Here is a 111,454-nt window from a genome sequence, read left to right as displayed (position 1 = left end):
GTGTGCGGCTCCGACCTGCACCTGCTGACCGGGCACATCCCGTTCATGCAGGCCGGTGACGTCATCGGCCACGAGTTCATGGGCGAGGTCGTCGAGGTCGGCTCCGGCGTCACGAAGCACCGGCCCGGCGACCGCGTCGTCGTGTGCTCGTTCATCGCCTGCGGCCGCTGCTGGTACTGCCGCAACGAGCTGTACTCGTTGTGCGACAACACCAACACCAACCCGGCGATCACCCAGGAGCTCTGGGGCGCCAACCCCGGCGGCATCTTCGGCTACTCCCACGCCATGGGCGGCTTCCGCGGCAGCCACGCCGAGTACGTGCGCGTGCCGTTCGCCGACCACACCGCCATCCCGATCCCCGAGGCCGTCGACGACATGAGCGCCCTGTTCACGTCGGACTCGGCGGCGACCGGCTGGATGGGCGCCGACCTCGGCGGCGTGAAACCCGGTGACGTCGTGGCGGTGTGGGGGTGCGGCGCCGTCGGCCAGATGGCGGCCCGCGCGGCACAGCTGCTCGGCGCGGAACGGGTGCTGGTGATCGACCGGTTCGACTACCGGCTGCGCCAGGCGGAACAGACCTTCGGCGTCGAGACGATCAACTACGAGAACACCTCCGTTGGCGACGCTCTCCTCGAAGCCACCGGCGGGCGCGGGCCGGACGTGTGCATCGAGGCCGTCGGCTGCGAGGCGCATTCGCCTGGGCCGCAACACGTCTACGACCAGGTGAAGAGCAAGCTGCGGCTGGAGACCGACCGCCCGATCGCCGTGCGCGAGGCGATCTACCACTGCCGCAAGGGCGGATCGGTGTTCGTGCTGGGCGTGTTCACCGGGTTCGTGGACAAGTTCCCGTTGGGCGCCATGATGAACAAGGGCCTGACCGTGCGCGGCGCACAGCAGCACGGCCAGCGCTACATCCCGGCGCTGCTGGACCGCATCGCCTCCGGTGAGCTCGTCACCGACCACCTCGCGACGCACGTGATGCCGCTCAGCGAGGGCGCACGCGGGTACGACATCTTCAAGAAGAAGGAAGACGGCTGCGTGCGGTCGGTCTTCCAGCCCTAGCCGGCCGGGCGGGTGCGGTGCACGACCACCGCACCCGCGCCGCTCAGCGTCCGCGTCCCGGAGTCTGCTCGTACACGCCGTGCCGCAGCGGGGTGTTGCCGTCCGGCGAGTGCTCCGGGGACACCGCCTGCTCTCCGGGCGAGCTGCTGACCGGGGGAGTGTTGCGCTGGTCGCCGCCGGACGGTTCGGCTCCTTCCGCGAGCTGCCGGAGCCGTTCGTCGATGATCTCCAGCACCGGTGTGCGGTGGCCGTGCGCCTCCTCGTGCTCGCGCACCTGCCGCAGTTCCTGCTCGTCCAGCGACCGGATGCGGTGCAACAGGTCGCCGAGCGTCAGCTGGTCGTAGCCGGGAATCGGGAGTTGTTCGGTCATGTGCGTCGGCTACCCGGCGCAATCCGGTGAAAGCGGCGGTGGTTTGCTCACGATCCCATCGGGAATTCGGCGGTCGACGAAGGTGAGGGTCCATGTACGCCGATGACCTGGTGCGGCCGTGGTGGGAAGCGCTCGGCGTGAAAACCCCGCTGTTCGACGTGCACACGCACGTCGGCACGAACGACCCGAGCGGTTTCTCGGCCACCTTCGACCAGCTCCGCGCCGCGTTGTCCGAGGTGGACGCGTCCGCCGCGGTGTTCCCGCTGACCGAGCCCGAGGGCTACCGGGCCGCCAACGACGCGATGCTCGCCGCCGCGGGCCCGCAGCTGGTCCCGTTCTGCCGGGTGGCGCCCGGCGACGACGCGGCAGGGGAGGCACGCCGCTGCGTCGCCGCCGGTGCGCGGGGGATCAAGCTGCACCCGGCCAGCGACCGGTTCGACCTCGACGACGACCGCCTGCACGACGTGTTCGGGCTGGCCCACGAGCTGCACCTGCCCGTCGTGGTGCACGCCGGTCCGGAGATCGAGCCGTTCGGCGCCACGCTGCTCGCGGTGCTGCGCCGGTTCCCCGGCGCGCGGTTCGTGCTGGCGCACGCCGGGCTCACCGACCTGGCCTGGTTGTCCGGGCACCCGGTGGACAACCTGTACTTCGACACGTCGTGGTGGAGTCCCACCGACCTGGTCATCGCGCTCGCGACGATGCCACCCGGACGGGTGTTGTTCGGCAGCGACGTGCCCTACTCGACGGTGTTGTGGGGCGCGCACGCGGCCGCCCGGTGCGCCCGGTACGTCGGGCTGGACCCGGTGCAGGTCGCGGGCGTGCTGGGCGGCAACGCCCTGCGGCTCGTCGAACGGCTGGAGCCCGCCGACCTCGGCCCCGCGCCCGGTCGCGTGCCGGTGCTGGACCCGCTGCTGGAACGCGCGTACGTCTACCTCGCGGCGGGCGTGGAGGCCACCAAACGGGGTGAGTCGCCCGGTCAGACGCTGGACCTGGCGCGGCACTCCTGCGGTGTCCGGCCGGACCACCCGGACCGCGCGGTCTTCGACTCGGTGCGCGAGCTGCTCGACCGCTACGAGAAGCACGCGCCGCACCTGACGACCGGCAACGAGTACGCGCCCGGCTGGGACCTGATCGCCGCCGCCGCACTGGTCGCCCGCACCCCCGGCACCGCGCTGCCGGGGTGAACCGCCGCAACAACCCTCCGAACGACCCGATGCCGTCCGGCCCCGTCGGAGCTACCTTCGCCTCACCCTGCGATCCACAAGATCCCTGCGAAGGAGCTCCACCGTGCGTAGAAGACCCCTGCTCTCCGCGGCACTGGCAACAGTGGTCACCGCGGCGATGCTCGTCCCCGGTTCCGCCGCCGCCCAGGCGGGCTGCTCCGGCACCAACGACGGTGACGTCGCCATCGGCGACAACACCACCGTCGAGTCGCCCATCACGATCACCGACTGCCCCTCGGCCCCGTCGGCCACCAGCACGGTGCCGGTGAAGATCGTGCACACCTACATCGGTGACCTCGCGGTCACCCTGGTCGCCCCGGACGGCTCCACCTACCCCCTGCACAACCGCACCGGCGGCTCCGCCGACAACATCGACCAGACCTACACCGTCGACCTGTCGGGCGAGACGTCGAACGGCACGTGGAAGCTGCGGGTCAACGACAACGCGGCCAACGACGTGGGCCGGATCGACGCGTGGTCGCTGAACCTCGGCGGCTCCACCCCGGCGAACGACTTCTCCGTCGCCGTGTCACCGGCCTCCGGTTCCGTGGCGGCGGGCTCGTCGGCCACCACGACCGTGCAGACCCAGACCACCGCCGGGCAGGCGCAGACCGTCGCCCTCACCGCGACCGGTCTGCCCGCGGGCGCCACGGCGTCGTTCAGCCCGTCCTCCGTCACCACCGGCACGAACGCCACGCTGACGATCAGCACCACGGCGTCGACCTCGTCGGGCACCTACCCGGTCACCGTCCGGGCCGCGGGCGGCACGACCAAGACGGCCACCTACACGCTGACCGTGACCGGCGGCTCCGGCCCGCAGATCCCCGACATCGACGTCGCGGCGGTCAAGCAGCACCTGACCCAGTTCGCCACCATCGCCTCGCAGAACGGCGGCAACCGGCGGTCCACCACGGCCGGCTACCGCGCGTCGGTGGCGTACGTGAAGGACAAGCTCAGCGCGGCCGGCTTCACCGTGTCGGAGCAGGCCTGCACCTCCGGCTGCGCCACCGGCGCCGGCCCGAACGTGGTCGCCGAGTGGCCGGGCGGCAACGCGAGCAACGTCTACATGTTCGGCGCCCACCTGGACTCCGTGTCCGCGGGCCCCGGCATCAACGACAACGGCTCCGGCTCCGCGTCGTTGCTGGAAACCGCGCTCGTGCTCGCCCGCACCAACCCGACGATGCTGAACAAGGTCCGGTTCGCCTGGTGGACCGACGAGGAGCAGGGCCTCAACGGCTCGCGCTTCTACGTCTCGCAGCTGCCGTCCACCGAGCGATCGAAGATCAAGACCTACCACAACTTCGACATGATCGGCTCGACCAACGGCGGCTACTTCATCAACAACATCACCTCCGCCCAGTCGGTGCACATGAAGGCCTACTGGGACTCGCTGGGCCTGCAGCCGGAGGAGAACACCGAGGGCCGCAACCGGTCCGACGACGCGTCGTTCACCAACGCGGGCATCCCGGCCTCCGGGTACGCGATGGGCGCCAGCGCGACCAAGACGTCGGCCCAGGCGGCGAAGTGGGGCGGCACGGCGGGCCGTGCGTACGACCCGTGCTACCACTCCTCCTGCGACACCACGGCCAACATCAGCGACACGCACCTCAACCGCGCGATCGACGGCATCGCCTACACCCTGTGGAAGTCCGCGGTCGGCAGCAGCACGCCGGGCGCGGACTTCTCCGTGGCCGTGTCACCCACGTCCGGCTCGGTGGCGGCGGGCTCGTCGGTCTCGGCCACCGTCGCGACCCAGACGGTGAGCGGTAACGCGCAGACCGTGCAGCTGTCGGCCTCCGGCCTGCCGTCGGGCGCGACGGCGTCGTTCAGCCCGGCGTCGGTCAGCACCGGCGGCAGCTCGACGTTGACGATCAACACCACGGCGTCGGTCGCGGCCGGCACCTACCCGGTCACGATCACCGCGGCGGGCTCGGTGTCCCGCACCGCCACCTACACCCTGACCGTCACCGGCGGCGGTGGTGGCAGCTGCTCCGGCACCAACACCGGCGACGTCGCCATCCCCGACGCGGGCGCCGCCGTCGACAGCGACGTGGTGATCTCGGGCTGCTCGGCGACGCCGTCCGCGACCGCCGCGGTGGCCGTGCGGATCGTCCACCCGTACATCGGCGACCTGACGGTGTCCCTGATCGCACCGGACGGCACGGCGTACTCGCTGCACAACCGCAGCGGCGGCAGTGCGGACAACATCGACCGCACGTTCACGGTCGACCTGTCCGGTGAGGCGGCGAACGGCACGTGGAAGCTCCGCGTGCAGGACGTGGCATCGTCCGACGTCGGCACGCTCGACACGTGGTCGCTGAACCTGACCCCGTAGCCCGGTGAGTGGCCTCTCAGAACTCAGTTGAACTGGGCCTTCTGAGAGGCCACTTGGGTCAGGAATGATCGTCTTCATGACGACTACGCACACCGTGGCCGAACTGGACGACGAGAACACCGCCCTGGCGTTCGAGGCGATGCGGGAGCTCCGGCCGCACCTCAGCTCGGCGGACGAGTTCGTGGCGGCCATGCGGACCCAGCGCGAGGAGGGCTACCGGCTCGTCGCCTCGTTCGACGCGGACGGGAAGGTCGCCGCGGTGGCCGGGTTCCGGCCCATGACGAACCTCTACGTCGGCTACCACCTCTACATCGACGACCTCAGCACCCTGCCGTCCGCGCGCAGGCAGGGCCACGGGGGAGCGTTGCTGCGCTGGGTCGACGAGGAGGCGCGCCGGCTCGGCTGCGGGCAGGTGCACCTGGACTCGGGCACGCACCGGCACGACGCCCACCGCCGGTACCTGTCGCACGGCTACGTCATCCCGGCGTTCCACTTCAGCAAGCCGGTGTAGCTCGGGCGAACCCACCGCCACAGCTGGATCTGCGCGTCCGGCACGCCGGAAAGGCGGCCAGCTCAAGCCTTTCCCAAATGAGATGCGCGCCACTCGTACGGTCCCTAACCTCGGTACATGAAACTGCTGCTGTGGTTCGCGCTGGCGTGCATCTGCGCGCTCAGCGGTGACCACGCGCTCGCGGCCGTCACCATGATGCTGCTCGTGGCCTGCGCGACCGACCGCGCTCGTCACTGACCCCGGTTCCGCGCTGGCCGGGAAAGCGCCCTGGCGCCCAGGCCGTGGAGCAGGACACTGCCCAGCACGCACACCACCGTGATGACCAGGATCGTGTCGGCGGCGTTGCCCTCGGGCAGCTTGTTGAACGCCAGCAGTCCGAACACGATCGTGGTCGTCCCCCGTGGACCGAGCGCGCCCACGAGCAGGCGTTCACGGCCGGGCAGCCGGGACCCGGCCAGCGACAGCGCCACGGGCACCAACCGCACCACCGTGAGCACCGCGAGGCAGAACAGCAGCACCTGCCACGAGATGCCCAGGTAGAACGTCAGCACGGCGGCGATGCCGACGACGAACCACATCGTCATCGTCAGCAGCCCCGTGACGTCCTCCAGCAGGTGCAGGTCCGCGTCGAGCACGTCGGCGCGGACGTCCGCGCGGTCGGCGACGCCCGCGCGGACCCGCCGCGCCTTGAGCAGCCGGTGCACGTACCGGAAGGCGATGCCGCAGACGAACGACGCGACGAAGCCGTTGCCGTCGATCGCGACGGTCGCGGTGAAGGCGAGCAACGGCGCCAGCAGCACCGCGACCCGCCCGGACTGCGGGGTCACCCACCCCGCCCGATGAGCGCGGTCCATCAGCCACCCGAGCAGCAGGCCGATCACCACGCCCGCCACGACGGCCTTGACCGCGAACGGCAGCACCGTCGCCAGCGCCTGCAGCGGGCTGCGCTCCTGGGAGTGGTCGCCGGCCAGGATCAGCGCGAAGAGGAACAGCGGCGAGACGATGCCGTCGTTGTAGCCGCTCTCGACGTTCAGCGTGCTGCGCACCCGCACCGACAACGCCGGGTCGCGCACGACCCGTTCGGCGGCGGCGAAGTCGGTCGGCACGGTCACGCACGCGATCAGCAGCAGCACCGCCCACGACAGCGTGGGGAACAGCAGCCAGCCCAGCACCGCGGCCAGGCCGAGGCTGACGGGCATCGCCACGAGCAGCACCCGCGCCACGACACCGGGGTAGGCACCCCACAGCCGGCCCGCCCGCACCTCGGTGGCGTCGACGAACAGCAGCACCGCCAGGATGATCTCGGCCGTGTGCTGGACCGCCTCGGTGTTCAGCACGGCGGCGATGGAGTCCTCGTTGGACAACCCGACCGCGACACCGGCCAGCACCATGACGATCGGCGCACCGAGGTTCCAGCGGTCCAGCCGTGACGCCGCCAGCGACCGGACGACCATCGCGAACGCGGCGGCGAGCAACAACGAGTTCATGCCGACATCCTCGCGCAGATGTCCACACAGGACCGAAACGGGCGGGACCGGCGTGGCGGCGATCATGTCGGACCAATTAACCCGATAACTTCAGTGTTGACTGAAATCAAGCTTCTGAACCAGGTGCGACCAATCCGGTCTCGTACGCCAGAACAACGGCCTGGGCGCGGTCGCGCAGCTCCAGCTTCGCGAAGATCCGCGCCACGTGCGTCTTCACCGTCGCCTCGCTGAGGGTGAGGTCGCCGGCGATCTCGGAGTTGGACCGGCCCTGCCTGACGAGCGTCAGCACCTCGCGTTCGCGTGGCGTCAGCGCGGCCAGGTCGCGGTGCACGGCCGGAGCTCCGGCCTGCGCGGTACCGGAGGCGAACCGTTCGACGAGCCTGCGGGTGATCGACGGCGCGAGCAGGGCGTCACCTGTGGTGCGCGGCTGCTGTGGTGTCCGTATCAGCGCCGGAACCGCTCGTCACCGTTTCGGCCGGCCTCCCGCCGCACGACGTCCCACCTCGCGAGCGCGGCTTCCCCGACCTCCGGCGGAAGACCGCGGACCGGCTTTCCCGTTCGTCTGTCTACTCAGGACTCGGGTGATCGGCGTTGGTGTCCACGGGGTGTGCGAGGTGGTCAAACCGGTTCGGATGGGGCTGGGCGGGTTCGGTCATCACCAGGAACAGCCAGAAGCCGCCGATGAGGGGCAGGAACACGATCAACACCCACGCGCCGCTGCGGCCGGTGTCGTGCAGGCGCCGGATCATGGCCGAGAACAGCGAGAACCACACCAGCATGATCGAGACGCCGCCGATGCTCGCGACCACGCCGGATTCGAATGCGTCGAAGGTGAACGCCAGCCCGAGCACCACCGCCCAGCAGAACAGGACGTAGAACCAGTACTCACTGCGGCCAGCGCGGCCGCGCCAGGAGAACGTGCGGGTGATGCCGTTGGTCACTGCGGTGGTAATTCCGGTCATGGTGCTGTCTTACCGAAGTGCCGCGGGACGGATCCTGTGTTGGCATCATCCGGACAAGGCGGTGTTCTCCTGCGCCGGCCGAGTACGGGCGATCCCGAGTGCATCGGACCGGTCCGGGCGAGCAGGGCCTGTTGAAGTCGGCTGCGGTCCAAGCCGGCAAGTTCGGTGTTGAGCGTGCGCCAGTGCTCCGCCTGCTCTGCGCTGGAGGCAAGGCGACGATCGAAGGTCGGCTCGTGGTCCAAGTCGGGCAGTTCGGCGATCGCCAGGGGAGACTCAGTCGTCGAGGCAGCGTCCATTGGGAAGTAGGCCTCCGATGAACCCGCCGCCAGCTCCGCCTGGCAGTTCGATGATGTGACCGACGATGCACGTCTCTGCGCCGGCTTGTGCTGCGTACAGCAGGCTTCCGACGGGCGCTGGGTCGTTGGGGCGCGCGATTCTGACCGCGCTACCTGGAAATCCCTCTTTGCTGAGGCTGTGACGCGCTGACTCCGCGTCGGCGTCGGTAGGGGGACGCTTGGCGGTCGGGCGGGAACACCGCGCGGTCGCTGTCGGCAGGCAGCTGGTACCTCTGGACATCGCACGCCGGACATCATTATGGGCCTGTTCTGCTGCCGCACGTTGCTCGGGAGACGGTGGACGTCGGCGTACCACGTTCTCGGCGACGCGTTCGCAGTAGCCGTCGTCGTGGACAGCCGTCTGCGCGCAGGAGACCGAGGCGCTTCCGTCGTTGCTCGTGGCGTCGGGCCTGCGGTGTGAGTGAATCGACCAGACCAAGCATCCAGCGGCCAGAGCCGCGGCTGTGCAGGCAGCAACGATGATCATCGTACGTCGCTGAGTCGTGCCCGTCGAATTCATGTCAACTCCAGCCTCCATTCGTGAGATTGCCGCATTCCGGCGCGGGACGCCACCAGTCCGTGCACGTGCGTAGTCAATGCGATGAGACGCAAAATCGAACTTTGGTCCTGCGACGTAGCCGATTTCAACGCTCGCGCCGGACACAGGCGGTCAACCGCCGACGTGGCGCTCGATGTGCTCGGTCTGACGATCATCTACTCACAACGCGAAGCGGTGCGGCCGTGCACTAACCGGATTGATGAGTCAGCGCACGGCCGCACCCATTCTCATACCGCATCGCCATTGATCCAGTCAGCTCAGTGCGTACGCTGCGCAAGCTCTTCCATGCCGTATAGATATGGCAACCCTTCACGCTCAGCTCGATAGGAAACGGTTCTGTAGATGTCTGCGGCGGTAGCCGAGTCGACCGAGCGCAGCTCATCGAGGTCACGGACCTGCTGCTGAAATTGGGTTGTCAACCGCTCCCAGGGAACCACCTCGCCTGCCGTTTCCTCGGCCCACAGGGAGTCGACTTCCAAGGCGCTCATCGCAGCCTGGAAGCGTTCGTCGAATGACGAGGTCTTCCATCCGTTCAGGGCGGCCGTCACAGCAGTGATCACCTCCACTGCGACTGCTTCCGGGAGATTGGGTTCCGCTCGCCTGTTGATCTTGGAGAGGTCGGACTCCAAACCCGCCAGAGCAGCGTCGACAACTGGCTTGACCTTCTCGGGAGTCAAGCCTCCTTTTCTCCGGAGCAACCGAGCGATGGCCACGAGCGCGTCGTGCGCCGGACCATGCCCCCGAACAGTCTTGTTCATCTCGGTGTACACCTGGTAGACGGGGAGCACGCGGTGCACTGCGGCCAGCGTGAACGCGGTGAGCCCGCTGTTGTCAAGCTCGCTGCACCCTCTTCTGATCACGTTGATCTCACCGGTCGAAAGCACCGATAATCCTTTCTCATAACTCTGATCGAGTTCACCGATCGGAAGCAACGAACATCCTAGGTGTGGTCACGCTGTGCCAGGCCAACCCGAGCCTGCCCGCGAGCGACGGCCGGGTGGTCGACGTGCGTGCCGCCTGCTCGGTGCTGCAGGCCTGGTCCGGCACCGGTGGCACCGGGGAACGCAGCCGGGGTGCGTTGCTGTGGCGTGCGTTCGTCGAGCGGAGCCGGCGACCGGGCACCGTGCTGTGACGGGTGTCGTTCGACCCGGCCGACCCCGCGCACACGCCCTGCGACCTCAACGCCGACGACCCCGGCGTGCGGCGGGCCTTCGCCGACACCGTCACCGCCTTCGCCGCGGCGGGCCTGCCGGTGGACGTGCCGCTCGACGCCGTCCAGCGCTACGAGGGCATCCCGATCCACGGCTGCCGCGGCCCGGAGGGCCGCTTCAACGTCATGTCGGTGCAGGGCACACCGCGGCCGCTGGAGCAGTTCACCGGCATCCCGCACGGGTCGAGCTTCGTCATGGCGGTCGAGCTCACCGCCAACGGCCCGCGGATGCGGTCGAACCTGGTCTACGGCCAGTCCGCGAACCGGTCCTCGCCGCACCACACCGACCAGGCGCAGCTCTACGCGCAACGAATGGGTCACTGCGGCGTTCATCGAGCGTGAGATCGTCCGCGACCCGGCACTCATCGTCCGGCACCTGCGCTGAGCGGGCCGTGGCCTCGGCGTGCGCGCGCCGAGGCCACGGTCAGACGACCTTCAGCTCCACCCCGTGGTCGGCGCAGATCGCCCGGACGTCGTCGTACACGGCCTCGGTGACCACCACGTCGATCCGGTCGAGCGGGCAGACCGTGACGAAGTCCTGCACCCCGAACTTGCTGCTGTCCAACGCGAGCACGACGCGCCGCGCCCGTTCCACCACCGCCTGCTTCACCTGCGCCTCGGCCACGTCCGCGACCGACACGCCCTCCTCGGTGAAGCCGCTCGCGCTGATGAACGCGGTGTTCACGGTGAAGCGGCTGAGCGTCTCGACCGCCACCGGGCCGACCACCGTGCCGCCCAGGGCCCGCACCGAACCGCCGAGCAGCGTGTGCCGCACCTTCGGCTTGTCCGCCAGCGCCGACGCGACGCCCAGCGCGTTCGTCAGCACGTTCACGTGCACCTGGTCGAGCTGGTCGGCGATGCGCTGCACGGTCGTGCCGCTGTCGAGGAAGATCGAGTCGCCGGGCCCGATCTCCTGCAGGCACGCCTTGGCGATCATGTCCTTCGCCGCGCCGTGCAGGTCGCTGCGCGCGTCGATGGTCCGCTCGACCTGGGAGTGGGTCGCGATCGCGCCGCCGTGGGTGCGCCGCACCAGCCGCTGCTCCTCCAGTGCGCTGAGGTCCTTGCGGATGGTCGGTTCCGACACCTTCAGCAGCGTCACCAGCTCGGCGATCCTGACCCGCCCCTGCGCGTTGACCATCGCGAGGATCTTCTGCTGCCGTTCCTCTGCGAACACGGGTTGCTCGGCGGACATGCCCGCGACGCTAGCAGGTTGTTTCGGCCGCAACGAAGCACTCGCCGCAGGGCGGTGTCACCGCGTGGCGACGAGATGGGCGCGCACCGCGGCGGCGTCGTGCTCGGCGACGTCCTGGACGATCACCGGCACCGCGGGCAGCCGGTCGAGCAGCCGCAGCACGAGGTCGCGGTCGAGCGTCCCGAGATCCTTGACGTGCGTGGACACCACGCGCGGGCCGAGCAGGTCGATGGCCTCGGTGAGCACCTGCCGCTGGTCGGCGCCGGGGTGCAGGAGGTTCGCGGGGTCGAACACGATGCCGGCGGGTGCGTCGTCGCCCAGCTCCGCCAGCAGCCGGGCGGCGGCGGCCGCGTCGCGCACGACGTTGCCCGCCTCCGGTTCGACGCCGAGCACGACCCCGGCCGCGTCCGCCGCGCTCAGCAACGGGTCGAGCGTCGCCCGCAGGTCACGCCACGCCCGTGCGCTGCCGTTGGCGGGGTGGGCGCGCCACATGTTCGTGCGGTCACGGGTGCCGGTGCACAGGGTCACGACATCGGCGCCGAGCAGGGGAGCGAGCCCGATCAGCCGCACCGCCCGGTGCACGTCGTGCGGGCCGGGCTCGATCGCGTTGAACGTCGCCGACACGCTCGGGATCCGCAGCCCCTCGGCGTCGAACGCCGCGCGCACGGCCACGAACACCGCATCGTCCACTCCGGACGCCAGGGTCGGCAGCCCGATCGCCGCGAAGTTCCAGTGGGCGAGCGGGTACCCGGCGGCCTTGACCGCTGCGGCCACCTCCACGGGCCGTTGCCGCACGAAGGTCTTGGCGAAGATGCCCAGGCGCGCGGCGAACCCGCTCACAGCACGACCTCGGCGCCCGTCGCGGCCGACCGCTCCACCGCCGCGATGAGCCGCACGGCCGCGAGCCCGTCGGTCACGTCCGGGGTCACCGGCAGGTCGTGCCGCACCGCGCGTGCGAACGCCTCCAGCTGCCGCTCGTAGGCGTCGGTGTCGGCGAAGACGGGAACCGTGGCCGCGCCGTCGGCCGCGCTGTAGGCCCGCACGTCCGAGGCCCGCCGGAAGAACGGGAAGTGCGTGCGCACCGCCACCTGCCCGCCCGCGCCGAACACCTCGATCCCCTCGGCACCGTCACCGGCGACGTCGACGGCGATCGTGGCGGTGCCGACCGCACCGGACGCGAGCGTGAGCAGCGCGCTCCAGGTGTGGTCGCGGCCGAAGCCGCGGTGCGCCGCCGTCACCGCCCGCACGTCACCCAGCAGGTGCCGCACGGTGTCGAACACGTGCGCGCCGTGCGTCGCGAGCAGGTAGCGCTCGCGGTCGGCCTTGACCGCGCTCTCGGCGCGCCGGCGCTCGTCGTCGGCGAAGACCTTCGGGAACAACGTCGCCTCGACGCCGGGCCGGAGGTCGCCGATGCGGTACCAGGCGTGGAACGACCGCACCTCGCCGAGCCGTTCGCCGACGAACCGGCAGGCGTACTCGAGGCCCGGGTCGTGCCGTTTCATGGCGCCGACCTGCAGCTTGAGCCCGGTCTCCCGGACCCGCGCGACCAGCTGCTCGCACTCCTTCACGGTGGTGGCCAGCGGTTTCTCCACGAGCACGTGCTTGCCCGCGGCCAGCGCGGCGCCGGCGAGGTCGAGGTGGAACCGGTCCGGTGCCGCGACCAGCACGGCCTCCACCCGCGGATCGGCGAGCAGGGCGGCCGGGTCGGTGTGGACGGTGCCGACGTCGTGGCGGCGGGCCACCGCGGCGGCCACGGTCGCGTCGGGATCGCACACCGCCACCAGGTCGACGCCCTCCGCCTTCTCCGCCGCGGGCAGGTGCGCGACCTGGGCGATCCGGCCGCAGCCGATCAGCCCCAGCCGTACCGGGCTTGTCACGGTTCTTCTTCCCATCCTTTCGCCTCACCCAGCCGTGATAAAACGAAAGCAAAACAAAGCTATCGAAGGCCTCGATCGGTCGGCAATGGAAGGACGTCGGATGGCCGCGACCCTCGCGCTCGGCATCGACGTCGGCGGCACCCGGATCGCCTTCGGACTGGTCGGCCCGGACGGCTCGACCAGAGCGGTCGAGGTGCACGCCCTGATCGGCCGCGGTGACGCGGTGGTCGACCAGCTCGTCGCCGTCGCACGGACCCGCCTGGCCCTGCACGACGTCACGCACGTCGGCGTCGCGGTCCCCGGACCGGTCGACGCGACAGCGGGCCTGGTGCTGTCCGCGCTCACCCTCGGCTGGCGGGAGCTGCCGCTGGCCGACCGCCTGCGCACCGCACTCGGCCGCGACGTGCTGCTGAGCAACGACGGTCACGCGGCGGCGTGGGCGGAACACCGCTTCGGCGCCGGCCGCGGCCGCGACACCGTCCTGGTGTCCGTCGGCACCGGCATCGGGGGAGGGGCGGTGCTCGCCGGCCGGGTGGTCGAGGGCCACCGCGCACTCGGCGGCGGGTGGGGTCACCTGCCACTGGTCGCCGGCGGCCGTGCCTGCACGTGCGGCGCGGCCGGTTGCTGGGAGCAGTACGCGAGCGGCACCGCCCTGATCACCGAGGCCCGCCGCAGCTGGAACGCCCGCACGACGTGCGGCGAACAGGTGCTCGCCGCGGCGGAGAACGGCGACCGCCGCGCCGCCGAGGTTGTCACGACCGTGAGCGGCCACCTCGCACACGGCCTCACGATCCTGGGCGCGTGCCTCGGCCCGCACGAGATCGTCCTGGGCGGCGAGCTCGGCTGCGACCCCCGCCTCGCCCGGCACGTGCGCCACGCCCTCGCGGACCGCGGCACGCACCCGACCCGCACCGCGGTGACCACCACGCCCGCCGAGCTCGGCACACGGGCCGGCCTCGTCGGCGCCGCGGACCTGGCCCGAGCCTGACCCCTGGATCGCGCCACGCCGCCCCGCGGTCACCGGCGACCGACTCACCCCGTGCCTGACCCAGCTCGCCGAACCCAGCTCGCCGAACCCAGTCGAGGCGGCCGCGGCACGGGGAGTGGGCTGGGCGTGCCGGGTGACCTCGGGTCCCGGCACCATCGCGAACAGGCCGTTGCCCCGGTCACCGCGCACCTGGTGCACGACGACCGGGGCAACGCAGTTGGAGATCCGGGGGTCCCGTCAACGGCGAGCGCACGGGCGGCGCACCCTAGGCGGGCACCGCGTCGCCCGAGGGAACCTCGTCGGTCAGCGCACCCTCGACGAGCTCCGCGGGACCGGCCAAGCCGCCCACCACGTCCGCGGCGGCGCGCAGCAGCACCCGCGCGATCATCGGGTCGATCGCCCCCGCCAGGTGCGGGACGCTGGTGCGGAACGCCACCCGGTGCACGACGCGGCTGCCGTCGCCGTCCTCGACGACCTCCCAGCTGCCGCCGAAGTCCACGAAGTCGCCGCTGAGCTGCTCGAACCGCACCACCCGCGCGGCCGGGTCGGCCTCGGTGCGCTGCGTCCACCGCGCCAGGCCGCCGCGGAACCGCAGCGCGTAGTGGTCACCTTCCGCCGACGGCGTCACCGACTCGATGTCCGGTGCCGCGCCGGCGAACAGGGCGGGTTGCAGCAGCTGGTCGAAGACCTCGTCCGCGGGTCGTGGCGTGCGAAGGACGATGCTGTGCTCCTTGTTCACCGTGCTCCTCCCCGCTTGATGTTCACGCCCTGCAAGTGCGTGGTGCGCAGCATCAGGTAGTTGGCCTCGCCGAACACGCCGCCGGTCAGCCCGGTGCCGCCGTGTGTCGGCAGGAACGGCCGGAACGCCGAGTGCGAGTCGTTGACGTTGACGACACCGCCGTTGGTCACACCGTCGGCGACCGCCGCCACCAGCCGCTCGTCCTCCACCCAGAACGAGTTGCGCAGCCCGTAGCGGTTGGTGTTGACGAACCGCAGCACCTCGTCGAACAGCCCGTCGTGCTCCTCGGGCACCACGACCGGCAGCAGCGGCGAGAACGTCTCCTCGCGCACGGCGGGCATGTCCCGCGCCCGCTCGAACCCGTCGACCCGCAGCACCGCGGGCTCCACGAAGAACCCGGTGTCCGACGGCGATCCGTCCACCTCCAGCCGCCGGCCGCCGTGCAGCAGCCGCGCACCCCGGCGCACCGCGTCCGCGATGTCGGCGAAGTACGCCTGCGCCATCAGCACGGGCGTGAGCACGACCCCCGGCTCGTCCGGGTAGCCGGGCTTCGTCGCGGCGGCCGCGGCCACCAGCCGCTCCAGCAGCGCGTCGGCGATCGCCGGGTGCGCCACGACGTGGTTGGGGATGTTGCAGATCTGGCCGGACTGGCGGAAGTTCTCGGTGATGGCCGCCGCGGCGGCGTCCAGGTCGGCGTCGGCCCACACCACCACGCAGTCGTTGCCGGCGAGCTCCAGCACGGGTTTCTTGCCCGCGACCACGGCGGCGCGCTCGAACTCCAGGCCCTTGGCACTGCCGCCGACGTAGACGATGTCGTTGACGTGCGGGCTGCTGAGCCACAGGTCGGTCATCGGCGGCCCGCACAGGATGTTCAGCACGCCGGTGGGGGCACCGGCCTCCTCCAGCACCGGCACGACGACCTCGCGCAGCGCGTGGGTCGTGGCCAGCGGCACGCCACGGGGAGCGCGGATCACCACGGCGTTGCCCGCGAGCAACGCGGTCGCGCCGAACAGGGCGTTGGGGGTCGAGGCGTTCTGCGGCGGGTTCACGCAGACCACGCCGTCCGGGACCCGCCGCACCACCGCGTGACCACCACAGCCGTGGTGCTTGGTGGTCTGCATCTGGGTCGCGCACCAGTTCAGCGTCTCGGCGCTGAAGTCGGCCCGCCAGTACTCGTCCAGCGTCGGCCCGGCCAGGTCACGCGGCTGGCCCTCGGCCACCAGCAGCTCCACGATGTCGTCGCGCTTCTCGCGCAGCCGCTCGCCGATGCGCACCCCGATCTCCAGCCGGTCGCGCAACGGCACCCGCGCCCACTCCGGTGCCGCCCGCGCGGCGGCTTCCAGCGCGTCGGCGGCCATCCGGTCGTCGGCCAGCGCGCACCCGCCGACCACGTCGGGACCGGCACCGCGCGCGTCGACCAGACCGGCGTCGAGGTCGCGCTTCAACGCCAGCGCGGGCATCGTGTCCGCCAGCACCGCGCGCGCCGACACGGTGTGGACGTAGCGGCCCTCCGGGTGCTCGACGTCCTTGCCGTCGATGTAGGCCGGGTACATCAGCAGGTCGTTCATGTCATCACCTCTTGTCGGACGTGCGCCGCGATCTCCGCGGCCTGCGTCCTGATCTCGGGGACGGCGGTGCTCTCGAACTCCTCACCGCGCCGCAGCGCGCCGAGCGTGAAGATGCGCCGCGGCGCACCCGACCGGTCCAGCACGCGGCCGTCGGAGCCGGTCCGCACACCGAGCCCGACCGGGTCCGTGGTGGCGGTGCCGTCCTCGACCAGCCCGCGCACCAGCGGGCCACCGCCGCGGCGGAAGCCGGTCGCGTTGACCAGCCACCCCACCCGCAGCGTCCGCCCGCCGGTCAGGTCCACCTCGAAGCCGTCGTCGCGTGAGCGCACGGCCACGACCCGGCCGCGGTGCAGCCGCAACCGCCCCGAGTCGAGCAGGGCGCGCACGCGCCGGTGGGTGTCGGGTGCGGCCCGGTGCCGGTGCACGTTCCAGTAGTGGTGGACGCGGTCGAGGAACCGCCGCTGCTCGTTCTCGCCGAGCTGCCGCCACAGCCGCCGGGTGTGCGGCCGCAGGTGGTCGACGAAGTCACGCCACCGGTCCGGCTCCGCCGACACGCACCGCCGCGCGAACCGCAGCAGCTCACCGAGCGACCCGACCCGCTCCGGCGGGTCCGGGAAGGACGGTGCGCCCGGCGCCCGGCGGTGGGGCTGCGGCAGCAACCCGTGCCGCGACACCGCGTGCACCGGCGAACCCGGCGCCACCGTCAGCGCGATGTCCATCATGGACAGACCGGTCCCGAGCACGAGCACCGGTGCGCCGTCGTCGACCGGCAGCGGACCGGCCCACGGGTCGGCCACGTACCGCGGCGACCCGTCCGGCAGCAGACCGGCCAGCGGGTCGTCGCCGCCCGCGCCCGGTGCCAGCACGGCGAAGTCGGCGTGCACCGGCCCGGTCGCCGCCAGCCGCACGGTCACCCCGTCGGGCCCGGCGGTCAGGCCGGCCGCGGTGTCGGTGACGTGCCGCACGACGGCGGTGGCCCGCTGCTCCTCGGCCGCCAGCGTCTGGGCGAGGTAGCGGCCGTAGTCGCGGCGGGGCAGGAACGCCCCCGGCTCGGCGCCGCTCCACCGCACGAAGTGCTCGGGGTCGTCGTCGACCGCGCTCATCTTCTCCGCGGGGGTGTTCAGCAGGTGCCCGGGGTCACCGGTCCGGTACGCCCTGCCCGGCCCGAACTCGCCGCTGCGGTCGACCAGGACCAGCTCGACCGGCACGCCGGACCGCAGCAGGTGCACCGCGGCCAGCGTCCCGCTCGCGCCGGCGCCGATGACGACGACCCGGACCCGCTCACCCATCGCCGGTCACCGCGGACAACGTGTCGCCCACCTGACCCGCCGCGAGGGTGTTGCCGCCGTTGGGGTCGATCAGCAGGAACGCGCCGGTGGCCACGCAGTCGGTGTAGTCGTCGAACGGCAACGCGTCGGCGACCTCCAGCCGCACCTGCCCGATGTCGTTGAGCTCCAGGCGCTCCGGCTCGCGCTCCAGCACCAGCTCCTGCTCGTCGAACCGCGCGGCGAGACCGGACACCATGCACTTCGTGGTGCGCGTGCCGTGCTTGAGCAGCACCCGCGCGCCGGGCTCCAGCGGCTCCTCGGCGAGCCAGCACACCGTGGCCGTGACCGCGGAGGCCAGCTCCGGCACCCGGTCCGCGGCGGCGATCAGGTCGCCCCGGCTCACCGGCAGGTCGTCGGCCAGCGTCAGCGACACCGGCTGCCCGACACCGGCCTGCTCGACCGGTCCGTCCGGCGTGCCGACCTCGGTCACCGTCGACCGGGTGCCCGCCGGCAGCACGACGACCTCGTCACCCGGCCGCACCTGGCCCGCGGCGACCTGACCGGCGTAGGCGCGGTAGTCGTTGCCGCCGTCGCGCAGCACGTACTGCACCGGCATCCGCAGGCCGACGTCGCAGCCGCGGTCGTCGGGCTGCACGGTCTCCAGGTGCTCCAGCAGCGTCGGCCCGTCGTACCAGGGCGTGTGCTCGGAACGGGTCACCACGTTGTCACCGGCCAGCGCCGACAGCGGCACGGTGGTGATCTGGTCCTCCCGGAAGCCCAGCGACCGCGCGTGGGCGACGAACTCGTCCTTGACCTTCGTGAAGGTGTCCTGGTCGAAGTCCACCAGGTCGAGCTTGTTGACCGCGAGCGTGATGCCGGGAACGCCGAGCATCGCCATCACGGCCAGGTGCCGGCGCGTCTGCGGGAGCACGCCCTTGCGCGCGTCGGTCAGCAGCACGGCGTGGTCGGCGGTGGACGCGCCGGTCACGGTGTTGCGCAGGTAGTGCACGTGGCCCGGCGTGTCGGCGAGGACGAACGTGCGCTTGGCCGTGGCGAAGTAGCGGTAGGCCACGTCGATCGTGATGCCCTGCTCCCGCTCGGCGCGCAGGCCGTCCACCAGCAGCGAGAGGTCCGGGTTGTCGAGCCCGCGTTCCTCGCTGCTGCGCAGCACCGCGTCGATCTGGTCGCTGAGCACGGACTTGGTGTCGTAGAGCAACCGGCCCACGAGGGTGGACTTGCCGTCGTCCACGCTGCCCGCCGTGACCAGTCGCAACAGGTCGGACGTCATCAGAAGTACCCCTCCCGCTTGCGGTCCTCCATGGCGGCCTCCGACATGCGGTCGTCGGCCCTGCTGGCACCGCGCTCGGTGAGCCGGCTGGCCTTGATCTCGTCGATGATGTCGGCGACGGTGGCGGCGTCGGACTCGACCGCGCCGGTGCACGAGCCGTCGCCGACGGTGCGGTAGCGCACGGTCTTCTCGACGGTCTCCTCGTCGTCGGCCGGGCCGCCCCACTGGCCCGCGGTCAGCCACATGCCGTCCCGCAGGTACACCTCGCGCTGGTGGGCGAAGTACAGCGACGGCAGCTCGATCTCGCGCGCCTCCACGTACCGCCACACGTCCAGCTCGGTCCAGTTCGAGATCGGGAACACGCGGACGTGCTCGCCGGGGGAGTGCATGCCGTTGTAGAGGTTCCACAGCTCGACGCGCTGGCGGCGCGGGTCCCAGCGGCCGAAGCTGTCGCGGACGCTGAAGATCCGCTCCTTGGCCCGCGAGCGCTCCTCGTCACGGCGCCCGCCGCCGATCACCGCGTCGAACTTCTCCTCGGTGATGGTGTCGAGCAGCGGCACGGTCTGCAGCGGGTTGCGCATCCCGTCCTGCCGCTCCTGCACGGCGCCGCGGTCGATCCAGTCCTGCACCTGCGCCACGTGCAGCCGCAGCCCGAAGCGGTCCACGATGTCGTCGCGGAACTGCAGCACCTCGGGGAAGTTGTGGCCGGTGTCGACGTGCACGAGCGTGAACGGCGGCGCCACCGGTGCGAACGCGCGCACCGCGAGGTGCACCAGCACGGTGGAGTCCTTGCCACCGGAGAACAACAGCGCCGGCCGGTCGAACTCGCCCGCGACCTCGCGCAGGATGTGGATCGCCTCGGCCTCCAGCGCGTCGATGCCGGTGACCGCTCGGTCCTTGACGGGTGCGCTCATCGCAGCACCACCTCCCGGATGTCCTGTTCCTGGCGTTCGCGCTCGCAGCGCTCCAGCGCCCGTTCGATCATCTGCACGCTCTCCTCGACGCCCAGCGCCGCGGTGTTCACCAGCACCTCGGGGGACACCGGCGCCTCGTAGACGTCGCTGACCCCGGTCATCGCCTCGACCTGACCGCTCTCGGCCTTGGCGTACAGGCCCTTCACGTCCCGCTCGGCGCAGACCTGCACCGGCGCGTCGACGTAGACCTCGACGAACGTGAGGCCGGCCTCCTCGTGCAGGGCGCGGACCTCGTCGCGCACGTCGCGGAACGGCGCGATCACCGAGACGACCGACAGCACGCCGTGCGAGGCGAGCATCGCGGCCAGCTTGCCGATGCGGCGGATGTTCTCGGTGCGGTCGTGCTTGCTGAACCCCAGCTCGGGGAAGAAGTCCTTGCGCACGGCGTCACCGTCGAGGTGCTGCACCGGTCGCCGCTCCCGCAGCCGGTCGACCAGCTCCCGGCCCAGTGTCGACTTGCCCGAGCTGGGCAGCCCGGTCAACCACAGCGTGGTCGTCACGTGGTTCCTCCTTGTCCAGTAGTGGTGTGCGGGGTCACGGCGCGTGCTCGCGGCCGAGCAGCTCCCGTGCCACGACGAGCTTCGTGGCGTTCTCGGTGCCGTCCGCGATCTCCTGCCCGATGGCGTCGCGCACCCGCCGGCTGACCGGGTGGTCGTCGCTCCAGCCCCGGTGCCCGAGCGTCAGCAACGCCTGGTGAGCGGCGTCGACGCCGACCCGAGGCGCCCACCACTTCGCCATGTTCGCCTCGGCGCGGTGGTCGAGCCCGGCATCGGAGCGCCACAACGCCTCGAAGGCGAGCAGCCGGGCGGCGTGCACCCGTGTGGCGTGCTCGACCAACGGGAACGACACGCCCTGGTGCTTGCCGATCGGCTTTCCGAACGACTCGCGCTCACGGGCGTACGCCAGCGCGTCGTCCAACGCGGCCTGGGCGTTCGCCACGGCCAGCACGGCGATCAGCGCGCGTGAGTGGTCGAAGCCGCGCATCACGCCGCTGAAGCCCTCGCCGACGCCGCCGACGATCTCGTCGTCGGACGCGCGCACGTCGGCGAACCGCAGCGTGGCGCGGCCACCGGCGCGCACGCCGAGGTCGTCGAGCCGTTCCCTGGTGATGCCCTCGCGGTTGAGCGGCACGAAGAACGCCGTCACGCCGCGTGCGCCGTCGTCGCCGGTGCGCGCGAACACCAGGCCGTGCGTCGCGTGCATCCCGAGCATGATCGACGTCTTGGTGCCGGTGAGCAGCCAGCCGTCGCCGTCGCGCCGGGCCTGCAGCTCGATCGCGGCGGCGTCCGTGCCGTGCTCCGGCTCGGTCAGCACCAGCGCCACCACCGCGTCGCCCGCCGCGACCGCCGGCAGCCACCTGGCCTGCTGCTCCGGCGTGCCGCTGCGGCCGATGATGCCGCCGATCAGCGCCGCGTTGAGCACCGGGTAGCAGGCGGTCGCCTCGGCCCGTGCCAGCTGCTCCACCGCGATGCCGACCTCGACCGCGCCCAGCCCGCGGCCGCCGTGCTCCTGCGCGATGGCCAGGCCGGTCAGCCCGGCCCGGCCGAGCTCGGCGAAGAAACCCGACCAGAACGTGCGTTCGCGGTCGTCGAGCGCCGCGTGCGGGGCGATCGTCTCGTCGGCGAACGCCTTGACCTTGTCGGCCAGCGCCTGTTGCTCGTCGGTGAACGAGAAGTCCATCTCCTGCCCTCCCTCAGCCGCTGACCAGCTGCTCGCGCAGCTTGAACTTCTGGACCTTGCCGCTGGGCGTCGTCGGCAGCTCGCCCACGTGCTCGACGCGTTCGGGCCAGTACTGCTTGGCCATGCCGAGCCCGTCGAGGTGCTCGCGCAACGCCGGCAGCTCCGGCGGCGTGCCCTGCGGCACGATCACCGCGCACGCCCGCTCACCGAGCCGGTCGTCCGGGTAGGCGACCACGGCGACGTCCTTGATGTCGGGGTGGCGCCGCAACGCCGCCTCCACCTCCACCACGGGCACCTTCTCGCCGCCGCGGGAGATCACGTCCTTCTCCCGCCCGGCGATCCGGATGCCGCCGTGGCCGTCGGAGCGCGCCAGGTCACCGGTGTCGAACCAGCCGTCGGCGGTGACGTTGTCCGCGTACACCTCCGGCCGCCGGTAGTAGCCCAGGCACTGCGTCGCGCCCCTGACCTGCAACCGCCCGGTCGCTCCCGGCTCGACCTCGGCGCCGTCCTCGTCGACGACGCGGACCTCCATGCCGGGCACGGGGGAGCCGTCGCTCTCGGCGGCCCGCATCTCCGGGTCCTCCGGCCGCGTGATGGTCGGCGCGCCGTTCTCGGTCATGCCCCACAGCGCGTACAGCCGGCAGCCCAGCACGTCACGGGCCTGCTCGACCAGCACCGGCGGGATCGGCGCGCTGCCGGTCGCGAACGTCCGCAGGTTCGACAGGTCACGCCGCTGCTCGCGCTGGCGGTCGATCAGGTCCACCAGGAACGGCGGCGCGCCCATGAAGAACGTGACCTGCTCGGTCTCCAGGACCCGCAGCATCAGGTCGGCGTCCCAGTTGTCGATGTGCACGCACGTCGCGCCGAGCAGCAGCGGCATCGTGAAGTTCCACGTCCACCCGGCGTTGTGGGTGGTGGGGGAGCCCATCGCGGTGACCTCGTCGCCGCGCAGGTGCAGCGCGTCGATCTGCATGCGGTTGGTGGCGTGCAACGTGTTGTGGCTGTGCATCACGCCCTTGGGCTCACCGGTGGTGCCCGAGGTGAACATGACGTAGGCCAGGTCGTCCGGCTTCGCCTCGCGGCCCTCGTTGTCGCCGAAGACCGCGCCCTCGGTGCCGGGCTCGCCCAGCAGCGCGGTGTCGAAGTCCCGCGCGTCACCGAGGTCGACGTCCGAGCCGGCGACGCCGACCAGGACACGTTCCCTGATCGACGCCACCTCGCGGGCGACCTCCTCGCTCAGCTGGGCGTGCGAGAAGCCGCGGTGCTCGACCGGCCCGATGTAGACAGGACTCTTCGTCAGGTTCGTCATGAACGTCAGCTCGCGCTTGCGCATGATCGGCAGCACCGGCCCGGCGACCGCGCCGATCCGGGCGCACGCCAGCGTCGTCGCGAGCAGCTGCCACGAGTTCGGCAGCTGCAGCGTCACCACGTCACCGCGCTCGACACCGAGCCCGGCGAGGCCGGCCGCGATCCGTTCGACGCGGCGTTCCAGCTCGGCGTAGGTCAGCGTCTCGGTGTCACGGCCGTCGGTGTGCCACACGACGATCGCGCGCCGATCGGGGTGCTCCCGCGCCGCGCGGCGCAGGTCGTCGACGAGGGTCTCGTCGGTGCGCCACCACCCGTTGGCGCGATAGGTCTCGGCCAGGTCCGTCATCTCAGCTCCTGTAGGTCGTGGTCACACCGGCGCGCGCGTGTTGCCGCCGTCGACCAGCAGCAGCGCCCCCGTCACGAAGGCGGCCTGCCGGGAGGCGAGGAACGCGGCCAATGCGCCGAAGTCGTCCGGGTCGCCGACCCTGCGCAGCGGTACCTCGGCGGCCGCGGCGGAGGGGTCCTCCCCGGACGGGCCGCGCAGGGCGGGGGTGTCGTGGTAGCCGGGCGCGAGGACGTTGACCGTCACACCGCTGTCACCGAAGGCGTGCACGAGGTTCCGCGCGTAGGACAGCAGCCCCTGACGCGCCACTCCGGACAGCACGTTGTGCGGCATCGGCTGGCGCACGGCCTCCGAGGTGATCATCAGCACCCGGCCCCAGCCGCCTTCGCGCAGGTGCGGCGTGGCGGCCTTCACCATCGCCACGTGCGGGATGAGCGCGGTGTCGACGGCGCGGCGGTAGTCGTCGGCGTCGAAGTCGCTCACCGGGCCCTGCACGACCCCGCCGGTGTGCGTGACCAGCACGTCGATCCCGCCGAGCTCCAGCACGGTGTCCTCGACCCACCGCTCGGCCGCGGCGGTGTACTGCACGTCGGCGACCTGGCTGTGCACCCGGCCGCCACCGACGGCGGCCAGCTTGCCGTGCGCCTCGGCGAGCCGCTCGGGGTCACGGCCGCAGATCGACACGTCCGCGCCCTCCGACGCCAGCGCGCGGGCCACGCCGAGGCCGAGACCGCTGCTGGCGCAGGCCACCATCGCGACCTTGCCGTCCAGTCCGAGGTCCATCAGCCCTCCCTCCCCGCGCGGACCGGGTAGCCGTAGCGCACGAGCTGCGGCGCGGCGGCCGCCGTCGTGAACGCCCTGGGCTTCCAGTCCAGCTCGGTGCGCCACCGGCCGTCGGCCCTGATGAGCACCTGGCCGTGGTGGAAGCGGTCCGGGTTGCCGGTCACCGTGTGGTTCACGCCCAGCTCGACCGTGCCGTCCGCGGTCACCGGGGAGCGGCCCTGGATGCCGGCGAACGCCATGACCTGCCCGATCACCTCGTCCGGGCGCGCGGAGAAGTCCTCGTGGCGCACCCGCAGGTAGCGGTCGCGGCCGGCCAGGGCGAGCAGGTCGGAGGCGGCGTTGACCGCGCTCCAGTACCCGGTGCTGCGCGCGGCGCTCATCCGCGTGACGTAGCTCTTGTCCTTGCGGTACGAGTGCGCGGTGGCCCGTGCGTCCCGCACGACGTGCAGCACCCGCACGTCCAGGTCGTCGCGGCCCAGCAGCGCCGCGGCCTCGGCCGGGTACTTCGAGCTGTCGACGATCACCTCGGCTCCCGCGGCGGAGGCGGCGGCGCGGTAGAGCTCGGCCGTCACCCCGGTCACCCACCGCACGTCCGGCGGCGCCTTGCGCACACCGAGCGCCTCGGCGAGCCGCACGGGCGTGTGCCTGGCACGCAACCTGGTGGCCTGCACGGCTTCCACGGCCTCGGCGACGTGCCGGTCGGCCGCCACCTCCGCCGCCAGCACCTCCGACCACAGTGGACAGCCGGTCAGCGGCTCCCCGCAGCCGCAGCTGGAGTTCGTGCCCTCGGTGAGGATCCCGTTGCGCCACAGGTAGTGCAGCTCACCGACGTGCAACGCCTGCGGGGCCTCGTTGAGGACGTTGCCGATCATCGTGCTGCCGCAGCGCATCATGCCGGTGACGTAGAGGACCCGCATCAGCCCGCCCCTTCCTGCTCAAGCAGGACGAAGTGCTGGGGGAGGTGCACGGCCAGGCCCATCCGGCTGCCGGCCTCCAGCAGGTCACCGCCGTCCGGGGCCGCGCCGCGGCGCAGCCTCAGGTGCGAGATGCCGGGGTCGAGGAACGTGGTCGCCGCGCGGAAGTCACCGAGCAGCACCTGGTGCTCCGGGATCATCCTGGTCCGCGCGATCCGCACGCCCGCCTCGGCGAGCCGGCCCAGCAGCCCGGACTCGACGGCCTGCCAGTACACGGCGTTGTGCGCCACGATCCCGTCGCACGACCCGCCGGTCTCCTCGACCAGCGCCGCGGCCCTGGTGAGCAGCTCGACCGGCTTGCAGTCGACCGTCATCCGGCGGGCCTCCGGCAGGTCGAGCAGGCCGGGCACCGCGCCGTCGTCGCTGCCGCGCAGCAGCACCTGGTTCTCGGTGGTGCCGAACCGCACGATCAGCCGGAAGTCGATGAACGCCGCCAGCAGCCGCGGGTGCTCCAGCAGTCCGGGCGGCACCGGCAGCGACACGCCGATGTCGGTGAGCTTCGCCGCGTCGAGCAGCGGCTGGAACCCCGCCTCCGGGGTCGTGTCGAACGTGACGCCCGAGCGCTGACCGCGGTCGCGCTCCGGCTGCGGCTCACGCACGAACGGCGCGTCGCTGTCGCGGACCGTCGCCATCTTCATCAGCTGCCGCACCGTGAACCGCGGGCGTTCGGCGAACAGCGGGAACGCCGTCGGCAGGTACGCGCGGTAGGTGACGGTGACGTCGTCGCCGGGGTTGCCGAGCGTCGCGGCCTGCGCGAACTCCGAACCGGGCGAGCTCTCGGTCAGCGCCGGGTCCGCCAGCAACTGTTGCATCTGCTTGATCTGAGCTGTCATGACTGCCTCCCCGGCTCAGGCCGCGATCGCCATGCGACCGTGCACGACGTCACCGATGTCCCTGGCCAGCCGGCCGGGGGTCGGGTGCTGGAAGATGTTGCGGCCCATGGCGACCCCGGCCGCGCCCGCGCGCACCGTGTCGGCGACCCGCCGCAGCAGCTCGCGCCGGTCGTCCACCGGCGGCCCACCGGCGACCAGCACCGGGATGGGGCAGGCGCGCACGACGTCGGCCATGGCGCTCGCCGAACCGGGGTAGCTGACCTTGACCAGGTCGGCGCCGAGGTCGGCCGCGAGCGTGGCGGAGTGCCGGACCAGCTCGGGGTCGGTGGCGTTGTCGATCTGCGGGCCGCGGGCGTACATCATGGCCAGCAGCGGCATGCCCCAGCGCTCGGTCTCCTCCGCGGTGCGGGCGAGGTCGGCGATCTGCTCGGCTTCCTGCTGCGAGCCCATGTTCACGTGCACGCTCACCGCGTCGGCACCGAGCCGCAACGCCGCCTCGACGCTCGTCACCAGGTACTTGGCGTCCGGGTCGGGTGCGTGCGCCGTGCTGGCGCTCAGGTGCACGATCAGCGAGGTGTCGACGAACAGCTTGGGGTTGAGGTGACGCACGGTGCCCTTGTGCAGCACCACCGCGTCGACCTTGGCCGCGGCGAGCTCGCCGATCAGCTCGTCCAGGGAGTCGTCGGGGGTCACCGGGCCGTCGGCGACCGAGTGGTCGAGCGGGACGATCATCAACCGGCCGTCTCCGTTGCGGTCGATGCGGTCCAGGCGCAGCCTCGCGCCGAACGATTGCGGCTGGTTCACCGGAACGTGCTCCTTTCGGGAGGTCGTTGGTCAGGTTTGCGACGCGGTGTCCGGGTCGTGCAGGCCGAAGCGCTCGTGCAACGTCCGCACGGCGTCGTGCACGCGGTCGCGTGCGACGAGGAACGTCGTGCGTTCCTGGCTGCACGACACGCATTCGGCCGGGATGCCGGCGGTGGACAGGGCGTTGAGACCCAGCGCGGTGAGGCCGGGCCGGCTCAGCAGGCCGGTGCCCACGGCGCACACCCTGCCGACGTCGCGCCGCAGGGTGATCACGCAGTCGTCCTCCGGCAGCTCGCCGCGCACCGCGGTCACCGCCTCGTCCGCGGCGGCGTCGGTGACGCAGAACCGCATCCGCAGCGGCGCGTCGCGGTGCGACAGCCACTGCACCGAGTCGACCGCTATCTCCAGGCGCGCCAACGCTTGCAGCACGCGCGCGCCGCCGTCGGCCAGGTCCCGACCGGCCTCGACCACGACCTGTGTGACTCTCTCGTCATGGGTCACCGCCACCACACCGGCGCGTCCTTCTAGGACGTCCGAGTCGAGCATCTCCGCTCTCCCTCCGAAGATCCTGCTTCCCTCGCCGAGCCCGGACGAGTCGCGCACGACGATGTCGACGCCGTGCGCGGCGGCCAGTTCGACCGACCGCGGGTGCAGCACCCGCGCGCCGGAGAACGCCATCTCGGCCATCACCGCCGCGGGCAGCCGCTGCAGCAGGCCGGCACCGGGCACGACCCTCGGATCGGCGCTGGCGACCCCGCGCACGTCGGTGTAGATCTCGCACACCGGGGCGCCGTGGGCGACGGCCAGCGCGACCGCCGAGGTGTCCGACCCGCCGCGGCCCAGCGTGACCACGGCCCCCTCGTCGTCGAGGGCCTGGAAACCCGCCACGACCACGACGTGACCGCGGTCGAGCCACTGCCGCACGCTGCCGGTGTCGATCGAGGCGATCACCCCGGCGCCGGGCGGGCCCACCGCGCGCAGACCGGCGTCCGGCCCGGACAGCGACACCGCGGGAACGTCGAGCTCTCGCAACGCGATGGCGAGCAACGCGGCCGAGGCCAGCTCACCGGTCGCGAGCAGCTTGTCGGTCTCCCTGGGGTCCGGTGCCGTGCTGACCGCCGTGGCCGAGCGGACCAGCTCGTCGGTCGTGGCACCCCGGGCCGACACCACGACGACCACGGCGGCACCGGACCGGTGGGTCCGCGCCACCCGCTGGGCCACCGCGGCCACCTGGGTGTCGTCGGCCAGCGAGCTGCCGCCGTACTTCTGGATGCTGATCTCCATGCCGCTCCGTCCGGAAAAAGTCCAGAAGGGAAGTCGAACAACCGCGATCCGGTCGCGAGCGTCATCACTCGTGGTGGGCTCGAACTCCGTCGCAATTAGAAGTTGCCCCGTCCCGGTGTTCGCGAAGCTCGCTCAAATCCATGACCTTTGCCGCGCCGCCGGGAAATGCGCGCGGTGCTGCTCACGCGAATGAGTGAGGCCAGATGGCGGTGGGGGAGCAATGAAAAAGCCCGCCGGTCGGACCGGCGGGCTTCGGGGGAGCGCGGCGCTCAGGGAAAGCGCCGGGACGTGGGCTCCCGGTCGTGGGCGATCACCTGCAACGCGAGCTCGACCCGGTTGGTGACCTGCAGCTTCGTGAACGTGTTGCGCACGTGGGTGCCGATGGTGTTGGGGGAGAGGGTGAGGTGGGTGGCGATGGCCTTGTTGGTGAGGCCGCGCGCCACCAGCCGGGCCACCCGCACCTCGGTCTCGGTGAGGCTGGCCCACAGCCCCAGCGCCGGCTCCGGAACCGCGTCGGACGGTTCGGGCACGTCGTCGGGAACGTCGGCCAGGTACGTGCCGGTCCGGTGCGCGGCGAGCTCGGCACCGCAGGCGCTCCACGTCTCGTGCGCCTGTTCGAGCAGGTCACGGGCCCGGCCGCGGTCGTTGCGCGCGCGGGCCAGCCGGGCGGCGTCGGCCAGCGCCTCCGCCGCGGCCACCCGCCGGTCGCTCAACCGGTTCAGCTCGGCGGCACGGACCACGGCGTCGAGGTCGCCGTCGCGCAGCCCCGCGGCGTGCGCGGCGGTGGCCGCCACGCCCAGCACACCGGGGTTGCGCTCGCTCAGCTCCTGGGCGACCCGCACGACCTCGTCGGCCCGCCGTTGGTCGGCCCTGCGCAGGGCCAGCCGCACCAGCACCGGCGCGACCGGCGACGGCGCGGTGGCCGTGATCGCCACCAGGTCGGTGCCGGTCAGCAACCCCTCGGCGACCGCGGCCGCCTCGTCGTGCCGGTCGGCGGCGCACAGCCACAGCACCCGCCGCCACGCCAGCCTGGCCGCTCCCGCGCCGCGGCCGCCGAGGTGCTCGGCCTCGCGCAGGTTCGCCTCGGCCGTACCGAGGTCGCCCAGACCCGTGCGGATCTCCGCGAGCAGCAGCAACGACCGCCCGAGCAACGGCGCGAACGCCCGGTCGCGTGCGGTGCGCACGGCCAGTTCGGCGTCGGCCTCGGCCGCGCGCAGCCGTCCGGTCGCCAGGTGCGTGCGGGCCCGGTGGTACTGCCAGCGCGGCTGCGGCCACGCCGCCCCCACCTGGGCGCTCTCGCTGGCGACCACGCTCAGCGTCGAGTGCACCTCGTCGAACCGGTCCAGCGCCACCAGCGGCGCGCACAGCCACAACCGCGATCCGCGCCTGCGCAGGAACGGTCCCGCGCGATCGGCCTCGCGCACGGCCGTCCTGGCCAGGTCCAGCGCCCGGCCCAGCTCACCGCGGCGCAACGCGATCTGGGCGCGTGCGGCCGCACCGAGCACGACCGCCTCACCACCGGCCGCCCGTGCCCGCGCGGCGGCGTTCTCCGCGGCGTCGGTGTGCCCGGCCGCAGCCAGCCGGTACGCCTGCACCGCCGCGAGATCGGCGCGGTCCTGCTCGTCGAGGTCCGTCCGGGCCAGCGCCCGGCGCGCGTACTCCACCACCACGTGGTCGTGGTCGGGCTCACGGCCGTCGGCCAGCTCGCCGAGCGCGCACACCAGCCGCGTCTCGGTCGAGGCCTCCGGCACCCGGTCCAGCGTGCGCACCGCCAGGTCCCAGGCCTGCGTGGTCCGGCCGGCCAGCGCGAGCAGCCGCACCGCCTCCACCACCAGGCCGTCGGCGCCGGGGTGGTCGTCGCCGACCAGGTCCAGCAGCCGCACCGCCAGGTCGGCCGCTCCCGCGGTGCCACCCTCCCGGTCCCGCACCGCCCTGCGCAGCGCGTCCACGACGGCGGGCGAACCGCGGCGGCCACCGCGTTCCAGGTGGTGCACGACCTCGGCGGCCGGGCGGCCCTCCGCGGCGACGACGTCGGCCGCCTCGCGGTGCAGCGCCACCCGCACGGGCTCGGCCAGCCCCGCGTGGACCACCCGGCGCACCAGCTCGCTGCAGAAGGTCAGGCCTGCGGAGCCGGGCGCAAGCACACCGGCCTCGACCAGCTGCGCCGCGGCCGGCAACAGCTCGGGCACCGGCTTGTGCATCAGCGCGGCCGCCTCGTGCACGGTGAACACCCGGCCCAGCACCGCTCCCGCGTCCAGCACCGCCGCGGCCGTCGCGGAAAGATCGCCGAGTGCCGCGCGGACGTCGGAGACCAGCCAGCCGGGCAACGCGCACCGGTCGGCGTCCGCGACCAGCTCCGCCTTCCCGTCGGCCACCCGGATGTGCCCGGCGTCGTGCAACGCGCGCACGACCCGTTCCGCATCACCGTCGACGTCGGTGGCGATCTCCACGAGGGCCTGGTCGGGTTCGGCGCCGAACAGCCGCGCGCACAGCCGTCGCGCGTCCTCACCGGTCGGCCACCTCGCCGGCAGCCGCCGCGCCCCCGCGTCGAGCAGCACGTCCACCACGCCCCGCACGGCGGCGGAGGCCTGCGCCGGGCGCAGCGAGAGCAGCCACAGCACGGGCGTGGTCCTGAGGCCGGGGATGAGCACCCGCAGCGCCAGCGCCGTGGTGTCGTCGGCGTGGTGGAAGTCGTCCAGGCACACGAGCACGCCCCCACCGGCGGCCAGGCCCACCAGCTGGGCCCTGACCTGCCGCAACGCGGTGAGGTGGTCGACGTCGAAGTCGCGGTGCGGGTCGGGCACACCCGCGCTGAGCGCCGCTCTGAGCGTGGACAACGGCGCGACACGGTCCACGTGGGTCGCACGGCCGTGAACCACCCGTATGCCGGTGCGCGCTGCTGCTGCCCGTACGTGGCTGACGAGCGCTCTGCGGCCGAGGACGCCGTGTTGCTCGGCGATCAGCACGCTGCCCTCACCCCGCGTCAACCCGGCGAGGGCGGCGGAGACGGGCTCGATGGTGTCGTGGACCGGTAATCGCTGTGCGGGTGGGATCGATGTGGCGGGCGGCTCGTCATCGAGCACAGCAGTCCTCCCCCTTGGTACGACGGCGGCGCGTACCCCCTACGCCCCGATATTGCTGCACGTACCCACTTGCTCACCGGCCGGAACCGGCCAAACGGGTGATAATCGGGCAATTCGCCATTAGTCCGATCATGTGAACACCTTCGGCTGCCCTACCGGCGAAAATACGCGCTCCACAAGGACATTCGCCGTCGATTGACTGCGGACTCCCGTAGTCGGGTGCGAAGAATGTGCTTAGCCGCGGAACGAGCCGTCAACCCTCTGGCCAATTGCGTTGTCGACGCGCACGCCTGGAGGGGGCAGTGAAGAGGATTTGGATATGGGCTTTGTTCAGCGGCGCGTTCGCGGTGGCGTGCACCGAATTCGCCGTCGTCGGACTGCTGCCCCAGATCGCGCGTGATCTCGAAGTCTCGGAGGCAGCGGCCGGACAGCTGGTGACGCTGAACGCCGTCGCGTTCGCCATCAGCGCGCCGGTCCTGTCCGCCGTCTGCCACCGGTTGGACCGCCGCAAGGTCCTGTTCGGCTGCCTGGTGGTGTTCTCGCTCGGCCACCTCGCCGCGGGACTCGCGCCGAACTACCCGGTGCTGCTCGGCTCGCGCATCCTGTCCGGCGCCATGATGGGTCTCTACCTCGCGACCGCGATCGGTGCCGCCGCACGCCTGGGCGGTGAGGAGAAGCGCGCGTCGTCGATCGCCACGATCCAGGCGGGCGTCAACACCGCCACCGCGCTCGGCGTGCCGATCAGCACCCTGCTCGGCCACCAGATGGGCTGGCGGATGCCGATGCTCGTGATCGGCGCGATGGCGTTGCTGTCACTGGGTTTCATCGCCGTCGCCCTGCCGCCCACCGGCGCCGACGACGGCCCTCCGCTGGGCGAGCGCCTGCGCGCCATCCGCACCGCACCCGTGCTCATCGGCCTCGCCGCGATCACCCTGTTCTGGGGCGCGTCGTTCACCGTCTACACCTACCTCGTGCCGCTGCTGGAGCAGCGCGCCGGCCTGAGCAGCACCATGGTGATCGTCGTGCTGGTCATCGCGGGCGTGTGCGCCGTGGTCGGCAACGTCATCGGCGGCAGGGGAGCCGACGCCGACTCCCGCAAGACGCTGCTGATCACCTCCGCCATCACCTCGATCGCCCTGCTCGCCGTGCTGCCGATGTCGACGAACGCCGTGCAGACCATCGCGCTGGTGGTCGTGTGGCAGCTGGCCGCCTGGTCGTTCGTCCCCGCCGTGCAGGCCGCGCTGTTCCAGGCGGCGGGCAAGGGCGGTGAGCTGGCCGTGTCGTTCGCCGTCTCGGCGTTCAACATCGGCATCGTCGCGGGCGCCGGTTTCGGCGGCATCGCGCTCGACCAGGCCGGCCTGCCCGGCGTGGCCGTGCTGGGCGCCGTGATGAGCGTCGTCGCCTTCGGCTTCGTCGTGCTGCTGGTCCGCTACGTGAGGCGCCGCGAGACCGCCACCAGCACCGCGCGGTGACGACCGCCTGACCCGTCGGACGCCTGCGAGACCGCCGGTGACTCGTGCCGTGCGGCTCCCAGGCGTTCCGCCCGCCACCACACCCGCAGCTCGGCTGCCCACCACACCGAAGGGATGAACCATGCGACTCGAGTTCGACGCCGTCCTGTTCGACCTGGACGGCACCCTGATCGACTCCACCGCCGCCGTGCGCAGGGCGTGGCACCGCTGGGCCGAGGAGGAGGGCGTCGACCCGGCCCGCCTCGCCGGCACCGAGGGCAAACCCGCCAAAGACATCGTCGCCGCCCTGTTACCGCCCGACCGCCACGAGGCGGGCCTCGCGCACTACTCGCACATCGCGACCCACGACCTCGAAGGCGTCGTCGTGCTTCCCGGCGCCCTGGAGGCGACCACCGCCGTCGGCGACCGCAAGGCCATCGTCACCTCCTGCACCCGTGACGTGACCGCCGCCCGCACGACCGCCGCGGGCCTGCCGGTGACCGAGGTCCTCGTGACCGCGGACGACGTGGACCGCGGCAAACCCGAGCCCGTGCCCTACCTGAAGGCCGCCGAGCAGCTCAAGGTCGACCCGCGACGCTGCCTCGCCGTCGAGGACACCGCGTCCGGCCTGGCCTCCGGACGCGCCGCCGGGTGCACCACGCTCGGCATCGGCACCGACCTGGACGCGGACATCGTCGTGCCCGACCTGTCGCACGTGCGCTTCGAGGTGACCGCGGACCGCGTGACCCTGCACGTCTGAACGGCCGATGGCGGCCGTTTCCGACGGGGAGGCTGAAAGCACCGCGACCACCGGCTGACACAATGGACGGATGGCACTGGGTTACCTCCTCGCCGTGCTGGCGACCCTGGCATCCGGCAGCGGTTCGATCCTGGAGGCCATGGGTGTCCGGCGTGCGGGTGCGTACGGCGGAAGGTCTCTCGATCTGATCGCTCTGCGGCGCCAGTGGCTGTACTTCCTGGGTCTCGGTGTGGATCTGCTGGGGTTCGCCTGCGCGGCGGCCGCGCTGCACCGGCTTCCGCTGTTCCTGGTGCAGTCGATGCTCGCGTTCAGCGTCGGTGTGACGGCCACGATCAGCGCCTTCATGGGCGCTCACCTGCGTGCGCAGGGCTGGGTCGCGCTGGGTGTGGGCGCGATCGGCCTGGTCATGCTGGGCGTGTCCGCCGAGCCGGGCCCGGCGCAGGCCCTGCCGCCGCAGTGGCGCTGGATCCTCGTGGGCATGGCGGTCCCGGTGGCGGCGATCGCCGTCTACGCGCGGCGCCACCACCACGTCTGGGCGACGGTGGCGCTGGCGTTCGGCTCCGGTGTCGCCTACAGCCTCGTCGGCATCGCGGCGCGGACGCTCGACCTGCCGGACGCCGTGTGGCGGCTCGTCCTGGAACCGGCGGCCTGGGCCATCGTCCTCAACGGGCTCACCGCCGCGGTGCTGTTCGCGATGGCGTTGCAGAAGGGCGGCCCGACCGGGGTCACCGCGATCATGTTCACCACCAACACGGCGCTGTCGTCGTTCGTCGGACTGGTCTACCTCGACGACCACGTCCGCGAGGGCTACGTGGTCGCCGCGACCGTCGGGTTCGTCCTGGCGATCGCCGGAGCGATCGCGGTCGCCCACTACGCGGCCGACACCCGGCACACGGAGCACACGCCGGTCGGCACGCGGGCATGAGGAACCGGCCGGTCTAGAGCACGTCCTGCGGATCCTCGCCTGAGGTGGAGGACGATGCAGGCGAGGATGATCTCGGCACGGTGGTAGGCGGCTCGTTTGGCGAACCTGGTTGCCAGGCCGCGGAACTGCTTGAGGCGGTTGAAACAGCGCTCGACCACGTTGCGCATCTTGTAAAGATCGGGGGCGAAGGTCGGTGCCTGCCACCGGCCGAGCCCTTGGCCTTGCGGCGGTCGATCTGGTCGACGCGTTCGGGGATGGTGGCTTTGATTCGCCGCTGTCGTAACGCGGTGCGGGTGCTCGGGTGGGTGTAGGCCTTGTCAGCGATCACCCGCCCCACGCGCACCCGCTGCCCATCCACGTCGATGTCGCGGATGTCGTCGAGCAGCGGCAGCAGCTGCGGGTTGTCACCGGCCTGGCCGGGTGTGAGGATCACCGCGAGCGGCAGGCCGGCGGTGTTGACTGCCAGGTGGAGCTTGTCCGTCAGCTCACCACGTCCGACCACAGACCATCATCTGCACACGATCATGAGAAAGATCCGCAGGACACGCCCTACAGCACGTCCAGCGGCTCCGGGCCGTCCGGCGGCGGGAACGCCGCGTCGAGGTCGGCCAGGTCGGCCTCGGTCAGCCGGAGGTCGCCCGCGGCGGCGTTCTCCCTGACGTGGTCGAGCGAGCTGGACTTCGGGACGGCGTTGACGTTCGGCAGCCGCAGCACCCACGCCAGCGCGATCTGGGCGGGCGTGGCGCCGTGCCGGCGGGCGACCTCGGCGAGGACCGGTGAGCGCAGCAGCCGTCCCTGTTCGACGGGGGAGTACGCCATGACCGGGATGGACCGCTCGGCGAGCCACGGCAGCAGGTCGTGCTCGGGGCCGCGGCGGCTCAGGTTGTAGAGGATCTGGTCGGCCTGGCAGAAGCCGGACAGCTCCGTCAGCTCGGCCATGTCGGCCACGTCGAAGTTGCTGACGCCCCAGTGGCGGATCTTGCCCGATCGGACCAGGGCCGCGAACCCGTCGAGGGTGTGCTCGAACGGCACCCGCCCGCGCCAGTGCAGCAGGTACAGGTCGATGTGGTCGGTGCCGAGCCGGCGCAGGCTCGCCTCGCAGGCCCGCACGGTGCCGGGGGCGCTGGCGTTGCGGGGGAGGACCTTGGAGACGAGGAACACCTCGTCGCGGCGCCCGGCGACGGCCTCGCCGACCACTTCCTCCGCGCGGCCGTCGGCGTACATCTCGGCGGTGTCGACCAGCGTCATGCCCAGGTCCAGCCCCAGGCGCAACGCGGCGACCTCGTCGTCGCGGGCGGCCCTGGACTCGCCCATGTGCCACGTGCCCAGGCCCAGGGCCGGGACGGACTCGCCGGAGGGGAGCTGCACCTGCGCGGTCGTCATGCCGACAGGATGCCCCCGACGTGGTCGTGCCACCTGCAGAACAGCGGGAAACACCCGGACCGGCCGCTTCCGGGCCCTCAGAGGCCCTGGGCACGCAAAAAGCCGCCCCGGTAGGCGACCGGGACGGCTTGAGCGTCTGTGCTCGGATCAGGCCGTGCGGGTGCGGCGTCCACGCAGCTCTTCGAGGCGCTCGTCGAGCAGCTCCTCGAGCTCGGGGATCGACCGGCGCTCCAGGAGCATGTCCCAGTGCGTGCGCGGCGGCTTGACCTTCTTCACCTCCGGCTCGACGCCGTCGATGATCTTCGACTCGGTGCCGTGGAGACGGCACTCCCAGGTCGGAGGCAGTTCGGCGTCGTCGGAGAACGGGACCTCGAAGTCGTGTCCCTTGGGGCAGGCGTACCGCGCTGCCCGGCGCGGAGCGAGATCGTGGTTGCGGTCGGTCTCGTAGCTGACTGCTCCGAGCCGGCTTCCACGCAAAACGCGGTCGGCCATGGCGGTGTCCTTTCGCTCGGCTCAGGGCCGGGGCCCAGGCTTCTTGCTCACCGTGTGCAACGCCCGGATTGCTCCGTTTGTTTCCGGTTCGCTCTCATGGTCGCCCACAGTGACGTCGTTCACTCGTCAACGAAGGCTTCCTACTAATGGATGCGATCGCTCAGGGATCGTGACGCGTTATCAAGCTACTGGGCTCACGCATCACTCTAACGGCCTAGCGAACCCTGTGGGTAGTCGCCTAGGCCAACCGAAGCTGACCACTTTGTGCGACGTCAGGGCCCAGATCGCCCAGCCGGAAGTGACGCCGACAGAGCACTTGGTAGCGCACAGTAGTTTCGGTGGCATCGGTTACACAGTCGCGCTCTGTACCCGATCGGTGCTGTTCCGTATCCGAAACCGTGTCCGCGACCAGTACCGTGTCGCCGGCCCTGATCACCCGTCCGGCCCGCACCCGTGCGTTGAACCGTCCTGGCACGCCGCACCAGCACAGGACCTCGACCTGGATGGCGTTCAGCTCGTCCGCGAGCTCGAACAGCCGCCGCGACCCCGGGAACATCTCCCCGCGGAAGTCGGTGGCGAGCCCGAAGCAGTACACGTCGACCTGGACGTCGTCCGCGAGCTCGGCCAGCTGCTCCACCTGGGCGGGCGTGAGGAACTGGGCCTCGTCGACGATCAGGTAGTCCACCCGCCGGCCCTGCGCCCACTCGGCGCGGACCAACCGGCGGAGATCGTCGTCGCTGATCTCCGCGGCCTCCCTGGTGATGCCGATCCTGCTGGAGATCCGCGGCTGTCCCGACCGGTCGTGCCGCACCAGCAGCAGCCCGCGGCGTCCCTGCCGCGAGTTGTTGTGGTCGATCTGCAGGGCCAGCGTCGACTTGCCGCAGTCCATCGGCCCGAAGAAGAACTTCAGGTGCCCCACGACCGGGGTCGACCGGCGCGAACCCGCTACAGGCACGGCGGACAGGGCGTCTGTCGGATCGGGGAGGGCGTCCACGGCGGGTCACCCTAGTGCCTGGCCGGTGATCAACAGGAATCGGCTGATCAACGCCGACCGGCACCGCGGTGTCCCCGCGCTGTGTCGTTGTCCATCGTGCTCCTCCTGGTGCTCTCGCCTGCCCCCGGTGGGCAGGAGGTAGCCGCTGCGTCGACCGCCGAAACATCACCTTCGTCTGTTCCCCCATGCGTGTCACCTGCCGTCTACCAGGTGGTCGGAACCGGATGCGCGTGCGGTTCGGCGCGGAGACCGTTCCTGTCTACTCGATAACTTCAGTGTTGACTAAACTCAAAACCTCTGCCGTATGCGGCTTCCCGATATAACTCGCGCCACGATATATTTAGCGACATGAGTGGTCGGGTCATGTCCGAGCAGGCGTTCCTGGTGCTCACCGCGCTCGCGGAGGAGCCGTTGCACGGGTACGCGATCGTGCAGGCGGTGGAGCAGTTGTCCGAGGGGCGCACGGTCCTGCGGGTCGGCACGTTGTACGGCGTGCTGGACCGGCTGGTGGCCGACGGCCTGGCCGAACGCGACCGCGAGGAGGTGCACCAGGGCCGGCTGCGCCGCTACTACAAGCTCACCGACTCGGGGGTGCGGGCGTTGCAGGCGGAGGTGGCGAGGCTGAGCGCGAACGTGCGGGCGGCGTCGGCGGTGCTGAGGGGGAGGGGTGTCGAAGCATGAGCAACCTGGAGCGCCGGTACCGGCGGCTGCTGGGGGTGTTGCCGCGGTGGTACCGGCGGGACCGCGAGGAGGAGATGGTCGGCATCTTCCTCGCCGAGCGGACCGACGAGCTGGACTTGGAGCACAGCTGGCCGGGCTGGGCGGAGACCTGGTCGACGCTGGGGCTGGCGGTGCGCACGCACCTGGCGGCGGGTGCCGCGCTGACGCGGGTGCCGGACGGGGCGCGGTGGCGTGGCGAGGTGGTGCGGGCGCTGGGGGTGCTCGGCCTGCTGCTCGGCGTCTTCTACGCCGGGGCGGCGATCACGGGCCTGGTCCTCGGGGAGGTCACGTGGGTGCAGCTGTTCGAGCTGGCGCCGATCGCGGCGTTCGTGCTGCTGCTGGCCGGTGAGCGCACGCCGGCCAAGGTGGCGGCCGGTCTCGTGGTCGTGCCGGTGGCGGTGGCGCTGGTGGACCAGGCGCACGTGCTGGTGTGGGCGGCCTTCCAGGTGCCGTGGCTGGTGACGTTCGCGTGCCTGTGCCTGGGTTTCCACCGGGAGGCGCCGACGCCGCCGGCGCGCAGGCTGGCCTGGTGGGGTGGGGGAGCGGTGGTGCTGGGGCTGGCCGCCGGCCTGGCCACGGGGGCCGGTCTGCTGGCCGTGGTGCTGCTGGCGGTGGTGGTGCGGGTGGTGGCGTTCGTGCGCGGTGACGTGGTGCTGGGCCGGGCGTTGGCGGTGTTCGCGGTGCTGATGCTCGGGCCGGTCGCGGTGCTGGCGCAGGGGGAGGTGGCCGGGTTCGCGGTCGGGGCGGCGGTGGTGCTGGTGCTCAGCGCGGTCGCGCCGATGCGGCGGCGCGCGGTGGGGCTGGGGGTGTCGTGAGGAACCTCGAACGCCGCTACCGCGCCCTGCTGCGGGTGTTGCCGGGCGGACCGCGAGGAGGAGGTGGTCGGGCTGTTCCTGGCGGGGCGGGCCGGCGAGCGGGGCCTGGAGCACGGCCGGCCGGGGTGGGGTGAGACCGCGGCGGTGCTGGGGCTGGCGGTGCGCACGCACCTGCCGGTGGTGGCGTGGTGAGGTGGTGCGAGCCTGGGGCGTCTTCTGCTGAGGGTGTTCCACGCGGGGCGGCGCTCACCGGCGTTGTGGTCGGTCCGGTGCGGTGACGTGGCTGCAGGTGCTGGAACCGGCGCCGGTTGTGGCGTTCGCGGCGCTGTCGGCGGGTTGGCACACGTCGACCAAGATCGCCACGGGGGTGGCCCTGGTGCCCGCGGTGGTGCGGCTGGGACAGGGGAGCACCTGGTGGTGTGTCCAGTTGCCGTTGCTGCTGACGTCTGTGGCGCTGTGCCTGGGCCTCACGCCGTGACGCGCCCACGCCGTAGGTGCGCCGACCTGTGGCGTGGGATGGGCGCTGGTGCTCGGCGGTGCCAGGGGAGTGGCGGCCGGGGCCGCGTTGCTGTCGGTGGTGGTCGTTGTGGCGGCGCTGACGCGATCAGCGCCGCCACAACGGTCAGACGAGGGTCGGTTCGGGGTTGCCGACCGCCTTGATCGCCCGGCGGACCGGGACGAAGATCAGCAGCACGAAGCCGGCGACGAAGAAGATGATCAGGGCGAGGATCGCGGGCCGCAGGCTGCCGGTGGCCTGGCCGACGCCCGCGAACACCAGTGGGCCGAGCCAGCTGGTGGAGCGTTCGCCGACCTCGTAGAGCGAGAAGTACTGCGCTTCGCGTCCGGGTGGGACCATCTGGCTGAACAGGCTGCGGGACAGGGCGTTCGTGCCGCCGAGCACGATGCCGATGCCGGCCGCGACGAGGTAGAACTGCATCTCGTCGCCCGCCTGGACGAAGAACGCCGCGGTGATCACGGCGATCCACACGACGAGCGAGCCGAGGATCGTCTTCTTGGCGCCCACGCGTTTGGCGACGAAACCGTGCAGCACGCCGCCGATGAAGGCGACGAACTGGACGATCAGGATGACGGTGATCAGCGTCTGCTGCTCGAACTTCAGCTCGACGCTGCCGTACTGGGCCGAGACGTTCGCGACGGTGGCGATGCCGTCAGTGTAGATCAGGTAGGTGCCCAGGAAGGCGAGGGTGAGCGGGAACGACTTGGCGTTGCGCAGGGTCGCGCCGAGCTCCTTGAAGCCGGCGGAGATCACCGAGGCGCCGTGTTCGCGGCCGTGCGGTGACCGGTGTTCGGTGAGGCGGGTCAGCGGGATGAACGTGAAGCCCGCCCACCAGATGCCGGAGATGACGAACGCGATGCGTGCGGCGTCTCCGGAGGTGATGCCGAGGGAGTCGGCGGAGAGCGTGATGCCGAGCTGGATGGCGAGTGCGACGCCGCCGCCGAGGTAGCCGAAGGCCCAGCCGCGGCTGGAGACGGCGTCGCGTTCGTCCGGCGTCGCGATCTCGGGCAGGAAGGCGTAGTAGACGACGACGCTGGCGCCGTAGCAGATGTTCGCGATGACGAAGAGGAGGATGCCGAGCTTCCAGTTGGTGCCTTCGACGGCGGCGAGGGCGACGGTGGCGGCCGAGCCGGTGAACGCGAAGGTGCCGAGCATCTTCTTCTTGTTCTGGGTGCGGTCGGCGATGGCGCCCATGATCGGCAGGACGAGCACCTGGATCACGGTCGCGGCCGAGAGCAGGTAGCCCCACAGCGATCCGGCGGGGAACTGCAGGCCCAGGAACGTGACGTCGCAGTGGTCGAACGCGTTGTCGCCGGCGCACGGGTTCGCGCCGTTGAGCGCGCTGTCGGCCTTGGCCGCGTTCTCCGCGATGCTCGTGAGGTAGAGCGAGAGGAAGACGGTGATCACGGACGTGGGGAACACGGAGTTCGCCACGTCGTACCAGACCCAGCCGCGCTGTTCCCTGCGGCGGCCGGCGGTGGTGGTGTCAGTGGGGTCGTCGCCCTTGACCTTCATGTCGGCGGACTGTACTTGTCCGCCGACCCGTGGGATGAGCGACTGTCCAACCTGTTACCAGTCGCCGCGGGAGCGCAGCACGTCGCGCAGGACGTCGGGCCGATCGGTGACCAGGCCGTCGACTCCGAGGTCGAGCAGGGCGCGCATGTCGGCCTCGTCGTTGATCGTCCACACGTGCACCTCGAGCGCCCTTTTGTGGGCTGCCGCGACGAATCGGCGGTCGACGACGGTGAGCTTTCCTTGGCTGCGGGGTACCTGGGCGACCTGGCCCCTGACGGCGAGTCCGGCGAACGGGACGCGACGGGCCGCCCACAGCGCGCCCGCGGAGCGCGGTCCCATGGAGGTCAGCAGGTCCGGTCCGGCGGCGCGCCGCAGCCGCGCGAGGCGGTTGTCCGAGAAGCTGGCCAGGCACACGCGTTGCAGTGCCTTTGCCTTGCGCAGCACGGTGAGGATCGGTTCGACCGCGTTGTCGGCCTTGACGTCGATGTTGAAGAACGTGTCCGGCAGCTCTTCGAGCACGTCCGCCAGCCGTGCGATCGGTTCGCGGCCGCCCACGCGGGCCGTGCGCACCTCGGTCCACGGCAGCTCCGAGACCCGGCCGGCGCCGTCGGTGGTGCGGTCGAGGGTGTCGTCGTGGTGCACGACGACCTCGCCGTCGCTCGTGGCGTGGACGTCGGTCTCGATGTAGCGGTAGCCCTCCTGCACGGCGCGGCGGAACGAGCTCAGCGAGTTCTCCATGCCGGTGAGGTCGTCGACGTGCCAGCCGCGGTGGGCGAAGGCTCGGGGGCGCGGACCTGCGAGGTACGGGTGGGTCACGGTGGGAGTGTGCCTCGTGGACCTGGCTCCGGGGTGGACAGTGGGTGGCGCACCACTTTCTTCTTGTTCTCTATTACTTCAGTGTTGACTAAAAATAACCACGCACGATAATCCAGCACCTGGGAAACAGGAGAACCACACAAACGCCCAGGACAAGGGCACCTCAGGGGCACGTGAGGTGCCCCGACGAAACTCGTGACCCGTTGTCCGGCCCGGACCACCCGCACGACCGGTACTGTCCGGTTACCTACGAACGTCGGGGTTTGTGGCGCGTCGCTTACGTCACGCCCAGCTCACCCGCTACCGTCGCGCGCCATGGAGCGCTCCATGGAGGCGGATGAGCCCAGGCACTGTGCGTGGTGCGGGCGGCGGTTGCCGGGGAGTGGTCGGATCGGCCGGCCGCGCAGGTACTGTGCTCAGCCGTGCCGGCAGCGGGCGTACGAGCGTCGGGCGGCGTTGCAGCGGGGTGGTCTTCCCGAGGACGCCGTGGTGCTCAGCACGGCCGAGCTGGCGGATTTGCAGGACCGCTTGTTCCAGCTGCGGTGTGCCGCGGAGGATGTGGTGACGGCGGCGCAGGACGGTGCTGAGAACGAGGAGCTGCGCAAGTTGGCGGCGGAGTTGGTGGAGTCGGCGAAGGGTTTGGAGCGGCTGCGTTAGCCGTTCGCAAATCAGCGAACCAACCGGCGTAGCGGGTTGCTTACGTCCGGTGATCGGACGATCATGACGCGCGTGACCTCCTATTGCCGCACGGTGCTGGACCGGGCGGATGTCGGCTATGCCGTGACCGATGCGCGCGGGAGCCTGTTGTGGTGCAACCGCGCGTTGGGCGCTGTGCTCGGTGTTCCGGTCGAGCAGGCGTACGGGCGGTCGTTGCCCGCGTTGTTGCCGGGGGTGCCGGAGGTGCCTTCTCCCGCGCGGGAGGTGCTGGCGCCGGGGCCGCGGTGGCTTGAGGTGCGGTGCAGTCGTCTGGGTGATGACCTGATGTACGAGGTCGTGGACGTGTCGACGTGGCGTGACCGGGAGTTGACGGTGACGCAGGAGGCGGACGCGTTGCGGCGGGCGCAGGCGCTCGGGCGGATGGGGACGTGGGAGTGGTCGATCTCGGAGGACCGGGTGACGTGGTCGGACACGTTGCTGGAGATGTTCGGGTTCGCGGCGGGGACGGCGTTCGACTTCGAGATGTACGCGCGGCTGGTGCACCCGGACGATCTGCCGATGATCGAGGAGACGCTGGACGCGGCGTTGAGGTCGGGGTCGGTGTTCTCGTACACGCATCGGATGTTGCGTCCGGATGGTGCGGAGCGGGTGTTCGAGTGTTTCGGTGAGGTCGTGGTGGACGACGCCGGGACGCCGTTGCGTGCGTTGGGGACGGCGCATGACGTGACGCAGTCGTCGCGGGTGCATGACGAGCTGGTGCGGATGGCGGAGCAGGATCCGTTGACGGGGTTGCCGAACCGGCGGGCGTTGACGCGGTCGTTGGAGAAGGAGCTGGCGAACAACGGGTCGGGTGCGTTGCTGGTGCTGGATCTGGACAACTTCAAGGATGTCAACGATCTGCGTGGTCATGCGGTCGGTGACCGGGTGATGCGGATGCTGGCGTCGGCGTTGCAGTCGCGGTTGGGTGAGAAGTTGATCGCGCGGCTGGGTGGTGACGAGTTCGCGGTGGTGTTGCCGGGGGTGTCGGCGCAGGACGCGGGTGCGGTGGCGGATGGTCTGCGGGATGCGGTGGCGGGTTTTCCGCTGGCGGGGATCGGGACGCCGGCGCGGATGACGGTGAGCACGGGTCTGGCGGAGTACGGGCCGGGGGATTCGTGGGAGTTGGTGCTGGCGAACGCGGATTTGGCGTTGTACGCGTCGAAGGCGGCGGGTCGGGACCGGGTGACGGTGTACGAGCCGAACCATTACGCGGACACGGTGAAGCGGGTGTCGGTGCTGGACCGGTTGCGGCAGGCGCTGGTGGGTGGGGGTCTGGCGTTGTACGGGATGCCGATGGTGGAGTTGGCGTCGGGTAAGACGCTGGGGCATGAGTTGTTGTTGCGGTTGGAGGACAACCAGGAGCCGTATCTGGGTCCTGCGGATTTCTTGCCGGTGGCGGAGCGGTCGAACCTGATTTTGGAGGTGGACCGGTGGGTGTTGTCGACGGCGATCGACGCGTTGGTGGCGGAGCCGAGTTCGGCGTTGCGGTTCAACGTGAACGTGTCGGGGCGGACGTTGGAGGATCCGGACTTCGCTGATTTCGTGTTGGACCGGTTGGGGCGTGCGGGGGTGGCGCCGGGCCGGTTGGGGTTGGAGATCACGGAGACGGCGGCGGTGACGAACCTGGATGCGGCGGTGTCGCTGGCGACGCGGTTGCGGCAGTTCGGGTGCCGGATCACGTTGGACGACTTCGGTTCGGGGTTCGGGTCGTTCGTGCACCTGAAGCATCTGCCGATCACGGGGATCAAGATCGATGGTGAGTTCGTGAAGGGGATCGAGACCAACGACGCGGATGCGGTGCTGGTGTCGGGGATCGTGCAGATCGCGAACGGGCTGGGGTTGTCGGCGGTGGCGGAGTGGGTGGAGCGGCCGTCTCAGGTGGAGGCGTTGCGGCGGTTGGGTGTGCGGGTGGGGCAGGGTTTTCACCTGGGGCGTCCGGTGCCGTTGCGTGATGTGGTGAACGCGGAGCGCATGCGGCCGAATGGTGCATTGTCGTCTCGGGTGGTCGGAGCAGAGGATGGTGCGCGCTCCTGATCACTGCCTTGATGGGATGCCCGTGTCGTCTTGTGGTGTGCGTCGTCTTGAGTTGAGTGTTGCCGAGCCTGAGTTGTCGGTGGATTTTTTCGCCGGTGTGCTGGGGTGGACGGTGATCGCGGATGCGGACGGGTCGTTCACGGGCTGGGTGGGTGATCGGCTGGTGGCCCGGGTGGTTGTGGGGGACCGGGGCTGGCACGTGTTCTTCGGTGGTGAGGTGCCGCGTGAGCTGGGTGCGGGGTCCTCTGTGGATTCGGGGCGGGTGTTGCACGGTCCGTGGGCGCCGCCGCCGCGTGCGGGTGAGCTGTGCTGGGTGGAGTTGATGGGGGAGCGGCCGGACGACGGGTTCTGGGTGTCGGCGTTGGGCTGGGGTGTCGAGGTGAAGTCGGCGGAGTTCGCGGTGTTCACGTCGGAGCGGCATGGTGGTCCGCGTGCGGTGGCGGGCCGGTTGGTGACGTCGCGGTCGTCGGGGTGGTCGGTGTATTTCGCTGTGGACAGTGTCGCTGAGGCGTGTGAGCGGGTGTCCGGGTTGGATGGTCGGGTGGTGCTGGGGCCGACGGTGGTGGCGACGGGGTTGATCGCGTCGGTCGTGGGTCCGCGTGGTGGTGAGTGCGTGTTGGTGGAGCGGCCGGCGGGGTGGGGTGGGGCGTGGTCGGCGGGTTAGCGGATCCAGGCGAGGGTGGTGCGGGATTCGCGTAGTCGCCAGCCGTGTGGTGTGCGTACGAGGGTGCAGTTGAGGCGTAGTCCGCTGGTGCGGTGGGGTGGTTCGCCGTCGCGGTAGAAGTGGACGAGTGAGTGTGCGGTGGTGGTGGCCTGGTCGCCGGTGATGTCGACGAGCAGGTCGGTGGTGAGGTGTTGGGTGTGTTCGCCGGGGGTTTCGGCTCGGCGCAGGTGGGCGATGACGTTGTCGAGGCCGTGGAGCTCGCCGTTGCGGGGTGAGTGGAGGGCGACGTCGGTGGTGAAGATGGTGTGTGCGTCGTCCCAGCGTTTGTCGTCGAGCAGGTGGGCGAGGCGGGCGAAGAGGTCGATGATGGCGATGCGGTCGGCGGTGTCGGTGGTCACGGGGGTCCTCGGGGTTGGTTGTGGTCGGGGTGGCCGACTGTACAGATTTTCGTTGGTCGCGCCAACGAGATAGGATCGGGTCATGGCACAGACCCCGGCCCGGCTGAGCGAGAAGCCCAGCTGGCTGCTCACCCAGCTCGCCGTGCACGCCCACCGGCTCTCGGCCGCGGGGTTCGCCGCGGCCGGTGCGCGCGGCTACCACTACCGGGTGCTGGCGGCGCTGGCGGAGTTCGGGCCGGCCAGCCAGGCCGAGCTGGGCCGCCGGTCCACGATGGACCGCAGCGATGTCGTGGCGGCGGTGAGCGAGCTGGCCGGGCGGGGGCTGGTGGACCGCACGCCCGATCCCGTCGACCGCAGGCGCAACGTCGTGAGCCTGACCGAGGCGGGCGCGCGGCAGCTGCGCGTGCTGGACGGGGCCCTGGACCGGGTGCAGGACGAGCTGCTCGCGCCGCTGGGGGCCGGGGAGCGGCAGGCGTTGACCGGCCTGCTCACCCGGCTGCTCGCCCACCACCAGACCGCGGGCTCCTCACCCGGCTAGCGCCGCCGGCGTGCCCGGTGGTCAGGCGTCGAGCTCGGGCGGGAAGCCGCCGGTGGCGATCGGGCCCCACGAGTCGATCGTGACGCGGATCAGCGCCTTGCCCTGGCGCAGCATGGCGGCGCGGTACTCGTCCCAGTCGGGGTGCTCGCCGGCGATGCAGCGGTAGTACTCGACGAAGTCCTCCAGCGCCTCGGGCAGGTCGAGGACCTCGGCGGTGCCGTCGACCTGCACGTAGGGGCCGTCCCAGTCGTCGGAGAGCACGCACAGCGTGACGGCGGGGTCGCGGCGGGCGTTGCGGACCTTGGCGCGCTGCGGGTAGGTCGCCACGACGAGGCGGCCCAGGGTGTCGACGCCGCAGGAGACGGGGGAGACCTGCACTCCGCCGGTGCTGGAGCGGCGGGTGATGAGCACGCCGTGGTGACGCGGGCGGAGGAACTCGAGCAGCTGCGGCCGGTCGACGAGGTCGGTCGTGGCGATCTTCGGCATGATGTGCAGCATGGCACGGTTCACCTCCTTCGACGGCACTCAGCTCGCTTACCGGGAAGTGGGCGCCGGCGCTCCGCTGCTGGTGCTCGCGGGTGGTCCCGGCCGGGCCTCGGAGTACCTGGAGACGCTCGGCGGCCTGGACCGGCACCGGCGTCTGGTGATCCTGGACAACCGCGGCACCGGGGCCTCCGACGAGCCGGCCGACCCGTTCACCTACCGGCGCGACATGCTCGTGCGTGACGTGGAGGTGCTGCGCCGCCACCTGGGCCTGGAGCGAGTGGACGTGCTCGGCCACTCGGCGGGCGCGGGCATCGCCATGGGCTACGCCGCGGACTTCCCCGGCCGGATCGGCAAGCTGGTGCTGCTCACCCCGGCGTTGCGCTCGGTGGGCCTGTCGCCGGAGCAGAGCGACTGGGACGCCTTCCTCGCCGCCCGCGGCGACCGGCCGTGGATCGCGGCCGCCAGAACCGCTCTGGAGCGCAACGCCGCCGGGGACGACTCGGTGGAGAACCGGGTGGCGGCCTCGCCGTTGCTGTACGCGCGGTGGGACGAGCGGGCCCGGGCGCACGCGAACGCGGAGCTGGGGCAGTGGAAGTACCCGGTGGCGCTGGGCTACAACGCCGAGGGCGCGTTCGTGCCGGGTGTGCTGCGGCGGGCGCTGACCGAGTTCAACCACCCGGTCCTGGTCTACGCGTGCGGGGAGGACCCGATCTCGCCGGTGCGGCGCTGCCGGGAGCTCGCGGAGCTGTTCAGCGACGTCACGCTCAGCGTGCACGAGGGCGTCGGGCACTACCCGTGGGTCGAGGAGCCCGACGAGGTGTCCCGGCGCATCGCGGCGTTCCTGGACGCCTGAGCGTTCCCCGCACGCCTGACGGCCGGGCTCTCGCGGGCTCGACGGCGGCCGGGGGAGCGGTGGCTCAGAACGCCGGTGCGGTGGCCACGCGGTCGCGGCCGGTGTTCTTGGCCTGGTAGAGCGCCTCGTCGGCGGCCAGCAGCAGCGGGCTGAGCTCGGTGGCGGTGTCGGGGAACACCGCCGCGCCCACCGACGCGGTCAGGCCGGTGATCACGCGGGGCACGCCACCGCGGTCGATCACGGGCACCTCCAGGCGGGAGATGCCGACCCGGATGCGCTCGGCGGTCGCGCGGACCTCGTCGGTGCCCACACCGGGCAGCAGCACCGCGAACTCCTCGCCGCCGAAACGGCCGACCAGGTCGTAGGAGCGCACGGCGTGCTTGACGGCGTCGGCGATGGCGCGCAGCACGCGGTCGCCGGCGAGGTGGCCGTAGGTGTCGTTGATGACCTTGAAGTGGTCGATGTCCAGGATGAGCACGCCGACGGTGGAGACCAGGCGGCGGGCGCGGGCCAGTTCGCGTTCGGCGACGTCGTGCCAGAACGTCGCGTCGACCAGACCGGTCTTGGAGTCCGTGCGCGCGGCGACGCGGAACTGCGGCAGCAGCAGGCCCATGTGCAGGGCGAGCACGGTCAGCAGCAGCATCGGCGTGAGCCACGGCCGGGCGGTCGCGATGATGGCCACGCCGGAGCCCAGGCCGACCGACGCGGTGACGATGAGGACGTCGGAGGCGTGGCCGAGCGCGGTCTTGAGCGGGTTGGCCGGGTTGGTCATCATGATCGCGCCCACGACCAGCGCGTAGTTGACGAACCAGTACAGGAACCCGGCGACGGTCAGGGCCACGAGCCCGCGTGGACCGTCCAGATCAGACGGATCCGACGCCGAGAACATGTGCAGCACCCATTGCGCTGCGGCACATCCAAGTATGACAGTGGCGGCGGAGAACAGTTTCCGGTAGAGCACCGCCCGGCGTTTGTACACCCGCAGCCACGCGTGCAGGTAGATGGTCACGACCAGCAGGACGACCAGTGGCATCGGGAGCACGAGCACGCCCGCGAACTGCCACACCGACTGCATCTGCGCGTGAGGGGCACCCTCCACGGAGATCTCACGGATGCGCTCGATGCCACGCGCCGCCTCCAGGTGGACCAGAGCGGCTACAGCCAGTGCCGCGAACCACGTCCAGTGGCGCGCCTCGACAGGGGTAAGCCGTGCGGTTGCGAGCGTGACGAGTGCCGCCGTCACGGCAATCGTCACGACGTAGGTCAGCACGACAGGAGGAAGGGACCATAGCTTCCACCGGCGCGGGTCGAGCCAAGGCACGCTGCCACCCCCACCGAACACCATCAGGAACCAACCACTGTAGTCACCGGGTCACGCGAAGTCGTGGCTCCATGTGGGGGACCTCACCCTGAGTAGCCCTCACGGACATTTTTCCCCTCTCATTCACCCCCTCGTACAACCCCGCATTCCCACAAGGAGACGGTCATGATGAACACCGCGCTGTCCACCGACTGGACCTTCGCCGCGTCGACGGACTGGACCTTCCGCCGGTCCACCGACTGGACGTTCACGTCGACGGACTGGACGTTCGCCTCGACCGACTGGACCTTCGCGTCCACCGACTGGACCCGGTAACGACCGGCGGTTCTCCCGCGGTGGAGGGTGCCACCGGCCGACGTGAACGGCCGGCACCCCCGTCCGCGGGGCTAGGGCCTGTGGGCAGGCGCCGCCACCGCCTGCCGCCACAGCCACCACGCCCCGCACGCCGCGACCACCCCCGCGCCCCCGGCGGCGGCGATGACCTGGTGCGACGCCCACCGCTCCGCCAGCAGCCCCGCCAGTCCCACCCCCACGCCCTGCGACACCCGCAGCGCCGTGACGGCCAGCCCGAACGCCTGCCCGCGGGAGGCGTCGGGCACCTCGCGCACGAACGTGGTGTTCGCCGGCAGCTGGTAGGCGCTGGCCACCCCGGACAACGCGATCAGCACCAGCGACCACACCAGGCCCGGCGTGGCCAGCACGGGCAGCAGCACCGCGCACGACGCGACCGCCAGCCACGGCATCACCGCGAGCTGCCGGGCGTGCGGCACCCGCGCCACGAGCGCCATGCCCGCGACCGTGCCCGCGGCGTGCGCGCCGAAGATCCACCCCACCGCCGACACCCCGGCCCCCAGCTCCGCCGCGTAGGGCGCCGCCAGCGCCTCGGCCACGACGTAGAACCCCGACACGCACGCGAGCACCACCAGCGCCCGCAGCCGCCGCTGCCGCCACACCAGCCGCGCCCCGCCCACCAGGTCCGAGGACCACGCCCGCACGTGCGGGCGCGCCGGCACCGGCCGCCGCAGCACGAACGCGCCGACCAGCACCGCGGAGACCACGAACGTCACCGAGTCCGCCACCAGCACCGGACCCGGCCCCCACCACGCCACCAGCGCCCCGCCCGCCACGAACCCCAGCACCTGCGCGGCCTGCGTGACCGTGCTCAACGCCGCCATCCCCAGCGGATACCGCTCGTCGGGCAGCACGTGCGGCAGCAACGCCGCCCGCGCCGCCCCGTGCGGCGCCCCCGCCAGCTGCACCACCACCAGCACCGCCGCCAGCACCCACAGCGACAGCCCCGGCAGCGCCATCACCAGCAGCAACGCCGCCCGCACCACGTCGGCGGCCACCATCACGTCCCGCCGCGCGAACCGGTCGGCCAGCCCCGACAGCAGCGGCCCGCCCACCAGGTCGGGCAGGAACGTCAACGCGTACGTCAGCGCCGTCAGCCCCGCGCTCGCCGTGCGGTCGTAGACGTGCACCGCCAGCGCCACCCGCGCGAACTGGTCACCGGCCACCGACACCACGTGCGCCACGAACAGGGCGCGGAACTCACCGTCACGGGCAAGATCGCCATAGCCGGGCATGCGCTACAGGATGGCCGACCCGGGCCCGCGCCGGGTGATCACCCGCGAAATCCGCGGCCCGGTTGCCCCACCTGGCACCGGCACACCGCCCGAACGCCACCACCTCCACGACAGGCACATGCACATTGCACGCCCGCACCCACCCCCACCTGCCGTCGACGCCGTCGGGCCGGGATGAGTTCCATCCCGGCCCGACGGCTCGTCACTGCCCGGTCGCGCGGGTCAGATCTGCGCCCAGAACCCGCAGTGGTGGTCGCGTTCGAAGTCGGTCGCGCCGATCGCGCCGGGAGCCAGCGACTGCACGCGGGCCCGCCACCCCGGGTCACCGGTGCGGGCGAACCGCCCCCACGCCGCCACCATGTAGTCCGAGACGCGGCGTTGCCCGGGGGTGAGCGTCACGCCGGGGAAGTCGAACAGCATCAGCAGCTCCGAGGCGTGGTAGGCCCGGTAGCCGCCGGGGAACGGCGGCAGGTCCGGGAACAGCACCGGCACCGTGGCGTCGGCGAACTCGTAGCCCGAGACCCGCTGGTGGCGCCCGAGCTGCCGGCGCGTGTCGGCCGTGGTGCACGCCCACGACTGGTCGGTCGTGATCCGCGCGAGCTCGTCGCGCACGTCGCCGTTGCCGTCGGCCGGGTAGCGGGCCAGGATCGGGTCGACGTCGCGCGGCGCGTACAACGCCTGCAGCGTCTGCCGGTAGGCCTGCGTCGGGATGGGCTGCGGGAAGGTCAGCGCGGTGAACAGCGTGGCCTCGTCGTGCGTCGAGCCGACCAGCGTCGGCACGTGGTGCGTCCGCCCGGTCCGCTGCGCCACCACCGGGTCGACCGGCAGCACCGCGGTGCCGTAGGCGGGGGTGGCGAAGGTGTTGTGCGTCGGCAGCAGCGCCGTGACCGGCAACGCCCGCAGGCACGCCACGTCCGCGCACCCGAGGGCCGCCGCGGTCTGCGCGCCGGTCTGCTCCACGGCCGCCCGCTCGCGCCACAGCGTCGCGAACACCCCCGGCTGACCGGCCGGTGTCGTCAGCCCGCACGGACCCGACTGGATGATCGCCTTGTCGAACAGGCCCGCCGCACGCGGTGAGGCCAGCTGCGCGCACACGCTCAGCCCGCCCGCGGACTCGCCGAACACGGTCACGTTGCCCGCGTCGCCGCCGAACGCGGCCGCGTTGCGCCGCACCCAGCCCAGCGCGGCCTGCTGGTCGGCCAGGCCGAACGCACCCGAGCCGGGCAGACCGGGCAGGCCGAAGAACCCGAACACCCCGAGCCGGTAGTTGATCGTCACGACCACGGCGTCATCACGCGTCGCGAGCCGCCGCGCGTCGTAGTCCGCGCCGGCACCGGCCGTGAACCCGCCACCGTGGATCCACACCATCACCGGCCGGGGCTTCGCGCGGCCGGCCGGGGTGGTGACGGTGAGGTACAGGCAGTCCTCGGTCTGCGAGCCCGGCTGGCCCAGCTGCTCCACCTGCGCGCACCGCGGGCTGGGCACCGTCGCGTCACGCACCCCCTGCCACGGCGCCGCCGGCCGCGGGTCACGCCAGCGGTTCGCGCCCACCGGTGCGGCGGCGAACGGGATGTTGCCGAACGTGCGGACGGTATCGGTCACCGTGCCCGCCACCAGGCCCTTGTCGGTGCGCACCACCCGCCCGTCCCCGGCGGCCTGCGCCGAGGCCGGTGCGACCGCCACGACCGCCGCCACCGCCGCGGCGAGCGCCGTGACCGTTCCCCAGATCCGTTTGCGTGCCGAACGTGTCATCGAACCCCCTTGTCCGCCACCGAACGTAGCGAGACCGGCACGCCGGGGGAACCGCTGAAGGCCGCGCGGTCCGCTCACCGAAAACCGGATCGGACGCCGCGGCGGCACACCACCGGTTGCCGACATACCGACCGGTCGGTACCCTCCGGGTCGTGGGTGACACGACACTTCCCGGCGGCCCGGCGGTCGACGCGCTCGTCTTCGACTGGGGCGGCGTCATGACCGTCTCCGTGCCCGAGTTCGTCGGCGGCTGGCTGCACGCCGAAGCCATCGACCGCGACGTCTACGGCCGCATCATGCGCGACTGGATGGGCCGCGAGGCACTGCCGGGCAACCCGGTGTCCCGGCTGGAGACCGGCGAGCTCACCGTCGCCGAGTTCGAACGCCTGCTGGCCGCCGAGCTCATCACCACCAGCGGCGACCCGGTCGTCGAACAGGGGCTGCTGCGCCGCATGTTCGGCGGCGCCACCCCCGACCCGGCGATGGTCGAACTCGTCCGCAAGGCCCGCGCCGCCGGCCTGCACACCGCGCTGCTGTCCAACAGCTGGGGCGAGGGCTACCCCGCCGACCTGCTCGTCGAGCTGTTCGACACCGTCGTCATCAGCGGCCGCGTCGGCCTGCGCAAACCCGACGAGCGCATCTACCGCCACACCCTGGAGCAGATCGGCGTCCCCGCCGGCCGCGCCGTGTTCTTCGACGACGCCCCCGTCAACGTCGAGGCCGCCAAGGCCGTGGGCATGCACGCCTTGCGCCACACCACCGCCGACGCCACCCGCGCCCACCTCGCCACCCTCGGAGTGACCCTGTGACCACCGAGCCCCCGACCAGCCTGCCCGGCCTCGACCTCGACGCACTCGCCCGCCACCTGAGCACCGGCCCGCTGACCGGCGAGCTGTTCCCCGGCGGCCGCTCCAACCTCACCTACCGCGTCACCGACGGCACCACCCGCTGGGTCCTGCGCCGCCCGCCGCTGGGCCACGTCCTGGCCACCGCCCACGACATGAGCCGCGAGTTCCGCGTCATCTCCGCCCTCGCCGACACCGCCGTCCCCGTGCCGCGCGCCTACCGGCTCGTCGACGACACCGCCGTCATCGGCGCGCCGTTCTACCTCATGGAGGAGATGCCCGGCGTGGCCCTGCGGGAACGGTCACAGGCGCCGTGGCTCAACTCCGAGAAGGCCACCGTGCTGTCGCGGAAACTGGTCGACGTGCTCGCCGAGCTGCACTGCGTCGACCCCGAGTCGGTCGGTCTCGGCGACTTCGGCCGCCCGGAGGGGTTCCTCGCCCGGCAGGTGAAGCGCTGGGGCAAGCAGCTCGACGCCTCCCGCAGCCGCGACCTGCCCGGCATCGACGACCTGCGCGACAAGCTCGCCGGCACCGTCCCGGACTCCCCGCGCGTGGCGATCATCCACGGCGACTACCGCCTCGACAACGCCCTGGTCACCGACTCACCGCTGCGGATCAGCGCGGTGCTGGACTGGGAGATGGCCACCCTCGGCGACCCGCTCGCCGACCTCGGCCTGCTCTACGTCTACTGGCAGGGCCTGGGCGTGGACAACGACCCCATCACCGGCAGCGTCCCGTCCATGCCCGGTTTCCTGTCCGCCGACGAGCTCGTCGCCCGCTACACCGCCCGCACCGGGACCGACACCTCCGGACTGGGCTGGTACATCGCCTTCGGCTACTTCAAGCTCGCCGTCATCGTCGAGGGCATCCACTACCGCTTCGCCGGCGGCAACACCGTCGGCGCCGGGTTCGAGAAGCTCGGCGCGTTCACCGTCCCCCTCGTGCGGCAGGGTCTCGCCGCCGCCCACAAGGAGCTCTGACATGGACTTCGCCTACGACGCCAAGACCGAACAACTGCGCACCCGGCTCCTCGCGTTCATGGACTCCCACGTCTACCCCGCCGAAGCCGTCCTCGAACAGCAGCTGCGCGAGGCCGCCGACCCGTGGCAACGCCAGCCGGTCCTCGAAGAGCTCAAGGCCGAGGCCCGCCGCCAGGGCCTGTGGAACCTCTTCCTGCCCGATCCCGAGCACGGCGGCGGCCTGACCAACCTGCAGTACGCGCCACTCGCGGAGATCACCGGCCGCAGCCCCCACCTCGCCCCCGAAGCCCTCAACTGCGCCGCCCCGGACACCGGCAACATGGAGGTGCTGGCGATGTTCGGCACCGACGAGCAGAAGAAGCAGTGGCTGCAGCCACTGCTCGACGGCGAGATCCGCTCCGCGTTCTGCATGACCGAACCCGACGTCGCCTCCTCCGACGCCACCAACATCGCCACCCGCATCGAACGCGACGGCGACGACTACGTCATCAACGGCCGCAAGTGGTGGTCCTCGGGCGCCATGAACCCCAACTGCGCCATCTTCATCGTCATGGGCAAGACCGACCCCGACGCCGAACGCCACCGCCAGCAGGCCATGATCCTCGTCCCGCGCGACACCCCCGGCGTCACCGTCGAACGCGCCATGCACGTCTTCGGCTACGGCGACCACGCCCACGGCGGCCACGCCGAGATCGTCTTCGACAACGTCCGCGTCCCCGCCGCCAACCTCATCGCCGGCGAGGGCGAGGGCTTCGCCATCGCCCAGGCCCGCCTCGGCCCCGGCCGCATCCACCACTGCATGCGCCTGATCGGCATGGCCGAACGCGCCCTCGAACTGCTGTGCCGCCGCGCCTCCAGCCGCATCGCCTTCGGCAAGCCCCTCGCCGCCCAGGGCGTCGTGCACGAGTGGATCGCCGAGTCCCGCGTCCGCATCGAACAGGCCCGCCTGCTCGTGCTCAAGACCGCCTGGCTGATGGACACCGTCGGCAACAAGGGCGCCCACACCGAGATCCAGGCCATCAAGATCGGCGTCCCCTCCATGACCGAATGGGTCATCGACAAGGCCATCCAGGCCCACGGCGGCGCCGGCGTCAGCCAGGACTTCCCGCTCGCCGAGCTGTGGGCCGCCACCCGCACCCTGCGCCTGGCCGACGGCCCCGACGAGGTCCACCGCATGTCGCTGGCCAAGCGGGAGCTCAAGAAGTACCTCTGACGCCCTGTTGTGTCGTGTGGCTCGCGCCTGTGTGGCTCGCCGACCGGCGGCGAGCCACACAGGCGCGCGGTGGTGGCCAGGTGAACAGGCAGAACGGGTGCCCGTCCGGATCGAACAGCACCCGCACGTCCGGCTGCGGCCGCACCCCGGCGAGCACCGCCCCGCACGCCGGCGCGTGCTCGGCCGCGGCCGCCAGGTCGCCCACCTCGATGTCCAGGTGCCGCGTCGCCACCGGCGCGCCGGGCTCACCGGCCGCCGGAACGCCCGTTCCAGCTCGAAGTTCACCGCCAGCCCGCCCGGCACCCGACACCACTCATCCCGGTCAGGCGCGAGCCATGTGCACAGCAGGCGCGAGCCCACGTGTCCGGCAGGGGCAGCCCGTATGGCCAGGCGAGGTCGGTCCGTGTGGGTCCGTCGACGTTGGTCCGCGGCCGGGGCCCGGTCAGTTGTTCATCGCCTCACGGGCCGCGAGAGCCGCGCGGCAGGCGTGCACGAAGTCCCAGAACACCTCGGTCGTCGTGTGCCGGCGGTTGGGCCGCGAGTTCTCGGCGAACATCGCGGTGCGCAGGGGAGTGGTCAGCTCCAGCTGCCCGCCCCGGCGGGTCCTGGTCCGGTTCGCGATGTTGGCCCGGTCGCCGCCACCCAGGACGGGGTGGTCGGCGGCGTCGACGGTGTGGAACCCCGCCCGCCGCAGCCGCGTGAGCAGCTCCCGCCGCAGCACCGCGTCCCGCCCGCCGACCAGCACCGCACGGTCGTGGTCCTCCAGACCCGCCGCCGCGGCCGTGCAGCCGTGCAACCCCAGCGCGTGGGAAGCACCGGAGACGAGCGTGCGGGCCACGCGGTCGTCGCAGTGCGAGGAGGTCACGTGCAGCTCGTCGTTCGCGACTGACCGCAGGCCCTCGAACATCCAGTAGTCGTGCGTCTGCCCGATCGGCACCCGCGTCGACGGGCTGTACCCCGCGATCGCCAGGCACAGCTCCGACGTGCCGGCCTCGATGCCACCGCCGTGCGGGGCGAGCACGACCGACGCCGTGCGCGGCCGGTGACGCTTGAAGCGCCGCCGGTAGTCCACCCGTTCCACCAGTCGGGGATCGGCGTAGAGGTCGGTGTTGGACGCGTAGACGTCTAACACCGTCGACTGGGGCTGGGGTCTCATGGCGGGCGGTAGCCTACCTGGACGCACCCGGTCGGCCGCCGCCCGCCGTGTTGATCATCACGCCCCGGAAGGGCTCACGCGTCGATCTGCTTGGGCGCCTGCTCGGTGGAGTTGATCGCGATCTTGCGGGGCTTCGCGCGCTCCGCGATCGGGATCCGCAGCGTCAGCACACCCGCGTCGAACTGGGCGTCGATGTGGTCGGTGTCCAGGGTGTCGCCGAGGAACAGCTGCCGCGAGAACACCCCCAGCGGCCGCTCCGACACCTGCATCTCGACATCCCCGCCGACCGGCCGGCGCTCGGCCTTGACCGTCAGCACGTTGCGCTCCACGTCCAGCTCGATGGCGTCCGGCGCCACACCCGGCAGGTCGAAGCACACCACGAACTGCTCGCCGTCCCGGTAGGCGTCCATCGGCATCGCCGTCGGCCGCGACCACGTGCCCTGCGCGCCGAACACCTGCTGGGTCAGCCGGTCCAGCTCACGGAACGGGTCAGTGCGCATCAACATCTGACACCTCCTGTACTCCTCGTGGACTGTCAATGCGCTGCACCACCGTTGTAGCATGTCGTCTAAACGATGACAAGTCCCCGGCGTCATCAGGAGGACGACATGACGAGCGACTACGACACCGTGCGCGCCACCGCCGCCCAGCCCGGCACCGCGAACGAGGTCCTGGCGGCACTGATGCTGCTGCGGCAACTGCGCGACGAGCTCTCCGGCTGGGAACCCCAGCTCATCGAAGCCGCCCGCGCACTGGGCACCAGCTGGGCCGACCTCGCCCCCGCACTCGGCGTGGCCAGCCGCCAGGCCGCCGAACGCCGCTACCTGCGCGTGCGCCGCACCGACGACCCCGGCACCGGCGACGAACGCGTCCAAGCCGAACGCGACCGCCGCGCCGGCGACAAAGCCGTCACCGCCTGGGCCCGCGAGAACGCCGCCGTCCTGCGCGTGCTCGCCGCCCAGGTCGGCCCGCACGACCCCGGCGTGCAGGACGCACTCGGCCACACCGACGCCGCCGCACTGCTCGGCCCCCTCGCCGACGCCGCACCGAACCTGCGCGAGGGCCACCCCGGACTCGCCGGGCAGATCAACGCCATCGGCCGGCAGACCGAACAACTGCGCCTGGACGCCCAGCAACGCCGCACGGCGTTGTGACCTGGGCGCCCGGCGCCGCCGGTGCGGTCCGGGGGATCGCCGCCCGCGACGGCGCTCGGTCCGCGCGAACACTCCGCCGCGCAACCACTCCGAGGGGCGATCACTCCGAGGGGCGATCACTCCGAGGGGCGATCACTCCGGCGGGCCGCGACCTGGGGGCGGGCTGCGACCGCCGGAGTGGCCGGTCGCCAGGGGCGGTCGCAAGGGAGCGACCTCGCACGCTGAGCACCTGCGGCTCCCCGGCCGGCGATGCCGCGCGGCGCAGTGAACGACCCGCCCGCGCACATCGGGAGGAACTGGTGCGGAGCCTCGAACCCGCGCGGGCAACCTCCAAGATCCGGCCGGGCAAGGTCCAACCAGGCCGGCGGGGAGACGTGTGAGCAGCGCCCAGTGGTGTGTCCGCTTCGGGCTGACGCGGACCCGACCCCGTGAACGACCCGCCCGTGCGCCTGCAGCGGCTTCAGGGCCTCTGACGTGCGTGAACGTGCTTGTCGGTGGTGCTCGGTACGATAGGACGCAGGGGATCCCAAGGCCAAGGGGACCCCTGCGCGAGCCTGCCCTAGACCAGCGTCAACGTCCCCGCCGACGCGTCGAGCACCGCCTCGACCCCCAGCGGCAGCGTCCACTGCCCAGGGCAGTGCCCGAACCCGAACTCGCCCAGCACCGGCACCCCCAGCGGCCCCAGCCGGTCCGCCAGCACCGCGGAGACGTCACCGCAGCCCGTCCACGACCCGAGCACGATCCCCGACACCGGCGCGAACCAGCCCGCCCGCAGCAGCTGCGTCAGCAGCCGGTCCAGCCGGTAGGCCTCCTCGCCGACGTCCTCCAGCAACGCGATCGCCCCCGCGGCCGGCACCGACCACCGCGGCCCGCCGACCGCCGCCGCCAGCAGCGCCACGTTCCCGCCCACCAGCACCCCGCGCGCGGTACCGGGCACCACCGGCGTCCCGGCCGTCCACGACGACATGCCCTCGAACAGGAACCGCCGCAGCCGCTGCTGCGCCAGCGGGTCGGCCACGAAGTCACGCGTGCCCGGCATCGGCCCGAACACCGTCGGCTGCCCGGCCGCGTTCAGCTCGGCGTGCAGCACCGTCACGTCCGACGAGCCCACGAACACCCGCGGCGGCAGCTCCTCCCACGGCACCAGGTCGGTCATCCGCAGACACCCGTACCCGCCGCGCACGCAGAACACCGCCGCCACGTCCGAACACCACGCGTCCACGAACTCCGCCGCCCGCCCCGCGTCCGACCCCGCCAGGTATGGCAACGACCACGGCTGCACCACAGGTGTGGTGACCGTCAGGCCCCACGACCGCAGCACCGCCACACCCTCGGCGAGCACCGGCGCGAGAGCCGGACCGGCCGGCGACACCAGCGCGACCCGGTCCCCACGCGACAACACACTCACGGCAGCACACTCACAACAACACGCTCACGGCAACACGCTCACGCACAGGACCGGGAGCTCACGACCGCAGCTCCAGCACCGGCACCCCCGGCGGCTCGAACCCGAACACCTGCCCGTAGAACGACAGCTCCGCCTCCAGCGCCGCCTTGATGTTCTCGGCCTTGCGGAACCCGTGCTGCTCGCCCTCGAACGTCAGGTACGCGTGCGGGATGCCCGACCCGGCCAGGTCCGCGGCGAACCGGTCGGCCTGCTCGGGCGGGCAGATCTCGTCCTCCAGGCCCTGCAGCAGCAGCACCGGGCCCGACACCGACCGCGCCTTGTTCGACGGCGACCGGTCGCGATAGCGGTCGGCCGCCTCGGGCAGCGTCCCCACCAGGCCCTCGACGTAGCGCGACTCGAAGTCGTGGGTCTCCCCGCCCTCCGAGGTCCACCCGGCCAGGTCCAGGATCGGGAACGCCACCATCCCGCACCGGTACACCTGCGTCGAGGTCAGCGACGCAGCCGAGGTCCAGCCGCCCGCCGAGCCGCCCCGGATGCCCAGCCGCTGCGGGTCCGCGGTGCCCTCCTTGGCCAGCTGCTGCGCCACGAACGCGCAGTCCTCCACGTCCACCACGCCCCACTGCTCGCGCAGCCGCTCCCGGAACGCCCGGCCGTAGCCGGTCGAGCCGCCGTAGTTGACCGCCACCACACCGATGCCGCGGCTGGTGAAGTACGCGATGTCGGAGTCGAGCTTGGGCAGCGCCCGCCCGGTCGGCCCGCCGTGCACGTGCACCACGTACGGCGGAAGTTCGCCCTCAGGGGCAACGAAGTCCGGGTTCGACGGCGCGTAGACGTAGGCGGGGACCTCGCCGAACACCCGTTCCACCGGCACCGGCAGGTACGCGGCCTCCGCCGGTTCCTCACCGCCGGTCAGGTAGGTCATCTCACCGTTGGACAGGTCCAGCTTCACGACGTTGAACTCCGAGGTCGGCCCCGCCGCGGCGTCGAGGACCACCCCGTCGCGCACCGACAGGTCCGCCGCCCACATCGGCAGGTCGGTCTCCACGTCGGTCACCGTCGCGCTGCGCTCGTCGAGCACCGCGAGGTGACCGGAGCGCACGACCAGGTACCGGCCCGGCGACAGCGTGGCGAACCAGCGGTTGCCCAGCCGCCACATCGGGCCGCCCAGCTCCTCGGCGCACTCCGCCAGGTTCTTGCGCGAGCCGTCGAGCTCGACGCGGAACAGGTTCCACCAGCCGTGCGGGTCGGTCAGCGCCAGCAGCGAGTCGCCCTCCCACTCGAACTGGCACACCGCCTCCGTGGTCGACCCGGTCAGCACCCGGTGGCCCGGCTCGCCGACGTCGGCGACGCACAGCTCGGTGCCGTCCCACGGCATCTGCGGGTGGTCCCAGCCGATCCAGGCGAACTTCGTGCCGTCGGGGCTGATCTTCGGGCCGGTCATGAAGTGGTGCGAGGACCCCAGCACCCGCACCTGGCCGTCCGCGGTGATCGCCACCAGGTCGCGGCGCACGTCGGTGCGCGCGTCACCGGTGATCGTCTCCCGCACGCACCACACCTCGCCGTCCGGGCCCGCGGACAGGTCGGCGTAGCGGATGCCGTGGTGACGCTCGGGTTCGGGCGTCAGCGGCACGGGCTCGGGCGCGTCGGGGTTGAACACGTACACGCGCTGGTCGTCCCAGTGCGTGAACGCCACCCGGTCCGGCGCGAGCACCACGAACGGCCGCCCGCCGTACTCGTGCACCCGGTTGCGGGCGTTCCACGGCGCGGGCAGCACCTCCACCCCGTCGCGCACCAGAGCGACCCGGCCGGCCTGCGCCGGACGGCTCTCGGCCCACCACACCTGCTCACCGTGCAGGTCGGCCCACTGGAACCCACCTCCCGGCTTGGAGGTGTCGCCGGCGCTGATCGGCGAGGTCCACGTCCCGTACGAAGCGATCTTCACCACAGCCCGACCCTATACGCGGAGTGTTTGGTGGGGGAGGACCTGCCGCCGATCTCCGCGTGGCCTAGGGTTCTAGGTGCCATGGCTCGCGTCATTCACGTATTCCGCGCACCCGACCGGTTCATCGCAGGAACCGTCGGGCAGCCCGGTGACCGCATCTTCTACCTGCAGGCCTCCGAGCAGAGCAGGTTGATCAGCGTCGCCCTCGAGAAGCAACAGGTCCAGGTCCTCGCCGAGCGCATCGGCTCGCTGCTGGAGGAGGTGCATCGCCGCTTCGGCACCGACGTGCCGGAGGAAGCACCCCCCGACGACCTCGACACCGAACCGCTCGACGTGCCCGTCGAGGAGGAGTTCCGCGTCGGCACGATGGGCTTGGGCTGGGACGCCGAGTCCAAGGCCGTCGTCATCGAGCTGCTCGCGATCTCCGAGGAGGAGGTCGACGAGGCCGTCGTGCTCGACGACACCGAGGAAGGCCCCGACGCCGTGCGGGTCTTCCTGTCGCCCTCGGCCGCCCGCGCCTTCGCCGAACGCGCCGACCGCGTCGTCAACGCCGGCCGCAAACCCTGCCCCCTGTGCGCCGAACCGCTCGACCCGGACGGCCACATCTGCCCGCGGCAAAACGGCTACCGCCGCACCGAAGAGGACTGACGTGGACGTCGGCGCGGCCATCGAGTTGCTCACTCACGGCCGCATCGAGGTCGAGGGCCGGCTCGTCGACGCCTCCAACGCGACACTGTTCTGCAAGATCTCCCTCGACGGCGTCGACGCGCAGTGCGTCTACAAACCCGTGCGCGGCGAACGGCCGCTGTGGGACTTCCCCGACGGCACCCTGGCCGGCCGTGAGGTCGCGACCTACCTGATCTCCGCCGCGTCCGGGCTCGGCGTCGTGCCGCCCACGGTGCTGCGGCCCGGCCCGTTCGGCTCGGGCATGGTGCAGCTGTGGGTCGACACCCGCGAGGAGGACGAGCTCGTCGACATCGTCGGCGTCGACGACGTCAAACCCGGCTGGATCCCCGTCTTCCACGCCCACGACCGCTTCGGTGACCCCGCCGTGCTCGTGCACGCCGACCACCCGCGCATCCAGCTCATGTCCGCCTTCGACGTCGTGGTCAACAACGCCGACCGCAAGGGCGGCCACGTCCTGCACGCCGTCGACGGCGGCGTCTACGGCGTCGACCACGGCATCTGCCTGCACGTCGAACCCAAGCTGCGCACCGTGCTGTGGGGCTGGGCCCGCGAACCGCTCCCGGAGCCGGTGCTGGAGGCGATGCGGCGGCTCAGATCGGCACTGGACGGCCCGCTGGGCGAGCAGCTGCACGAGCACCTCACCCGCGCGGAGGTCCGCGCCGTGTCCGAACGCACCGACAAGCTGCTCGCCGACGGCGTCTACCCCGAACCCTCGGGGGACTGGCCGGCGATCCCGTGGCCCGCGTTCTGAACCGCCGGTGACGTCCGCGCCCGTGATCCACCCGCCCAAGCCCGTGCCCGGCGGCCGCGTCGCGGTCGTGTCCCCGCCGACGGGCCTGCCGGGCCTGTTCCCGCTGCCGTTCGAGCTCGGCCTGCGGCGTCTGCGCGAGCCCGGTCTCGACCCCGTCGAGTACCCGGCCACCCGCACCGCGGGCGCCACCCCGGCCGCCCGCGCCGCCGACCTGCACGCCGCGTTCACCGACCCTGACGTGAAAGCCGTCATCGCGAGCATCGGCGGCGACGACCAGATCGAGGTCCTGCCCACCTCGACGCCGAGCTGATCACCGCCCACCCCAAGCCGTTCTTCGGGTTCAGCGACAACACCGACCTGCTCGTGTGGCTCGCCAACCGCGGCATCGTCGGCTACCACGGCGCCTGCGTCATGACCGAGCTCGGCCGTCCCGGCGCCCTGCACCCCACCACCCGCGACTCGCTGCACGCCGCCCTGTTCACCCACGGCGAGTACGCGCTGCCCGAGTCCACCCGCTACGGCGACGTCGGCAAGCCCTGGGACGACCCCGCCACCTTCACCGCCGAACCCGGCCTGCACGACGCCACCGGCTGGCGCCGGCACCGGCCGGACCGGGTCGTCGAGGGCGAGGCCTGGGGCGGCTGCCTGGAGGTACTGGCCTGGCTGCTCATCGCCGGCCGCGAGATCCGACCGGCGGAGCACTACGAGGGCAAGGTCCTGTTCTTCGAGACCTCCGAGGAGATGCCACCCGCCGCTGAGGTGTTCTCCGTGCTGCGCGCCATGGGCGAACGCGGCCTGCTCGCCCGCTTCGCCGCCGTGCTCGTCGGCCGCGCACGCGCGTGGTCGTTCGCCAGACCCGACGCCGACCGCGCCGTCTACACCGCGAGCAGCGCGAAGCCGTCCTGAGGGCGTTCGCCAAGTACGCGCCCGGCACGCCGATCGTGTTCGACGTCGACCTCGGCCACACCGACCCGCAGCTGGTCATCCCTGTCGGCGGCCGCGTCCGCGTCGACGGCCCGAACCGCGCCATCACCGTCACCTACTGACCCGCGCACACCACGCACGGCAAGCCGCCGCCGGGCCCGCGGCGGGTGGCGCGGGAAACCCGCAGCGGTGTGCGGGCGCAGTCGCTAGCGTGGCGGGGGTGATCGACGACCCCGCCAGAGCCCGCCTTCTCCGCCGCTTCGGCGACTCCGTCACCGCGTGGATCGACGCCCTGCCCGACCTGGTCGGCACCCTCGCCGCACGCTGGGACCTCACCGTCGTGAAGACGATGCCCGGTGGCAGCGGCGCCGCGTTCCTGTGCACGACCGCGGTGCTCAAGCTGACCCCCGACCACGACATCGCCGCCCACGAGGCCACAGCCCTCACGGCCTGGGCCGGCACACCCGAGGTGGTCGACCTGCTCGACACCGACCTCGACCGCGGCGCCCTGCTGCTCGAAGCGCTGCGCCCCGGCACCGAGGCGACCGACCCCACCCGCGTCGTCCCCGCCCTGCACGCCGCCGACCCCCGGGGCTTCCCGCCGCTGCGCGCCCGCGTCGACTTCCTGTTCGAGACCGTCCTCACCCGCCGCACCGGCACCTACTACGCCACCGAACACGCCCGCGCCCGCAAACTCGCCGACGACAACACCCCCGCCGTGCTGCTGCACGGCGACCTGCACCCCGGCAACGTCGTGGACAGCGCCCGCGGACCCGTCGCCATCGACCCCAGGGCGTGCGTGGGCGACCCGGCCGTCGACTGGCTGGACTTCGTGCACGGCGGCTACGACCTGCACGGCGCCGACGTCGACCTCGACCGCGTCCACGAGTGGCTCACCGCCTTCAAACCGTTCTACGGCTAGGGTTCGGCACGTGCGTTCCCACGACTACGGCCGCGACGTCCTGTCCACCCCGAAGCGCAGCAAGGTCCCCGAGATCGCGGCCGAACCCGGCCTCGTCGTCGAGGACCCCGCCAGCGGCTTCTGCGGCGCCGTCGTGAAGTTCGAGCACGGCAACGTCGTGCTGGAGGACCGCCACGGCCGCCACCGCCTGTTCCCGCTCACCCCCGCCGGGTTCCTCGTCGACGGCCGCCCGGTCACGCTCGTGCGCCCCGCACCCCAGCCGCACACACCCCGCGTCAGCGCCTCGGGATCGGTGCGCGTGGAGGGCCTGCGCGCCCGGACGGCCAAGGCCAGCCGCATCTGGGTCGAGGGCAAGCACGACGCCGAGCTCGTCGAACGCGTCTGGGGCCACGACCTGCGCGTCGAGGGCATCGTCGTGGAACCCCTCGACGGCGTGGACGACCTGCCCGCCCGCATCGCCGAGTTCGGCACCGCCCCGCACCGCCGCCTGGGCGTGCTCGTGGACCACCTCGTCGCCGGCTCCAAGGAGCAGCGCATCGTCGAGCAGGTCCGCGACGACAACGTCCTGGTCACCGGCCACCCCTACGTCGACATCTGGCAGGCCGTGAAACCCGCCGCCGTGAAGATCGCGGCGTGGCCGGTCGTGCCGCGCGGCGTGCCGTGGAAGGAAGGCGTCTGCGCGCGGCTGGGCTGGGGCGAGACCTACGAGGGCTGGCAGCGGGTGCTCGGCGCGGTCGGCAGCTACCGCGACATCGAGTCCGACCTGCTCGGCGCGGTCGAACGGCTCATCGACTTCGTCACCGTGCCCCGGGACTGACCCCGCGGGCATGACCGTTTCGTCACGGTCACGCCACCAGCACGGCGAAGTTCAGCGGCCGGGCTCCCCGTTGGTGTATGTATGGGCGCATGGCCGCGCTGATCTGGCTGATCGTCGGGATACTGCTCGTCGTCGCCGAGGTGCTCTCCGGCGACTTCGTGCTGGTCATGCTCGGCGCCGCCGCGCTGGCCGCGGCGGGGGTGACCGCACTGGGGGCTGGTGACCTGGTCAGCGTGCTCGTCTTCGCCGCGACCTCGGTCGGTCTGATCGCGGGCGCCCGTCCGCTGCTGCGCAAGCGGCTGCAGCTGGGGCCCGGCGTGCGGATGCACCACGAGGCGCTGCTGGGCAGCAAGGCCGTCGCCACGTCCGAGGTGGACGAGCACGGCGGGCAGGTGAAGATCGGCGGCGAGACCTGGAGCGCGCGCACCCTGGACGGGTCCGTGATCGCGGCAGGCGACGCCGTCACCGTTGTCGAGATCTCGGGTGCGACGGCTGTGGTGATCGCCGCGGTCTAGCCGCACCCGGAAGGAAGTGAACCGAGTTGGACCCGATCACCGGCGTGGTCGCGGCCGCCATCGCCCTGTTCGTGCTGATCATCGCCGTGAAGTCGGTGCTGGTCATCCCGCAGGCGCAGGCCGCAGTCATCGAACGCCTGGGCCGCTACCGCAACACCGCCGCGCCCGGCCTGAACATCATCGTGCCGTTCATCGACAAGGTGCGGGCCCGCATCGACCTGCGCGAGCAGGTCGTGTCGTTCCCGCCGCAGCCGGTGATCACCCAGGACAACCTGACCGTCTCGATCGACACGGTCGTGTACTTCCAGGTCACCGAACCGCGCAGCGCCGTCTACGAGATCTCCAACTACATCGTCGGCGTCGAGCAGCTCACCATCACCACGCTGCGCAACCTCGTCGGTGGCATGAGCCTGGAGGAGACCCTCACCTCCCGCGACCACATCAACGGCCAGCTGCGCGGCGTGCTCGACGAGGCCACCGGCCGCTGGGGCCTGCGGGTGGCGCGGGTGGAGCTCAAGTCCATCGACCCGCCGCCGTCGATCCAGGACTCGATGGAGAAGCAGATGCGCGCCGACCGCGAGAAGCGCGCCATGATCCTCAACGCCGAGGGCCAGCGCGAGTCTTCCATCAAGACCGCCGAGGGCCAGAAGCAGTCGCAGATCCTCGCCGCCGAGGGCGCCAAGCAGGCGGCGATCCTGACCGCGGAGGCCGAACGGCAGTCGGCGATCCTGCGCGCCCAGGGTGAACGCGCCGCCCGCTACCTGCAGGCACAGGGCCAGGCCAAGGCGATCGAGAAGGTCTTCGCCGCGATCAAGGACGGCCGGCCCACCCCGGAGGTGCTGGCCTACCAGTACCTGCAGACGCTGCCGCAGATGGCGCAGGGCGACGCGAACAAGGTCTGGATGATCCCGACCGACTACGGCAAGGCCCTCGAAGGGTTCGCCCGCATGCTCGGCGCACCCGGCGAGGACGGTGTCTTCCGCTACGAGCCGCCCGCCGACACCGGTCAGCGCCCGCGGCCGGAGGAGGACGACCCGGCGGTCGCCGACTGGTTCGACACCGCGCCCGACCCGAAGGTCGCCGAAGCCGTCGCCGCCGCCGAGGCCGTGGCCCGCAAGGAGGTGCCCAGCCCGCTGAGCACCCCGCCGCGGCCGGTGACCGGCGCCTTCCCGGTGCCGGAGCTGGAAGCCGAGCAGCCGCGCTCCCTGCACCAGCCAGACGACCGGCTGTAAACGAACCCTTCGCTGCGGCCCGTCCCGACCACCGGGGCGGGCCGCAGCGCTGTACCGACCGGCATCGGGTCGAAGTCGCGGAAGAAAATTTGTGGGCGTGTGTCGATCGAACCGCCCGCCCGTTCGACCTGGGCGTGAAAGGGTCCACAACGGACCCACCGCGACACCGGGAGAACCACCCATGAAGTACATGCTCATCTGGCGCGTCGAGTCCGACGACGCGTGGAACAACGTCGACCCCGACTTCGACAAGATGATCGAGTCGGTCGGCCGGTTCAACGAGGAGATGATCGAGGCCGGCGTCCTGCTCGCCGCCGAGGGCCTCGCTCCCGCCGAGGAGGGCGTGGTCGTCGACTTCTCCAGCGAACCGCCCGTGGTCACCGACGGCCCGTACGGGGAGACCAAGGAGCTGTTCAACGGCTTCTACCTCATCGAGGTCCCGACCATCCAGGACGCCGTCGAGTGGGCCAAGCGCGCCCCGATGCAGCTGCCGGGGTTCAAGACCGAGATCCGCCGCGTGCCCACGATCGACGAGTTCCCGCAGGACAACGAGTGGATCCAGAAGGAACGCGCCTGGCGCGAGGCCCACAACCAACTCTGACCCGGCGAGCTCCCACCTCGCGAACTTCTGCTGTCATAAGGACCCATGAGCGACCCCACCGGCCGCAAGGCCGTCGCCGCGGTGTGGCGCATCGACTCCGCCCGGATCGTCGGTGCGCTCGCCCGCTACACCGGTGACTTCGCCCTCGCCGAGGACCTCGCCCAGGAGGCACTGGCCGAGGCGCTGGTGACGTGGCCGCGCGAAGGCGTGCCGGCCAACCCGGCCGGGTGGTTGCTCACGGTCGGGCGGCGCCGCGCGATCGACGCGTTCCGCCGCCGCAGCACCCGCGACGAGAAGTACGCCGCCCTGGCCCACCACCTCGGCGAGGGCGGCGCGCTGACCGGCGCCACCGATCCCGGTCCCGCGCCCGACGACGTGCTGTGGGACCCCGACCAGATCGACGACGACACCCTGGCCCTGGTGTTCACCTCCTGTCACCCGGTGCTGTCACGTGAAGCCGCCGTCGCCATGACGTTGCGCGTGATCGGCGGCCTGACCAGCGACGAGATCGCGCGTGCGTTCCTGGTGCCGACCGCGACCGTGCAGGCGCGCATCACGCGGGCGAAGAAGACGCTGGGCGCGGCGAACGTGCCGTTCGAGGTGCCGCCGGTCGCCGAACGCCCGCGGCGCCTCGCGCAGGTCCTCAGCGTGATCTACCTGATCTTCACCGAGGGCTCGTCGGCCAGCTCCGGCGACGAGGTGATGCGCCTGGACCTCGCCGGTGAGGCGCAGCGCATGGCCCGCATCCTGTCGCGGCTCATGCCCGGCGAACCGGAGGTGCACAGCCTGCTGGCGTTGCTGGAGCTCACCGCCGCCCGCTTCCCGGCACGGCGCGGCCCCGACGGCGAGACGGTGCTGCTGGAAGACCAGGACCGGCGCCGCTGGGACCGCTCCGCCATCGCCCGCGGCCGCGCCGCGCTCGCCAAGGCCACCGACGCCGGCCGCGGCTACGGCTACTACGGGCTGCAGGCCGCGATCGCCGAGTGCCACGCACTGGCCCCCTCGGTCGCCGACACCGACTGGAACCGCATCGTCGCCCTCTACGACGCCCTCGGCCGCCTCGCCCCGTCCCCGGTCGTGGACCTCAACCGCGCCGTCGCCGTGTCGATGGCCCAGGGCCCGGAGGCCGCGCTGCCGATCGTGGAGCAGCTGGCCGGCACCGACGCCTTCCGCGACTCCCACCAGCTGCCCGGCGTGCGCGGCGAGCTGCTGCGCCGCCTGGGCCGCACCGACGAGGCCCGCACCGCCCTGCAGGAGGCCATCCGCCTGTGCGGCAACGACCGCGAACGCGCCGCCCTGACCCGCAAACTCACCACCCTCTGACCCCGCCGCCGCCCGTTTCCCGGTCGGGTGGGTCACGCGGGGCCCTTTCGTGCCCTCTGACGGCACGCGGGGACCCCGCGTACCGCCGCGACCACGGGCGGTGAACCGCGGGGTTCCGTTAGGGCGACATCGGTAGCACTCGATCGAGGGACGAGTGTTTGATGTTGTGATGGACTCGCTGCCCGCCGCCGTGGCCTCCGCGCTCGCCGAGGCCGACAGCGAGAACGCCGACTGGCCGGCCCTGTGGCGGGCGCTGACCGCGGTGTCGGTCGAGCTGCAGTCCCTGCTCGTCACGCAGCCCGGTCCCGAGCTGGTCAGCTTGGTCGAGGGCATCGTCACCCAGCTCGCCGACGGCGTCGCGGGCACCGGCAGGCACCGCGTGGAGCTGGCCGAGCTGACCCACCGCGTCCTGGACACCCACGCCCGCGCGTGCGCCGCCACCCCGCCCGACCCGGTGCGGCTGGCCGACTGGCTGCTCGACCTGCAGCTGCACCACCCCGACGCACCCGAGGTCGGCCTCGCCCGCTACGCGCGGGCACTCGACGACGAGGGCCTCGCGCACTACCGCGACCGCGCCGTGGAGCTGTTCACGCCGCTGCCGGTCATCGGCTTCGGCGAGACCGGCCGCTACGACCGCGCCCGCTGGGCGCTGCTGCGGGTGATGGAGGAGCTGGCCGAGTACACCGAGGACGTCGACCTGCAGCTGCTGGTGCTGTCCAAGGACCTGTCGTCGGGCTGGCACTACCTGCAGGTCGCCACCGTGCTGCGCGACGCCGGCCGCGGTGACGAGGCACTGGACTGGATCGACCGCGGCGTGCACGCCACCGGCGGCAGGGGAGCGGCACCGCGGCTGATCGACCTCGCGGTCGAGGAACACCTGCGCAGGGGAGCACCGCACCGGGCCGTGGCGGTGTGCCGGGAGGCGTTCCTCATCCGGCCCAACCTCGACCTCTACCTCAAGGCCCGCGCGCTGGTCGTGCACACCGACGAGTGGCCCCCGCTGCGCGCCGAGCTGGTCGAGCACCTCGTGCGGGACGGCAGCCGCCTCGCGATCGAGGTCTACCGGCGCATCGTCGAGGTCGAGCTGGCCCGCCGCGGCGTGCAGGAGCAGGAGCTCGTCGTGGAGTGGCTGCAGCAGCTGCGCGGCCTGCAACCCGACGCCTTCGCCGACTACCTGGAGCACATCAAGTCACGGCACGTGGCCGACCGGCAGCTGCTCGACGAGCTGTCCCGCCGCGGACTCTAGCCGTTACCACTTCGGATAGTCCGTACTCGTACTATCTTGGTTCGCGTGACCGAGGACGGAGGGGATCCGGTCCGCCCACGGCCGGGCACGCTCCAGCTGGGCGGACACCGACAGCAGCGTGCACTCGTCGTGCTGGCGTCCGACGAGCTGCACCGCCAGCGGCAGGCCCGCCGCGGTGCGACCGGCGGGCACCGATGCGGCCGGGTTGCCGGCGATGTTCCACAACGGCAGGAACGTCGTGTACCGGGCCGCCGCGAGCAGCGCCGCCACGACCGGCCGGCGGTCCCACTCGCCGACGCGGATCGGCGGCCGGGTCAGCACCGGGGTGAGCAGCACGTCGACCTGGCCGAACACGCGGTTCGCGTGCGCGGTCAGCGACGCGTCGTCCCCGCCGGCCCAGCGCACCAGCCCCCGCGGCAGCCGGCGGCCCAGCTCCGCGGCCGCGCGGGTGCGGGGTTCGAGCAGGTCCGGGAACTCCACACCGGCGCGCGCCAGGTGCGCGTTGTGCAGGTAGCGCAGGGCGAACCGGGTGGAGGCCGACGCGTCCCGCATCGGCGGGTCGAGCCGGACGACGTCGTGACCGAGGTCGGCCAGCAGCGCGGCGGTGTCCTGCACGGCGTCGCGGACCTCGCCGTCGATCGGGATGCCCGGTCCCCACGGCCGCAGCGACACCCCGATCCGCAACCGGCCGGGATCGGCCGAGGCCGCCTGGACGAACGACGTGCGCGGCGGGTGGGCCACGTGCGCGTCACCGGGCGCGGACCCGCGGATCTGGTCGGCGACCAGCGCCCAGTCCAGCACCGTGCGGGTGATCGGCCCCGCCGCGACCAGCCCGCCCCACACCTGCGCGTCCGGTGCCAGGGAGACGCGGCCGCGCTGCGGCTTGAGACCGAACAACCCCGTCACCGCGGCGGGGATGCGGATCGACCCGGCCCCGTCCGTGCCGATCGCCGCCGCCGCGAGCCCCGCGGCCACGGCCGCCGCCGACCCGCCGCTGGACCCGCCACTGGAGTGCGTCCACGACCACGGGTTGCGCGTCGGCCCCGCCCAGCCGCTCTCGGTGTGCGGCCACAACCCCAGCTCCGGCATCCGGGTGCGGCCGATGATCACCGCACCGGCGGCGCGCAGCCGCGCCACGATCGCCGAGTCGGCCGGCTGCGGGGTGCGGGCGGCGTTCGTGCCCTTCGTCGTGGGCAGCCCGGCGATCGCGACGTCCTCCTTGACCGCGATCGGCACACCCCGCAACGGCAGGTCCCCGGCCGCGTCCGCGGCGTCGGCCTGCGCGAGCGCCTGCTCGGCGAACACCAGCCGGAACGCGCGCAGCCGCGGGTCGATCCGCTCGATGCGCCCCAGGTACCGCTCGACCAGCTCCCGCGAGGTGACCTCGCCCGCCCTGATCGCCGCGGCCTGCCTGGCCACACCGGCGAACACCAGCTCCGTCATGGCCCGACATTAACGTGATCGACTGAACAGGAGTACCGGCATGAAGGTCCTCGCGATGGCCGCCGCCGTCCTCGTCGCGGTGAGCACCACCCTGGTGTCCGCGCTGCCCGCGCAGGCGGTGCAGGTGAGCCGCCAGGAGCTGATCGAGCGCGCCAAGACGTGGCTCACCGCGAGCAACGGCGGCCCCGTGCCCTGCAGCCAGAGCCTGTACTGGGGCAGCGAGGGCTACCGGCAGGACTGCTCCGGGTACGTGTCGATGGCCGCCAAGCTCGGCGCGCCCGGCCAGCGCACCGTCGAGCTGCACAGCGACTACTCCGTCGCGATCGCCGTGAACGACCTGAGCTGGGGCGACATCGTCGTCGACCCCGTCGGCACCGGCCTGACCCGGCACGTGGTGATCTTCGACAGGTGGGCCGACCCCTACCGCAGCGGCTACTGGGCCTACGAGCAGCGCGACGTCCACGGCACCAGCCACCGGGTCGTGAGGTACGGGCTGGTCGCGGGCGACGGCTACTGGCCGCGCAAGCTCAAGAACGTCACCGGCTGAGCGGTCCGCTACGCCGAGCGGCGGGTGCGGTGGTTGGCGACGTTGACCCGGTTCGCGCACTTGGTGGAGCAGAAGCGGCGGCGGCCGTTGCGGCTGGTGTCGACGTAGACGGTGCCGCACCCGTCGCGGTCGCACCAGCCGATGCGGCCCGCGTCCTCGCAGAACAACGCCGCCATGCCCGCCGCCGTGTACGCCTTGAGCCGCACGTCGGTCGGCGCGTCCTCGCGTGCGTAGTGCAGGTGCGGTGCGCGGCCGTCGTGGGTGGAGATGTAGTGCGTCATCGACGACTGGGCCAGCAGCTCGTTGAGCAGGTCGACCGACGGCGCGCGGAACACCTGCCGCAGCCGTGCGATCCAGTCTCGTACGTCACGTTCCTGGCGGGCGTCCAGCGAGCCCAGCGGCTTGTAGTCCGACGCTTCGAGCACGTCGAGCAGGTCCGCGCTCGGGTCGGCGTTGACCAGGGTCGCGGCGAGCTCGGCGGCCGCCCCGCCGTAAGGGTTGAAGTGCACTAGACCATGACACCAGGCTGAGGGGCATGATCGCCACCTGCCCCGCCTGCCACTGGTCCTGCACCTCCGCGGTGTCCTCGCACGGCCCCGTCGCCTACGTCCGCTGCGTGTGCGGCCTGTTCCTCGTCCTGGAACGCGGCGTGCTCACCGCGACCGCCGGGACCAGCGCGTTCGGTCTCGTCCGGCGGGAACGCGCTGATCAAGTACGCTCGGGTCGTGAGCCGTCGTGATCTTCTGTGCGACACCGCGATCCAGATCCTCGCGGTGCAGGGCGGCCGCGGACTGACCCACCGCGCGATCGACCGCGAGGCCGGCGTCCCCATCGGCACCACCAAGAACTACTTCCCGACCCGCGAGGCCATCCTCGAAGCCGCGGCCGCGCGGATGACCGCCCTGCACCGCACCGCCGTCGACCGGCTGCGCGAGACCACACCGGCCGACATCAGCCCGTCCGACGTCGCCGAGCTCTACCCGGCCCTGCTGCACCGCGCCGTGGCCGACGACCCGACGCAGATGCTCGCGATGGTCGAGCTGTACCTGGAGGCCGTGCGCCGGCCGGGCGTGCGCGCGGCGTTGTCCGGCATGGTGCTCGCCAACGCCGAGGCCGCCGCCGGCTTGCAGCAGGCCGCCGGGCTCCCGTCGACCGTGCGCGACACGGGCCTGCTCGACGCCTACTTCCTGGGCGTGGCGATCTCGCTGCTCGCACTGCCGGCCGACACGCTGCAGACCGTCGGCCTGGACGACCCGTACGCGCTGGGCATCGGCGTGTTCTCCGCCACCGCACCCGGCACCGCCGACACCCCACCACGACGGCGACCCGCCCAACCTGGGTGACGGCGTTCGTCGCCAGCGTTGTCTCGGGCGTGGCGTTCGGGCTCGTCTCTGTCCCGTTCAGTCCCGGTGAGACCAGCCGCAGAGGCGCGTGCCCGCCGCTCGACCGCACGGTGAGGTGGGAAAGCGCCGTGGCACCGTGTCCGCGCGGGCTCGCAATGCTCACCCAGCGCGCCGGCCGTCGCCCGTCCGGCGAGGCTCAGGTTCCGGTCTCACCCAGCGCCGCCAGCAGCGCCTCGTACGCCGCGTCCGGTCCGTCCTGCCCGGTCTCGACCACGGTCGCCTCCGGGGTGAGGTAGGCGGCGAGGTCGTCGTACACCCGGTGGATCAGCGCGGCCCCGCCCAGCCGCTCGACCACCTCGTCGATCGGGTGCGACCGCGCCCGGAACCGCTCGATCGCGGTGTCGCGCGGTGCGAGCAGCACGACCTCCACGTACCGCGCCCCGGCCGCGGTCGCGGCACCGGCGAACGCGGCGCGCTGGCCGAGGTTGGTGACCAGCTGCGGCATGACGACGTCGTGGCCGGTCGCGAGGTGGTGGGTGGCCATGGTGATCGCGAGCGGGCGCACGAGGTCGACGGTGGCGAAGAAGTCGTCGCGCCAGCCGCCGACGAGCCGGACGATCTCGTCGGCGTCGAGGTTGAGCGTCAGCGGGTGGCCGGCGGCGTAGCGGGCGGCGAGGGTGGACTTGCCGACACCGGTGGGGCCGTTGAGGTGGATCAGTCTAGGCACGCGCCCACCAGTTCCTCGACCGCGGACGCGATCAGGGCGACCGCGGTGTCGGGTGACCTGCCGCAGCTCGACGGGCGGGGCGGCACGGTGCGCTCGGTCAGGCTCACGTGCCATTCGCGGCCGTCGGTGTGGCGGACGGTGGCGGAGTCGCGGGTCTCGGCGACCACGGTGAGCACGTCGCCGGTCTCACCGATGCGGTCGCGGACGGCGACCTCGGCGACCTGGCCGCGCGGGGTGAAGCAGGACCGGCCACGGCAGCGGTCGGCGGTGACGCCCTTGGTGACGATGCGTTCGGCCAGGTCCTGGTCGAGACGGCCGTAGAGGTGACCGGTGGGCAGCAGCACGCCGGTGGGCGCGAAGCGGTGGCCGCCGGTGTGGGTGCACTCCCACAGGTTCAGCGCCGTGGCGATCGGGCGGCCGTACAGCGCGCAGCACACGTCGCGTTTGCTGTTGGTGCACACCAGCAGCAGCGGGTCGGCCACCGGCGTGCCGAACGCGGTGGAGCGGCCGGCGCCCAGCGCGGCGAAGTCCAGTTCCAGCAGCTCCTCGGGCCCGGCGACGTCGGCCTGTTCGAGCCAGGACGCGCCGGGGGTGGTGGCGGCGAGGTAGACGCGGCGGCGCGCGGGCACGCGCGTGTCGGCGTGGCGGCCGGGGCGGCGGATCAGCAGGATGCGCACACCCGTGCCGTCCGCGCGGCGCTGCAGCTCGGCGCCCAGCTCGCGGTCGAGGTGGCTTTCCCGCAGCGCGTCACGGCCCCACGGGCCGGGCTGTTCCAGGCACAGCCACGCGGTGGCGGTCGCGGCCGTGCCGGCCAGCGGCTCACCCGCGAGGTCGGCGAGTGTCGAGCACCTCATCTGCGCACTCTATACGGCCGAAAGAGTGATGGCTAAGGACATCCTTACCTGCATCGTCGGCGGGTACCCGCCGGGCCCGTGGTTCAACACGATCACCGAGGGCTAGGTTGCGGGGCTGTGGACATCGCGCTGTGGATCATCTCGGGTGTGCTCGCGGCCCTGTACCTGGTGGCGGGCGTGACTAAGCTCGTGAAGTCCCGCGACGAGCTGCTCACCGAGCCCCGGATGGCGTGGGCGGACGGCTTCACACCGAGGCAGATCACGATGATCGGCGCGGCGGAGGTCGCGGGTGCGGCCGGGTTGGTGCTGCCGTGGCTGACCGGTCTCGCCCCGGTGCTCACGCCGGTCGCGGCCGCGGGCCTGGCGGTGCTGCAGATCGGCGCCGCCTACGTGCACGGCCGCCGTCACGAGACCGCCGCGATCGCGGTCAACGTCGTGCTCGCCGCCCTCGCGGCGTTCGTCGCCATGACGCGCTTGGGCCGGCTGTGAGGGCGGTTCCGGCTCAGAGCTCGGCTTCGAGCTGCCGGATCCGGTCCCGCAACCCCGCCTCCAGCCGGGCCCGGTAGCCGATGAACAGCTTGTTCGCCAGGTAGGGCGCCCAGTTGCCCTGCCGGGCGATGTTGTGGACGCGGTGCCGCAGCACCGTGCCCTCGGGGTGCTCCAGCACGCAGTCCTCGCCGCGGTACCACCAGTCACCCCAGTAGGCGATGACGCCGCGCTCGCGGTCGACGAGCCGGTGGCTGCCGGACTCGCCCGCGTCGCGGAACAGCACCTCCTTCACCGCCTCCAGCGGCGCGTGCACGACACCGGAGACCTCGAACAGCAGCCTCATCTGTGCTTGTCCTCCCAGAACTCGTAGCCCTCGACGCTGCCCTCGCGGGTGGCGTTGGCGAACCAGGTGAGCCAGAACCGTTCCGCGCGCAGGACCGCGAGCCGGTAGTCGAGCTCGATCCACGCCAGCTTCGGCAGCCCCGACTGGCGCAGCTGCTCGACCAGCCGCTCGATCGACTCACACCACTCGGCCAGCTGCGCCTCGCGTTTCTGCACCGCCGCCAGCGCCTCGTCCGGTGGCAGCAGGCCCACCAGGGAGATGCCGGCCTCGAACCGCGGGTACTCCTTGACCGGCAGAGAGATCAGCTCGCGCAGCCAGTCGTGCAGCTCGGCGGTACCGGCCTCGGTGATGGCGTAGACGGTGCGCTCGGGCCGGTTGCCCTCCTTCTGCGTGGCCGCCGCGGTGATCAGCTCGTGGCGGTGCAACGCGTCCACGACCGTGTACAGCGAGCCGTAGTTGAGCTTGATCACCTCCTCCTGGTGGCGTTCCCGCATGGTCTGCGCCATCTCGTAGGGGTGCATCGGCCGCTCCGAGAGCAGCGCGAGCAGGGCCAGCGCGAGGGGGTTGCTGCGCTTGAACGTCATATCCGCTCCCGTATATCCGGCACCGAGTATACGGGCTAGGGTGACCTGCATGACAACGGTGATCACCGGGGGAAGCCGGGGGATCGGTGCCGCGACCGCGCGCAGGCTGGTGCGCGACGGGCACCGGGTCGTGATCAGCTACCGCCAAGCCGCCGAGCAGGCCCGCGCGCTGGAGCGGGAGCTCGGGGTGCTCGCGGTGCGGGCCGACACCTCCGACGAGGACGACGTGGCGCGGCTGTTCGACGCGGCGGGCGAGGACGTCACGGGGGTGGTGAACAACGCCGGCATCACCTCACCGGCCGGTCCGCTGGCGCAGCTGCGCACCGAGGACCTGCGGCGCGTGGTCGACGTCAACGTCATCGGCGCGTTCCTCGTCGCCCGCGAGGCCGCCCGGCGGATGTCGTCGGGGTCGATCGTGAACGTCTCCTCCGGCGCGGCGACACTGGGCAGCCCCGGCGAGTACGTGCACTACGCCGCCACGAAAGCCGCCGTGGACGCCATGACGATCGGCCTGGCCAAGGAGCTGGCGCCGCAGGGGATCCGGGTGAACTGCGTGCAGCCCGGCACGATCCGCACCGACATCCACCGGTTGTCGAACATGCCCGACCGCCCCGACCGCGTGGCGAGCCGGGTGCCGCTGGGCCGCGCGGGGGAGGCCGAGGAGATCGCGAACGCCATCGCCTGGCTGCTCTCGGCGGAGGCCTCCTACACCACCGGGGCGGTTCTGCGGGTCACCGGCGGGACCTGACCTGCCCGCGGCCCTAGACTGCGCGGTCATGTCCGCTCCGAGCCCCGCGGAGTTCGTGCTCGCCAACACGACCCTCACGCCCGTGCCGCTGGTGCCCGAGATCGTGCTGCACAGCGCGTGCGAAGCGCTGGAGCTGTGGGAACGCACCCACCACGACCAGCCGCCGTTCTGGGCGTTCCCATGGGCCGGGGGCCAGGCGCTGGCCCGTCACGTGCTCGACCACCCCGCGCTGGTGGCCGGGCGCACGGTGTTCGACCTGGCGTCGGGATCGGGGCTGGTGGCGGTCGCGGCGGCGCTGGCGGGCGCGCGGGCGGTGCTCGCCAACGACATCGACCCGTTGTCGCTGGCGGCGGTGCGGCTCAACGCCGCGGCGAACGACGTGCGCGTCACGACCCTGGCCGGTGACCGGCTGGGCGGTGACGCCGAGGGCGCCGAGGTGGTGCTGGCCGGTGACGTCTTCTACGACGCGCAGGTCACCGCGCTGGTGCTGCCGTTCCTGCGGCGCGCGGCCGCACGGGGCGCGGTGGTGCTGCTGGGCGACCCGGACCGGGCGCACCTGCCGCGCGCGGAGTTCGCGGTGCGGTCGCGCTACGAGGTGCCGGTGCCGTTGACGCTGGAGGGCACCGAGACCCGCAGCGCGACCGTGTGGGCGGCCTGAACCGCCGCGGTCAGTTGGTGACCAGGCAGAACGGGTGCCCGGCGGGGTCGGCGTAGACGCGGAACCCGGTCTTGGACCGCGAGCCCTTGAGCTTGGTGGCGCCGAGTTCGAGCACGAGCGGCTCGGACTCGGTCAGGCTCGTGACCATGACGTCGAGGTGGACCTGCTGGGGGTGTTCCTGGCCGGGCCACCGCGGCGGCTCGTAGTCGTCGACGCGCTGGAACGACACCCGCATGCCGGTGGGCGTCTCCAGCGTGGTCCACCACCCGTCGGAGTCGGTGATCTTGCCGCCGATCAGCTCGCGGTAGAACTCCGCGAGCTCGTCCGGTTCGGGGCAGTCGAACACCACGTCGTAGAGCTCACCGATCGCCACGACTCTCCCTTGTCAGCCGCGCCACCGCCACGCGCCGGTGGTCTGTGGCAGGGACCTTAGCCCAGGCGCTCCACGACGAACGCGGTCAGGAACCCGGCCGTGGTGCACAGTCCGGTGTAGAGGCGGGCGCGTTCGTAGGCCTCGGGGATCATGGTGTCGGCGATCATCGCCAGGATCGCCCCGGCCGCCGTCGCGGTGATGACGGCGATCACCTGCGGTGAGGCGCCGGCGAGCAGCAGGTTGCCCAGGGCGGCGGAGATCGCGCTGGCCACCGCGATCACACCCCACACGCCGAAGACGTACCCGGCGCCGCGCCCGGCCTGCTTCATGCCGGCCACACTGGACAGTCCCTCCGGGACGTTCGAGATCACGACCGCGGCCAGCATCGCCACGCCGATCCCGCCGCCACCCAGCAGCGACACCCCGAGCACGACCGACTCCGGCACGCCGTCGAGCAGCGCGCCGACCGCGATCGCCGTGCCACTGCCGGCCTGGTCGGACTCCGAGGGCTGGTTCGCCGTCCGCTTGCGGTGCCGCGCCCCGTACCGGGCCAGGACCACGTTCGCCGCCACGTAGGTGATGGCGCCACCGCAGAAACCGCCCGCGGTGGCGAGCAGGCCACCGGTCTGCTCGGCCTCGTCCATCAGCTCGAACGCCGCCGCCGCGGTCAGCACGCCCGCACCGAACGCCATCACCACCGCGACCACGTCACGCGGCACCCGCACGAACCACGCGACGAGCGCACCCGCCACGAGCGCGCCGCCACCGGCCAAACCCCACAGCCCTGCCTCGATCCACTGCGTCACCGAGGCGGGGTGCCCGCCATCTTGGCGAAGAACACCTTCAGATCACCCGCCAGCAGTTCGGGGGAGTCGTGCCCGGAGAAGTGACCGCCGCTGGAGAACTCCGACCAGTGCACCAGGTTGTGGTGGTCGCGCTCGGCGAAGCGGCGGATGCTCTGGAAGTCGTTCGGGAAGACCGCCACGCCCAGCGGGAACGTCGTCGGCCCGTCCGGGGTGTCCTCGCGGTGCGCGTCCTCGTAGTACAGCCGCGCCGAGGAGCCGCCGGTGCGGGTGAACCAGTAGATCGACACGGTGGCCAGCAGGAAGTCCCTGGTGACCGCCGGTTCACCCATCAGCTGCAGGATCCACGCGAGCTGCCCGACGGGGGAGTCGGCCAGGCCGAACGCCACGTTCTGCGGCCGCGCCTGCTGCAGCTTCGCGTACCCCGACATCGTCTCCCAGAAGTTCTGCAGCACGCCCAGGCGCCGGTGGTCGTCCTCGCTCAGGCCCTCCATCTCGGCCGGGTCACCCGAGGGGAACGAGAAGATCTGCGTGACGTGCACCCCGGCCACGTGCCGCGGCGCCACCCGCCCGATCTCGGGCCCGACGATCGAGCCGACGTCGTTGCCGTGCACGCCGTAGCGCTCGTAGCCCAGCCGGCTCATCAGCTCCGCGTAGGCGCGTGCGATGCGCCCGGAGTGCCAGCCGGTGCTCGTCGTCGGCCCGGAGAACCCGAAACCGGGCGTGGAGGGGATCACCAGGTGGAAGTCGTCACGCAGGTGCTCGACGATGTCCACGTACTCCAGGACCGTGCCGGGCCAGCCGTGGATCAGCAGCAACGGCAACGCGTCCGGGTTGGTGCTCTCGACGTGCAGGAAGTGCACGTCAGCGCCGTCGATCTCGGTGATGAACTGCGGGAAGGCGTTGAGCCGCGCCTCGACCGCCCGCCAGTCGAAGTCCTCCACCCAGTACCGCGCCAGCTCCCGCACCGTGGCGACGTCGTCGCCGTACCGGTCACCGGCGCCGGGCACCTGGTCGGTCCACCGCGTCCGCGCCAGCCGGAGCACCAGCTCGTCGATGTCCGCCTGGTCGACCGCTACCCGGAACTCCCTGATCTCCGTCATGACCCTCACGCTAACGAGCGTTGCGGCCAGCTCCGGTCCTAAAGTTCCGGTCATGTTGGAGACCTCCGCGCGCCTGCTGCGCCTGCTCGCCCTGCTGCAGTCCCGCCGCGACTGGCAGGGCTCGGAGCTCGCCGACGAACTGCAGATCAGCCCCCGCACCGTCCGCCGCGACGTCGACCGCCTGCGCGAGCTCGGCTACCCGGTCAACGCCACCACCGGCAGCTTCGGCGGCTACCGCCTCGGCGCCGGCGCCGAACTGCCCCCGCTGCTGCTCGACGACAACGAGGCCGTCGCCGTCGCGGTCGCCCTGCGCACCACCCCGGTCACCGGCCTGGAGGAGGTGTCCCTGCGCGCCCTGCTCAAACTCGAACAGGTCCTGCCCTCACGCCTGCGCCACCGCGTCTCCGCCCTCGAAGGCGTCGAGTCCGTGCCCCGCGACACCCCGGCCCCCGCCGTCGACCCCGAACTGCTCACCACACTGGCCGCCGCCTGCCGCGACAACGAGACCATCCGCTTCGACTACACCTCCCACGACGGCACCGCCACCCGCCGCCGCGCCGAACCCCACCGCCTCGTCAACTGGGGCCGCCGCTGGTACCTCGTCGCCTGGGACGCCGACAAACAGGACTGGCGCAGCTTCCGCGTCGACCGCGTCAGCCCACCCGTGCCACCCCACGGCCCCCGCTTCACCCCACGCGAGCTCGACGCCACCACCTACGTCGCATCCCGCGTCACCTCCGCCTCCTGGCGCTACGAGGCCCGCGTCCTCGTCCACGCCCCGGCACCGCAGGTCACCGCCCGCATCAGCCCCGCCGTCGGCAGCGTCGAACCCGTCGACGACACCTCCTGCGTCCTCGTGACCGGCTCCGACTCCGTCGAGTCCCTCGCCGTGTGGATCAGCGTGCTCGGCTTCGACTTCGAGGTCAGCTCACCACCCGAACTGGTTGCACACGTTCGCACCCTTGCGGCCCGCTACGCCCGCGCCGTACAAGACTGACCATGGCCATCACGGGTAGGGACATCGAGCACCTGCTCTACACCGACACCCCCGACCCCGTCCTGATCGTGCACGACGGCGCCACCGAGATCGTCGCCGCCGCCGACCTCGGCGCGCGACCGGGCGCTGTGGTGGTGTGCTCCCGGGCGGAGGTGCGGCGGCGCGTGGGGGAGCGCGACCTCAGCGCGGCAGATCTCGCCGGCCTGGCTGCGGCCCTCTCGGAGGCCATCGCAGACCCAGCTCGGCCGCCGCTGATCTGGCCCGCGTGAGCAGGTCCGGCCGTCCCTCAGCCAGCGTTTCGACGTCGTGCATCCGCAGGAAGGTCAGTGTCGAGTATTGGTGCGGGCCGAAACAGAAACCTTGTTCGTGCAACCTCAGCCACGCGTCCAGCACAACCGGGCTGGGCGTCGCCGGATCTGGGCTCATCAGCTGGTTGGGCATCGCCATCGCGGGTTGCTCGAACTCCGCGAGGATCGCTGAGTCGTCGCCGCCGCGCCCGAGGCTCTCGCAGACCTCGTGGCTCAGGACGTCCCATGGCGCACCGGCCTCCGACAACCGCAGCAGTCCGGGCAGCCGCTGTTCGGCCGGAGCGGCCCGCAGCGCGATCAGCTCGGCCGCGACATCGACGCCGTAGCGCGACACGAGCGGCGCCACCACCTCCCGCAACCTCAGGCCGACCTCGTCCAGCGTCACGTACGGCTCGTCGATCAGCAGTGAGCCCTCCGCCCGCCGCCCAGGATGGCTCACCACGAAGTGGTCGGTGCTCTTCTCCACCCACAGCGCGCTCACTAGGTCGCCAACCGGGTGTCGTCACTGCGGACCGCCTCCGCCTTCTGCACGAAGAGGAACCGCCCCAGCGCCAGCTCACCCGCCGACAACGGCGTCCGCGTCCCCACCGACCGGTCCGCCGACTCCACCTCCAGCAGCACCGCCAGGTCCGCCGAGACCTGCTGCTCGGTCACCCACTGGACGCCGCGGTTGAACATCGCCAGAGCCACGACCGACAGGCGGTCCAGCTCGAACTCCACGTCCACCCTCAGGTCGGCGGCTGAGCGAGCGGCCCCGAGCTTGGTGACCTCGCGTTCGGCGAACCGGGTCAGCAGCCGCTCGTAGAGCTGGCCCCGGCCCAGCGAGCCGTGGTCGCGCCGCAACGACCCGTCCACCGCCTCGAACAACGCCAGCATCAGCAACAACAACGGCTGCTCGGCGAGGTCCGGGTAGGACAGCGCCACCTCCGCCGGCAACGGCGGGTTGGCGGCGTTCCACACGTCGAGCCACTGGCGGACCTGCTCGTCGGAGAACGGCAGCAGCCGCACCACCGACGACCACGGCGGCAGCTCCATCCCAGCGCACACGCTCAGCCGGCTCGTCACCACGAAGATCGCCGGACGGCCCTTGGCCTGCAGCCTCTCCTGGAGCTCCGCGACCGTCGTCAGGTACCGGGTCTGGCTGACGCCGGTGGCCTGCATCAGCTCGTCCAGTCCGTCGAGCACCACCACCGGCACCGCCCCACCGGTGCAGCGGGAGAACTCCGCCCAGCTGACCCGTTCGTCGAGCAGCCGGTGCAGGCCGTGCTCGACCTGACCCACGAGGTCGGCGTCGACCGGGGTGTCGCGCAGCTCGATGCGCACGACGGCGAAGTCGGAGGCGGGCAGCCGCGCTGCCAGGACCTCGGTCAGCACCGACTTGCCGGAACCGGGATCGCCCAGGACCAGCAGGGGAGCGTTGCACGCACGCGGCGAGGTCAGGTGGCCGACGAGGTAGATGTCGAGGTCGGCGTACTCCGGGAGGTCCGCCCAGGACTCGGCGATCGACGGGACATGCGGATGGCTACTGCTCGTCAGCACCTGGAAACGCGGGTCCACATAGGCCTCACCCAAGGTCGGCACGTGCAGACCCGCCGGAACGTCGGCGGATTTGAAGAGCGGACGGTTCAGCGCAGCGCGGTAGATCGCCGACAGCTCGGTCTGGCGGACATCGGCGGTGATGTCGGTGGTCGTCTCGCGCAGCACTTCCTCCAGTCGCGCCAGCGCCGCTCGGGTGCCGCGGTGGTCCTCGATGGAGCACCAGAACGCGATCTCCGGGAAGTCGACGGCGATCTGGCGCAGGTTCTCCTCATACGGCCGACCGGCTTTCGGCAACGGCAGCGACTGCTCGAAAGGCGCGAAGCTGTTGACGTGGCCCATGTCGGCGCTGGAGAGGCGGAACGGCAGTTCCAGCGCTTGGAGCGACTCGAAGAACGCCGTCATCACCACCACCGCGTGCGCGGCGGCAAGGCGCTGAGTGCGGTCGTAGCGACCCAGCTTTCGGCGTCCCTCGGACAGCTTGGTCACCAGCTCGGAGAACAGGCGGGTGAAGTCCGGCTTGGCGTCGAACAGGTCCAGCACCTGCCACAGGCCGAGCGACCCCGCCAGCAGCGCACCACCCAGCACCTTGTCCAGCGCGGCGACCACCGGGTGGTCCTTGCCTCCGAGGACCTTGACGGCCTCGGCGTAGCTGTAGGTCCTTCGCACCCGAAGGTTCCTACACGACGACCGGCGTGCTCAACCGGAGAACAGCACCACCAGACCGATGCCGATGAGCACCACCGGCAACGCGATGTGCCCCCACTTCGCCAGAGCGCGGGCGACGACCTGCCGGGACGCCAGGAACCAGCCCGCCAGGCACCACACCCCGACGAGGACCAGGAACACCACGACGTAGAGCCACAGCGCGTCGGCGACGGTGAAGACCGGCACGTACACGCCGATGTTGTCGCCGCCGTTGGCCAGCGTCACCCCGGCGACCGCGAGCACACCGGGTGCCGCGGCGGGCTCGTCATCGTCGTCGGGACCACGCCACAGCGACCACGCCGCCTTCAGACCCAGCGCCAGCGGGATCAGGCCCAGCCACGGGCGGAGCTGCTCGGGCAGCAGGGAAGCGCCCAGGGCGCCGAGCACCGCCACCACGAGGATGCCCGCGAAGCCCAGGTACTGGCCGGCGACGACCTGCCAGGCCGACCGGGCACGCGCGAAGAACAACGCCAGGACCACGAGGTCGTCGACGTTGGTCACGGCGAACATGCCCGCGGCCTGGGCGACGGTCGGCAGGTGCGGTGCTGCGAGATCCACGGAGCGGATTCTCGCCCACAACGAAGTGGATAGATCATCCGGATGTGATAGCGTTCAAAACGGATCGACTATCCGCATTGGAGACGTGATGACACGCAAAGCAGTCGTGACCGCCGCAACCGCCGGCATCGGACTGGAAACCGCCAAAGGACTCGCACGCCACGGATTCGCCGTCACCGTCGTCGGACGCGACCCACACAAAGGACACAAAGCAGTCACCCAGATCGGGGGAGAGGCCCGCTTCCTGCAAGCCGACCTCGCCGCACTGCACGAGGTACGCGCACTCGCCCACCAGCTCGCCGACGAAGGACCACTCGACGTCCTCGTCAACAACGTCGGCGCCATGTTCCCCCGGCGCCAGCAGATCAACGGCGTCGAAGCCTCCTTCGTCGTCAACCACCTCTCGCCCTACCTGCTCACCGAACTCCTGCTCCCCGTCATCACCGGACGCGTCGTCAACGTCACCAGCGCAGCCGTCGGCGCCGCCAAGAAGACCTTCGACCACGTCGAACCACCCGGCGGCTACTACGGCTTCCACTGGTACGGCCGCGCCAAGCTCGCCAACCTCGCCTACACCCTCGACCTCAGCACCCGCACCGACACCATCACCGTGCTCGCCGCCGACCCTGGGGGAGCAGCCACCGACATGACCGACGGCACCATGCACGACCCCGCCATCGTCTCACCGGCACTGCGCCTGCTCTGGCCACTGGTCAAACGCAAGTTCGACCGCTCCACCGCAGGCACCGCCGCCGACGCCGCCACATCCTCCATCACCGCCGCCACCGACCCCGCACTCACCGGCCGAACGGGTCTGCTCATTGGGCCGGACGGGAACCCCGCCACCCCGCACCGCGCCGCACGCCAACCCAGCGTGATCGCCGCCGTCCGCCGACTCAGTGAACAGCACGCGCCACACGAGCCCATCCACCACAATCCGGATGGCCTATCCAAATAGACTGAACGCATGCCGCCACAGCGCAAGGACGCCGCCCGCAACTGGGACCGCATCGTGGCCGTCGCCCGCGAACTCGTCGACGAAGGCACCCCACTGCAACTCAACGACGTCGCCCGCCGCGCAGGACTCGGAGTCGGCACCGTCTACCGCCACTTCGCCACCACCGAAGCACTCCTCGAAACCGTCGCCACCCCCTGCCTCGAAGCCCTCACCACCCACGGCCACCAAGCACTCACCGCCGACAACCCCTGGCACGCACTGCGCGACTTCCTCCAACACACCGTCGAAGCCCAGGTCACCGACCCCTCACTGGTCACAGTCGTCGCCGCCACCACCGACGCACTCCCGCACACCACCGAGCTCAAACAACAACTCTGGACACTCGGCAACGCCCTCTTCGCCCGCGCCCGCGACGCCGGCCACGTCCGCACCACCGTCCACGACGGCGACATCGTCCCCCTCATGTGCGGCATCGCCTACGCCGTCCACATCCACGGCGACAACCACCACGACCGCGTCACCACCGCACACCGCTACCTCGACACCCTCCTCGAAGGCCTCCACGCCTAACGCGGGGGACCAGCCGCCACGAACTCCCGCAACTCACCCACATCCCGCGCACCACCATCGGTGAACACCCACGTCACACCCGCCTCCTCATACGCCCCCACCTCCCGCAAACCCGGACCCCACACCGCCAGATCACCATCCACCGGCCCACCCGACGCCACGAAATCCGCCTTGATCCGCGCCGCATCAGCAGGGGAGACCACCACCAGCCCCGACTCGTCGAACACCGCCGGCACCACCCCACGCGCCTGCGCCGCCGCCAGGAACGGCCCCCGCCGCGGCCACGCACCACCCACCCAGATCGGCACCTCCACCGGCGCGAACCGCACACCCTCCGCACGGAACACCGCACCCCGGTGCTCCACCACCTCACCGGACAACAACGCCCGCACCAACCCCACCCCCTCCGACATCGCCCCCGCACGCGACACCGACTCACCGAAGGGGGAGAAGTCCTGCGGAACACCGGCCCCCACACCCAGCACCACCCGGCCACCCGACAACCGCTGCAACGTCGACGCCTCCAACGCCACCTTCCACGGCCGCCGCCGGCCCAGCGACGTCACCATCGGCCCCAACCGGATCGACGACGTCCGCGCCGCCACCGCACCCAGCGTCACCCACACATCCGCCACCACCGGCTCGTCCGGCACCACCACGTGGTCCCACAGGAAGAACCCGTCCCAGCCCGCCTCCTCCGCGGCAACGGCCAACGACACCAGCGTCGCCGGGTCACCCAGCGACGAACCGAAACAAGGCACGTAGATCGCAAATCGCATACCCCGAGTGTGCCAAGCACCCCCGACAAGATCATTTCAACAGGGGAGAGGCACAAGGGTTCACCCACGCGGCTAACGACACGGTGACGTAAGGCCGCGCCACCGATCTCAGCAGCGGCTGAAACGACAGCCAGCCACGCGGCGCAGGCCGACACCACGAGAACGTTCGCGGACAGCACGCGCCAGCGCGGCGGGACAACCGTCAGTCGAACGATCCGCACGAACGGGTGAACCGAGGACGCCGGAGCGGCACGGACGCGACGGCCGACGACGTGGACGACACGGGTCGCCGTCAGACGACCCCGGAGGAGGGCTCCACCAGCACCAGATCCACGTTACTTGACATAATGTAGATTATCGGCGAAACAATGACCTGCGAAGATCGTCCGGCAGAGGCTGGATCCGGCCGTTCTCAGGTGCGTCTGCGGGTGTCGCCCACGGGCAGGTCGGCGGACACCCCTGCAGACGCCTGAACCTCGAACCTCGGCGATGCCGGAGCGCGGTCGGCATCGACTGGTTGTGCAGGAGACGCACGAACAGGTGAATCATGACGCGGACTCCCCGAAGAAACTGGACACCGCCCGCCGCCGCCCGAGTCCGGCGAAACGGACATTTCATGCATAATCGCCATTATCCAGCACACGTGCGGGAATTGTCGGTGCTGTGCGGTACAAGATCCATATGCACGTGCTCGCCGCTCAGGACGCCTTCTTCCTCGCCCGCCGCACGCGGAAGGACTCGCCGCACACCACGGCGGCCTACCAGCGCGACCTCAACGGCGTGAACGTGCTGCTCGCCGAGGCGCTCCACTCCCCCGTCGAAGACCTCACGATCGCCGACCTGACCGGGGCCAACCTCCGCCAGGCCTTCGGGCTGTTCGCCGACACCCACGCCAAGAGCTCCGTGCTGCGGGCGTGGTCGACGTGGAACCAGTTCCTGACCTTCTGCGTGGCCGAGGACTACATCGCCGGCAACCCGATGGGTGCGGTGGCCCGTCCGAAGACGCCGCCGCTGATCCCCAAGCCCCTGCGTGGTGAGGACACGCCGGAGCAGCTGCTCACGGCGGCGGCCGAGGGGGCGAGCAAGGGGCGTGACCCGTGGCCGGAGCGGGACGTGCTGGTGATCGCGCTGGGGTTGGTGGCGGGGTTGCGCAGTGCGGAGATGCGGACGTTGACGCTGGCGTCGGTCGTGGGGCGTGAGGGTGACCGCCGGTTGCACGTGAAGGGCAAGGGCAACCGGGATCGCAGTGTGCCGATCGAGCCGCCGATGGAGCGGATCGTGGACGCGTACCTGGCGAGTTGCCGCAAGCGGTTTCCGCAGGGGCGGTTCGACCGGGACAGCGCGTTGTTGCGGGATCGGCAGGGTGAGCCGATCGGGCGGGGTGGGTTGGAGTACCTGGTGAAGTCGTGTTTCCGGTGGGCGGGGTTGCACGACCGGGTGCCGACGGGGGCGAGTTTGCACGCGTTGCGGCACACGTTCGCGACGCGGTTGGCGGAGGACGGGGCGTCGGCGAGCGAGATCATGGCGTTGCTGGGGCATGCGAGTTTGGCGACGAGTCAGAACTACATCGAGGCGACGGCGCGGGAGCGGCGGGCGGCGGTGGCGAGTAATCGGACGTATCGGGCGTTGGGTCGGGTGTCGCGGGAGGAGTGACGGGGGCGCTGGGTGTCCTGGTGGGTTTCCAGTGGGGTGGGGCATGGTGCCGGGTGGTGGTGTCGGGGGTCGCCCGGTTGCCGGTTGGTTCGGCCGAGTGGGTGATCTGGTGGTGCGGAAACCGCATTTCAGGGGTACCCAGTGAGAATGAGATCCGTGTGGCGTGGGGCCATCTCCTTCGGGTTGGTGACGATCGCCGTGCGCCTCTACACGGCTGTCGAGGAGCACGACTTCCGTTTCAACCAGGTGCATCGTGAGGACGGCGGGCGCATCAAGTACAAGCGCGTGTGTTCGGTGTGCGGTGAGGAGGTGGAGTTTTCGGAGATCGCCAAGGGCTATGAGCTGGACGACGGCCGGATGGTGATCATGGAGAACGAGGACTTCGAGAAGCTGCCGGTGAAGACGGACAGGGCGATCGAGGTGCTGGAGTTCGTGCCGGCGGAGGAGATCGATCCGATCTACTTCCAGAAGACGTACTACCTGGAGCCGGACAAGGCGGCGGCGCGGCCGTACGTGTTGTTGCGGGAAGCGTTGGTGAAGACGGGTCAGCTGGCGGTCGTGAAGATCACGATGCGGCAGAAGGAGACCTTGGCGACGGTGCGGGCGCGTGATGACGTGCTGGTGTTGCACACGATGTTGTGGCCGGACGAGATCCGCAAGGCGGAGTTCGACTTCTTGGACTCCGAGGTGGAGGTGCGGCCGCAGGAGTTGAAGATGGCGACGTCGTTGGTGGAGTCGATGGCGGGTGACTTCGATCCGGGGACGTTCACCGATGACTACCGGGATGCGTTGGGGAAGGTCATCGCGGCGAAGGCGGAGGGTGCGGAGTTGCCCGAGCAGCCGGAGTCGGAGGAGAAGGGCGATGTGATCGACCTGATGACGGCTCTGGAGCGCAGTGTGGAGAAGGCGAAGGCGGGGCGGAAGGGGTCGAAGAAGGCTGCTCCGAAGAAGAAGGCTTCGTCTGCGTAGATGGCGGGGCTGGACGAGTACCGGCGCAAGCGGGATGCGGCGAGGACGCCGGAGCCCGTGCCGGGTGCTGGGGATCTTCCGCGGGGTGATGACGACACGTTCGTGATCCAGGAGCATCACGCGAGCAGTTTGCATTGGGATGTGCGGCTGGAGCGTGGTGGTGTGCTGGTGTCGTGGGCGGTGCCGAAGGGGTTGCCGCCGACGACGGATGTGGTGCGGTTGGCGGTGCACACCGAGGATCACCCGTTGGAGTACGCGGAGTTTTCTGGGGAGATTCCGCGGGGTGAGTACGGCGGTGGGTCGATGTTCATCTGGGACCGTGGCCGTTATGAGACGGTGAAGTGGTCGGACCGCGAGGTGGACGTGGTCCTGCGTGGTGGGCGGGTCGAGGGGCAGTTCGTGTTCTTCCGTTCGGGTGGGGACGGGAAGAACTGGATGGTGAAGCGGCGGCACGCGAATGCGCGGCCGGACTGGCAGGTGTTGCCGGAGCAGGTGAAGCCGATGCTGGCGGCGCCCGGTCCCCTGCCGTCCGATGATGACGATCAGTGGGCGTATGAGTTCAAGTGGGACGGTGTGCGGGCGATCCTGCGGGTGGAGGGTGGCCGGGTGCAGGTGTGGTCGCGGTTGGGCAACGAGATCACGGTGGCGTATCCGGAGTTGCAGGCTGTGGGTGAGCAGCTGGGGTCGACGGAGGCGTTGCTGGACGGGGAGATCGTGGCGTTGCGGAACGGGCGGCCGAGTTTCAGCGCGTTGCAGAACCGGATGCATGTGAGCAAGTCGGATGCGGCGCGGCGGGCGGCGCGTCAGTATCCGGTGACGTTGTTGTTGTTCGACCTGTTGCACCTGGATGGGACGTCGTTGGTGCAGTTGCCGTTCAGGCAGCGTCGTGAGCTGCTGGGTGGGTTGGGGTTGAGGGGGCCGAACTGGCTGACTCCCCCGTCGTATGACACCGATGGTGCGGCGGTGCTGGCGGCGAGTCGGGAGCAGGGGCTTGAGGGTGTGGTGGCGAAGCGGCTGGATTCGGTGTATCAGCCGGGTTTGCGGTCGCCGGTGTGGCGCAAGATCACCGATTTGATGGCGCAGGAGGTGGTGATCGGTGGCTGGCGGATGGGTGAGGGCAAGCGTGCGGGGGTGATCGGTGCGTTGTTGCTGGGTATTCCGCGGGGTGACGGGCTGGCGTTCGCGGGTTCGGTGGGTACGGGGTTCAGCGATGCCGAGTTGGCGGTGCTGACGCCGCGGTTGAAGGCGTTGGCGCGCAGGTCGTCGCCGTTCGTGACGGAGATGCCGAGGGAGAGGTCCAGGGGCGCGAGGTGGGTGGAGCCGGAGCTGGTGGCGGAGGTGGTGTTCCGGCAGTGGACGCCGGATGGGCGGATGCGGTTTCCGGCGTGGCGGGGGTTGCGGCCGGACAAGTCGCCTGGGGAGGTGCGGCGGGTTGAGCAGTGAGGTGTCGGTCCGGGTGGAGGGCCGGGTGGTGAAGCTGACGAACCTGGACAAGCTGCTGTATCCGGAGTTCGGGTTCTCCAAGGGTGAGGTGATCGACTATTACACCCGGATCGCGCCGGTGCTGCTCCCCCACCTGAAGGACCGGCCGGTGACGTTGAAGCGGTATCCCAACGGGGTGGACGGGAAGTGGTTCTTCGAGAAGAACGCCGCGGAGCACCGTCCTGAGTGGGTGCGGACGGTGCGGTTGGAGTCGCCGGGGAGCACGAAGGGCAACGAGACGGTCAACTACGTGGTGGTCGACGAGTTGGCGACGTTGGTGTGGCTGGCGAACTTGGCGGCGTTGGAGCTGCATGTTCCGCAGTGGACGGTGGGTCCGCGTGGGGGTAAGCGGGATCCTGATCTGCTGGTGTTCGACCTGGATCCGGGTGCGCCGGCGACGGTGGTGCAGTGTTGCCGGGTGGCGGAGCTGGTGCGGACGGTGCTGGATGACGACGGTGTGGACGCGTGGGTGAAGACGTCGGGCAACAAGGGGCTGCAGGTGTACGCGTACGCGCCGGCGAAGGACACGTCGGAGTACGCGAAGGGGGTGGCGCGGCGGCTGGCGAAGGAGCATCCGAAGCTGGTGGTGTCGTCGATGGCGAAGGCGCAGCGCACGGGGAAGGTGCTGATCGACTGGTCGCAGAACAACCCGGCGAAGACGACGGTGGCGCCGTACTCGTTGCGGGCTCGGGAGCGTCCGGCGGTGTCGACGCCGGTGACGTGGGACGAGGTCGAGGAGTGCCGGGTGGTGGAGGACCTGGTGTTCACGGCGGACGAGGTGTTGCAGCGGGTCGAGGCGGTGGGTGACCTGTTCGGGGGTTGATATTCTGGCCGACTGCCCAATTGTCGAGGGGGAACGCCATGAACATCGAGCTTGCGGACTACGACCCTGCGTGGCCGGGTTTGTTCGAGCGGGAACGTGACCGGGTGCTGGGGGTGTTGCCCGGTGCGGTGCTGGAGCACGTGGGGTCGACGTCGGTGCCGGGGTTGTGCGCGAAGCCGGTGGTCGATCTGCTGCTGGTGGTGCCGGATGCCGGTGACGAGGGGTCGTATGTGCCGGCGTTGGAGGCCGTGGGGTACCGGGTGGTGGTGCGGGAGGACGACTGGCACCACCACCGGATCTTGAAGGGGCCGGACACGAACATCAACCTGCACGTGTTTCCGCGTGGGTGTGCTCAGGTGCGGCGGCATCTGCTGTTCCGTGACTGGTTGCGGGCCAGCGAGCGGGATCGGGAGCTGTACGCCGGGGCGAAGCGGGCGCTCGCGGCGCGGGAGTGGGAGCGGGTGCAGGACTACGCGGCGGCGAAGAACGAGGTGGTGCTGGAGATCCTCGAGCGCGCGTATGTGGAGTGGCGGTTGCCGTCGGACGACGTGGAGTTCGTGACGGAGACGCCGGTGCGGGCGGGTCAGGTCGTGCTGGAGGAGTACAACGCGGAGTGGCCGCGGTGGTATGCGGTGCAGGAGGCGCGGATCCGTGCGGCGCTGGGGTCGGCGGTGCTGCGGCTGGAGCACGTGGGGTCGACGTCGGTGCCGGGGCTGGCGGCGAAGCCGTTGATCGACGTGTTGCTGGTGGTGGCGGACTCGAATGACGAGGACGCGTATGTGCCGGCGTTGGTGGCGGCGGGGTATTACCTGCGGTTGCGGGAGCACGGCTGGTATGAGCACCGGTTGTTGCGTGACTCGGATCCGGACGTGAACCTGCACGTCTTCTCCCCCGCGTGTGAGGAGGTCGACCGGATGCTGGTGTTCCGGGACCGGTTGCGCGCGCATGCCGGGGATCGTGCCGAGTACGAGCGGGTCAAGCGTGAGCTGGCGGGCCGGTCGTGGGAGCGGGTGCAGGACTACGCCGACGCGAAGACGCGGGTGGTGGAGCGGATCGTGTTGCGGGCGCTGGCCTGAGCCTGGGCCGGCCGGTTCCGGCCTCGTGGGTGGTGCGGGTCGGGAAGAATCACGGCCTGTGAGGTTCGGGGTGCTGGGGGCGGTGCTGGTCGGGGGCGAGCAGGTGGCGGCGCCGCGGCAGCGTGCGCTGCTGGCGATGCTGGCGCTGGAGGCGGGCCGGGTGGTGGGGCACGACCGGCTGGTCGCGGGCCTGTACCCGGATCCGCCGGCCGGTGCGGCCAATGCGGTGCAGTCGCAGGTGTCGCGGTTGCGCAGAGCGGTGCCGGGGGTGGTGGTCGAGCACCACCCCGCCGGGTACCGGCTGGTCGCGGATCCGGCCGAGGTGGATGTGCACCTGTGTGCGGAGCTGCTGGCGGCGGGGCGGGGTGCGCAGGCGCTGGCGTTGTGGCGTGGTGAGGCGCTGGCGGATGTGCGGGCGCCGTTCGCCGAGGGCGCGCGGGCGCGGCTGGAGGAGCTGCGGGTCTCGTGTGTGCTGGCGGGTGGGACGACGGCGCAGCTGCGGGAGCTGCTGGCGGGGTGTCCGTTGCGGGAGGACGTGCGGGCGGCGTTGGTGAGGGCGTTGCACCGGGAGGGCCGGCAGAGCGAGGCGCTGGAGACCTTCGAGCGGGGCCGGGTGCTGCTGGCCGAGGAGCTGGGGGTGGACCCCTCCCCCGATCTCGCGGCCGCGCATCTGGAGGTGGTGCGTGCGCGGGCGCCGCATAGCGGTGTGCCGGCGCAGTTGAGCAGTTTCGTGGGCCGTGACGAGGACCTGCGGCGGGTGGTGAGGTGGCTGGGTGAGAACCGGCTGGTGACGTTGATCGGGCCGGGTGGGACGGGCAAGACGCGGCTGGCGGTGGAGACGGCGGCGCGGGAGCCGGGTGAGGTCGTGTTCGTGGACCTCAGTGCTACCACGGAGGTGGCGCGGGCGTTGCTCGACGGTGTGGGGTTGCGGGAGGCGGGGTTGCTGTCCGCGCCGGTGGGTGTGGAGGAGCGGCTGCTGGCGGCGTTGGCGGCGCGGTCGGTGCTGCTGGTGGTGGACAACTGCGAGCACGTCGTGGACGAGGCCGCGCGGGTGCTCGGTGCGGTGCTGAGCGGGTGCCCGGACGTGCGGGTGCTGGCGACGAGCCGGGAGCCGCTGGGCATCACCGGTGAGACGCTCCTTCCGGTGTCGGCGTTGGACGACGAGGCGGCGGCCCGGTTGTTCGCGGACCGGGCGCGGGCGGTGCGGCCCGGTTTCACCGCCGATCCGCGGGTGGTCGAGCAGATCTGCCGTGGTCTGGACGGTGTCGCGCTGGCCATCGAGCTGGCCGCCGCCCGTGTGCGGTCCCTGCCGGTGACCGAGATCGCCACGCGGCTGGACGACCGGTTCCGGTTGCTGTCCAAGGGCAGCCGCACCGCCGTGGCGCGGCACCGCACGCTGCACGCGGTGGTGGAGTGGAGCTGGGACCTGCTCACCGGCACCGAACGTGACCTGGCCGCCCGTTTCACCGTGTTCCGCGGCTCGGTCACGCTCGACGCCGTCACGGCGGTCACCGGCTGCGATTCCGACACGCTGGCGTCGCTGGCGGACAAGTCTCTGGTCGAGGTCGTCGGTGAGCGGTACCGGATGCTCGACACGATCCGGGCGTTCTGCGCCACCCACGCGCCTGATCTGCGGGAGGCGCACGCCCGCTGGTTCCTCGGGCGGGCGCAGCGGGCCGAACCGCACCTGCGTGCCCACGACCAGGTCGAGTGGCTGGCCGGGCTCGAGGCCGATCACGACAACCTCACCGCCGCCGTGGCCTGGGCCACGGCTCACGACACGGTTCTGGCGCTGGAGCTGGTCGCGGCGCTGGCGACCTACTACTGGTGCCGGGGCCTGCGCACCGAGGCCGCCGGGCAGGCCGAGGCCGTGCTGCGGGCGTGCGGGGAGAGCGCGCCGCAGGGCTGCGAGCAGGAGTACGCGTTGTGCCTGCTGCTGGCGTGGCCGGTGGCGACCGGTGACCAGACGGGGCGGATCCGGCAGGCTGACGCGTTGCTGGAGGCGCTGCGGGACCCGCCGCGGTATCCGATCATGACGATGATGTGGGGCATGGCGCTGGGGGCGCCGGAGAACGACTCGATGGTGTGGCACCGCCGCAACCGGCTGCTCGGCGACGACCCGTGGAGCCAGGCGCTGGCCCTGGTCGGTGACGGCCTGGTCGCGTGGCACGGCGGTGACCACGACACCGCGCGGCGGCTGCTGGGCCGGGGTGCGGAGGCGTTCGGGCAGGTCGGTGACCGGTGGGGTGCGGCGCTGGCGCACAACCAGCTCGGTGAGATGGCGTTGTCGGTGGGCGACACCGATGCCGCGTTGCGCTACCTCGACCGCGGCCGGGCCCTGCTCGACGAGCTCGGTGCCACCGAGGACACCGCGGAGACCGTGATCAGCCGGGCGCACGCGAGGCTGGCCGCCGGGGACCGGGCCGGGGCGCGCGCGGACTTCGACCTCGGGCTGGGGCAGGCCCGGCGGGCGGGTGCGGTGACGGTGCAGGCCGGTGCGCACCTGGGGCTGGCCGCGCTGGCCCGTCTCGGCGGTGACCTCGCCGCGGCGAGCCGGGAGTGCGAGCGGGCGTGGGAGCTGGTGCCCGGCGGCTGGTACGGGCCCGACCAGCTGCGGTGTCACATCGCGGTGGAACGCGGCCGCATCGCGCTGGCCCGCGGCGAGGTGGCGCAGGCCCGCGGGCATCTGGAGGACGCGCTGCGCCGGGCGGTCGGGCAGCGCAACCGGGTCACCGAGAACGTCGTGCGCGCGGAGCTCGCCGCCCTGGCCGGGCCGTGAGGCGGCGCCACCACAGCCACGCCGGCAGCCGGTGGTGCGCGACGAACGTCCACAGGTCGTCCTCGGCGACGTCGTCGGGGTGACGGCGCAGGACCTGCAGGCATTCGCGGGAGACCACGCCGTGCAGCCGGGCCACGTGCGCGAGCGCCATGGCGCCCTGGCGGCGGACCTGCAGGCGGTTGTGGTCCAGCGCGCGTGCCACCCGCGTGAGGATCTGCGCCGGGTCCGGGCAGGACAGCGCCAGTCCGATGACCGCCACGCCGACCATGTCCTCGTCGCGGTCGAACGCCGCGTCGACGTCCTCGGGCCGGTCGCAGCCCATCAACGCGGAGAAGTCGCGCCAGTTGCGGCCCTCGCCGCGCATCGCCCGGTCGAGCAGGAACCGCTGCCTGCCGTCGGAGCGTTCGCCGGTGCGGGCATGGTCGGCGGCCAGGTACCGCCACACCGCGGTGGTGTCGCCGCGGGTGGTCGAGGCCAGCAGCCGGCACAGCGCCAGCACGTGCCCGGCTTCGGCGGCCTGCGCGAGTTCGGCCAGCACGCCCGGCGGGCAGCCCAGGTCGTGCCACGCCAGCCGGGCCAGCGCCGCGACGTCGCCGGCCGCGATCCAGCCGTCCACGCCGCCCCTGCCGATCTCGGCGGGTGTCAGCGCGGCCCGCAGGTGGGCGTGCTCGACGGGCAGCACGTCAGACCCGGGGCACCGCGCGCACGAGGGCGCGGGTGTAGTCGTGAGAGGGGTTGAGCAGCACCTGTTCCACCGGACCTTGTTCCACGATCGTGCCCTGATGCATCACCGCGACCCGGTCGGCGATCTGCCAGGCCAGCCCGAGGTCGTGCGTGATGATCAATGATGCGAGGCCGAGCTCGCGGCGCAACCGGAGCAGCAGCGCCACGATCTCCCCGCGCACCGAGGCGTCGAGCGAGGCGACCGGTTCGTCGGCCACCAGCAGGCGGGGTCGCAGCACCAGTGCGCCGGCGATCACCGCGCGCTGCTGCTGGCCCCCGGACAGCTCGTGCGGCAACGCGTCCAGGTACAGGCTCGCCGGGCGCAGCTCCGCCCGTTCCACAGCGGCTGTGACCTGGGCTTGTTCGTCGTCGGACAGGCCGTGCACGCGCAGTCCCTCCGCCACGGCGGCGAAGATCGTGTGGCGGGGGTTCAGCGCGCTGGCCGGGTCCTGCAGGACGAGCTGGACCTGGCGGCGGAACGCCTTGAGCGCCGTGCCCCGCCGCGGCACCGGATGTCCGTCGAAGATCACCCGACCGGAGGACGGCGACCGCAAGTTCATGATGGCGCGCGCCAGTGTCGTCTTGCCGGATCCGGACTGCCCGACCAGCGCCACGATCTCCCCGTGGCCGATCCGCAGGTCCACCCCGTCGACCGCGCGGACCGTGCCGTAGTCCACCCGCAGGCCCTGCACCTCCAGCAACGCCCCCGCACCCGCCGGGTCCTCGCCGCTCCCGGATGCCACGCGGGGAGCGTCCGCACGGTCCTGTCGTGCGGAAGCTCCCCGCGTGGCATCGGCGGGCTCGGTCCAGCGGTGCGCGGGGTCGCCGATGACGGGGAACGCGGCCGTGAGCGCGGCGGTGTGGGGGTGCTGCGGGTCGGCGATCACGGACCGGGTGGCGCCGCGTTCGACGATCTGCCCCCGGTACATCACCGCGAGGTTCTGGCAGGTCTGCGCGAGCACCGACAGGTCGTGGCTGATCATCAGCAGCCCCAGGTCCTGCTCGGCGACCAGCCGGGTCAGCAGGCCCAGCACCTGGGCCTGCACCACGACGTCCAGCGCGGTCGTCGGCTCGTCGGCGATCACCAGCCGCGGTGAGCACGCCAGCGCCATCGCGATCATCACCCGCTGCTTCTGCCCGCCGGAGAGCTCGTGCGGGTAGGCACGGGCCCGCGCGGCCGGCAGCTCCACCTGCTCCAGCAGCTCACGCACGCTGCCGGGCGTGGCGTGCAGGCGCATCGGCTCGGCGATCTGCTCACCGACGCGGCGCACCGGGTTGAGCGAGTGCATCGCCCCCTGGAACACCACCGACGCCGACGCCCACCGCACCGCCCGCATCCGCCCCCACGACATGGTGGTGACGTCCTCGCCGTCGAGCAGGACCTGTCCGTCGACCCGCGCGGTCCTGGGCAGCAGCCGCAGCACCGACATCGCCAGCGTCGACTTGCCCGACCCCGACTCCCCCGCCAGCCCCAGCGTCTGCCCGGCCCCCAGGGTCAGGCCGACGTCGTCGACGACGCGTTTCGCTCCGTAGTGGACGGTGAGGTTCTTCAGCTGCAGCAACGGGGTCACCTCTTCGGCGTCACAACGGCTTCGAGGGCGCGGCCGACGAGCGTGAACGCCAGCACCACCACCACGATCGCCACACCGGGTGGCAGCAGGAACCACCACGCCCGCTGCGGTACCGCCCCGTGCAGCTGCGCCTGGTGCAGCATCGCGCCCCACGAGATCCGCGTCGGGTCGCCCAGCCCGAGGAACGCCAGCGTCGACTCCGCCACGATCGACGACGCCACCGCCAGGGTCGTGTTCACCAGCACCAGCGGCACCACCGACGGCACCACGTGCCGGCCGATCACGTGCAGGTGCCCGCCGCCCAGGGCCCGCGCCCGTTCCACGAACGGCCGCGCCTCGATCGTCAGCGTCTGCGCTCGCACCATCCGCGCCGTCGACGGCCAGCTCGTCAGCCCGATCGCCAGCACGATCGTGCCCAGCCCGCGCGGCAGCACCGTGGACAGCGCGATCGCCAGCACCAGCGCGGGCAGCACCAGGAAGAAGTCGGTCACCCGCAGCAACGCCCCCGACACCACGCCACCGAAGTGCCCGCTCGTGATCCCCACCAGCGTGCCGATGCCGACTGACAGCACCGCCGCGGTCAGCCCCACGAACAACGACGTCCCCGCGCCCGACACCACCAGCAGCGCCACGCTGCGCCCGGTGTGGTCGGTGCCCAGCCAGTGCTGCGCGGCCGGTGCCTGCCAGGCGCCCGCGCTCACGCGCGTGACGTCGAGCGCCTCGGCCGGGACCAGCCACGGCGCCAGCAGCGCGAGCACCGCCGCCACGGCCAGCACCACCGCGCCCGCCACACCCGAGCGGTGCGTCAGCAAGACCCTCATACGACCTTCACCCGTGGATCCAGGACCCCGTGCAGCAGGTCCGCGAGCAGGTTCATCACCACGACCGCGCCCGCCGTCACCACCAGCAGCCCCTGCAGCAGGAAGTAGTCCGGCCCGGTCAGCGCGTCGTAGAACAACAGCCCCAGCCCCGGCCAGGAGAACACCGTCTCCGTGGTGATCGCCCCGCCCACCACGAGCCCGAACCGCAGGAACACCAGCGTGATCGCCGGCAGCACCGCGTTGGGCACCGCGTGGCGGCGGCGCACCAGGTCGTCGCGCAGGCCCTTCGCCCGCGCCGTCGTCAGGTAGGGGGCGTGCATCTCCTCCAGCAACGACGACCGCATCACCAGCATGTACTCCGCGGTGACCACCGCGACCAGGGTGAGCGAGGGCAGCACCAGGTGGTGCCCGACGTCCAGGGCCTGGGACAGGAAGTCCGGTGCGGTGTCGGTGTCGCGCATGCCGCGTGAGGGGAACAGGTCGCCGGTCACCATCATCAGCAGCATCCCGAGCCAGAACGTCGGCACCGCCCACAACGTCAGCGCCACCCCCGTCGCGGCCCGGTCGAACGCCGTGTCGCGCTTCCACGCCGCCCGGATCCCCAGCCACAGCCCCGCCAGCACCGCGATCAGCGTGCCGGTGCCCACCAGCAGCAGCGTCGGGCCCAGCCGTTCCGCGATGACCTCCGCCACCGGCCGGCGGAACGTGAACGACGTGCCCAGGTCACCGCGCAGCAACGCGGTGAAGTAGGTCCAGAACTGCTCGGCCAGCGGGCGGTCCAGGCCGAACTGCGCCCGCAGCTCGGCCTGCATCGCCGCCGTCGCCGGCCGTCCGCGCGTCATCGACACCACGGGATCGCCGGGCACCACCCGGAACAGGAAGAAACCCAGCACCGCCACCATGAGCAGGCTCAGCGCGGCACCACCGGCACGACCGAGGAGACGCACCTACTCGCGCTCCCCCGCCGTGGCCCGCCGCCGCCCGGCGACGAGCAGACCCGCCACCAGCAGCACGACCAGCAGGCCGCCGCCGATCGCGAACACCGGCCACCGGCTGCCGGCCGCCCGCGCCGAGAACTGCGCCGGTTCGGCACCGTAGTAGCCCCACATGCCGTTCTGCGCCATGATCACGCCACCCTGCGCCGGCTGCGTGGTGAACCGGGCGACGTGGTCGGAGCGGTAGGCCTCCAGCGCGTTGTCGTAGGCCAGCACCACCGCGGGCACCTGGTCGTAGAAGCGGGCCTGCAGCTGCTTGACCAGCTCGATGCGCTTGGCCTCGTCGAACTCCGAGAGCTGCCGGGCGTAGAGCCGGTCGTAGGTCTCGTCGCAGAAGTAGGCGTCGGTGGTACCGCCCTTGCCGTCCGCGCCGGGCCGCTGCGCGCAGGTGTGCAGGCTGAGCACGAAGTCCGGGTCCACGTTGGTCGCCCACCCGGAGAACGCCAGGTCGTAGGAGCCCACCGTGGTGGCCTCGTTGAGCTGGTTGTCCGACACCAGCCGCACGTCCAGCGTGATCCCGACCTCGCCCAGCGACTTCTTGAGGTACTCCGAGGCCTGCTCGTCGTAGGCGCGGCCGGCCCGGCCGAGCAGCCGCAGCGACAGCCGCGTGCCGCCGGCGTCGCGCGCCACCCCGGCCGCGTCCAGTGCCGCGTTGGCCGCCGCCGGGTCGTACCGGCGGGTGTCCTGCTCGCCGGGCTGCCAGTGCCACTTGGTGAACACCGGCGGCACCAGGCCCGCGCCGCGTTCGGCATAACCGAGGTTGACCCGTGCCACCAGGGCGTCCAGGTCGACGGCCTGCGCGATCGCCCGGCGCACCCGCACGTCGCGCAGCGCCGGGTTGCCGTCACCGATCGGCTCCCCGGTCCGCGTCGCCGCGCCGGGGTTGATCAGCAGCTCGGTGAACCGGCGGCCCTGCGCCTTGTTGCGCGTCACGCCCGCCCGGCCCGCCAGCGACTCGAACTGGGCGGGCGCCATCCGGTTGACCAGGTCGACCTCGCCCTTGCCCAGCGCCTGCACCGCCGCATCGGAGTTCTGGAAGTACACGAAGTGCAGCTCGTCGTACTTCGCCGCGCCCCGCCAGTAGTCCTTGTTGGCCTTGAGCTTGATGAACTGCCCCGGCACGTGCTCGGTGAGCACGAACGGGCCGCTGCCCACGACCGGCGTGCGGTCGTTGGTGTAGTCCTTGATGCTGCCGGCCTTCTCCCACACGTGGCGCGGCACGATCGGCACGTCCAGCGCCAGCATCGTCACCTGCGGCGCCTTGGTCTTGATCACCACGGTCCGGTCGTCGGTCGCGGTGACGGACTCGAAGTTCGTCACGAAGCTGCCGTTCGCGGTGCGTGCGACCTCGTCGGTCAGCATCAGGTTGTAGGTGAACGCGACGTCGTGCGCCGTGATCGGCTGCCCGTCGCTCCACTTCTTGCCCTGCGGCACCGTGAACGTCCACGTGAGCCGGTCCGGCGAGGTCTCCCACCGGTTCGCGATCGCCTCGGTGACCCGCTGGTCGTCCGCGGCGTAGGCGGTCAGGTAGTCGTACATCAGCCGGTTGATCTCGGTGCTGGACTGGAACACCGCCAGGAACGGGTTCAACGAGTCGATCTGCTGCACGATCGCGACCTTGAGGATCGCAGGCTGCTGCGCCGTCGCCACCGGTGTCGCGGACCCCAGGACAGTTGCAGCCGCAAACAACGCGCACCACTTCACCCGCACGGAAATACCCCTCTCCCCAGCAGCCCGCCGCTACCGTACCGAGGTGTGCGGATCATGATCTCGGCAGACATGGAAGGCGTCACCGGCGTCACCTGGACCGGTGACGTCGTCCCCGGCACCGACGGGTGGCAGCGGTTCCGGCGGCTGTTCACCGCCGACGTCAACGCCTGCGTCGAGGGCCTGGCCGCGGGCGGTGCCACCGACGTGCTCGTCAACGAGGCCCACTCCTCGCAGCGCAACCTGCTGCTGGAGGACCTGCACGACACCGCGCGGCTGCTCACCGGCCGGCACAAGCCGCTGTCGATGATGCAGGGCGTCGACACCGGCGTGGACGGCGTGGTGTTCCTGGGTTACCACGCCGCCGCCGGCGAGACCGGGGTGCTCGCCCACACCTACCTGGAGAACTCGATCACCGGCGTGTGGCTCGACGGCGTGCTCGCCTCCGAGGGCCTGCTCAACGCCGCGCTCGCCGCCGAGTACGGCGTGCCCGTGCTGATGGTCACCGGCGACGACCGCACCTGCGCCGACGCGCGCGCCTACGCACCGCACGCGCAACTGGTGGCCGTGAAGGAGTGCGTGTCGCGGTATGCGGCCGTGTGCCTGCCGCCCGCCGTGTCCGCGGCACGCATCACGCAGGCCGCCACCGCGGCGATGACCCGCGCCGGCCGTGGCGAGGGTGTCGTGGCCGCGCACCGCGTGGAGGTCGAGTTCGACGCCTCGCACCTCGCCGACGCCGCCGCCGTGGTGCCCACCGTGCAGCAGCTCGGGGTGCGCCGGGTCGGGTTCGACGCCGCGTCCATGACCGAGGCGATGAAGGCGTTCAAGATCGTCACGCACGTGGCGGCCGGTGCGGTCGAGGGCATCTACGGCTGACCCACCCACCCCTGGGCCGGGCTCCCGCGTCCCGGATCGTGGGTGTCGTGACCATCCCACCGGACGCGGGCGGTTACGGTGACCGCATGACGCTGGACGTGGCGCAGCTGTGCGCGCAGCTCATCCGGTTCGACACCACCAACCGCGGCGGCGGCGACTGCGCCGGTGAACGCGACGCCGCCGAGCACGTCGCGGCGGTGCTGAGCGACAGCGGTGTCGCGCCGACGCTGCTCGAACCCGCGCCGCGGCGCACCAACGTCCTGGCCCGCATCCCCGGCACCGACCCCACCCTGCCCGCCGTCCTGGTGCAGGCCCACCTCGACGTCGTGCCCGCCGACCCCGCCGAGTGGAGCTTCGACCCGTTCGCCGGCGAGATCCGCGACGGGTTCGTGCACGGCCGCGGCGCCGTGGACATGAAGGACATGGCCGCCATGACACTGGCCGTGGTCGACCGCTGGCACACCGAGGGCCGCCGGCCACGCCGCGACGTCGTGCTCGCGTTCGTCGCCGACGAGGAAGACCTGGGCGCCTACGGCGCGCACTGGCTGGTCGAGCACCACGCCGCCCACTTCGCGGGCGTGCAGGCGGCGATCAGCGAGTCCGGCGCGTTCTCCTACGACGTGGACGGCGTGCGGCTCTACCCGATCGGCACGGCCGAGCGCGGCACCTCGCACATGACGCTCACCGCCACCGGACGCGCCGGGCACGGTTCGCGCCGCAACCCCGACAACGCCGTCACCGCCCTGGTCACCACCCTCGCCAGGATCGCCGCCCACCGGCACCCGGTCGTGCTCACCCCGACCGCGGAGGCGTTCCTGGTCGGCGCGGGCAAGGCACTGGGCGTCGAGGTCGACCTCGACGACGTCGACGCCACCATCGCCCGCCTCGGCCCCGCCGCCAAGCTCGTCGAGAACACCGTGCGCTGCTCGACCACGCCGACCATGCTCAACGCCGGCTACAAGGTCAACGTCATCCCCGGCACCGCCACCGCCCGGCTCGACGTGCGCACCCTGCCCGGCACCGCCGACGAGCTCACCGCCACGATCGACTCCCTGCTCGAACCCGGCGTGACCTGGGAGTTCCTCGATCAGCAGCCGCCGGTCGAGGCACCGGTCGACACGCCCTGGTTCACCGCCATGGCCGAGGCGCTGCGCGACGAGGACCCCTCCGCCGTCGTCGTGCCGTACTGCCTGGGCGGCGGCACCGACGCCAAGGCGTTCAGCACGCTGGGCATCCACTGCTACGGCTACGCGCCGCTGCTGCTGCCGTCCGAGGGCTACGACTACCGCGCCATGGCCCACGGCGTCGACGAACGCGTTCCCGTCGAAGGCCTGGAGTTCGGCACCCGCGTGCTGGACCGGTTCCTGTCGTCCTAACGCGGCGGCAGGGGCAGTGGCACGGCGGGCAGGCCGTCGATGCTCGCGACGTTGGTCGGCTTCTTGCTGGTGTACTCGCGGAACTCCTCGTCGCTCTTGCGGCCGAAGTAGTCCTCGTGCAGCGTGCGCTCGGTGCGGTAGTCCATGAACGGCACCGCGAACCCGCACGTGTCGCTGATCAGCTCCGCGCGCACCACGACCACCGCCCGCACCCCCGGCCCGTCCGCCTCGCCGAACCCGGCGACCAGCTCGGCGAAGCGCGGGTCGTCACGGAAGACGGGCTCACCGCGGCCGTGGACGCGCACGATGGTGGGCGGTCCGTCGAAGGCGCACCACATCAGTGTGATCCGGCCGTTCTCCCGCAGGTGCGCGATCGTCTCCGCGTGGCTGCCCCCGAAGTCCAGGTACGCCACCGTCATCTCGTCGAGGACCCGCAACGTGCCCGCGCGGCCCTTGGGCGAGAGGTTCACGTGGCCGTCACCGGCCAACGGCGCCGTGGCCACGAAGAACACCTTCTGGTCCTCGATGAACTCCCGCAGTCGCGGCTCGATGCGCGCGTAGCTCTTACCCATGCCCGGCAGTATCGATGGCCCTGCGGAACCTGTCAGCCGTCTTTCCCAGGTGCTGAACGAGCTCCGGCGGCCCCTGCACCTCGAAGTCCGCGTCCAGCACCCCCAGGCACACCGCCAGCGCCTGCGGCGTGTCCGACCCCGCCGTCATCCGGCACGTGCCCGCGTCCACCGCCTCCACCAGCGCCGCAGGCACCTTCGCCGCGACCTCCTCGGCCGGCGCGTGCACCGTCACCGTCGTGCGGAACCGCCACGCCGCCGTCGCCAGCCCCTCCGCCAGATAGGTCTCCAGGTCCGGCACCTCGCGCGGCGTGAACGGAGGCCCGGCCGGCCCGCGCGGCCGCACCCGGTCGGCGCGGAACGTGCGCCAGTCCCGCTCGGCCACGTCCCACGCCACCAGGTGCCAGTGGCCACGCGCGTGCACCAGCCGGTAGGGCTCGGCCTCGCGGCACTCCTCGGCGCCGTCGAACCGGATGTAGTCGAACCGCAGCAGCTCCCGCGCGCGGCAGGCGTCCACGATCGCCGCCCGCACCCCCGCGTCGAGCTCCGCGCCCGTGCCGGAGGTGTGGTCGCGCACCGCGGCGACGCGGTGCCGCAGCCGGGAGGGCAGCACCTGCTCGAGCTTCGTGAGCGCCCGCTTCGCCGTCTCGGAGTCCTGCGTGCCCAGGCTCACCGCGATGGCCACCGCCTCGTCGTCGTCGAGCAGCAACGGCGGCAGACTCGCTCCCGCACCCAGCTTGTAGCCGCCGGCCGCACCGGGTGTCGCGTGCACCGGATAGCCCAGGTTGCGCAGCCGGTCCACGTCGTTGCGCACCGTCCTGGTCGTCACGCCCAGCCGCTCGGCCAGCTCCGGCCCCGTCCAGTCGCGCGGGGACTGCAGCAACGACAGCAGCTTGAACAGCCGCGCCGACGTCTCCAACACGAGCTCCACCCTCCCCACCAACGCGGAAAGAACCTTTCCGCAAACGGTCCCAGTGTGTCAGCCTCCAACACATTCCGCGTGGAGATTGCCCGGAGCCGCCTCCGAGTACGACGTGCGCAGACCGCTCACGCCGACCGGGACCAACCTGCTCGGCCTCGTCAAGCACGCCGCCGGCGTCGAGCTGAACTACTTCGGCCGCGTCTTCGACCGCCCGTTCCCCGACCTCCGCCGACGCGACCATCACCGCCTTACCCCTCGCCCCCCCGGCATGCAGCAGGGCAACGACAACATGCCCGCCGTCCCGTCCGGCTGGTGGACGGCCCACCACGCGAACCTGGAGGAGATCGCCCGCCGGTCGTGGCAGGGTGACGCCCATGTCCAGTGATCCCAAAGCCCACCTGCACCGCTACCTCAAGACAGCGCGCGAGGCGCTGCTGTGGAAGCTCGACGGGCTCTCCGAGTACGACGTGCGCAGGCCGCTCACGCCGACCGGCACGAACCTGCTCGGTCTCGTCAAGCACGTCGCGGGAGTGGAGCAGGAGTACTTCGGCGCCTGCCTGGGCCGCCCGTTCGGCGAGACCCTGCCGTGGATCGACAACGGCGACACGAACGCGGACATGTTCGCCACCGCCGACGAGTCCCGCGAGTCCATCCTTTCCCTGCACGCCCGCGTCACCGCGTTCGCCGACAGCTCCATCGAGGAACTGCCGCTGGACGCCCCCGGCGTCGTGCCCTGGTGGCCCGAGGACCGCAAGCACGTCACCCTGCACCTGCTGCTCGTGCACATGATCGCCGAGACCAACCGCCACTGCGGCCACGCCGACATCCTCCGCGAGGGCCTCGACGGTGCCGCCGGACTGCGCGCAGCCGTGTCGAACCTGCCCGACGAGGACTGGCCCGCCCACTGGAACCGCGTCGAACAGGCCGCGAAGGAGGCCGCCGCCCGCACCTAGCACCACGACCGCCAGAACCGCGCGACCGCCGGGCACCACACAGACCCGCGCCACGTCCGTGTCGACCCGGCCTCGGCGGCCGAACTTCGGTTGACTGTTATCCCGTTCCACCAGGTAGCCCCATACGGATGGCGGGATGACAGCGGGGCTTCACACGGACTACACCTGGCGGAGCCATGTCCCTGCCGTGGTCCGAAAGGGTTGCCCTGCATGCGAAAAAGCCATCTCAGACCCCTGATCGGGGTCACCGTCGCCGCCTCCGTGTGCTTCGCGATGGGAGGCGTCCCGACCGGCGCTGCCCCCGACCAGGCCGAATCGTCGACGAACTACCAGGTCAGCGGCGTGCGCACGGCCGAGCAGCGCACCAAGGTCGCGAAGTCCGGTGCGGCGATCGACTCGGTCGAGGAACACGGCATCGTCGTGATCACCGCGACCGGTCGTGAGGCCAGGAACCTGCGGGCCCAGGGGTTCGAGGTCACCGAGCTGCCCAAGCGGATGGAGGCGGGCGCACAGGTCGGCCCGTTCGACTTCCCGGCCGCCGACTCGAACTACCACAAGTACGCCGAGATGACGGCGGAGATCAACAACGCGGTCGCGGCCTACCCGAACCTGATCAGCAAGCAGGTCATCGGCAAGTCCTACGAGAACCGCGACATCATCGCGCTCAAGATCAGCGACAACGTCGCCGTGGACGAGGACGAGCCGGAGGTGCTGTTCACGCACCACCAGCACGCGCGTGAGCACCTCACCGTCGAGATGGCGCTGTACCTGGTCAACCAGTTCACGACCCAGTACGCGACCGACGCGCGGATCAAGGGACTCGTCGACACCCGCGAGATCTGGATCATCCCGGACGTCAACCCCGACGGCGGCGAGTACGACATCGCCACCGGCAGCTACCGGTCGTGGCGCAAGAACCGGCAGCCCAACGCCGGCTCCAGCAACGTCGGCACCGACCTCAACCGCAACTGGGCCTACAAGTGGGGCTGCTGCGGCGGTTCGTCGGGCAGCACCGGCAGTGAGACCTACCGCGGTCCGAGCGCGGAGTCCGCGCCCGAGGTCAAGGTCGTGGCCGACTTCGTGCGCGGCCGCAACGTCGGCGGCAAGCAGCAGATCAGCGCCTCCATCGACTTCCACACCTACAGCGAGCTCATCCTGTGGCCGTGGGGCTGGACCTACGACGACGTCGCACCGGGCCTGACCCAGGACCAGCGCGACACCTTCGCCACCATCGGCCAGTCGATGGCGCAGAGCAACGGCTACACCCCCGAGCAGTCCAGCGACCTCTACATCACCGACGGGTCCATCCCCGACTGGCTGTGGGGCACCCAGGGCGTGTTCGCCTACACCTTCGAGATGTACCCCGGCAGCTCCGGCGGCGGCGGTTTCTACCCGCCCGACGAGGTCATCCCCGCCCAGACCTCCCGCAACAAGGAGGCCGTGCTGCAGCTGCTCGAACGCGCCGACTGCCCCTACGAGGCCATCGGCAAGGAACAGCAGTACTGCGGCGTGACCCCGCCCAACCCCGGCAAGTACTTCGAGAACGCCACGGACTTCCAGATCGCGGACAACAGCACCGTCAACTCCCCGATCACGGTGTCCGGGGTGACGGGCAACGCCCCGGCCACGCTCAAGGTCGCCGTCGACATCAAGCACACCTACCAGGGCGACCTGCGCGTCGAGCTCATCGCCCCGGACGGCACCGCCTACGTCCTGCACAACCGCTCCGGCGGCAGCACGGACAACATCAACACCACCTACACCGTCAACGCCTCCAGCGAGGCCGCCAACGGCACCTGGCAGCTGCGGGTCAACGACAACGCCAACCAGGACACCGGCTACCTCGACAAGTGGAGCCTGCAGTTCTGATCGGACGACCCGGTCAGGGCGCCGGCACCACGCCGGCGCCCTGACGCCCGTAGTCGCGCACCACCATCGAGTCGTGCAGCCGCACGCCCTTCGAGTTCAGCTTGGCCAGCGGCCGCACCATCCACGTCGGCAACGACGTCGCGACCTGCATGCCGCGCACCAGCCCCGTCACCCCCAGCCGCGTCCGCGGGATCAGCGTCTTCGCCACCCCGAGCGCCAGCGCCCTGCTCGCGTGCACCACCGGCCGCATCTCCCGCTCGTAGCACGCGAAGCCCGCCACGTGGTCACCGCCGGCCAGCTCACCGGCCAGCACGTACGCGCCCAGCACCGCGAGGCTCGTGCTGCCGCCGATCGCGGGACCGGGGCAGTAGGCCGCGTCCCCGACCAGCGCCACCCGCCCGCGCGACCAGGTGTCCTCGCGCAGCTGGGTGATCGAGTCGAAGTAGAACGCCCGCCCGCCGTCGAGGTGCTCCAGCCACGAGTCCACCCGCGGGTGCAGGCCCGCGAACGCCTCGCGCAGCAGCTGCTTCTGCCGCGGCACGTCGCGGTGGTGGTAGTCCAGCTCCCGCTCGCTGCGGAACAGGAACACCGCCCGCGCGTCGTCGAGGTGCCGCGCCCCGTACAGCGCCGCGCTGCGCCCCGGCCCGATGTGCCCGGTCATCGCGCCGGGCACGCCCAGCTCCCGCGGCACCGACAGCACCGCCAGGTAGGCGCCCGTGAACGTCTTCGCGACCTCGCCGAACACCAGCCGCCGCACGTTCGAGTGCAACCCGTCCGCGCCGACCACCAGGTCGAACCGCCGCGGCGCCCCGACCTCGAACGTCACGTCCCCGTCCGTGCCGACCGAGGTGATCGAGTCGCCGAAGACGTACTCGACGTCCGCGCGGCCGGCGTCGTAGTAGATCTCGCTCAGGTCGTCGCGCATCACCTCGACGTGCCGGTCCGACGCGGCCGCGAACAGCTTCGTCGCGTCACCGCTGATCGGCCGCCGGGTGCCCTCCCGCAGGAACGTCAGCCGCTGGGTACCGGTCTTCATCGCCTCGACGCGGTCCAGCACGCCCATGCGTTCGGAGATCTCCATCGCCGGCTGGAACAGGTCCACCGCGTGCCCGCCGGTCTTGCGCAGCACCGGCGAGCGTTCCACCACCGTGACCTCGTGGCCGTACCGCGTCAGCCAGTACGCCAGCACCGGCCCGGCAATGCTCGCCCCGGACACCAGAACCCGCATGTCACGCCCCCTTACTTAACGGTCGGTAAGTCCCCTGGTGCCAGGCTAGCACCTCCACTTACCGACCGTTAAGCAAGTTATGCTGCGCGGGTGGCCCGACCCTCCGACACCAAGCAGCGCATCCTCACGACCGCGCGCGAGCTCTTCGCGACCCAGGGGGTCCAGCGGACCAGCCTGCAGGAGATCGCCGACCGCCTCGGCATCACCAAACCGGCGCTGTACTACCACTTCTCCTCACGCGAGGAGCTGGTGCGCAGCATCGTCGAGCCGCTGCTGTCCGACGGCCAGCGCTTCCTCGACGAGGTGGAGCGGCGCGGCGACGTCGCGCCGCGCGAGCTGCTCGAAGGGTTCTTCGACTTCAACCACCGCTACCGCGCCGACGTGCTGTTCCTGCTCACCGAGATGACCACGCTCGCCGAGCTCGGCCTCATCGACGTCGTGCTGTCGTGGCGCGCCCGTATGAGCAGGCTGCTGTTCGGCGAGAACCCGACGCTGGAACAGGAAGCCCGCGCCGTGCTGGCGTTCGGCGGCATGCAGGACTGCACGATGCAGTTCCCCGACGCCCCGGTGGACGAGCTGCGCGCCGCCACCGTCGCCGCCGCGTGGGACGCGCTGGGCCTGCGCGAGAAGCGCTAGACCAGCAGGCGCTGCTGGGCGACGGCACGCGCGAAGCCGTCGACGTTGTCGATCATGATGTTGTGCCCGGTGTCCGGCACCGCCACCAGCTGGACACCGGCCTGCGTCAGCTCCCGCGCACCGGCGGGCGGGCTGTCGGCCGGGTGCAGCAGCACGCACGGGATCTCCAGCTCCAGCAACAACTTCCGCATCGTCGGGTGCGTGCCGCGCACCAGCCCGACCGCACTGCGGTACAGCGCCTCGCGACCGGCCAGCCGCATCGTCGCCGCCCACTCGGGGCCCGCGTCGCGCAGCACCTGCTCGAAGCCCTGCGAAAGGAACTCGGCCTCACCGTAGGCGGCGATGCCCCGGCTGCCGTGCGCGCCCAGGAAGGGCTCCACCGGGTCGAGGTTCGGGTCGACGAGCACGAGCGAGCGCACCATCTCCGGGTGCCGCGCGGCCAGCACGATCGCGACGGCGCCGCCCATGCTGTGGCCGATGATCTCGCTGCGCCGCAGGCCGATCTTCGCCAGCGCGACGGCCAGCGCGTCGGCGTGGCCCTCCAGCGAGTAGGCGAACCCCGCGGGGCGGTCGCTGATGCCGAAGCCCAGCAGGTCCAGCATCAGGCTGCGGCGCCCGGCCAGCAGCGGGTGCGCGACGGCCTCCGCGTAGTACGGCGCGGAGGAGGCACCGAGTCCGTGCAGGTAGACGCGGGCAGGCGAGGCGCCAGGAACCTCGACCCACCGGATGTTGATCCCAGGTCTGATCTCGACGGCGCGCATGGATGGACATTACATCGCCGTCCCGCGAATGCGGACCGCTTTCGAGAGCAGCTTCTCACTAGTCGACCACGCGTGCCGACAACACCGCGAACAGCAACGACACCGCCGTGAACACGAAGGTGTAGCCGAAACCGATGGCCGCGTGCAGCCACCGCGACCGCGCTCCCTCGCACAGCGACAGCTGCCAGTACGCCGCACAGCACCCGAAGATCAACCACGGCACACCTACCGGCGCCACCGGCACAGCGCCGAGCACACCGCCCACCACGAACGGCGTGACGACCGTGCCCACCCCCGTGGCCGCCGCGAGCAGCCACGGCCGGCCGACCGGTTCCCCGGACAGCCGCCCGGCACCCACCGCCACGACCACCGCGAGCACCACGGCGGCGCCCACCACCCCCAGCAGCCACACCCGCTCACCCGGCGCGGCCGCCGACGTCACGGGAACGAGCGCGGCCGCGACCGCGAGCACGACAGCGACGGGCAGCACCGGCAACACCCAGGCGTGGCGAAAGGTCACGCGTGTGATGGTCGCCCACCACACACACGACTGTCTGCACATCCGCGCTATTCCACGCGGCCACCGCGCCGGCGCGTGCTCAGCAACGCTTGCTGCTCAGCCCCTGCCAGCCGTCCTCACCCACCGCGATCCAGCCCATGCCACGGGTGCACACGCCGGTCGTACCGGTGCCCTTCGACCAGATCTCCCGCTGGTCGAGCCGCCCCTGCACCTTGCCGTGCGCGACACCGTCCTCGGTGCGCACCGCCGCGAACGCGTGAAAGCCGGGGTGTGCGGCCGCCCAGTCCGCCCACACCCAGACGTAGCCGAAGTTCTGGCCGCAGCCCGCGTACTGCTTGACCGACGCCATGGTCTGGCCCGTGGGCCACTTCGCGTACCCCGTCGTCCCGATCTGCCTGGCCGACGAACACCCCGGCACGACCTCCGCGTGCGCGGGCGTCACGCCCAGCAGCGACAACACGGTGGCAGCGGTGATCAGCAGTGCCTTCTTCATGATCGGCACTCTCGCAGCGGCCGCTGACACCGCCCTGACACCTCAGCGGCGCGCGCCGGTCCGGCCCCAGTGAGCGGGACGGGTCAGCGCCGCGGGCAGCTTCGTCCGCGCGTCGCCCCGTGCCGCGTTGACCTGCGGCTGGGTCAAGAACAGGCACGTGCTCAGGTCCGCACCCGACACGTCGGCGCCGCGCAGGTCGGCTCCGATCAGGTCCGCACCCCGCAGGTCGGCACCGGTCAGGTCGGCCCCGATGAGGTAGGCGCCCCGCAGGTCGGCGTCGACGAGCTTCTTGTTGCGCAGCCGCGCGCCGATCAGGTCCGCACCCCGGTAGGACTTCGCACTCGACCGCAGCCGCTGGCTCGTGCGCAGCAACAGCACGTTCACCTTCGCGCGGATCTCCGCGACGTCCAGCCCGACAATGGTGTCCGGGTCCGCCGTCGCGAACCGGTCGACCTCCTCGTAGGCCGCCCGCAGGTCCTCGTGCGGGTCGAGGCGCTGCGCCTCGGCGAGGTACCAGAGCAGTTCGTGCAGCTGGCGGACCACGGGGAAGACGTCGAACATCCGCTGCCGGTCACCCTCGCGCCAGTCGACGCCCTTGAACACCGTCTGCGACACCCGTTGCCCCGCGCCGAAGCAGTCGTAGACCGTGCAGCCGGCGTACCCGGACGCGCGCAGTTTCGTGTGAATGCCGCAGCGGTGGTCGGCCAGCAGGTTCCGGCACGGCTTGCCCGCGTCCTTGCTGGCCGCGAAG

General features: G+C 71.6%; 117 protein-coding genes and 4 pseudogenes (2 of these 121 running past the window's edge). 57 read left to right on the top strand and 64 right to left on the bottom strand.

Features of this window, described 5'->3' with window-relative positions:
• On the top strand, positions 1–1,062 hold the 3' portion of the coding sequence (locus ADL03_RS01135; protein WP_053731434.1) for a zinc-dependent alcohol dehydrogenase. The gene continues 108 nt to the left of window position 1, outside the view; 1,062 of the gene's 1,170 nt are visible here — the last part of the coding sequence; its start codon lies off the left edge, out of view; its stop codon occupies positions 1,060–1,062.
• A 43-nt stretch (positions 1,063–1,105) separates the two neighbouring features.
• On the opposite strand, the gene ADL03_RS01130 is transcribed toward ADL03_RS01135, so the two are convergent.
• Positions 1,106–1,432, bottom strand: coding sequence for a hypothetical protein (locus tag ADL03_RS01130; RefSeq protein WP_053731433.1), 327 nt, complete (start codon positions 1,430–1,432; stop codon positions 1,106–1,108).
• 92 nt (positions 1,433–1,524) lie between these two features.
• Between ADL03_RS01130 and ADL03_RS01125 the strand changes: the two genes are divergently transcribed.
• The 3 genes from ADL03_RS01125 (at position 1,525) to ADL03_RS01115 (ending at position 5,501) form a co-directional block, all read left to right on the top strand.
• Positions 1,525–2,616 (top strand): amidohydrolase family protein, encoded by a 1,092-nt coding sequence (locus ADL03_RS01125; RefSeq protein WP_053731432.1) that lies wholly within the window; start codon positions 1,525–1,527, stop codon positions 2,614–2,616.
• Between the two features lie 103 nt (positions 2,617–2,719).
• Positions 2,720–4,990, top strand: coding sequence for a M28 family peptidase (locus tag ADL03_RS01120; RefSeq protein WP_197287967.1), 2,271 nt, complete (start codon positions 2,720–2,722; stop codon positions 4,988–4,990).
• Positions 4,991–5,066: 76 nt separating this feature from the next.
• A complete protein-coding gene (locus ADL03_RS01115; RefSeq protein WP_053731614.1) occupies positions 5,067–5,501 on the top strand; it encodes a GNAT family N-acetyltransferase in 435 nt (144 codons plus the stop codon).
• Between the two features lie 230 nt (positions 5,502–5,731).
• On the opposite strand, the gene ADL03_RS01110 is transcribed toward ADL03_RS01115, so the two are convergent.
• From ADL03_RS01110 to ADL03_RS01095, 4 genes and pseudogenes are all read right to left on the bottom strand, one after another.
• Positions 5,732–6,988 carry a sodium:proton antiporter gene (locus ADL03_RS01110; RefSeq protein WP_053731430.1) on the bottom strand — a complete coding sequence of 419 codons (1,257 nt, stop codon included), beginning with the start codon at positions 6,986–6,988 and terminating at the stop codon, positions 5,732–5,734.
• Between the two features lie 106 nt (positions 6,989–7,094).
• Positions 7,095–7,403: pseudogene (locus tag ADL03_RS01105) on the bottom strand (response regulator transcription factor); the annotation flags it as partial.
• Positions 7,404–7,554: 151 nt separating this feature from the next.
• Complete coding sequence (locus ADL03_RS01100) at positions 7,555–7,950, bottom strand: DUF805 domain-containing protein (protein ID WP_082372774.1); 396 nt, start codon at positions 7,948–7,950, stop codon at positions 7,555–7,557.
• 1,151 nt (positions 7,951–9,101) lie between these two features.
• Positions 9,102–9,776, bottom strand: coding sequence for a hypothetical protein (locus tag ADL03_RS01095; protein WP_157527747.1), 675 nt, complete (start codon positions 9,774–9,776; stop codon positions 9,102–9,104).
• Between the two features lie 14 nt (positions 9,777–9,790).
• Between ADL03_RS01095 and ADL03_RS01090 the strand changes: the two genes are divergently transcribed.
• Complete coding sequence (locus ADL03_RS01090) at positions 9,791–9,976, top strand: hypothetical protein (protein WP_053731427.1); 186 nt, start codon at positions 9,791–9,793, stop codon at positions 9,974–9,976.
• A gap of 3 nt (positions 9,977–9,979) precedes the next feature.
• Positions 9,980–10,396, top strand: a complete 417-nt coding sequence (locus ADL03_RS01085) for a penicillin acylase family protein (RefSeq protein WP_053731426.1) — start codon at positions 9,980–9,982, stop codon at positions 10,394–10,396.
• Between the two features lie 82 nt (positions 10,397–10,478).
• On the opposite strand, the gene ADL03_RS01080 is transcribed toward ADL03_RS01085, so the two are convergent.
• The 3 genes from ADL03_RS01080 to ADL03_RS01070 are packed head-to-tail and all read right to left on the bottom strand — an operon-like array spanning position 10,479 to position 13,123.
• Positions 10,479–11,246, bottom strand: coding sequence for a DeoR/GlpR family DNA-binding transcription regulator (locus ADL03_RS01080; protein WP_053731425.1), 768 nt, complete (start codon positions 11,244–11,246; stop codon positions 10,479–10,481).
• 57 nt (positions 11,247–11,303) lie between these two features.
• Positions 11,304–12,086: a sugar phosphate isomerase/epimerase gene (locus tag ADL03_RS01075; protein ID WP_053731424.1), complete on the bottom strand. Its 783-nt coding sequence runs from the start codon at positions 12,084–12,086 to the stop codon at positions 11,304–11,306.
• The gene (locus tag ADL03_RS01070; RefSeq protein WP_053731423.1) at positions 12,083–13,123 is read right to left on the bottom strand and encodes a Gfo/Idh/MocA family protein; all 1,041 of its coding nucleotides are present in this window, start codon (positions 13,121–13,123) and stop codon (positions 12,083–12,085) included. The genes ADL03_RS01075 and ADL03_RS01070 overlap by 4 nt, the downstream gene beginning before the upstream one ends.
• 100 nt (positions 13,124–13,223) lie before the next feature.
• On the opposite strand from ADL03_RS01070, the gene ADL03_RS01065 reads away from it, so the two are divergent.
• Entirely contained in the window at positions 13,224–14,111 is an 888-nt protein-coding gene (locus ADL03_RS01065; protein ID WP_053731422.1) for an ROK family protein, read from the top strand.
• Between the two features lie 265 nt (positions 14,112–14,376).
• Here the strand turns inward: ADL03_RS01065 and ADL03_RS01060 are convergent, their stop codons facing one another.
• The 14 genes and pseudogenes from ADL03_RS01060 to ADL03_RS00995 form a co-directional block, all read right to left on the bottom strand.
• Positions 14,377–14,850 carry an SRPBCC family protein gene (locus tag ADL03_RS01060; RefSeq protein ID WP_053731421.1) on the bottom strand — a complete coding sequence of 158 codons (474 nt, stop codon included), beginning with the start codon at positions 14,848–14,850 and terminating at the stop codon, positions 14,377–14,379.
• Positions 14,847–16,418, bottom strand: coding sequence for an aldehyde dehydrogenase (locus ADL03_RS01055; protein ID WP_231641342.1), 1,572 nt, complete (start codon positions 16,416–16,418; stop codon positions 14,847–14,849). Before ADL03_RS01055 ends, ADL03_RS01060 begins: the two co-directional genes overlap by 4 nt.
• On the bottom strand, positions 16,415–17,707 hold the full coding sequence (locus ADL03_RS01050; protein WP_053731420.1) for an FAD/NAD(P)-binding protein: 1,293 nt from the start codon (positions 17,705–17,707) through the stop codon (positions 16,415–16,417). Before ADL03_RS01050 ends, ADL03_RS01055 begins: the two co-directional genes overlap by 4 nt.
• A complete protein-coding gene (locus ADL03_RS01045; protein WP_053731419.1) occupies positions 17,700–18,974 on the bottom strand; it encodes a sulfate adenylyltransferase subunit 1 in 1,275 nt (424 codons plus the stop codon). Before ADL03_RS01045 ends, ADL03_RS01050 begins: the two co-directional genes overlap by 8 nt.
• Complete coding sequence (cysD, locus tag ADL03_RS01040; protein WP_053731418.1) at positions 18,974–19,888, bottom strand: sulfate adenylyltransferase subunit CysD; 915 nt, start codon at positions 19,886–19,888, stop codon at positions 18,974–18,976. Before cysD ends, ADL03_RS01045 begins: the two co-directional genes overlap by 1 nt.
• A pseudogene (gene cysC, locus ADL03_RS01035) lies at positions 19,885–20,454 on the bottom strand (adenylyl-sulfate kinase); the annotation flags it as partial. The pseudogene cysC and the gene cysD, both read right to left, overlap by 4 nt.
• Before the next feature lie 28 nt (positions 20,455–20,482).
• Complete coding sequence (locus tag ADL03_RS01030) at positions 20,483–21,628, bottom strand: acyl-CoA dehydrogenase family protein (protein WP_053731416.1); 1,146 nt, start codon at positions 21,626–21,628, stop codon at positions 20,483–20,485.
• Between the two features lie 13 nt (positions 21,629–21,641).
• Positions 21,642–23,282, bottom strand: coding sequence for an AMP-binding protein (locus ADL03_RS01025; protein WP_053731415.1), 1,641 nt, complete (start codon positions 23,280–23,282; stop codon positions 21,642–21,644).
• A 21-nt stretch (positions 23,283–23,303) separates the two neighbouring features.
• Positions 23,304–24,062: an SDR family oxidoreductase gene (locus tag ADL03_RS01020; RefSeq protein WP_053731414.1), complete on the bottom strand. Its 759-nt coding sequence runs from the start codon at positions 24,060–24,062 to the stop codon at positions 23,304–23,306.
• On the bottom strand, positions 24,062–24,979 hold the full coding sequence (locus ADL03_RS01015) for a sulfotransferase (protein WP_053731413.1): 918 nt from the start codon (positions 24,977–24,979) through the stop codon (positions 24,062–24,064). Before ADL03_RS01015 ends, ADL03_RS01020 begins: the two co-directional genes overlap by 1 nt.
• Entirely contained in the window at positions 24,979–25,869 is an 891-nt protein-coding gene (locus ADL03_RS01010) for a family 3 encapsulin nanocompartment shell protein (RefSeq protein ID WP_053731412.1), read from the bottom strand. The genes ADL03_RS01015 and ADL03_RS01010 overlap by 1 nt, the downstream gene beginning before the upstream one ends.
• A 15-nt stretch (positions 25,870–25,884) precedes the next feature.
• Positions 25,885–26,673, bottom strand: coding sequence for a 2-amino-3,7-dideoxy-D-threo-hept-6-ulosonate synthase (locus ADL03_RS01005; RefSeq protein WP_053731411.1), 789 nt, complete (start codon positions 26,671–26,673; stop codon positions 25,885–25,887).
• Between the two features lie 30 nt (positions 26,674–26,703).
• A complete protein-coding gene (locus ADL03_RS01000) occupies positions 26,704–27,957 on the bottom strand; it encodes an aspartate kinase (protein ID WP_053731410.1) in 1,254 nt (417 codons plus the stop codon).
• 269 nt (positions 27,958–28,226) lie between these two features.
• The gene (locus tag ADL03_RS00995) at positions 28,227–31,040 is read right to left on the bottom strand and encodes a LuxR family transcriptional regulator (protein ID WP_053731409.1); all 2,814 of its coding nucleotides are present in this window, start codon (positions 31,038–31,040) and stop codon (positions 28,227–28,229) included.
• Positions 31,041–31,342: 302 nt separating this feature from the next.
• Between ADL03_RS00995 and ADL03_RS00990 the strand changes: the two genes are divergently transcribed.
• From ADL03_RS00990 to ADL03_RS00980, 3 genes are all read left to right on the top strand, one after another.
• Complete coding sequence (locus ADL03_RS00990; RefSeq protein ID WP_197287966.1) at positions 31,343–32,512, top strand: MFS transporter; 1,170 nt, start codon at positions 31,343–31,345, stop codon at positions 32,510–32,512.
• Positions 32,513–32,633: 121 nt separating this feature from the next.
• Positions 32,634–33,251 (top strand): HAD-IA family hydrolase, encoded by a 618-nt coding sequence (locus ADL03_RS00985; protein ID WP_053731407.1) that lies wholly within the window; start codon positions 32,634–32,636, stop codon positions 33,249–33,251.
• A 70-nt stretch (positions 33,252–33,321) separates the two neighbouring features.
• Entirely contained in the window at positions 33,322–34,176 is an 855-nt protein-coding gene (locus tag ADL03_RS00980) for a hypothetical protein (RefSeq protein ID WP_053731406.1), read from the top strand.
• Here the strand turns inward: ADL03_RS00980 and ADL03_RS50630 are convergent.
• The 5 genes and pseudogenes from ADL03_RS50630 to ADL03_RS00965 form a co-directional block, all read right to left on the bottom strand.
• Positions 34,122–34,343 carry a hypothetical protein gene (locus ADL03_RS50630; protein ID WP_369808912.1) on the bottom strand — a complete coding sequence of 74 codons (222 nt, stop codon included), beginning with the start codon at positions 34,341–34,343 and terminating at the stop codon, positions 34,122–34,124. The genes ADL03_RS00980 and ADL03_RS50630 overlap by 55 nt on opposite strands.
• 65 nt (positions 34,344–34,408) lie before the next feature.
• Positions 34,409–34,678 (bottom strand): annotated as a pseudogene (locus tag ADL03_RS50625) (transposase); the annotation flags it as partial.
• Positions 34,679–34,725: 47 nt separating this feature from the next.
• Positions 34,726–35,559 (bottom strand): aldo/keto reductase, encoded by an 834-nt coding sequence (locus tag ADL03_RS00975; protein ID WP_053731405.1) that lies wholly within the window; start codon positions 35,557–35,559, stop codon positions 34,726–34,728.
• A gap of 147 nt (positions 35,560–35,706) precedes the next feature.
• Positions 35,707–36,051 (bottom strand): RNA polymerase-binding protein RbpA, encoded by a 345-nt coding sequence (locus tag ADL03_RS00970; RefSeq protein WP_030466135.1) that lies wholly within the window; start codon positions 36,049–36,051, stop codon positions 35,707–35,709.
• Positions 36,052–36,289: 238 nt separating this feature from the next.
• Positions 36,290–37,045, bottom strand: coding sequence for a thymidine kinase (locus ADL03_RS00965; protein WP_053731404.1), 756 nt, complete (start codon positions 37,043–37,045; stop codon positions 36,290–36,292).
• Positions 37,046–37,393: 348 nt separating this feature from the next.
• Here ADL03_RS00965 and ADL03_RS00960 point away from each other — a divergent pair, with 348 nt between their 5' ends.
• From ADL03_RS00960 to ADL03_RS00950, 4 genes are all read left to right on the top strand, one after another.
• Positions 37,394–37,726, top strand: a complete 333-nt coding sequence (locus ADL03_RS00960; protein WP_197287965.1) for a PadR family transcriptional regulator — start codon at positions 37,394–37,396, stop codon at positions 37,724–37,726.
• A complete protein-coding gene (locus ADL03_RS00955; protein WP_053731402.1) occupies positions 37,723–38,580 on the top strand; it encodes a hypothetical protein in 858 nt (285 codons plus the stop codon). The genes ADL03_RS00960 and ADL03_RS00955 overlap by 4 nt, the downstream gene beginning before the upstream one ends.
• A gap of 63 nt (positions 38,581–38,643) precedes the next feature.
• Complete coding sequence (locus ADL03_RS50120) at positions 38,644–38,772, top strand: hypothetical protein (protein ID WP_255353319.1); 129 nt, start codon at positions 38,644–38,646, stop codon at positions 38,770–38,772.
• A gap of 82 nt (positions 38,773–38,854) precedes the next feature.
• Entirely contained in the window at positions 38,855–39,058 is a 204-nt protein-coding gene (locus tag ADL03_RS00950; protein ID WP_053731401.1) for a hypothetical protein, read from the top strand.
• A 144-nt stretch (positions 39,059–39,202) separates the two neighbouring features.
• Here ADL03_RS00950 and ADL03_RS00945 read toward each other — a convergent pair whose 3' ends face one another.
• Positions 39,203–40,612: an MFS transporter gene (locus ADL03_RS00945; protein WP_053731400.1), complete on the bottom strand. Its 1,410-nt coding sequence runs from the start codon at positions 40,610–40,612 to the stop codon at positions 39,203–39,205.
• A gap of 54 nt (positions 40,613–40,666) precedes the next feature.
• Positions 40,667–41,428, bottom strand: a complete 762-nt coding sequence (locus ADL03_RS00940; protein ID WP_053731399.1) for a glycerophosphodiester phosphodiesterase — start codon at positions 41,426–41,428, stop codon at positions 40,667–40,669.
• Positions 41,429–41,917: 489 nt separating this feature from the next.
• Between ADL03_RS00940 and ADL03_RS50620 the strand changes: the two genes are divergently transcribed.
• The 3 genes from ADL03_RS50620 to ADL03_RS00925 all read left to right on the top strand — a co-directional run bounded on the left by ADL03_RS50620 (position 41,918) and on the right by ADL03_RS00925 (position 44,822).
• On the top strand, positions 41,918–42,085 hold the full coding sequence (locus tag ADL03_RS50620) for a hypothetical protein (RefSeq protein ID WP_369808911.1): 168 nt from the start codon (positions 41,918–41,920) through the stop codon (positions 42,083–42,085).
• A 72-nt stretch (positions 42,086–42,157) separates the two neighbouring features.
• Positions 42,158–44,158: a bifunctional diguanylate cyclase/phosphodiesterase gene (locus tag ADL03_RS00930; protein WP_197287964.1), complete on the top strand. Its 2,001-nt coding sequence runs from the start codon at positions 42,158–42,160 to the stop codon at positions 44,156–44,158.
• On the top strand, positions 44,106–44,822 hold the full coding sequence (locus tag ADL03_RS00925; RefSeq protein WP_369808910.1) for a VOC family protein: 717 nt from the start codon (positions 44,106–44,108) through the stop codon (positions 44,820–44,822). The genes ADL03_RS00930 and ADL03_RS00925 overlap by 53 nt, the downstream gene beginning before the upstream one ends.
• Here the strand turns inward: ADL03_RS00925 and ADL03_RS00920 are convergent.
• Positions 44,819–45,220 carry a nuclear transport factor 2 family protein gene (locus ADL03_RS00920; protein WP_053731396.1) on the bottom strand — a complete coding sequence of 134 codons (402 nt, stop codon included), beginning with the start codon at positions 45,218–45,220 and terminating at the stop codon, positions 44,819–44,821. The genes ADL03_RS00925 and ADL03_RS00920 overlap by 4 nt on opposite strands.
• A gap of 82 nt (positions 45,221–45,302) precedes the next feature.
• Between ADL03_RS00920 and ADL03_RS00915 the strand changes: the two genes are divergently transcribed.
• Positions 45,303–45,758: a MarR family winged helix-turn-helix transcriptional regulator gene (locus tag ADL03_RS00915; protein WP_053731395.1), complete on the top strand. Its 456-nt coding sequence runs from the start codon at positions 45,303–45,305 to the stop codon at positions 45,756–45,758.
• A gap of 21 nt (positions 45,759–45,779) precedes the next feature.
• Here the strand turns inward: ADL03_RS00915 and ADL03_RS00910 are convergent, their stop codons facing one another.
• Positions 45,780–46,256 (bottom strand): PPOX class F420-dependent oxidoreductase, encoded by a 477-nt coding sequence (locus ADL03_RS00910; RefSeq protein WP_231641339.1) that lies wholly within the window; start codon positions 46,254–46,256, stop codon positions 45,780–45,782.
• Here ADL03_RS00910 and ADL03_RS00905 point away from each other — a divergent pair.
• Positions 46,255–47,097 carry an alpha/beta fold hydrolase gene (locus ADL03_RS00905; RefSeq protein WP_053731394.1) on the top strand — a complete coding sequence of 281 codons (843 nt, stop codon included), beginning with the start codon at positions 46,255–46,257 and terminating at the stop codon, positions 47,095–47,097. The two genes, ADL03_RS00910 and ADL03_RS00905, sit on opposite strands and share 2 nt — an antisense overlap.
• A 64-nt stretch (positions 47,098–47,161) precedes the next feature.
• On the opposite strand, the gene ADL03_RS00900 is transcribed toward ADL03_RS00905, so the two are convergent.
• On the bottom strand, positions 47,162–48,367 hold the full coding sequence (locus tag ADL03_RS00900; RefSeq protein ID WP_197287963.1) for a diguanylate cyclase: 1,206 nt from the start codon (positions 48,365–48,367) through the stop codon (positions 47,162–47,164).
• 216 nt (positions 48,368–48,583) lie between these two features.
• Between ADL03_RS00900 and ADL03_RS46485 the strand changes: the two genes are divergently transcribed.
• A complete protein-coding gene (locus ADL03_RS46485; RefSeq protein WP_157527741.1) occupies positions 48,584–48,733 on the top strand; it encodes a hypothetical protein in 150 nt (49 codons plus the stop codon).
• A 71-nt stretch (positions 48,734–48,804) separates the two neighbouring features.
• Here ADL03_RS46485 and ADL03_RS00895 read toward each other — a convergent pair whose 3' ends face one another.
• Positions 48,805–50,004 carry an MFS transporter gene (locus tag ADL03_RS00895; RefSeq protein WP_053731392.1) on the bottom strand — a complete coding sequence of 400 codons (1,200 nt, stop codon included), beginning with the start codon at positions 50,002–50,004 and terminating at the stop codon, positions 48,805–48,807.
• 222 nt (positions 50,005–50,226) lie between these two features.
• Positions 50,227–51,756: a carboxylesterase/lipase family protein gene (locus ADL03_RS00890; protein ID WP_053731391.1), complete on the bottom strand. Its 1,530-nt coding sequence runs from the start codon at positions 51,754–51,756 to the stop codon at positions 50,227–50,229.
• Positions 51,757–51,908: 152 nt separating this feature from the next.
• Between ADL03_RS00890 and ADL03_RS00885 the strand changes: the two genes are divergently transcribed.
• The 3 genes from ADL03_RS00885 to ADL03_RS00875 are packed head-to-tail and all read left to right on the top strand — an operon-like array spanning position 51,909 to position 54,794.
• Positions 51,909–52,565: an HAD family phosphatase gene (locus tag ADL03_RS00885; protein ID WP_231641337.1), complete on the top strand. Its 657-nt coding sequence runs from the start codon at positions 51,909–51,911 to the stop codon at positions 52,563–52,565.
• Positions 52,562–53,581 (top strand): phosphotransferase family protein, encoded by a 1,020-nt coding sequence (locus ADL03_RS00880; RefSeq protein WP_053731390.1) that lies wholly within the window; start codon positions 52,562–52,564, stop codon positions 53,579–53,581. Before ADL03_RS00885 ends, ADL03_RS00880 begins: the two co-directional genes overlap by 4 nt.
• Position 53,582: 1 nt before the next feature.
• Positions 53,583–54,794 carry an acyl-CoA dehydrogenase family protein gene (locus ADL03_RS00875; protein ID WP_053731389.1) on the top strand — a complete coding sequence of 404 codons (1,212 nt, stop codon included), beginning with the start codon at positions 53,583–53,585 and terminating at the stop codon, positions 54,792–54,794.
• Here ADL03_RS00875 and ADL03_RS48010 read toward each other — a convergent pair.
• From ADL03_RS48010 to ADL03_RS00865, 3 genes are all read right to left on the bottom strand, one after another.
• On the bottom strand, positions 54,778–55,026 hold the full coding sequence (locus tag ADL03_RS48010; protein WP_231641335.1) for a VOC family protein: 249 nt from the start codon (positions 55,024–55,026) through the stop codon (positions 54,778–54,780). The two genes, ADL03_RS00875 and ADL03_RS48010, sit on opposite strands and share 17 nt — an antisense overlap.
• A 210-nt stretch (positions 55,027–55,236) precedes the next feature.
• Complete coding sequence (locus ADL03_RS00870) at positions 55,237–55,950, bottom strand: poly-gamma-glutamate hydrolase family protein (RefSeq protein ID WP_053731388.1); 714 nt, start codon at positions 55,948–55,950, stop codon at positions 55,237–55,239.
• Between the two features lie 74 nt (positions 55,951–56,024).
• Positions 56,025–56,456, bottom strand: a complete 432-nt coding sequence (locus tag ADL03_RS00865; RefSeq protein WP_053731387.1) for an Hsp20/alpha crystallin family protein — start codon at positions 56,454–56,456, stop codon at positions 56,025–56,027.
• Between the two features lie 102 nt (positions 56,457–56,558).
• Here ADL03_RS00865 and ADL03_RS00860 point away from each other — a divergent pair, with 102 nt between their 5' ends.
• On the top strand, positions 56,559–57,104 hold the full coding sequence (locus ADL03_RS00860) for a hypothetical protein (RefSeq protein WP_053731386.1): 546 nt from the start codon (positions 56,559–56,561) through the stop codon (positions 57,102–57,104).
• Positions 57,105–57,663: 559 nt separating this feature from the next.
• On the opposite strand, the gene ADL03_RS00855 is transcribed toward ADL03_RS00860, so the two are convergent.
• Together ADL03_RS00855 and ADL03_RS00850 are read right to left on the bottom strand one after the other, a co-directional pair.
• Positions 57,664–58,512 (bottom strand): LD-carboxypeptidase, encoded by an 849-nt coding sequence (locus tag ADL03_RS00855; RefSeq protein ID WP_053731385.1) that lies wholly within the window; start codon positions 58,510–58,512, stop codon positions 57,664–57,666.
• 58 nt (positions 58,513–58,570) lie between these two features.
• Positions 58,571–60,457: a prolyl oligopeptidase family serine peptidase gene (locus ADL03_RS00850; RefSeq protein ID WP_053731384.1), complete on the bottom strand. Its 1,887-nt coding sequence runs from the start codon at positions 60,455–60,457 to the stop codon at positions 58,571–58,573.
• 78 nt (positions 60,458–60,535) lie between these two features.
• Here ADL03_RS00850 and ADL03_RS00845 point away from each other — a divergent pair, with 78 nt between their 5' ends.
• The 12 genes and pseudogenes from ADL03_RS00845 (at position 60,536) to ADL03_RS00800 (ending at position 69,472) form a co-directional block, all read left to right on the top strand.
• Positions 60,536–61,102 (top strand): DUF3090 domain-containing protein, encoded by a 567-nt coding sequence (locus ADL03_RS00845; RefSeq protein ID WP_053731383.1) that lies wholly within the window; start codon positions 60,536–60,538, stop codon positions 61,100–61,102.
• Position 61,103: 1 nt separating this feature from the next.
• Positions 61,104–61,892: an SCO1664 family protein gene (locus ADL03_RS00840; protein WP_053731382.1), complete on the top strand. Its 789-nt coding sequence runs from the start codon at positions 61,104–61,106 to the stop codon at positions 61,890–61,892.
• A 7-nt stretch (positions 61,893–61,899) separates the two neighbouring features.
• Positions 61,900–62,234: pseudogene (locus ADL03_RS48005) on the top strand (LD-carboxypeptidase); the annotation flags it as partial.
• Between the two features lie 21 nt (positions 62,235–62,255).
• Positions 62,256–62,798 (top strand): hypothetical protein, encoded by a 543-nt coding sequence (locus ADL03_RS48000; protein ID WP_197287960.1) that lies wholly within the window; start codon positions 62,256–62,258, stop codon positions 62,796–62,798.
• A gap of 35 nt (positions 62,799–62,833) precedes the next feature.
• A complete protein-coding gene (locus ADL03_RS50615) occupies positions 62,834–62,938 on the top strand; it encodes a hypothetical protein (RefSeq protein ID WP_369808909.1) in 105 nt (34 codons plus the stop codon).
• A 98-nt stretch (positions 62,939–63,036) separates the two neighbouring features.
• Positions 63,037–63,738, top strand: a complete 702-nt coding sequence (locus ADL03_RS00830; protein WP_157527738.1) for an aminoglycoside phosphotransferase family protein — start codon at positions 63,037–63,039, stop codon at positions 63,736–63,738.
• A gap of 10 nt (positions 63,739–63,748) precedes the next feature.
• Entirely contained in the window at positions 63,749–64,555 is an 807-nt protein-coding gene (locus tag ADL03_RS00825; RefSeq protein WP_053731380.1) for a DUF3097 domain-containing protein, read from the top strand.
• A gap of 89 nt (positions 64,556–64,644) precedes the next feature.
• Entirely contained in the window at positions 64,645–65,070 is a 426-nt protein-coding gene (locus ADL03_RS00820) for an NfeD family protein (protein WP_053731379.1), read from the top strand.
• A 26-nt stretch (positions 65,071–65,096) separates the two neighbouring features.
• Positions 65,097–66,302: an SPFH domain-containing protein gene (locus ADL03_RS00815; protein WP_063798422.1), complete on the top strand. Its 1,206-nt coding sequence runs from the start codon at positions 65,097–65,099 to the stop codon at positions 66,300–66,302.
• A 181-nt stretch (positions 66,303–66,483) separates the two neighbouring features.
• Positions 66,484–66,903 carry a YciI family protein gene (locus tag ADL03_RS00810; protein WP_053731378.1) on the top strand — a complete coding sequence of 140 codons (420 nt, stop codon included), beginning with the start codon at positions 66,484–66,486 and terminating at the stop codon, positions 66,901–66,903.
• Between the two features lie 45 nt (positions 66,904–66,948).
• The gene (locus tag ADL03_RS00805; protein WP_053731377.1) at positions 66,949–68,226 is read left to right on the top strand and encodes an RNA polymerase sigma factor; all 1,278 of its coding nucleotides are present in this window, start codon (positions 66,949–66,951) and stop codon (positions 68,224–68,226) included.
• A gap of 169 nt (positions 68,227–68,395) precedes the next feature.
• Positions 68,396–69,472 carry a hypothetical protein gene (locus ADL03_RS00800; RefSeq protein WP_053731376.1) on the top strand — a complete coding sequence of 359 codons (1,077 nt, stop codon included), beginning with the start codon at positions 68,396–68,398 and terminating at the stop codon, positions 69,470–69,472.
• A 3-nt stretch (positions 69,473–69,475) separates the two neighbouring features.
• Here the strand turns inward: ADL03_RS00800 and ADL03_RS00795 are convergent, their stop codons facing one another.
• Positions 69,476–70,915 carry an amidase family protein gene (locus tag ADL03_RS00795; protein WP_053731375.1) on the bottom strand — a complete coding sequence of 480 codons (1,440 nt, stop codon included), beginning with the start codon at positions 70,913–70,915 and terminating at the stop codon, positions 69,476–69,478.
• 40 nt (positions 70,916–70,955) lie between these two features.
• On the opposite strand from ADL03_RS00795, the gene ADL03_RS00790 reads away from it, so the two are divergent.
• Positions 70,956–71,462, top strand: a complete 507-nt coding sequence (locus tag ADL03_RS00790) for a hypothetical protein (protein WP_053731374.1) — start codon at positions 70,956–70,958, stop codon at positions 71,460–71,462.
• 8 nt (positions 71,463–71,470) lie between these two features.
• Here ADL03_RS00790 and ADL03_RS00785 read toward each other — a convergent pair whose 3' ends face one another.
• Positions 71,471–71,971 (bottom strand): CGNR zinc finger domain-containing protein, encoded by a 501-nt coding sequence (locus tag ADL03_RS00785; RefSeq protein WP_053731373.1) that lies wholly within the window; start codon positions 71,969–71,971, stop codon positions 71,471–71,473.
• 26 nt (positions 71,972–71,997) lie between these two features.
• Between ADL03_RS00785 and ADL03_RS00780 the strand changes: the two genes are divergently transcribed.
• Together ADL03_RS00780 and ADL03_RS00775 are read left to right on the top strand one after the other, a co-directional pair.
• A complete protein-coding gene (locus tag ADL03_RS00780; RefSeq protein ID WP_053731372.1) occupies positions 71,998–72,201 on the top strand; it encodes a hypothetical protein in 204 nt (67 codons plus the stop codon).
• Entirely contained in the window at positions 72,188–72,805 is a 618-nt protein-coding gene (locus tag ADL03_RS00775; protein ID WP_197287958.1) for a TetR/AcrR family transcriptional regulator, read from the top strand. Before ADL03_RS00780 ends, ADL03_RS00775 begins: the two co-directional genes overlap by 14 nt.
• 196 nt (positions 72,806–73,001) lie before the next feature.
• On the opposite strand, the gene ADL03_RS00770 is transcribed toward ADL03_RS00775, so the two are convergent.
• Positions 73,002–73,532 carry an AAA family ATPase gene (locus ADL03_RS00770; protein WP_053731370.1) on the bottom strand — a complete coding sequence of 177 codons (531 nt, stop codon included), beginning with the start codon at positions 73,530–73,532 and terminating at the stop codon, positions 73,002–73,004.
• Entirely contained in the window at positions 73,520–74,386 is an 867-nt protein-coding gene (locus ADL03_RS00765) for a sucrase ferredoxin (RefSeq protein WP_053731369.1), read from the bottom strand. Before ADL03_RS00765 ends, ADL03_RS00770 begins: the two co-directional genes overlap by 13 nt.
• A 117-nt stretch (positions 74,387–74,503) precedes the next feature.
• Here ADL03_RS00765 and ADL03_RS00760 point away from each other — a divergent pair, with 117 nt between their 5' ends.
• Complete coding sequence (locus tag ADL03_RS00760) at positions 74,504–74,875, top strand: DoxX family protein (protein ID WP_053731368.1); 372 nt, start codon at positions 74,504–74,506, stop codon at positions 74,873–74,875.
• A gap of 13 nt (positions 74,876–74,888) precedes the next feature.
• On the opposite strand, the gene ADL03_RS00755 is transcribed toward ADL03_RS00760, so the two are convergent.
• A complete protein-coding gene (locus ADL03_RS00755; RefSeq protein WP_053731367.1) occupies positions 74,889–75,218 on the bottom strand; it encodes a hypothetical protein in 330 nt (109 codons plus the stop codon).
• Positions 75,215–75,802: a PadR family transcriptional regulator gene (locus tag ADL03_RS00750; RefSeq protein ID WP_053731366.1), complete on the bottom strand. Its 588-nt coding sequence runs from the start codon at positions 75,800–75,802 to the stop codon at positions 75,215–75,217. The genes ADL03_RS00755 and ADL03_RS00750 overlap by 4 nt, the downstream gene beginning before the upstream one ends.
• 49 nt (positions 75,803–75,851) lie before the next feature.
• Here ADL03_RS00750 and ADL03_RS00745 point away from each other — a divergent pair, with 49 nt between their 5' ends.
• Positions 75,852–76,550 carry an SDR family NAD(P)-dependent oxidoreductase gene (locus tag ADL03_RS00745; RefSeq protein WP_053731365.1) on the top strand — a complete coding sequence of 233 codons (699 nt, stop codon included), beginning with the start codon at positions 75,852–75,854 and terminating at the stop codon, positions 76,548–76,550.
• A 28-nt stretch (positions 76,551–76,578) separates the two neighbouring features.
• Complete coding sequence (locus tag ADL03_RS00740) at positions 76,579–77,208, top strand: methyltransferase (protein ID WP_053731364.1); 630 nt, start codon at positions 76,579–76,581, stop codon at positions 77,206–77,208.
• Between the two features lie 10 nt (positions 77,209–77,218).
• Here ADL03_RS00740 and ADL03_RS00735 read toward each other — a convergent pair whose 3' ends face one another.
• Genes ADL03_RS00735 through ADL03_RS00725 form a run of 3 tightly spaced genes read right to left on the bottom strand, consistent with a single transcriptional unit; the run spans position 77,219 to position 79,487 of the window.
• On the bottom strand, positions 77,219–77,581 hold the full coding sequence (locus ADL03_RS00735) for a VOC family protein (protein WP_053731363.1): 363 nt from the start codon (positions 77,579–77,581) through the stop codon (positions 77,219–77,221).
• Positions 77,582–77,637: 56 nt separating this feature from the next.
• Complete coding sequence (locus tag ADL03_RS00730; RefSeq protein ID WP_053731362.1) at positions 77,638–78,387, bottom strand: ZIP family metal transporter; 750 nt, start codon at positions 78,385–78,387, stop codon at positions 77,638–77,640.
• Positions 78,384–79,487, bottom strand: a complete 1,104-nt coding sequence (locus tag ADL03_RS00725; protein ID WP_053731361.1) for an epoxide hydrolase family protein — start codon at positions 79,485–79,487, stop codon at positions 78,384–78,386. The genes ADL03_RS00730 and ADL03_RS00725 overlap by 4 nt, the downstream gene beginning before the upstream one ends.
• A 52-nt stretch (positions 79,488–79,539) precedes the next feature.
• On the opposite strand from ADL03_RS00725, the gene ADL03_RS00720 reads away from it, so the two are divergent.
• A complete protein-coding gene (locus ADL03_RS00720; protein WP_053731360.1) occupies positions 79,540–80,484 on the top strand; it encodes a YafY family protein in 945 nt (314 codons plus the stop codon).
• 180 nt (positions 80,485–80,664) lie between these two features.
• Here ADL03_RS00720 and ADL03_RS00715 read toward each other — a convergent pair whose 3' ends face one another.
• The 3 genes from ADL03_RS00715 to ADL03_RS00705 are packed head-to-tail and all read right to left on the bottom strand — an operon-like array spanning position 80,665 to position 83,546.
• The gene (locus ADL03_RS00715; protein ID WP_053731359.1) at positions 80,665–81,273 is read right to left on the bottom strand and encodes a hypothetical protein; all 609 of its coding nucleotides are present in this window, start codon (positions 81,271–81,273) and stop codon (positions 80,665–80,667) included.
• Complete coding sequence (locus tag ADL03_RS00710) at positions 81,273–82,997, bottom strand: NACHT domain-containing NTPase (RefSeq protein ID WP_053731358.1); 1,725 nt, start codon at positions 82,995–82,997, stop codon at positions 81,273–81,275. Before ADL03_RS00710 ends, ADL03_RS00715 begins: the two co-directional genes overlap by 1 nt.
• Positions 82,998–83,027: 30 nt before the next feature.
• Complete coding sequence (locus ADL03_RS00705; RefSeq protein WP_053731610.1) at positions 83,028–83,546, bottom strand: cadmium resistance transporter; 519 nt, start codon at positions 83,544–83,546, stop codon at positions 83,028–83,030.
• 73 nt (positions 83,547–83,619) lie between these two features.
• On the opposite strand from ADL03_RS00705, the gene ADL03_RS50410 reads away from it, so the two are divergent.
• Both ADL03_RS50410 and ADL03_RS00695 read left to right on the top strand, forming a co-directional pair.
• Complete coding sequence (locus ADL03_RS50410) at positions 83,620–84,552, top strand: SDR family NAD(P)-dependent oxidoreductase (protein WP_197287957.1); 933 nt, start codon at positions 83,620–83,622, stop codon at positions 84,550–84,552.
• Between the two features lie 9 nt (positions 84,553–84,561).
• Positions 84,562–85,122 carry a TetR/AcrR family transcriptional regulator gene (locus ADL03_RS00695; RefSeq protein WP_053731356.1) on the top strand — a complete coding sequence of 187 codons (561 nt, stop codon included), beginning with the start codon at positions 84,562–84,564 and terminating at the stop codon, positions 85,120–85,122.
• Here the strand turns inward: ADL03_RS00695 and ADL03_RS00690 are convergent.
• Complete coding sequence (locus ADL03_RS00690; protein ID WP_053731355.1) at positions 85,119–85,901, bottom strand: LLM class flavin-dependent oxidoreductase; 783 nt, start codon at positions 85,899–85,901, stop codon at positions 85,119–85,121. The genes ADL03_RS00695 and ADL03_RS00690 overlap by 4 nt on opposite strands.
• Before the next feature lie 663 nt (positions 85,902–86,564).
• Here ADL03_RS00690 and ADL03_RS00685 point away from each other — a divergent pair.
• From ADL03_RS00685 to ADL03_RS50400, 6 genes are all read left to right on the top strand, one after another.
• Positions 86,565–87,554, top strand: a complete 990-nt coding sequence (locus ADL03_RS00685; RefSeq protein ID WP_053731354.1) for a tyrosine-type recombinase/integrase — start codon at positions 86,565–86,567, stop codon at positions 87,552–87,554.
• Between the two features lie 147 nt (positions 87,555–87,701).
• Positions 87,702–88,523, top strand: a complete 822-nt coding sequence (locus tag ADL03_RS00680) for a Ku protein (RefSeq protein WP_053731353.1) — start codon at positions 87,702–87,704, stop codon at positions 88,521–88,523.
• The gene (ligD, locus tag ADL03_RS00675; RefSeq protein WP_053731352.1) at positions 88,524–89,966 is read left to right on the top strand and encodes a non-homologous end-joining DNA ligase; all 1,443 of its coding nucleotides are present in this window, start codon (positions 88,524–88,526) and stop codon (positions 89,964–89,966) included.
• Positions 89,956–90,828, top strand: a complete 873-nt coding sequence (gene ligD / locus ADL03_RS00670) for a non-homologous end-joining DNA ligase (protein WP_053731351.1) — start codon at positions 89,956–89,958, stop codon at positions 90,826–90,828. Before ligD (ADL03_RS00675) ends, ligD (ADL03_RS00670) begins: the two co-directional genes overlap by 11 nt.
• A gap of 38 nt (positions 90,829–90,866) precedes the next feature.
• Positions 90,867–91,904 carry a GrpB family protein gene (locus ADL03_RS50405; RefSeq protein ID WP_157527729.1) on the top strand — a complete coding sequence of 346 codons (1,038 nt, stop codon included), beginning with the start codon at positions 90,867–90,869 and terminating at the stop codon, positions 91,902–91,904.
• A gap of 58 nt (positions 91,905–91,962) precedes the next feature.
• Positions 91,963–94,683 carry a BTAD domain-containing putative transcriptional regulator gene (locus ADL03_RS50400; RefSeq protein WP_053731350.1) on the top strand — a complete coding sequence of 907 codons (2,721 nt, stop codon included), beginning with the start codon at positions 91,963–91,965 and terminating at the stop codon, positions 94,681–94,683.
• Here ADL03_RS50400 and ADL03_RS00655 read toward each other — a convergent pair.
• The 5 genes from ADL03_RS00655 to ADL03_RS00635 are packed head-to-tail and all read right to left on the bottom strand — an operon-like array spanning position 94,634 to position 100,443.
• Positions 94,634–95,365 (bottom strand): hypothetical protein, encoded by a 732-nt coding sequence (locus ADL03_RS00655; protein WP_053731349.1) that lies wholly within the window; start codon positions 95,363–95,365, stop codon positions 94,634–94,636. The genes ADL03_RS50400 and ADL03_RS00655 overlap by 50 nt on opposite strands.
• 1 nt (position 95,366) lies before the next feature.
• On the bottom strand, positions 95,367–96,968 hold the full coding sequence (nikE, locus tag ADL03_RS00650; protein WP_197287956.1) for an ABC transporter ATP-binding protein: 1,602 nt from the start codon (positions 96,966–96,968) through the stop codon (positions 95,367–95,369).
• A gap of 5 nt (positions 96,969–96,973) precedes the next feature.
• A complete protein-coding gene (locus ADL03_RS00645) occupies positions 96,974–97,798 on the bottom strand; it encodes an ABC transporter permease (RefSeq protein ID WP_053731347.1) in 825 nt (274 codons plus the stop codon).
• Positions 97,795–98,745, bottom strand: a complete 951-nt coding sequence (locus ADL03_RS00640; RefSeq protein WP_197287955.1) for an ABC transporter permease — start codon at positions 98,743–98,745, stop codon at positions 97,795–97,797. Before ADL03_RS00640 ends, ADL03_RS00645 begins: the two co-directional genes overlap by 4 nt.
• Positions 98,746–100,443: an ABC transporter substrate-binding protein gene (locus ADL03_RS00635; protein ID WP_197287954.1), complete on the bottom strand. Its 1,698-nt coding sequence runs from the start codon at positions 100,441–100,443 to the stop codon at positions 98,746–98,748.
• 114 nt (positions 100,444–100,557) lie between these two features.
• On the opposite strand from ADL03_RS00635, the gene ADL03_RS00630 reads away from it, so the two are divergent.
• Positions 100,558–101,376, top strand: a complete 819-nt coding sequence (locus tag ADL03_RS00630; RefSeq protein ID WP_053731345.1) for a M55 family metallopeptidase — start codon at positions 100,558–100,560, stop codon at positions 101,374–101,376.
• Positions 101,377–101,462: 86 nt separating this feature from the next.
• Positions 101,463–102,752 (top strand): M20/M25/M40 family metallo-hydrolase, encoded by a 1,290-nt coding sequence (locus ADL03_RS00625; RefSeq protein WP_053731607.1) that lies wholly within the window; start codon positions 101,463–101,465, stop codon positions 102,750–102,752.
• Here ADL03_RS00625 and ADL03_RS00620 read toward each other — a convergent pair.
• Both ADL03_RS00620 and ADL03_RS00615 read right to left on the bottom strand, forming a co-directional pair.
• Positions 102,749–103,324, bottom strand: a complete 576-nt coding sequence (locus ADL03_RS00620) for a pyridoxamine 5'-phosphate oxidase family protein (protein ID WP_053731344.1) — start codon at positions 103,322–103,324, stop codon at positions 102,749–102,751. The genes ADL03_RS00625 and ADL03_RS00620 overlap by 4 nt on opposite strands.
• Entirely contained in the window at positions 103,317–104,243 is a 927-nt protein-coding gene (locus tag ADL03_RS00615) for a YafY family protein (RefSeq protein ID WP_053731606.1), read from the bottom strand. The genes ADL03_RS00620 and ADL03_RS00615 overlap by 8 nt, the downstream gene beginning before the upstream one ends.
• Before the next feature lie 52 nt (positions 104,244–104,295).
• Between ADL03_RS00615 and ADL03_RS00610 the strand changes: the two genes are divergently transcribed.
• The 3 genes from ADL03_RS00610 to ADL03_RS49245 all read left to right on the top strand — a co-directional run bounded on the left by ADL03_RS00610 (position 104,296) and on the right by ADL03_RS49245 (position 107,065).
• Positions 104,296–104,628: a DUF664 domain-containing protein gene (locus ADL03_RS00610; RefSeq protein WP_082372766.1), complete on the top strand. Its 333-nt coding sequence runs from the start codon at positions 104,296–104,298 to the stop codon at positions 104,626–104,628.
• Positions 104,618–105,196 (top strand): DinB family protein, encoded by a 579-nt coding sequence (locus ADL03_RS00605; RefSeq protein WP_053731342.1) that lies wholly within the window; start codon positions 104,618–104,620, stop codon positions 105,194–105,196. Before ADL03_RS00610 ends, ADL03_RS00605 begins: the two co-directional genes overlap by 11 nt.
• A 210-nt stretch (positions 105,197–105,406) precedes the next feature.
• Positions 105,407–107,065 (top strand): M14 family metallopeptidase, encoded by a 1,659-nt coding sequence (locus ADL03_RS49245; RefSeq protein ID WP_053731341.1) that lies wholly within the window; start codon positions 105,407–105,409, stop codon positions 107,063–107,065.
• Positions 107,066–107,078: 13 nt separating this feature from the next.
• Here ADL03_RS49245 and ADL03_RS00595 read toward each other — a convergent pair whose 3' ends face one another.
• Positions 107,079–108,293 carry an FAD-dependent monooxygenase gene (locus tag ADL03_RS00595; RefSeq protein ID WP_053731340.1) on the bottom strand — a complete coding sequence of 405 codons (1,215 nt, stop codon included), beginning with the start codon at positions 108,291–108,293 and terminating at the stop codon, positions 107,079–107,081.
• Between the two features lie 90 nt (positions 108,294–108,383).
• Between ADL03_RS00595 and ADL03_RS00590 the strand changes: the two genes are divergently transcribed.
• Positions 108,384–108,929 (top strand): TetR/AcrR family transcriptional regulator, encoded by a 546-nt coding sequence (locus tag ADL03_RS00590; RefSeq protein ID WP_053731339.1) that lies wholly within the window; start codon positions 108,384–108,386, stop codon positions 108,927–108,929.
• Here the strand turns inward: ADL03_RS00590 and ADL03_RS00585 are convergent.
• The 4 genes from ADL03_RS00585 to ADL03_RS00570 form a co-directional block, all read right to left on the bottom strand.
• The gene (locus ADL03_RS00585; RefSeq protein ID WP_053731338.1) at positions 108,926–109,690 is read right to left on the bottom strand and encodes an alpha/beta fold hydrolase; all 765 of its coding nucleotides are present in this window, start codon (positions 109,688–109,690) and stop codon (positions 108,926–108,928) included. The genes ADL03_RS00590 and ADL03_RS00585 overlap by 4 nt on opposite strands.
• 58 nt (positions 109,691–109,748) lie before the next feature.
• Positions 109,749–110,210 (bottom strand): hypothetical protein, encoded by a 462-nt coding sequence (locus ADL03_RS00580; protein WP_157527726.1) that lies wholly within the window; start codon positions 110,208–110,210, stop codon positions 109,749–109,751.
• A 79-nt stretch (positions 110,211–110,289) separates the two neighbouring features.
• A complete protein-coding gene (locus ADL03_RS00575; protein WP_157527723.1) occupies positions 110,290–110,703 on the bottom strand; it encodes a hypothetical protein in 414 nt (137 codons plus the stop codon).
• A 42-nt stretch (positions 110,704–110,745) separates the two neighbouring features.
• Positions 110,746–111,454, bottom strand: the 3' portion of a protein-coding gene (locus ADL03_RS00570; RefSeq protein WP_053731335.1) for a pentapeptide repeat-containing protein. Its footprint extends 77 nt past the window's final position; 709 of the gene's 786 nt are visible here — the last part of the coding sequence; its start codon lies beyond the right edge, outside the window — the gene reads right to left on this strand; it ends in the stop codon at positions 110,746–110,748.

The organism is Nocardia sp. NRRL S-836, from assembly GCF_001279525.1.
GTDB lineage: Bacteria > Actinomycetota > Actinomycetes > Mycobacteriales > Pseudonocardiaceae > Lentzea.
The sequence above is the reverse complement of the archived record's forward strand: the minus strand, read 5'-3'. Positions and strand labels throughout refer to the sequence as shown.

Coding starts and splice junctions, on each gene's coding strand:
- ADL03_RS00585 (WP_053731338.1), bottom strand. CDS start 109,690: ATGCGCGCCGTCGAGATCAGACCTGGGATCAACATCCGGTGGGTCGAG.
- ADL03_RS00985 (WP_053731407.1), top strand. CDS start 32,634: ATGCGACTCGAGTTCGACGCCGTCCTGTTCGACCTGGACGGCACCCTG.
- ligD (WP_053731352.1), top strand. CDS start 88,524: ATGGCGGGGCTGGACGAGTACCGGCGCAAGCGGGATGCGGCGAGGACG.
- ADL03_RS00765 (WP_053731369.1), bottom strand. CDS start 74,386: ATGAGGTGCTCGACACTCGCCGACCTCGCGGGTGAGCCGCTGGCCGGC.
- ADL03_RS00575 (WP_157527723.1), bottom strand. CDS start 110,703: ATGAAGAAGGCACTGCTGATCACCGCTGCCACCGTGTTGTCGCTGCTG.
- ADL03_RS01055 (WP_231641342.1), bottom strand. CDS start 16,418: ATGAACGACCTGCTGATGTACCCGGCCTACATCGACGGCAAGGACGTC.
- ADL03_RS49245 (WP_053731341.1), top strand. CDS start 105,407: ATGCGAAAAAGCCATCTCAGACCCCTGATCGGGGTCACCGTCGCCGCC.
- ADL03_RS00975 (WP_053731405.1), bottom strand. CDS start 35,559: ATGACGACCGCGCAGGTGCAGCTCCCCTCCGGCGAGTCCGTCCCGGCC.
- ADL03_RS01050 (WP_053731420.1), bottom strand. CDS start 17,707: ATGGGTGAGCGGGTCCGGGTCGTCGTCATCGGCGCCGGCGCGAGCGGG.
- ADL03_RS00970 (WP_030466135.1), bottom strand. CDS start 36,051: ATGGCCGACCGCGTTTTGCGTGGAAGCCGGCTCGGAGCAGTCAGCTAC.
- ADL03_RS00695 (WP_053731356.1), top strand. CDS start 84,562: ATGCCGCCACAGCGCAAGGACGCCGCCCGCAACTGGGACCGCATCGTG.
- ADL03_RS00790 (WP_053731374.1), top strand. CDS start 70,956: ATGAAGGTCCTCGCGATGGCCGCCGCCGTCCTCGTCGCGGTGAGCACC.
- ADL03_RS00860 (WP_053731386.1), top strand. CDS start 56,559: ATGACGAGCGACTACGACACCGTGCGCGCCACCGCCGCCCAGCCCGGC.
- ADL03_RS00980 (WP_053731406.1), top strand. CDS start 33,322: ATGGCACTGGGTTACCTCCTCGCCGTGCTGGCGACCCTGGCATCCGGC.
- ADL03_RS00620 (WP_053731344.1), bottom strand. CDS start 103,324: ATGGGTAAGAGCTACGCGCGCATCGAGCCGCGACTGCGGGAGTTCATC.
- ADL03_RS01110 (WP_053731430.1), bottom strand. CDS start 6,988: ATGAACTCGTTGTTGCTCGCCGCCGCGTTCGCGATGGTCGTCCGGTCG.
- ADL03_RS00810 (WP_053731378.1), top strand. CDS start 66,484: ATGAAGTACATGCTCATCTGGCGCGTCGAGTCCGACGACGCGTGGAAC.
- ADL03_RS01020 (WP_053731414.1), bottom strand. CDS start 24,062: ATGGACCTCGGACTGGACGGCAAGGTCGCGATGGTGGCCTGCGCCAGC.
- ADL03_RS00680 (WP_053731353.1), top strand. CDS start 87,702: ATGAGATCCGTGTGGCGTGGGGCCATCTCCTTCGGGTTGGTGACGATC.
- ADL03_RS00595 (WP_053731340.1), bottom strand. CDS start 108,293: ATGCGGGTTCTGGTGTCCGGGGCGAGCATTGCCGGGCCGGTGCTGGCG.
- ADL03_RS46485 (WP_157527741.1), top strand. CDS start 48,584: ATGATGAACACCGCGCTGTCCACCGACTGGACCTTCGCCGCGTCGACG.
- ADL03_RS00820 (WP_053731379.1), top strand. CDS start 64,645: ATGGCCGCGCTGATCTGGCTGATCGTCGGGATACTGCTCGTCGTCGCC.
- ADL03_RS00905 (WP_053731394.1), top strand. CDS start 46,255: ATGGCACGGTTCACCTCCTTCGACGGCACTCAGCTCGCTTACCGGGAA.
- ADL03_RS01100 (WP_082372774.1), bottom strand. CDS start 7,950: ATGACCGGAATTACCACCGCAGTGACCAACGGCATCACCCGCACGTTC.
- ADL03_RS00625 (WP_053731607.1), top strand. CDS start 101,463: ATGACGCTGGACGTGGCGCAGCTGTGCGCGCAGCTCATCCGGTTCGAC.
- ADL03_RS00605 (WP_053731342.1), top strand. CDS start 104,618: ATGTCCAGTGATCCCAAAGCCCACCTGCACCGCTACCTCAAGACAGCG.
- ADL03_RS00755 (WP_053731367.1), bottom strand. CDS start 75,218: ATGAGGCTGCTGTTCGAGGTCTCCGGTGTCGTGCACGCGCCGCTGGAG.
- ADL03_RS01130 (WP_053731433.1), bottom strand. CDS start 1,432: ATGACCGAACAACTCCCGATTCCCGGCTACGACCAGCTGACGCTCGGC.
- ADL03_RS00720 (WP_053731360.1), top strand. CDS start 79,540: ATGTTGGAGACCTCCGCGCGCCTGCTGCGCCTGCTCGCCCTGCTGCAG.
- ADL03_RS00740 (WP_053731364.1), top strand. CDS start 76,579: ATGTCCGCTCCGAGCCCCGCGGAGTTCGTGCTCGCCAACACGACCCTC.
- ADL03_RS01030 (WP_053731416.1), bottom strand. CDS start 21,628: ATGGACTTCTCGTTCACCGACGAGCAACAGGCGCTGGCCGACAAGGTC.
- ADL03_RS00915 (WP_053731395.1), top strand. CDS start 45,303: ATGGCACAGACCCCGGCCCGGCTGAGCGAGAAGCCCAGCTGGCTGCTC.
- ADL03_RS00875 (WP_053731389.1), top strand. CDS start 53,583: ATGGACTTCGCCTACGACGCCAAGACCGAACAACTGCGCACCCGGCTC.
- ADL03_RS00780 (WP_053731372.1), top strand. CDS start 71,998: ATGATCGCCACCTGCCCCGCCTGCCACTGGTCCTGCACCTCCGCGGTG.
- ADL03_RS00955 (WP_053731402.1), top strand. CDS start 37,723: ATGAGCAACCTGGAGCGCCGGTACCGGCGGCTGCTGGGGGTGTTGCCG.
- ADL03_RS01045 (WP_053731419.1), bottom strand. CDS start 18,974: ATGACGTCCGACCTGTTGCGACTGGTCACGGCGGGCAGCGTGGACGAC.
- ADL03_RS00945 (WP_053731400.1), bottom strand. CDS start 40,612: ATGAAGGTCAAGGGCGACGACCCCACTGACACCACCACCGCCGGCCGC.
- ADL03_RS00845 (WP_053731383.1), top strand. CDS start 60,536: ATGGCTCGCGTCATTCACGTATTCCGCGCACCCGACCGGTTCATCGCA.
- ADL03_RS01025 (WP_053731415.1), bottom strand. CDS start 23,282: ATGACGGACCTGGCCGAGACCTATCGCGCCAACGGGTGGTGGCGCACC.
- ADL03_RS00725 (WP_053731361.1), bottom strand. CDS start 79,487: ATGACGGAGATCAGGGAGTTCCGGGTAGCGGTCGACCAGGCGGACATC.
- ADL03_RS00705 (WP_053731610.1), bottom strand. CDS start 83,546: ATGTTCGCCGTGACCAACGTCGACGACCTCGTGGTCCTGGCGTTGTTC.
- ADL03_RS00630 (WP_053731345.1), top strand. CDS start 100,558: ATGATCTCGGCAGACATGGAAGGCGTCACCGGCGTCACCTGGACCGGT.
- ADL03_RS00750 (WP_053731366.1), bottom strand. CDS start 75,802: ATGACGTTCAAGCGCAGCAACCCCCTCGCGCTGGCCCTGCTCGCGCTG.
- ADL03_RS00925 (WP_369808910.1), top strand. CDS start 44,106: ATGGTGCATTGTCGTCTCGGGTGGTCGGAGCAGAGGATGGTGCGCGCT.
- ADL03_RS50630 (WP_369808912.1), bottom strand. CDS start 34,343: ATGCGCAACGTGGTCGAGCGCTGTTTCAACCGCCTCAAGCAGTTCCGC.
- ADL03_RS00960 (WP_197287965.1), top strand. CDS start 37,394: ATGAGTGGTCGGGTCATGTCCGAGCAGGCGTTCCTGGTGCTCACCGCG.
- ADL03_RS00910 (WP_231641339.1), bottom strand. CDS start 46,256: ATGCTGCACATCATGCCGAAGATCGCCACGACCGACCTCGTCGACCGG.
- ADL03_RS01125 (WP_053731432.1), top strand. CDS start 1,525: ATGTACGCCGATGACCTGGTGCGGCCGTGGTGGGAAGCGCTCGGCGTG.
- ADL03_RS00865 (WP_053731387.1), bottom strand. CDS start 56,456: ATGTTGATGCGCACTGACCCGTTCCGTGAGCTGGACCGGCTGACCCAG.
- ADL03_RS00895 (WP_053731392.1), bottom strand. CDS start 50,004: ATGCCCGGCTATGGCGATCTTGCCCGTGACGGTGAGTTCCGCGCCCTG.
- ADL03_RS00800 (WP_053731376.1), top strand. CDS start 68,396: ATGGACTCGCTGCCCGCCGCCGTGGCCTCCGCGCTCGCCGAGGCCGAC.
- ADL03_RS01000 (WP_053731410.1), bottom strand. CDS start 27,957: ATGGAGATCAGCATCCAGAAGTACGGCGGCAGCTCGCTGGCCGACGAC.
- ADL03_RS00890 (WP_053731391.1), bottom strand. CDS start 51,756: ATGACACGTTCGGCACGCAAACGGATCTGGGGAACGGTCACGGCGCTC.
- ADL03_RS00870 (WP_053731388.1), bottom strand. CDS start 55,950: ATGAGACCCCAGCCCCAGTCGACGGTGTTAGACGTCTACGCGTCCAAC.
- ADL03_RS01010 (WP_053731412.1), bottom strand. CDS start 25,869: ATGACAGCTCAGATCAAGCAGATGCAACAGTTGCTGGCGGACCCGGCG.
- ADL03_RS01065 (WP_053731422.1), top strand. CDS start 13,224: ATGGCCGCGACCCTCGCGCTCGGCATCGACGTCGGCGGCACCCGGATC.
- ADL03_RS01115 (WP_053731614.1), top strand. CDS start 5,067: ATGACGACTACGCACACCGTGGCCGAACTGGACGACGAGAACACCGCC.
- ADL03_RS00690 (WP_053731355.1), bottom strand. CDS start 85,901: ATGCGATTTGCGATCTACGTGCCTTGTTTCGGTTCGTCGCTGGGTGAC.
- ADL03_RS00645 (WP_053731347.1), bottom strand. CDS start 97,798: ATGAGGGTCTTGCTGACGCACCGCTCGGGTGTGGCGGGCGCGGTGGTG.
- ADL03_RS01080 (WP_053731425.1), bottom strand. CDS start 11,246: ATGTCCGCCGAGCAACCCGTGTTCGCAGAGGAACGGCAGCAGAAGATC.
- ADL03_RS50405 (WP_157527729.1), top strand. CDS start 90,867: ATGAACATCGAGCTTGCGGACTACGACCCTGCGTGGCCGGGTTTGTTC.
- ADL03_RS00805 (WP_053731377.1), top strand. CDS start 66,949: ATGAGCGACCCCACCGGCCGCAAGGCCGTCGCCGCGGTGTGGCGCATC.
- ADL03_RS01015 (WP_053731413.1), bottom strand. CDS start 24,979: ATGCGGGTCCTCTACGTCACCGGCATGATGCGCTGCGGCAGCACGATG.
- ADL03_RS00745 (WP_053731365.1), top strand. CDS start 75,852: ATGACAACGGTGATCACCGGGGGAAGCCGGGGGATCGGTGCCGCGACC.
- ADL03_RS00795 (WP_053731375.1), bottom strand. CDS start 70,915: ATGACGGAGCTGGTGTTCGCCGGTGTGGCCAGGCAGGCCGCGGCGATC.
- cysD (WP_053731418.1), bottom strand. CDS start 19,888: ATGAGCGCACCCGTCAAGGACCGAGCGGTCACCGGCATCGACGCGCTG.